This is a genomic window from Klebsiella sp. GW_Kp182 (genome assembly GCF_040062275.1).
Lineage (GTDB): Bacteria > Pseudomonadota > Gammaproteobacteria > Enterobacterales > Enterobacteriaceae > Klebsiella > Klebsiella michiganensis.
The window spans coordinates 1-111362 of record NZ_JBEAFQ010000004.1 but is presented as its reverse complement, the minus strand read 5'-3'; the positions used below and the strand labels follow the sequence as shown (position 1 = coordinate 111362).

Here is a 111362-nt window from a genome sequence, read left to right as displayed (position 1 = left end):
ACCACCTTCTCCAGCAGCGAAGGAAGCCAGGATTTCAGGTCCGCGAACAGCACGTCAAGACGGGCGCTGGTCATATCGGGTTCAAAAATATCCAGCAGCGCGTCGTAGCGGGAACCGCCTTTTGCCGCAGCCCGAATCTGCGCCTCTTCGCGACTCAGTTTGACGACGTCACGCAGGTTCTCGGCAAAACCCTGCCAGTCGTTCGCCGGACGCTGGCTGCGCCAGGCGTGCTCGCAGCGGCTACCTGCCAGCGATTTCGCTTCCACCAGGCTTTCCGGCAGCAGCGCCGCCTGTTCGTACTGGCGGGTCATTTCGCGCAGGTTGGCCTGTTCCACATCATTTAGCTCTTCCTGAAGCGCATTCTGCAGCCATTCACCCACTTTTTTATCGGTCAGGATCTGATGCTGCAAAACGCCAAGCTCGGCCAGCGCTTCGCCGCGGGCCGCGCTGCCGCCGGGGGGCATCATGGCGAACATATCCCAGCCGGCGATGGCGGAAAGATGCGAAAAGCGGGAGAGTCGCTGGAAGGTGCGGGTAAGCTGATGATAATTTTTATTTTCGGTCATGTTTACACTCTGACGGTGGCAAGTGAACAAAAGCTTTTTCGTGGGCCTACACTATCGCGATCCGCCGGTGGGGTCGAGGGATGCGGGCGCTTTCGACATAAATCACCCCGACGTTAATGGGAAATTGCCCACAGCGTCGGCTTGCCCGCTCGACGCAAGCATCAGCATAATGTAGTGATTAATCGATTGCGTATTTTATGTTTGGCTCGAAATAATCCAGATGTGCGTAAAGTAGCAGACGCTTTCTCTGAACTACGGCTAAACTTAATGCAGGCACAGGCCGCCGATGCGAGGTGGATTATGAATCCGTTTACCTGGCTGTTTATAGCACTGCTTTCCGTCGATGCCGTTAGAGAACTGTTGGGAATGTCGTCGGTACTGGGGATGTGGTGAAGAGCGTGGCCCGTTTCAGGCCACGTTAATCTGCGTTATTTCAGTCGCTTGTGTAAACACGCGCCGGTGAGCAGCGCCGCCAGCAGCATCAGCGCGATAAACCCACCTACGCCGTTCCAGCCGTAGTTATGCCAGAATACGCCGCCTAACGTCCCCGCCATGCTGGAACCCAGATAGTAGCTGAATAAATAGAGCGATGACGCCTGGCCGCGGGCACGACGCGCGCGCGGGCCAATCCAGCTGCTGGCCACCGAGTGGGCCGCGAAGAAACCCGCGGAAAACAGCAGCATGCCGATAAAAATCAGCCACAGCGACGAGAACAGGGTCAGCAGCAGGCCACCGAGCATCACCGCAGTCGAGAACAGCAGCACCGGGCCGCGACCGTAGCGAACGGTCATGGCCCCGGCTTTCGGCGAACTCCAGGTACCGGTCAAATAGGCCACCGATAGCAGGCCAACGACCGCCTGGCTGAGGGACCACGGCGAAAGCATCAGGCGGTAACCGATATAGTTAAACAGCGTCACGAATGACCCCATTAACAAGAAACCCTCAAGAAACAGCAGCGGCAGCCCGCGATCGCGCCAGTGCAGGCGGAAGTTGATCAGCAGCGATTTTGGCCGCAGCGAGGTTGGACGGAAGTGGCGCGATTCCGGCAGGATGCGCCAGAACATCAGCGCGGCCGCCAGCGCGAAGCCGCTAATGACCGCCAGCGCTATCCGCCAGCCGAAGAAATCGGTAAATACCCCCGTCAGCAGACGGCCGCTCATGCCGCCAATGGAGTTTCCGCTGATATAAAGACCCATTGAGAACGCCACCACGCTGGGGTGAATCTCTTCGCTCAGATAGGTCATGCCGACCGCCGCCACGCCGCTCAGCGACAGGCCGATCAGGGCGCGCATCATCAGGATCCCATGCCAGCTGGACATCATCGTCGACAGCAGTGAGCAGCAGGAGGCTAGCACCAGCGCGGTAACCATCACCTGTTTGCGGCCAATGGCGTCGGACAGCGGACCGGTAAACAGCAGGCCGACCGCCAGCATCGCCGTGGAAATCGACAGCGAGATACTGCTGCTGGCCGGTGAGACGCCGAATTCACTGGAGAGCACCGGGAGGATCGGCTGGACGCAATAAAGCAGCGCGAACGTCGCCAGTCCGGCAGAAAAGAGGGCGAGAGTGACGCGAATAAATTGCGGAGTACCGCGTTTGATAAACTGGTTTGGCTGAGGAGCGATGATGTCGCTGACGTCGTTTGCCGGGGCGGTGTCAACGGTAGTTGTACGACTCACGGAAAAATCCTTGCTGATATACAGAGAGTTAAGTGACCGCAATGGCCACTTATTCAGGGTATGAAAATGTAAATATTCTGTCTAATATATTAATAATCTCAAATAAGACGTTTTAAATATGAATATTGAACTGCGCCATCTGCGCTATTTTATTGCCGTGGCGGAAGAGCTCCATTTTGGCCATGCGGCGGCGCGGTTAAATATCTCTCAGCCGCCGCTTAGCCAGCAGATTCAAATCCTTGAACAGCAAATTGGCGCGCGTCTGTTTGCTCGTACTAATCGCAGCGTCAGCCTGACCGAAGCCGGAAGGCAGTTTCTCGCCGATAGCCGGCAGATCCTCTCGCAGGTCGATGATGCTGCCGCGCGCGCGGCTCGGCTTCACCACGGCGAAACCGGCGAGCTGCGCATTGGATTTACCTCATCGGCCCCCTTTATCAAGGCGGTTTCCGACACGCTGTCGACCTTTCGCCGCCGCTATCCCGATGTACATATTCAGACGCGGGAAACCAACACGCGCGAGCAGATTGTGCCGCTGAACGAGGGCGCGCTGGATCTGGGACTGATGCGTAATACCCAGCTGCCGGATACCCTGGTCTGGGAAAGAGTGCTGCGCGAACCGCTGCTGGCGATGGTGCCCCGCGATCATCCGCTGGCCAGCAAGCCGCGCGTAAGCCTGCGGGAACTGGCGCGGGAGCCGTTCGTGTTTTTCGATCCCCATGTGGGTACCGGGCTGTATGACGACATTCTGGGCTTGATGCGCCGCTACGACCTGACGCCAGCCATCACCCAGGAGGTGGGGGAGGCAATGACGATTATCGGCCTGGTGGCCGCCGGGCTTGGCGTGTCGATTTTACCGGCGTCCTTCAGGCGGGTCCAGCTGTTGGAAATGTGCTGGCTGCCGATCGAAGAGCAGGACGCGGTGTCGGAAATGTGGCTGGTGTGGTCGAAGCATCACGAACAGGGGCAAGCGGCCCGGCGTTTTCGTGAATCGCTGCTTGCCAGCGCCACATGAGACATTTAGGACAAATAACGGCTAAAAATGTGCGGTAAATCACAAGGCTAAGCAAAAATTTGACGAGTACCGTTGAAGTGCTTCACCATAGCCATCAGTTTATTTCGAAGCGCGAAAATAAAGGGAGTCAACGGTGGTAGCGGACAGTCAGCCAGGCCATATCGATCAAATTAAGCAGACCAACGCGGGCGCGGTTTATCGCCTGATTGATCAGCTTGGCCCGGTGTCGCGCATCGACCTCTCGCGCTTCGCGCAGCTGGCCCCTGCCAGCATCACCAAAATCGTCCGCGAAATGCTGGAAGCGCATCTGGTCCAGGAGACGGAAATCCAGGAGCCAGGGAGCCGGGGAAGGCCTGCCGTTGGCTTGATGGTGGAAACCGAAGCCTGGCACTACCTCTCTATCCGCATCAGCCGCGGCGAGATCCACCTCGCGCTACGGGATTTAAGCAGCGCGCTGGTGGTGGAAGAGCAGCTGGAACTGGCGTTACAGCACGTTCAGCCCTTCGCGAGCCGGCTGCTCGATCAGGTTGACCAGTTCTTTATTCGTCACCAAAAGAAGCTGGAGCGTTTAACCGCCATCGCCGTCACCATGCCGGGGATCATCGATACCGAGCACGGTATCATCCACCGGATGCCGTTTTATGAAGACGTTAAGGACATGCCGCTGGGCGAAATCTTAGCCAATCATACCGGCGTATCGGTTTACATTCAGCACGATATCAGCGCCTGGACCATGGCCGAATCGCTGTTTGGCGCCTCCCGGGGAGCGCGAGATGTGATTCAGGTGGTGATCGACCATAACGTTGGCGCGGGCGTGATCACCGACGGTCGTCTGCTGCACGCGGGCAGCAGCAGTCTGGTCGAAATCGGCCACACCCAGGTCGACCCGTATGGTAAACGCTGCTATTGCGGTAACCATGGCTGTCTGGAAACCATTGCCAGCGTGGAGAGCGTGCTGGAACTGGCGCAGATCCGCATGGCAAAGTCGATGAGCTCAATGCTGCATCAGCAGCCGCTGAGCGTTGAATGGCTATGTCAGGCCGCGCTGCAGGGGGATTTACTGGCGCGGGACATTATCAGCGGCGTCGGGAACCACGTTGGACGGATTCTGGCGATTATGGTTAACCTCTTTAACCCGCAGAAAATCCTTATCGGCTCTCCCTTCAATCTCGCCGCGGATATTCTGTTTCCGGCAATATCTGATTGTATTCGACAACAATCGTTACCAGCCTACAGCCGACATATTGCCGTGGAAAGCACCCAGTTTTCTAACCGGGGAACGATGGCTGGCGCGGCCCTGGTAAAGGATGCCCTCTATAACGGATCGCTGCTGATACGACTGTTACAGGGTTAACATTTTTTCATATTCACACCAAAAATTGCGCTATCTCAAGCTGGCTTCCGGCAGCATCGCGTAGACTTTTTCCACAGTTGATTATTTCTCTCCCGTATATTTCATCAACATAACTGTGGGGTTAGTGATGTTTAAGCGTTTCTTCATAACAGGTACTGACACCGCTGTCGGCAAGACGGTGGTTTCCCGTGCGCTGTTGCAGGCACTGGCTGCCAGCGGCAAAAGCGTCGCCGGGTACAAGCCTGTGGCGAAGGGCAGTAAAGAGACGCCGGACGGACTGCGGAACAAAGATGCGCTGGTCTTACAGAGCGTGTCATCGCTGGTGTTACCGTATGAAGCTGTCAATCCCATCGCGTTAAGCGAAGATGAAAGCAGCGTGGCGCACAGTTGCCCGATCAACTACGGACTGCTGTCGGATGGTCTCCAGCGCCTCAGCGGCCAGGTTGAACATGTGGTGGTTGAAGGTACCGGCGGCTGGCGCAGCCTGATGAACGACCTGCGTCCGCTTTCGGAATGGGTGGTGCAGGAACAGCTGCCGGTGTTAATGGTCGTCGGCATTCAGGAAGGCTGTATCAATCATGCTCTGCTGACCGCGCAGGCGATTGCCAACGACGGCCTGCCGCTGATCGGCTGGGTGGCCAACCGGATTAACCCAGGCCTGGCGCATTATGCTGAAATCATCGAGGTGCTGAGCAAAAAGCTGCCGGCGCCGCTGATCGGTGAACTGCCTTACTTACCGCGCGCGGAGCAGCGTGAACTGAGCCAGTATATCGACTTATCGATACTCGGCGAGGTGATGGCGGTAGATAGAATCCCGGCGTAACGTCCGCGACAGCACCGACGCCAGTACGCTGGCAATCAGTAAACCGGGCAGTAAAACGTATTGTCCGGTCATTTCACAAATCATCAGCGTGGACATAATCGGCGCGTGGGTGGTGGCTGCCAGAAACGCCGCCATGCCGGTTAAGCCAACCACTATCGCGATAGCCTGGTAATCAGGTAGCCATAGTCCGGTCAGGCTGGCGAACAGCATGCCAATCCCCAGCCCAACAAACAGCGTTGGGGTAAAAACGCCGCCCGGCGCGCCGGAACCGCTGCTGGCCAGCACGGCGAGCAGCTTGCAGACAAACACCACAATCATGGCGCTGAAGAGCGGCGGCGAAAGAAGATAGCTTTGCACAACGCTATAGCCATTTCCCCAGACGGCCGGCGCGAGCAGCGACAGCAGACCGACGATAAGTCCGCCCAGCGCCAGCTGCCACGGAGGCGACAGGCGCAGCCGGACAAAGCACCGGTGGCTATAGCTCATCAGCCAGATAAACAGCGGCCCGCAAAGCCCGGCCAGCAGCGCCGTCGCCAGCATCAGCGCATAGTGCGTCGCGCTCAGGGTTTCGTGGAATTCAACGTGATACAGCGGAGCCGAATCGCCGTTCAGCAGATTGGTCAGCAGCAGGGCCACCACCGCGGCAATCACCACCGGGCCAAGCGAAGCCAGCATCAGGGTACCGAATAAGATCTCGGCGATAAACAGGCTCCCGGCCAGCGGAGCGTGGTAAGCGCTGGCCATCCCGGCGGCGGCACCGCAGGCTACCCATAGCTTCCACTCTTCTTTTGGCGTAAAGCGGCGGGCGAACAGCGACGCGGCCAGCGCCGCCAGCAGGATCATCGCCCCCTCGCGACCGATGGCGCTGCCGGTCGTCACCACCAGCAGAGAGGCCAGCGATTTTACCAGGCTGGCTGGCGTATCAAACACACCGTCGCCGGTCTCGAGCGCTTCCATATAGTCGGTTGGCGCACGGGGCCGCGCAAGGGTGCGGCGCTGCCAGAGCCAGAGCAGGGCGCCAGCCGCAAGGCCGCCAAGCGCGGGCGTCAGCAACCGACGCCATGGTGGCAACGACTCGGCGGCGTTCACCAGGCTTCCGCTGTCATTGCTCAGAAACAGGCTTTCCAGACCGGTCATCGCATGGCGAAACAGGGCAACCGCGAGCGCGGCGAGGACGCCGACCAGCATGGCGATAATCATGCGGCGAAACATAACCTGAACATCAGGATAAGCGTGAAGACGATGCATCAGCGAATTCGGTTAACGGGGAATGGGGCTTATTTTTACCGGGAATAAGCATAGACGCAAAAGCGATAAGTGCGAAAGAGGCTAAAGGTGACGTTGTCACGAAATGCGTTATGCCCGGCGGGCGGGCATAACGTCAGGGCATTAGCGGTAGAGCGGCTTATCCGCGACCGCGCAGGGCAGCCGCGCCTGCCATCGCGTCAGCGTTTCTTGCGCCAGCTGACCAAGAGCCTGATAAAAAGGGTTTCCCGCCCCGGCAATAAACACGCTCAGAAAGCGGCCCGACCACGGGAGAAGATGCCAGGCCAGAAGCTGGTTAAATGCCTCATCCTGACCGGATTCACAAAGCCAGGCCGCCAGCAGCAGCAGCGTACCGAAGTGGTCTTCCGGTTCAGCGCGTTGCTCAGACAAACCGATGCCGTTAGCCCGCATCCACTCGCGCAGCGCCAGCGTAGAGTCGCCAAACAGCACGCTTTCTTTATCCAGCCAGACGGAGCCCCACGGCGGCGCAGGCAGCGCCCACGGGCCGATGAACAGCCGCTGCCAGGCGTCCGCCAGCGGTTCATCGTCTTCGAGAGCGAACTGCGCCGCCAGGCCGTTCGCGACCGGCCAGGGCCACTGACTTTGCCAGCTGCCGTCGCGCAGGGCGGCAACCAGCGGAGCAGCCTGCTCGCTGCCCGGAGCATAAGAGAACAACGCCCCCAGCGTACGGGCGCTGAGTGCGACGGCATCGCGGTCTTGCGATTGCATCATATCTATTCCTTACTGCAGAGGGTACCGCGGCACCCATTCATTAACCGGCAATCGCCGTACCGACGGTCATATGTAGGCCATAAAACAGGCCGCGACCGATAAACTCGCCGAGTAATACCAGTATCAGTCCGAGCAGCAGGCTGGCGATGCGCGGGTTTTTCTTTCTTGCCAGCGGGCAGATCCAGCAGCCAAGGCCCAGCGCCAAAAATGCTAAACGCAGGATTTGTAGCCAGCCGTAGTTTGGCAGCAGGGCGCTGGCCTGCTGCACGGAACTGCGGATCTCCGCCAGTTCGCTGTTCTGCAAAATGACCACGGCCAGGCTTGCCAGCAGCGCGAGGACGCTCATCGACGCGAAGACCGTGCCGTTAAAAGGCACGTTGGCTACCCGCAGCAGCAGGGCGGCGAAAAGCGGCCCGCACAGCACCATCGTCAGGAAGAAGGCGGCGGTGGTGTAGGCATTATACCAGGTCGGCACGGTATTAATTTGATAGACCAGGGTCATCTCCAGGACGAACAGGCAGCCGAGCAGCATGGTGAGCAGAAGCCAGGCCTTGGCCAGGATTGCCGGCATTTTGCCGAGAAACGTCAGCAGCCACCAGACTCCTCCGACGGCGAAAAACAGCGCGCCGCTGGCGATTTCATTACTTAACGCCGATGCGCCGACCCGGGTAAGAGAGTTAAATGCCCGCAGCGGCGAGCCGAGGTGGATAATCGACGCCAGAAAGCCAATCCCCATGACCAGCCAGATAAAAAACATGCAGCGCACCAGGCGCTGCCGGGCTTCGGAGTTATTATTCAGCGAAAGCCAGCCGAGCCCGCTGACGATTATCGCCCCTGCAACGCTTTGCCCCAGCACCGTAAACAGCACCAGCGGCCATTCATGCCATCCATTTCCCATTTTACACCTCCTTCGGATTGGCCAGATAGCCGGTGGTATCACCGCACGGACGCGAGTTGGCGTTCGGTTTGATCGCGATACTCGGCCTGGTGAAGTGCGCGGACGGCAGCGGGGCGACGGCGGCAAGCTGACCGTGCTTTTCGCGCAGTTCTTCGATGGGACCAAAGTCGAGCGCCCGCAGCGGGCAGGACTCGACGCAAATCGGCTTTTTACCCTCGGCGACCCGGTCATAGCAGCCGTCGCATTTGGTCATATGGCCCTTTGCCGAGTTGTACTGCGGCGCGCCGTACGGGCAGGCCATATGGCAGTAGCGACAGCCGATGCATACCTCTTCGTTCACCACCACAAAGCCGTCATCGCGCTTGTGCATGGCGCCGCTGGGGCACACTTTCGTGCAGGCCGGGTCTTCGCAGTGGTTGCAGGCGATGGACAGGTAATAGGCGAAGACGTTTTGCTGCCACACGCCGTTGTCCTCCTGCCAGTCGCCGCCCGCGTATTCGTAGATGCGGCGAAAGCTCACGTCAGGCGTGAGGTTTTTATAATCCTTGCAGGCCAGCTCGCAGGTTTTACAGCCGGTGCAGCGGGCGGAATCGATAAAAAATCCATACTGAGCGCTCATGGTTTACTCCTTAAACCTTCTCGATTTCGACCAGATTGGTGTGCTGCGGATTGCCTTTAGCCAGCGGCGAAGGACGGTGCGTCGTCAGCGTATTAATACAGGAGCCGCGATCGATACGATCGCCATTCATGTTGGCGTCATGCCAGGCGCCCTGGCCCATCGCCGACACGCCGGGCATGATGCGCGGGGTCACCTTAGCCGGAATGCGCAGCTCGCCGCGGGCGTTGAATACGCGCACCATATCGCCGTTCTTAATCCCGCGCTTTTCGGCGTCCAGCGGATTTAGCCACACCTCCTGACGACAGGCCGCCTGCAGGACATCCACGTTGCCGTAGCTGGAGTGGGTACGTGCTTTATAGTGGAAGCCGAACATTTGCAGCGGGAATTTCTCGCGCAGAGGATCGTCCCAGCCTTCGAAAGTAGAAGCGTATACCGGTAATGGACTGATGGTTTCGTCTTTTTCCAGCTGCCATTTGGCGGCGATATCCGCCAGACGGCTGGAGTAGATCTCGATTTTACCCGACGGTGTTTTTAGCGGATTGGCGACCGGGTCTTTGCGGAAGTCGCGGTAGGCCACAAAGTGACCGTTGGGGTCTTTACGTTTGTAAATTCCCATATTTTTCAGTTCATCGTAGCTCGGGAGCGCCGGGTCTTTCGCCAGCATCTTCGCGTACAAATGCTGCAGCCACTGCTCCTGGGTACGGCCTTCGGTAAACTTCTGGTGGACATCCTCGCCAAGCCGTTTTGCCACTTCGCTGAGGATCCAGTAGATAGGTTTGCGCTCGAATTTAGCGGAGGTAACTGGCTGAATAAAGATGAGATAGCCCATATTGCCGGCGTAGTCGTTGGGAATAATGTCTTCCTGCTCGACGGTCATCAGGTCCGGCAGCAGGATATCGGCGTATTTGGCCGAGGAGGTCATAAAGTTTTCGATAACCACGATCGTCTCGCACTTGCTTTCGTCCTGCAGGATCTCGTGGGTCTTATTGATATCGGAGTGCTGGTTAATGATGGTATTGCCGGCGTAGTTCCAGATGAATTTAATCGGCACGTCCAGCTTCTCTTTCCCTCGAACGCCGTCGCGGGTGGCGGTCATCTCCGGGCCGCGATCGATGGCGTCGGTCCAGCTAAAGCAGGAGATGGCGGTTTTGACCGGGTTGGTCAGTACCGGCAGGCGTTCAATGGTGATGGTATAGGTGGATTCGCGGGCGCCGCTGTTGCCGCCGTTAATGCCGACGTTGCCGGTCAAAATAGGCAGCATGGCGATCGCCCGGGAGGTCAGCTCGCCGTTAGCCTGGCGCTGTGGTCCCCATCCCTGGCAAATGTAAGCCGGCCTGGTGCTGCCGATTTCCCGGGCCAGCTTGATGATGCGGTCGACGGGAATGCCGGTGATCCGCGAGGCCCATTGCGGCGTTTTCGCCACGCCGTCATCGCCCTGTCCAAGAATATACGCTTTATAATGCCCGTTCTTCGGGGCATCTGCCGGCAGCGTTTTTTCATCGTAGCCGACGCAGTACGTATCGAGGAACGCCTGATCGACCAGATTTTCATTAATCAGCACCCAGGCGATACCTGCCACCAGCGCGGCGTCGGTGCCGGGGCGAATCGGGATCCACTCATCCTCCCGCCCGGCGGCGGTGTCCGTGTAGCGCGGGTCGATAACGATCATCCGCGCACTGGAGCGCTCGCGCGCCTGTTCTAAATAATAAGTAATACCGCCGCCGCTCATGCGGGTTTCCGCCGGGTTATTGCCGAACATCACCACCAGCTTGCTGTTTTCGATATCGGAGGTGCTGTTGCCGTCATTGCTGCCGTAGGTGTAGGGCATGGCGCAGGCAATTTGCGCGGTACTGTAGGTCCCGTACTGGTTTAACGAACCGCCGTAGCAGTTCATCAGGCGCATAACCGGTGAGGCGGTGGGCGACGATCGCGTCATATTGCCGCCGACAATCCCGGAGGAGTAGTTAATATAAACCGCTTCGTTGCCATACTCTTTGACGATGCGTTTGAGATTGTCGGCGATCGTATCCAGCGCCTCCTCCCAGCTAATGCGGACAAACTTGCCTTCGCCGCGTTTGCCGACGCGCTTCATGGGATAGTTAAGGCGGTCGGGATGATTAATGCGGCGGCGGATGGATCGGCCGCGCAGGCAGGCGCGCACCTGGTGATCGCCATAAATATCCGCGCCGGTATTGTCGGTTTCGACCCAGACGACTTCATCGTCACGCACGTGTGAACGCAGGGCGCAGCGGCTGCCGCAGTTGACCGAACAGGCGCCCCAGACGATACGCTCCTCGCCGTGAGCGGCGTCTTGCACCGCGGCAGCGGCGTGACTCAGGCTGAACGGCAGCGATAAACCGCCGGCGGCGAGAGCCAGCGAACCAAGGGCGGTTGATTTGATTAGCGTTCGACGGGTAAGGCCGTCGGTATGTTCCTGGTTAGACATTGCTCACTCCATGATTTTGTTATAATGGCGTAATGCCAACGCCTTCGTAAGGTCGGCGTGGAGAGTGAGGAATCATACTTAAAATGGAGTAGAGAGATCTTATCCCTGGTCAACCGAGGGATAAGACTTCTCCAGACATTCGGCGAGGTTACTGCGCACCGCTGTCGCGGGTATAGATGATTTTAAAGGTGTCGTTGGCGCAGTGGCCGACAACCTGTGCGCCGGGCTGATCGGGCTGGTCGTTCGGGACTATCGTCAGGCTGAAGCCCGATTCCGGGACGCCGTTGTTGATGATTTTTTGCTGAATATCGCTTTTTACCCGCTCGCAGGAATCCGGCGCCGCGAAAGCAGCTGTCGAACCCAGCAGCAGAGCCGCACATAGCCAGGGTGATAGTTTCATCATAAACTCCTTATTAACGTTATCCAGATTTAAGCATAGCAGAAGTGGTGTAAACAATTGTATTTGCTAATATGATTGAACTATGCACAAAAGGAATCGCGCGTGAAAAAACGGTTGTTGCTGTTACTGGCTGTCGGGGCTCTTAGCGCCTGCGATGAAAAGGGCGCGCCGCAGGCCTTCACCCCGGAAATGGCCAGCTTTTCTAACGAATTTGAGTTCGATCCGCTGCGCGGGCCGGTGAAAGCGTTTAGCCAGACGCTGTATGACGAACACGATCAGGTGGTGAAGTGGGTTAAAGGGCGTTTATCCAGCGAAGGATGCTTTGACCTGCTGGCATTTGAGGATCGGGAGAATAAAACCGGCGCGGCGTTGGTGCTGGACGCTAACTACTACCTGGATGCGCAAAGCCACGAAAAGCGCCTGCGTTTACAAGGCAAATGTCAGCTGGCGGAAATGCCCTCGGCGGGGGTCTCCTGGGAAACCGATGATAACGGGTTTGTCGTCACCGCTCGCGGCAAGGAGAGTACAGCGACGTACCGCTACGATAGAGAAGGCTATCCGCTGGGCAAAACCACCATAGCCAAAGGTGAACAATTTACGGTGGCCTCAACGCCGTCATCCGATCCGCGCAAAAAAATGGACTACACCGCAGTGAGCACCTTCAATGACCGCGCGCTGGGCAACGTAAGCCAGACCTGCGATTACGACAGTCACGACAACCCGGTAAGCTGCGAGCTTAAGGTTGTCGACGACAGCGTGCAGCCTGCGTTAACCCGCCACTACACCATCAAAAGCACTATTGACTATTACTGAGCCGTCGGTTTCAGCAGCGTCTGGCCCTGCGGTTTATGCTCGGCCAGATACTGGTGCTGGAACAGGCACATGCGGATGGTATTGCGGTATTCGCCGTTAATAAAGAATTCATGAATCAGCTCGCCTTCCACCATAAATCCGAGCTTGCGGTAGATGTGGATCGCTTTTTCATTTTCTTTATCGACGATGAGGTAGAGCTTATACAGGTTGAGCACCATAAAGCCGTAGTCCATCGCGAGCTTAGCGGCGCGGGTGGCCAGACCTTTTCCCTGATAATCGGGAGAGATAATGATCTGAAACTCGGCGCGGCGGTGCACGTGGTTGATTTCAACCAGCTCAACCAGTCCGGCCTTTTCGCCGTCGCATTCAATGACAAAGCGGCGTTCGCTCTGATCGTGAATGTGTTTGTCGTACAGGTCGGAAAGCTCAACAAAGGCTTCATAGGGCTCTTCAAACCAGTAGCGCATAACGCTGGCGTTGTTGTCGAGCTGGTGGACAAAGCGAAGGTCTTCGCGCTCAAGCGGGCGGAGTTTGACGTGATAAGCGTCAGTCATGGGAGTACCTGTGTGTTATAGCGAAGTTTTGGTGATTGTGGCGCCCGTGCGGGCGCCATTCATTACGGGGTAATGGTGCGACCGGTGCGGCGGTCAAGGCAGCGCAGGGTGTTAGGCTCCCAGTACGCGTTGACGTTCGCGCTCTTCTGGCAGTTGTCCTGGGCGTCAAAAGCCACGTCGGCTTTATCCCACTCTTTTTCGGCGCGCTTGTTGACCTTCTGGCGTAAAGTGCGGGTGTCATTCCACTGCTCTTTTTCCATGGCGGCCTGCTGGCGGCTCTGGGCGCTGTCGCCGGATTCGATGACCAGCTTGTCCGTTTTGGCGAATGACGATGCGGTAAAGACCACCGCGCTCAGCGCCAGCAGGGCAGTCAGGCACCAGCGTTTGTTCAGTGTTGTGTTCATCACGATTTCCTTTAAGCGATTCCCTTGGATTGAGTTTACTACATCTCCTTTCGACGGCATACCCGACAAAACAGAGTAAACGACGGCCATTATTGCGTAGAATGCGTTAACGCTTGTTCAACTTACGACGCTTTGCATGTTAAAAACCACGCTGCTTTTCTTTGCTACCGCCCTGTGCGAAATCATTGGCTGCTATTTACCCTGGCTTTGGTTAAAACGCGGGGCGACGCCCTGGCTGCTGATGCCGACGGCCCTGGCGCTGGCGCTTTTTGTCTGGCTTCTGACGCTGCACCCCGAGGCCAGCGGACGGGTTTATGCCGCTTACGGTGGGGTATACGTGTGTACTGCGCTGCTGTGGCTGCGCTTTATCGATGGCGTCAAACTCAGCCACTATGATTGGGCCGGCGCGCTGGTTGCGCTGTGCGGCATGCTGATTATTGTGGCCGGCTGGGGACGCGCATAGCCTCTTTTACCGAGTGAGCCGGGCCAGGTGATGTTGTCCCGGCCCATCTCTTCCTGCCTTCTCGCTCGCTTTCTCTGTTCACGCCGCTTTTATCCCCGATGGGATACTGTGATCTGCCGCGTCTTTTTCGATCATTATACTTGTATGGTAGTAGGTCTGATGGTTTACTTTTACCCACTAACCGCACAGAAGTAAGGAATGAGAAATGAAGATCGTTGCCGCTGAAGTTTTCGTCACCTGTCCGGGACGCAACTTCGTCACCCTTAAAGTCACCACCGATGACGGGATCGTCGGGTTAGGTGACGCGACGCTAAACGGTCGCGAGCTGTCCGTTGCGTCCTATCTGCGGGATCATCTCTGTCCGCAGCTGATTGGCCGCGACGCGCATCGCATCGAAGATATCTGGCAGTTTTTCTACAAGGGCGCCTACTGGCGTCGTGGTCCGGTCACGATGTCGGCGATTTCCGCTATCGATATGGCGCTCTGGGATATCAAGGCGAAAGCCGCAGGCATGCCGCTATACCAGCTGCTGGGCGGGGCTTCGCGCGAAGGCGTGATGGTCTACTGCCACACCACGGGTCACTTCATCGATGAAGTGCTGGATGACTACGCGCGCCACAAAGAGATGGGGTTTAAAGCGATTCGCGTGCAGTGCGGCGTGCCGGGGATGAAAACCACCTACGGGATGGCGAAAGGTAAAGGGCAGGCCTACGAGCCGGCAACCAAAGGCCAGTGGCCGGAAGAGCAGCTGTGGTCTACCGAGAAGTATCTCGATTTTACGCCACAGCTGTTTGCCGCGGTACGCGAAAAATTTGGCTTTAACGAGCATCTGCTGCACGACATGCATCATCGCCTGACGCCGATTGAAGCGGCGCGTTTTGGCAAGAGTATTGAAGATTACCGCCTGTTCTGGATGGAGGATCCGACCCCAGCGGAGAATCAGGCGTGTTTCCGTTTAATTCGTCAGCATACCGTCACACCGATTGCCGTCGGAGAGGTGTTCAACAGCATCTGGGATTGTAAACAGCTGATTGAAGAGCAGCTGATTGACTATATCCGCACCACCATTACCCACGCAGGCGGGATTACGGGGATGCGTCGGATCGCCGATTTTGCCTCGCTTTATCAGGTACGCACCGGTTCACACGGGCCGTCCGATCTTTCTCCGGTCTGCATGGCGGCCGCGCTGCACTTCGACCTGTGGGTGCCGAATTTTGGCGTCCAGGAATATATGGGCTATTCCGAACAGATGCTGGAAGTCTTCCCGCACAGCTGGACGTTTGATAACGGCTATATGCATCCGGGTGAAAAACCGGGGCTGGGAATTGAGTTCGATGAAAAACTGGCCGCGAAATACCCCTATGAACCGGCCTATTTGCCTGTAGCGCGTCTGGAAGACGGCACGTTGTGGAACTGGTAAAGAAGGAAGTCAAAATGAAAAGTATCGTGATTCGCCAGCCCAACGAACTGGTGATTGAAGAGCGTCCGATCCCGCAGCCTGCCGCGGGCGAAGTGCGGGTAAAAATTAAGCTGGCGGGGATATGCGGTTCCGATAGCCATATTTATCGCGGCCACAATCCGTTTGCCAAATACCCGCGCGTTATTGGCCATGAATTTTTTGGCGTTATCGACGCCATCGGAGAAGGGGTTACCGACAAAGCCATCGGCCAGCGGGTCAGCGTTGATCCGGTCATCAGCTGCGGCCATTGCTATCCTTGCTCGGTGGGCAAACCAAACGTCTGCACCTCTTTAGTGGTGCTCGGCGTGCATCGGGATGGCGGCTTTAGCGAGTATGCGGTGGTGCCGGCGAAAAATGCCTGGCAGGTTCCGGACAACGTGACTGACAGACATGCGGTGATGATTGAGCCTTTCACTATCGCGGCCAACGTTACCGGGCACGTTTCGCCAACCGACCAGGATATCGCGCTGGTCTACGGCGCCGGGCCAATGGGCCTGACGACCATTCAGGTGCTGAAGCGGGTGTATCGCGTTAAGCAGGTCATCGTGGTCGATCGCATTGATGAACGCCTGGAGATGGCCCAGCGTAACGGCGCGGATTGGGTGATTAACAACAGCGTCGTGCCTCTGACGGATACGCTGAAGGCGGAGGGGGTACTACCGACGCTGATTATCGATGCGGCCTGTCATCCCTCGATTCTACAAGAGGCGGTCACCCTGGCTTCTCCGGCGGCGAGAATTGTTTTAATGGGATTCTCGACGGAGCCTTCGCAGGTTGCACAGCAGGGTATTACCGGCAAAGAGCTCTCTATTTTCTCGTCGCGTCTTAACGCCAATAAATTCCCGGTGGTCATAAAGTGGCTGGAACAAGGCTTAATTAACCCGGAGGAGCTGATTACTCATCAATTTGCTTATCAACATGTTATCGATGCACTGGAGCTTTTTGAAAATGACAGGAAACGTTGCTGTAAGGTTTTATTAACCTTCAGCCAATAACAACAGGTGCGGACTCTGTATTCTACAATTAGAGATAATCATTATGACTACCGTAAAAAATGAGAGAACCACTTCCGATCTCATTCGTGCAGCCGTATCTGGTTGGTTAGGCACGGCACTGGAGTTTATGGATTTCCAACTCTATTCCCTTGGCGCAGCGCTGGTTTTCCATGAGATTTTTTTCCCGGAGCAATCCGCCGCCATGGCGCTGATTCTGGCAATGGGAACCTACGGCGCGGGCTATATTGCGCGGATCGTCGGCGCCTTTATTTTTGGTAAAATGGGCGACAGTATTGGGCGCAAGAAGGTTCTGTTTATTACCATCACCATGATGGGGATCTGTACCACGCTTATTGGCGTGCTGCCAACCTATGCCCAGGTCGGTATTTTAGCGCCGGTATTGCTTGTGACTTTACGTATTATTCAGGGGTTGGGTGCCGGGGCCGAAATATCAGGTGCGGGTACCATGCTGGCGGAATATGCGCCGAAAGGTAAGCGTGGAATTATCTCTTCGCTGGTGGCTATGGGCACCAACTGCGGCACGTTAAGCGCCACGGCTATCTGGGCGGTGATGTTCTTCGTGCTGGACCGTGAACAGCTCGTCGCGTGGGGATGGCGAGTGCCGTTCCTGGCAAGCGTAGTGGTGATGATCTTTGCCATCTGGCTGCGTCTCAATCTGAAAGAGAGTCCGGTTTTTGAGAAAGTGAGCGAAGACAGCGTCCTGCAGAAAGAGATAGCAACCCAGGAAGGAACCTTTAGCGCCATGCTGAAAAGTAAGTCCTTCTGGCTGGCGACGGGTCTGCGCTTCGGACAGGCGGGAAATTCAGGATTGTTGCAAACTTTCCTCGCGGGCTATCTGGTTCAAACATTACTGTTTGATAAAGCTATCCCTACCGATGCGTTAATGATTAGCTCTGTTATCGGCTTTATTACCATCCCATTCCTTGGGTGGCTGTCAGATAAAGTGGGGCGTCGCTTACCCTATATTATCATTAATATTTCAGCCATTATTCTGGCGTACCCCATGCTGTCGATTATTGTGGATAAGAGCTATAGCGCGAGCACCATCATGGCGTCACTGATCGTCATTCATAATATCGCGGTATTGGGTCTGTTTGCGCTGGAAAATATCACCATGGCGGAAATGTTCGGTTCACGTAACCGCTTTACCCGCATGGCAATTTCAAAAGAGGCGGGGGGATTAGTCGCCGTAGGCTTTGGCCCGGTGCTGGCCGGTATTTTCTGCAATATGACCGGTTCCTGGATGCCCATTGTTGTGATGCTGGTGTGCTACTCCATCATTGGCTTAATTTCCGCCATTCTGATGCCTGAAGTGCGTGACCGCGATCTGAGCTTGCTGAATGACGCCGCAGACTGCGCGCCGCAAAATAAAGCGGTGGGTAACGGGCAGTATATTTAAAAAACACAAACTCCGCACCGAATGATGATCGCCGTAAATAACATTCTGCCGGGCCATTAGCCCGGCATTTTCACTCTTTTATTCCCAGAAATACCGAAAGTATAACTCGTCCGTCTTCTTGTATGGTAGTTGATAAAAGTCAAAGATATCATACCAATTGCATGAGATGGTTTATTTCACCAGCCGGTTCCCACTTACCGTGGGGATCCAGAAATCATAAGTATGAGAGCCACCATGGAACATATGCTATTAACAGCGAACGCCACGCTGCCAGCTTACGATCGCAACCGTCTTATTCCACGCATCGTTCATTTGGGCTTTGGCGCATTTCATCGCGCTCACCAGGCGGTATATGCCGATATTCTGGCGACAGAACACGGCAGCGACTGGGGCTATACAGAAGTGAACCTGATCGGTGGCGAGCAGCAAATCGCCGATCTGCAACAGCAGGATTTACTTTACACCGTCGCCGAAATGTCGGCGGATGCCTGGACCGCCCGCATTGTTGGCGTGGTCAAAGAGGCGATGCATGCCCAGGTCGATGGTCTGGAAAGCGTGCTGGCAAAAATGTGCGAGCCTCAGGTCGCTATTGTGTCATTGACCATTACCGAAAAAGGCTACTGCCACTCGCCGGCCAGCGGTGAACTGCAGTTAGATCACCCGTTGATTGTTGCCGATTTGCAAAACCCTCATCAACCGAAATCCGCGCCGGGCGTGGTGGTAGAAGCGCTGGCACGCCGCAAGGCGGCAGGTCTGCCGGCTTTCAGCGTGATGTCCTGCGACAATATGCCGGAAAACGGTCACGTCATGCGTAATGTCGTCTGCGCCTATGCCCGCGCCGTCGATGCCGAATTAGCCGAGTGGATTGCGCGCAGTGTCACTTTCCCTTCTACCATGGTTGACCGCATCGTACCGGCGGTGACGGCCGAAACGCTGGAGAAAATTGAACAGCTCACCGGCGTTCGCGACCCGGCCGGCGTCGCCTGCGAACCGTTTCGTCAGTGGGTCATTGAAGACAACTTTGTCGCCGGTCGTCCGCAGTGGGAAAAAGCCGGCGCTGAGCTGGTGTCGGACGTGCTGCCCTTTGAAGAGATGAAGCTGCGCATGCTGAACGGCAGCCACTCGTTTCTTGCCTGGCTGGGCTATCTGGCGGGATACCAGCATATTAATGACTGTATGCAGGACGAAAACTACCGTCGCGCCGCGCGTGCGCTGATGCTGGAGGAACAGGCGCCGACGCTGAACGTGCAGGGTGTGGATCTGGCACGCTATGCCGGTCTTCTGATCGAGCGCTATAGCAACCCGGCGCTGAAGCACCGCACCTGGCAGATAGCGATGGACGGCAGTCAGAAACTGCCGCAGCGGATGCTGGATTCGATTCGCTGGCACCTGGCGCATGGCGGCGACTTTACGCTGTTGGCAATGGGCGTCGCGGCCTGGATGCGCTATGTCAGCGGGGTGGATGACCTGGGGCAGGCGATTGAAATCTCCGATCCTTTACTGCCGGTGATTGCGCAAACCGTACAGAATAGCGCAGACGGCGAAGAACGCGTGCGCGCGCTGCTGGGTATTGAGGCTATTTTCGGTGCCACTCTGCCCCAGGAGAGCCGTTTCGTGAACGCGGTGGTTCGCGCTTATTTATCCCTGCAGCAGCACGGCGCAAAAGCGACCGTAGCGGCCTGGGCTCAGGCAAACTAATTTATTTCACCCGCGTGCCGCCGGTCCCGGCGGCATTGCCCTCATGCTTTATCCCTGAACGCTTTTCCCGCCAGAAATATATTTCCCGTCAGGCGCAATCTTTGATCCAGATCGTTGAATATACATAACTTTATTTAACAACAGTTAAGTATAAATAACTGGTGTTTATTTTAATGAATTAAATATTTATCTGGATGATTATTCATTCTCCTGGTGAAGTAAATATGGCATGATGAGTTAACTTACTAAGTTTCCTCAGAAAAAAGGAGAACGGACTATGTACAAAAAAATTTTGCTGCCCGTAGACGTTTTTGAAATGGATTTAAGTGACAAAGCGGTTCGCCATGCTGAGTTTTTAGCATCAGCGGATGAAGGGGAGATTACGCTGCTCAACGTTCTGCCGAACAGCAGCAGCTCAATTTTACGCGGTTTTGCGGCCGATATACGTAAGTTTGAGGCCTATATGCGTGAGGAATCTGAGAAAAAGATGAAGACAATATCCCGTCTGTTCTCCATTCCCGCCGAGCGGATTCATTCCAGAGTGGTCTTTGGCAACGTGCGCGATGAAATTCTGGCGGTGAGCGGCAATGAGGATTTTGACGTTATCGTTATTGGTTCCCGCAAGCCGGGTATATCCACTCATCTTCTTGGTTCAAACGCTGAGTCGATTTTACGTCACGCTAAAATACCGGTTATGGTTGTCAGGTAAGTCAATTTCTCGCGGCAGATAACCTGTTCTGCCGCAACTCGTTTTATTCCTCGCTGAACCAGTCGCTGTTTTCCTGACGAACAAGCAGCACGGACTCGCTAATTTCTTGCAGATGCAGGCGCATGGCTTTTTCAACCGCATCCGGATTGCGGGCGACCAGCGGCTGGAAAATATCATAGTGCTGACGCAGCATCATATCGGGTGGGGTCACATGATCGAGGCTCATATAGCGCACCCGGTCAATGGTGGCTTTAATATTCTCGACGGTATCCCAGGCGAGCTGGCAGTCGGCGATTTGCGAGAGCTTCTGGTGAAATTCGTCATCCAGCTGGAAAAAATCCGTTAACTGCTGCCGCTCCACCGCCGTACGCTGCTGATTGAGATTTTGCTCAAGCTGGTAGAGCTGTTCATCATTCACCATTCCGGCGGCGCGTCGCACCACGGCGCATTCGATGGCCTGGCGGACAAAACAGCCGTTACGCACCTGCGATAGCGAGATTTTATTCACGTAGCTGCCGCGCTGCGGACGGATCTGAATTAAGCCATTTTCAGCCAGTTTGATAAAAGCTTCGCGTACCGGTTGCCGGGAAACGTCAAAGCGCACGGAGACTTCTTTTTCCGAAAGAGGGGTGCCTGGCGGGATCAGACAATGGACGATATCCCGACGCAGGATACGATAAATTTGCTGATTAACGGGCTGTGTCGGATTCAGTTGTGCTTCTGCGGCCATGGATGATTACTTTTATATGAGGTATTTGCGCTATTTTACGCGTTTTTTGTCTTCCAGCCCAGACCCGGCCCGCGGGCCGGGTTACAGAGCTTAGCCCTGGCGGTGCACGTTCAGTCCGGCAAAACTTTGGCTGACCGGCATGATTTCCAGGGTATTAATGTTGACGTGTTTTGGCAGGGTTGCGACCCACCAGACCGCTTCGGTGACGTCTTCCGGAGTCAGAGCCTGGGTATTTTCGTAAGCTTTCTCGGCTTTAGCGTCATCACCTTTAAAGCGCACGTTAGAGAATTCGGTGCCGCCGACCAGACCGGGCTCAATATCGGTCACGCGAAGGGCGGTACCGTGAAGGTCGGTACGAAGATTGAGGCTGAACTGACGCACAAACGCTTTGGTCGCGCCGTAGACGTTACCGCCAGCATAAGGCCAGGCGCCGGCGACCGAACCGATATTGATTACGTGGCCGCGATTACGCTCAACCATTCCCGGCAGAACGGCGCGGGTCATATACACCAGCCCTTTGTTATTGGTGTCAATCATGTCTTCCCAGTCTTCAATGTTGGCTTTATGCGCGGGCTCCAGTCCCAGCGCCAGCCCGGCATTATTGACGAGAACATCAATCGCCTGCCAGTCTGCCGGCAGTCCGGCAATCAGCTCTTCAATGGCTGCACGGTTGCGCACGTCCAGCTGGGCGGTATAAAGGTTCTCGCCCAGCTCATCTTTAAGCGTTTTCAGGCGTTCTTCGCGACGCCCGGTGGCAATCACTTTGTGACCGTTAGCGATAAAACGGCGAGTTATGCTTTCACCAAAACCCGCTGTTGCTCCGGTAACCAGGATAATCATCTTACTGTTCCTCAACGATTTTTGTGTCTTCATACCATAGCACGCGATCCCGGCGACGGGTAATGGAAATCACCAGACCTCTCCGCCGAACGCGGCGGTGAGCAGAGTAATCATTGCGGTCAATCAATGAGTTGCCTAATCTTACAGAATAATCGTGTTCAGGAGATGAAGATGTCGGAGAACAATCCTTTTTTTAGCGTCAGTCTGCTGCCTTATCAGGCGCCGCGTTTCGATTTGATTGACGTGAGTCATTACCGTCCGGCCTTCGACGAGGGCGTTCGTCGCCAGCGCGCAGAGATTGCCGCTATCGCGAATAACCCGCAGCCGGCTGATTTTGCCAACACGCTGGAAGCCCTGGAACAGAGCGGCCAGCTGCTGGCTCGGGTAACCAACGTCTTCTTCGCTATGGCGGGCGCGGAGACCAATCCGGCCATTCAGGCGCTTGATGAGCAGTTTTCCTCTGAGCTGGCGGAACTGGCGAATGATATCTGGCTCAACGATGCCCTTTTTCAACGCGTGAAGCAGGTGTGGGAGCGGCGAGAGTCGCTCTCCCTTGACGCCGAATCCCGACGTCTGCTGGAGGTGACCTGGCAACGCTTTACCCTTGCGGGAGCCACGCTTGCGGACGATCAAAAAGCGGCGCTTCGCGCGCTGAATACCGAAGCGGCAGCGCTGCAAAGCCAGTTTCAGCAGCGCCTGCTGGCGGCGGTAAAATCTGGTGGTCTGGTGGTGGATTACGCTCATCAGCTCGCAGGGCTTAGCGACGATGAGATAAGCGCAGCGGCAGAAGCCGCGCAGGAGAAGGGATTAGGTGGTCGCTGGCTGCTGCCTTTACTCAATACGACCCAGCAGCCCGCGCTGGTTTCGCTGCAGGACAGGCAGACGCGAGAGAATTTGTTTGCAGCAGGCTGGACGCGAAATCAGAAGGGCGATGCGAATGACACTCGCGAGCTGGTACTGCGGCTAGCGGAGCTCCGCGCGCGCAAAGCGCAGCTGCTGGGCGCTGATGACTTCGCCAGCTGGTCAATGGCCGATCAGATGGCGGGCGATCCGGCAGAGGCGTTTGCCTTTATGCGGCGAATCGCCCCGGCGGCGAAGGCGCGGGCCGAGCAGGAGCTGGCGGATATTCAGCAAGTTATTGATAATGAAGGCGGTGATTTCCGCGCGGCGGCGTGGGACTGGCTCTATTACGCCGAGCAGGTGCGCAGGGCGAAATTTGCCATCGATGAAGCGCAGCTCAAGCCCTATTTTGCCCTCGACCGCGTCCTGCGCGACGGCGTGTTCTGGACGGCGACACAGCTGTTCGGTATTCGCTTTGTCGAGCGATTCGATATTCCGGTTTATCATCCGGACGTGCAGGTATGGGAAATTATCGACGCTAACGGAGAGGGCATTGCGCTGTTCTACGGCGACTACTTCTCGCGGGACAGCAAAAGCGGCGGGGCGTGGATGGGCGTATTTGTTGAACAATCCACCCTGCGTGCTCAGCATCCGGTAATTTATAACGTCTGTAACTACCAGAAACCCAAAGCCGGACATAGCGCGCTGCTTTCCTGGGATGAGGTCATCACCTTATTTCACGAATTTGGGCATACCCTGCACGGCCTGTTTGCCAGCCAGAAGTATGCCAGCCTGTCGGGAACCAATACGCCGCGCGATTTTGTTGAGTTTCCTTCGCAGATTTATGAACATTGGGCCAGCGAGCCGCAGGTCTTTGCCCACTATGCGCGGCATCATCAAACCGGGGAAATCATGCCGGCCGCGCTGCGCGACAGCATGTTCCGCGCGGCGAAGTTTAATAAAGGCTACGACATGAGCGAACTGCTCGCAGCGGCGCTGCTGGATATGCACTGGCATAGCGTGAGGGAGGATAAACTCCCGGACGATGTCGATGCGTTTGAAGCCGCGTCCCTGCGTGCGGAGAATATGGATCTGGCCGCCGTGCCGCCGCGCTATCGCAGCAGCTACTTTTCGCATATTTTCGGCGGCGGTTACGCCGCGGGCTATTACGCCTATCTGTGGACGCAGATGCTGGCGGACGACGGCTACCAGTGGTTTGTTGAGCAGGGCGGTTTAACCCGCGAAAACGGCCAGTGCTTCCGTGAAGCGATTTTGTCTCGCGGCAATAGCACTGATTTAGCAGAACTTTATCGCCAGTGGCGCGGACACGATCCGAGGATTGAGCCGATGCTGGAAAACCGCGGGCTGAGCTAGCCGAGCGTTGTTTAGAGCAGAAGAAGACCGGGCGCAGCGCCCGGTTTTTTGTCTAATTTTTTCTTCCCCAAAATCCCTGCAAAACTTTTCCCCAAAATAGGCATTGTTTTCCCTCTTTCAACGGAAAGGTTGATGCTATTCACTGCGAGTTTGAAGGAAACGCTTAGACTGTTCTCGCCAACCTGATCGCTTGCCACATTTCAAAATTCAGTCGAGAGCGGTTAACTCGAGCAACGACTTTTCTGGTAGCCAGTGCTGGGTTGTACCCAGACTCAACTTCGCGCGCATTGTGCCTGCCTGAACAAATCGATCCAGACGCTACGAAGCGTTTGCGCCATTCGTGCTTTACCTTTGGCTTTATATTCGTTGGTAATGGCCGCAAGCATTATAGAGGTTACTTCTCTTTTTCTATGACAACGCTCCGCGCGACGGCAGTAGAAAACTGATTGAGATGCTAGATTACTTCGAGGTGAAGAACGATTGAGGGGCACTTTATTCTCCAGGGCAGGGACTCAATCCGTAGTGGTAAATGGAGGAAAATGCTCTCTCCATGCTCTACAACACGGTTTAGCGATTTACCTCAGGTGAGATGAGTCAATTTGTCCTCTAAGGTTAGAATAATCATTTCAATATTCATGATTGAATTTCCGATATTCATTTACCACAATATCGTAACGCTTTAATTTATTGTAAAGTGCTCCACGCGAGAGATTAAGCGCGATAGCAACCTGACGCAGGTTACCATGTTTTTCCACCAGACAGCGTTGTATAAGTGTCTTTTCACTATCTTTCAGACAGTAATTATTTGTGCTCCCACCTGGTATACTCAAATCACTATAGGCAGGAAGGTGTAATTCTTCAGGCAGATCTTTGTCCCGGATTTCCTCTACCTCGGTGAGATTTATAGTGCGTTCGACTATGTTCTCCAGTTCTCTAACGTTGCCCGGCCAGTCGTAGCTTTCCATCAATTTCAGGGCGGACTCAGAAAACAACGCAAGATTTCGGCCAAGTGCCCGACAGATTTTTTCGCAGAACCAGTCCGTAAGCTCTTTAATATCTTCTTTTCTAGCTCGCAATGGCGGAATTGGCAGACTGATTACGTTCAGACGAAAGTAGAGGTCACGGCGGAAGGAACCATGTTCAATATCTTTTTTCAGGTCCCGGTTGGTCGCTGCGATAATCCGCACGTTAACTTTCAACGGACGCTTGCCTCCAATGCGCATGACTTCGCCTTCCTGTAAAACTCTCAGCAGGCTAGCCTGCGCTTCAAGCGGCATATCCCCGATTTCATCAAGAAATAACGTCCCGCCATCAGCCAGTTCAAATTTACCTGCGGCACCACCGCGCCTTGAACCAGTAAAGGCTCCATCTTCATAGCCAAACAATTCACTCTGTACCAGATCGCGCGGAATGGCACCGCAGTTAACAGCGAGAAACGGTCCTGCATTACGATGACTGCAATTATGAATAGATTGAGCAAAAAGCTCCTTTCCGGTTCCGCTTTCACCGGTCAGCAGTACGGTACTATCGCTACGTCCGACGCTGCGCGCCTTATTACGCGTATCCTGCATCACACGTGACTGGCCAAGAATCATATCGAAGTTATAGCTGGCGCTGCTGCCAATAACACGGTGAGTCATATCACGCACGCGTCGGTTATCACGCATCGAGATCACGCGGCCACCTTCAGGAGTGGTGACAACAGAGATAACACATGAAATACGTGAATCGGCGACGGGACAGAACGTGATATTACGATCTTTGCAGGCCGGCAGTTCTTTAAGAGAACATCCGTCCGGTCGCAATACTTCATCTGCATCACGAAAACGGACATCTTCCTGAATACCCAACACCTGACGGGCATAACAATTAAGCTGGCGAATCGAACCATGCTCGCTGATGACCAATACACCCTCGTTAAGCAATTCCATTACTGATTCCTGCTCATTCACTAAACGACGCAGAATCAATTGCTGTGATATTGCTTCCGCGGCTGCCTGAACCGTACCCAGCGTGTGATAGTGGAAGCAGCCGGGATTAGCCGTAAGTGTTAGTACTCCCAGCATCACACCGTTTTCATCTCGTATCGGGGCTGCCGCGCAGTGTTTACCTCGTATGCGCAGCGCTTCTTTGTAGTTCTCCGCGCTCAATAAATAAACGAGCTTGTTTTCCTTCAGGCAGCGCCCGGTACAGTTTGTTCCCTGTACGGCCTCGCAAAGAATGCTACCGATTGGCGTCAAATCCTGACCACAAAAATGCACGATCACGCCATTGGCATCCGTCAAGTTGATATGCCCGTCAGGGTTATAGGCCAGCAGGTTGCGCATGATATCGCGCGCGATGGAGATCAGCAGTGAATTACGCGCCATTATTCTGCGCAGCTCACTCTGTTCGCAAAACTGATACTCGAAGCGATAAGCATCAATACCATCGGCGTGGCTACGTAGCCATGACGCATGAATAGCAGATCGCAAGCCTTTGGGCATTTGCCCCTGCTCAAATGCTTTCCAGGCCAGGCTTGGTTCATCAGTGTATTGGGCAAAACCGGGCTCGTAGTTGAGCCTCGCAATCAGCTCCCATTCTTCATCCCAGGCACCATCATAACTATGACTCATACGTTTCATTCCATTCTATTTTGGAAATGTCCATTCTATGTACATGTTGTGATGATATGTCTTTTTTATAAACACTTTGTGATCATTGTCTTTTTTTATTTCCTTATAAAACATAGAAATGTGATTTGGCACGACTGTTGCTATTTAAAAGATGTCTTCCCTACAAAGACAAAAACTAAAAAATCCAACGTGGAGAAATAATGAAATGTCTACACGAAAGCACAATGTGCCTTATCTCATATTCATATGTGCCATCGCATCCATTAGCGGGATCGTCCTTGGTTACGATGCCTCCGTTATCTCAGGCGTCATCGATCCGCTTACCGAACATCTGTCGCTCACACCAGCACAAAGTGGTTGGGCAGTTTCTAACGTTATTCTGGGATGTATTGTGGGAGCCTGGGGTGTCGGGCGCTTTACCGATCGTTTTGGCCGTAAAGCAACTCTGATCATCACTGCCATTCTTTTCGCCATTTCCGCTATCGGATCGGCACTAGCTAATGATCTCACCTGGTTTGTTGTCTACCGTATGATTGGCGGACTGGCCGTGGGCATGGCGTCTGCTGTTACTCCACTCTATATCGCGGAAGTATCCCCAAAAGACCTTCGTGGGCGGATGCTGGGCATGCAGCAGATGCTGATGGTTGGTGGCCAATTAGTGGTTTATATCGTGAATTACTTGATCGCCAGAGGCATGGCACATGAGTGGGTAGTATCTATGGGCTGGCGTTGGATGCTGGCATCTGCACTTATCCCCTGCGTGCTATTCCTTGTGATGGCTTTCTTCATGCCGGAATCACCGCGCTGGTATGCGATGCGCAGCCAGAAAGAAAAGTCACTCAAGGTACTGACCTCTCTGTCTAACCCGGGACATGCCGAGCGCTTATATGCTGAAATTCGTACCTCCATCGCCATCGATTCTGCTTTGCTGAGTACACCAACGCCACGTGGCATTCTGAGGGATAAAAAATCGTGTTACATCCTGTGGATAGGTTGCGCTATCGCCGTATTACAGCAGGTTTCCGGCATTAATATCCTGATGTATTTTGCGCCTTCACTTCTGCAAAACGTTACCGGAAACACTCAGGATTCTCTGTTCCAGAGTATTTTCCTCGGCCTCGCACTATTGGCTGGAGTGAGTATTGCATTGGTTGCCTTTGATCGCGTTGGACGAATCCCGTTGCTGCGCTGGGGGGCATTAGGCTGTGCCGCCTTCCTGTTATTCACCTCATGGGCCTTCATGAATGAAGCGAAAGGTTATCTGCCGGTCGTCGGCTTAGTCGGATTTATCTTTGTATTTGGTATGTCCTGGAGCCTCGGAGCCTGGCTGCTGATTTCTGAGATCTTCCCGAACCGCATCCGGGCTGTTGCCATGGGTTATGCATTTTGCTCCCTGTGGGTTTCGAACTTCATCGTTACTCAGAGCTTCCCGATGATGAATCGTAATCCTGTATTGATGGAGCACTTCCATGGCGCTTTCCCCCTGCTGCTATGCAGTGGATTCAGCATTATCGCTTTCTGGTTTGTTGGACGTTTCTTACCAGAAACCAAGGGCGTTTCGCTGGAGAATATTGAACCGCTAATGCTTTCAAAATCCCGTCGTTTTGGCCGTGGGCAGCAGATGCCCGTCACCCCAGAATCTGTTTCGCAAAAATGATTAATCAATACCCTACATCTTAGGAGAATTTTATGTCAGTAAAAAACATTGTTCGTGTTGGTCTTATTGGTGCAGGTCGTATGGGCACCTTTCACGGTGAGACCGTTGCTCAGCGCATACCGGGGGCAATGCTGATTGCTGTTGCCGATCCGGTTCCGGGCGCAGCCGAGAAGCTGGCCGCAAGACTAGGGGCGAAAAAATCTTATACCGAACCACAGGCTCTGCTGAACGATCCTGAAATCGATGCTGTTGTGATCGCATCTCCGGCGCGTACTCACGCTGAACTGGTCGTCGCCGCAGCCAAAGCCGGTAAGGGCATTTTTTGTGAGAAGCCAATGGCGGTCACTCTGGAAGATGCAGATAAAGCCATTGATGCGGCTAAAAAAGCCGGGGTTGCTCTACAGGTCGGCTTCAACCGCCGATTCGTGAGCGGTTTTGCTGCCGCGTACGAGGAGATCAATGCAGGTAAAATTGGCGTACCGCAACTGTTACGTTCCACAACTCGTGACCCTGGTTTGGGCGATCCAACACCGATCCCGCACTGGACTATTTTTCTTGAAACACTGATCCACGATTTTGACATCCTGCTGCACCTGAATCCAGGCGCGAAACCCACCCGCGTTTATGCGGTTGCTGATGCATTAGTGCGCCCCGATTTTAAAGATCGTGGCCTGCTGGACACCGCGGTTGTAAATATTTGTTTCGACAATGGTGCATTCGCCACTGCTGAAGCTAACTTCCAGGCAGTGTACGGCTATGACGTTCGCGGTGAGGTCTTCGGTAGTAAAGGTATGCTGCAGGCAGGAAATATCAATGTGAATAACTGTGTGCGTTACACCGCTGAGGGTATCTCTATTGACACCGCGCGTCGTGATACCGATCTGCTGCATGATGCCTATGTTGCAGAAGTGACCGATTTCGTACATTGCGTTGCAACGGGCACCACGCCGAAAGCGACCGGTGAAGATGCGCGTAATGCGCTGGAAGTCGCTCTGGCATGTATCGCATCTGTTCAACAGTCTCAGCCGATTAAGCTCTAAGGATAAAAGTATGTCTACTTACTCACTTTCTGTCTGCGCTGAAATGGTATTCCTTGATTTGCCATTCATTGAGCGCGTTGAACGCATTCACGGCATGGGCTTCGGCGTAGAAATTTGGGACTGGACCCAAAAAGATATTGATGCGCTGGCGAAAACCGGTGCCCGATTTACCTCAATGACGGGCTATATCTCGGGCAACCTGACCGATGATGAAGAAATTGATCACCTGCTTTCCAGCGCCAGTCAGTCACTTGAAGCCGCTCGCCGTCTCGGCTGCCCGTCTCTTAACTTGCACGGCACAGGGCTGAACAATGTTGGTCTGCCGGTGAAGCCTGTTGAAATTGTGACAGGTGACATGTGGCTGAAAGCTAAGAAGACGTTGGATGCCCTTGCGGCTATGGGGGAGACGGCGGGCAAGGTATTCACTCTGGAAAATCTGAACACCGCCGTTGATCATCCGGGAACACCTTTCGCTAAAGCAGAGGAAACCATGGCCCTGGTGAGCGCGGTGAACAGTCCATACCTGAAAATGAACCTGGATATTTATCATGCGCAGATCGGTGAAGGCAACCTGGTCGAGCTTATCCGCAAATGTGGGAAACATATCGGGGAAATTCAGGTTGCCGATGTTCCAGGCCGTAAAGAACCGGGTACCGGTGAGATCAACTATAAGGCGGTAGCCCGCGCATTGAAAGGGATTAACTATCATGGCGTGGTCGCGATGGAAGGTTGGGCATCGGGTGATTCTGTTGTCGCGCTTAAAGCTTTCCGCGAAGCGTTTACGCTATAAGCGTTAACATCCTTAGGGGCTCATTTTGCATCGCTTCTAAGCTGGTCGGGAAGCGATGCATTTATTGTGAAGGATAGAACGATGAACGTATCAACACGTATTCATGTTGGCGTTAGTCCGCTCTCATGGACTAATGATGTACTGGAAGATCTCGGTGGCGATATTCCACTGGAAACCTGTCTGGCAGAAGCGGCGGAGGCAGGCTATGAAGGAATTGAACTTGGCCGAAAATTTCCACAAACCATCGACACACTTGAGCCGGTGCTGATTCAGGCAAAGCTTAAGCTTGTGTCCGGTTGGTATAATGGCCTGATGGCTGAACGAAGTTTTGAGGATGAGTTAGCAGCGGTGCACGATCATGCCATGTTGTTAAAATCCCTGGGGGCAAAAGTCATGGTATATGGTGAGTGCGGCGCGATGCCTGGACTCACGCCACTCGATGAGCCCCTGACGAAATCTCCTACCTTAGGAGAGATTGATCTGCCCCAATACGCTGAAAAAGTGAATAATTTGGCCGTGTCTTTACTAAAGAACTACGGTTTACGTCTGGCTTATCATCACCATCTGATGATGATTGTTGAAACCGACAATGAATTGAAAGCCTTCCTGAAAGCGACCAATGACTTAGTCGGCATCGTCCTGGACTGTGGTCATGCAACCGTGGCAGGCGTAGATATCGAATGGGTGCTTGAAAATTATGGCAACCGCGTGGCGCATGTCCATCTGAAAGATGTGCGCGGTGAAGTACTCGATAACGTCATTAACAATAACCTGAGCTTCAATGATGCAGTAAGAGCAGGTCTGTTTACTGTGCCGGGCGAGGGGATAGTTAATTATGCTCCGGTTATTCATTTCCTTAAAAACTCAACCTACGAAGGCTGGATTATCATTGAAGCCGAACAGGATCCAGAAAAAGCACCACCTCTGGAGACAGTAAAAAAAGCGCGCGCATGGGTTAAAAACGAGGTGGGGATTTAGCATTTGAACAGGTTTGCTGTAGGTTTTTGGCGCTCGTTGAGCGCCTTTTTTGACCTTTGTCCACACCCACCCGCATTTCTTTGTGTTGAACCGCCTAGCTTGTAATAACGATCCCACTGGCCCGAAGGCTGCGACGGCTTAAATTAATTGATTCCAGAAGACGCTTACGGCTTTCGCTCAGATGTCGGGAAAGTAATACTGCCGCTTTATCTGTTTCTTGATCCCTGAGGGCGCTAACAATCTCTACGTGCTCTTTCCAGGCTGGATTAGTGGGCTCTTTATCTAACCAGCGCGCGCGGGATAATCGTCTAAGAGAATCCTCAATCCCTTCTATGATAAAGGTATTACCACAGAAACCTGCCAATTGTAGGTGAAACTGACTTCCGGGGTCATTAAGATCTTTTTCCGAATCATCTTGATCGCAATCCACGAACAGTGCTTCCAGACTGTCCAGTTGCTCTTTGGATATCAGGTTGGCCGCCAGGCGTACGGCAGCTACTTCAAGCACTTCACGGTAAATACACAATTGCTCTACCTCTTTAATATCGATGGGTGCCACCATCCAACGCAATCCATCCCGGCAGACAAGTCCCTCTGATTCTAATTTTTGTAATGCGGCACGAACCGGGGTTCGCGACGCGTTAAAACTAGCCTCTGCCCATCGTTCAGTCAGTCTTTCCCCTGGTCCTAAATCCATTCTGAGGATCATTTTTCTTAGCTGGTTTTCGACCTCTGATGCTTGACTCATGGTGGCAATATTCTCCTGAAAATTGACAGTAAATGGGGAAGTTTGTATGGTATACCAATTTGGTATACCAATAAAGGTTTTCATATGACACAATCATACAACAGTTACTGGCAACGTAATCTGCTGGTTTGTTTTATCGGTTCCTTCTCAACCGTCTTTGCAATGACCCTGATGCTCCCGTTCCTACCCTTATATGTTGAAGAGCTCGGAGTTCACGGACACTCAGCGGTAGTTCAATGGTCTGGCGTGGCATTCAGCGCAACATTTATTACTGCCGGATTGATCGCCCCGGTCTGGGGGAAACTAGGGGACAGGTATGGACGCAAATCTATGCTTGTAAGAGCCAGCCTTGGTATGGCAATTACTGTTTCACTTATGGGCCTGGTGACAAATATCTGGCAACTTGTCGGTTTGAGATTATTAGTTGGCCTGGCGGGAGGGTATTCATCCGGCGCAACCATTCTTATCGCGGTCCAGGCACCCAGAGAACGTGCCGCATGGGCGCTTGGGATAGTTTCATCCGGTGTAATGGCAGGCAATCTTGTTGGCCCACTTGCCGGAGGTTGGCTGCCTGGTCTGATCGGTATACGGTCCACTTTTTTTTGCGCAGGCGCGCTAATATTACTGGCTTTTATCATGACCCTCACTCTCATCCGGGAAGAGGTGCAACCGAACACTGATGCCGCGGCGAAAACGCGAGTGAGTTGGTCTCAGTTGCATCACCGTTCTGTGATTATCTGTATGCTTTGCACCGGCTTGTTGCTAATGCTAGCAAATATGTCGATAGAGCCCATTATTACAGTCTATATTCGTACCCTCGTAAGTGACTCTTCTCAGATTACAAAAGTTGCAGGATATGTAATGGCTGCTGCTGCCCTTGGCAGCATTATTTCCGCCACTTGGCTCGGAAAGGTGGCCGACAGGATAGGACACGTACGCATTATCACTATAGCGCTGGCTGGGGCGGGTTTGCTGCTGATCCCTCAGGCATTTGTCACCTCCGGCTGGCAGCTAATTGCATTGCGCTTTCTTATGGGGCTTGCTCTGGGGGGATTACTACCCTGTATTGCTGCTGTGATACGCCATCACGTACCAGAAGGAATGGTTGGCAGCATCCTGGGGTATTCAGTAGCAGCCCAGTTCGCGGGCCAGTTCATGGGACCGTTAATTGGCGGGGTGGTTGGAGGCCATATAGGAATGCGCGCTGTATTTCTGGCAACCAGTATCATTCTGTTGCTGGGCGCGTTCTGGAACTTCAAACTCTATCGCAAGTCAGTTACACCCTGAAAAACAGCATTCGCATTCACCTGTAAATTTTGGAGATTTTACGATGACTCAGCTCAACAATACCGAAAAAAATAGTGCTCTGTTAGTGATGGACTTTCAGAAGATAATCATTAATAACTTTTTGCAACAAGAAAGCGCCAGAACCGTCATCCGTAACACAGCATCACTCATTTCTACTGCACGCGCAGCAGGCGTACCAGTTATCTATGTCAGTGTTGGATTCCGCAATGGCTATCCTGAGGTTAGCCAGAAGAACACAATATTCTCGTCGATTAAAAACAATGGAATCTTTATTAACGATAGTGAAGAAACGGCCATTCATGAAGGTGTCGCACCTGCTGAAAATGAGGTCGTTATTGTTAAACGCAGAGTAGGGGCTTTCTCGTTTACCGAGCTCGATATGGTTCTTCGAGCGCAGGGCATAGAAAATTTGATCATTACTGGGGTAACTACCAGTGGCGTGGTTCTTTTTACGGTCGGGCAAGCTTTTGACCTGGATTACCGTCTGGTAGTTGCGAGTGATTGCTGCGCTGACTCTGACCATGATAAGCATTTATTTTTAGTCGAAAAAATCTTACCTCAACACGCTATTGTTACCTGTTCATCTGAAATATCAGCTAATTGGGCGTAAATACACTGGGTTTCCAACGCCAGAACATTTTCTCTGTTACGATAGTTCCAAGGCCTGGCATCTTAGATCGCCAGGTCTAAGGGATAATGACAAATTCAGCCGATGACTGATAATTACTGGTTGTTAAGTAACATCAGGGCTGAAAGAGGTTATGTGTTACTATAATGAAAATGGGGTATTGAGGGTTTAGGGATTATAAATTTATGAGATTTTATGGCATCGATTATCTACAAATGCAGTCTAGTATCAATGATTATTTAAAATACATAGTTATATTTAGTGCGTTATTTATCCTGATCGTTGTTTTTAGCCTGTATATGCGCCATCGTTTGCAAACTAAATACCGTGACTTAACGATCATCACCTTCTTATTTTTACTCTTCATTTCTGGTGTTCAGTATGCAGATTATACCGATAGCCAAAATATACACTCCAAGTCATCACAAATGGTCAACTTTATTAGGTTATTATCACAGGAAAAAGGAGTGAGTGTCAATTCTATATTCTCCAGTTCAGCACAACTTTCGGATGGAATTATCGTCAAAATTAATGATTTCTATTATCGTGTTAACTTAAGTCCGGATCAAAAAACATACAGCTTAATAGAGGTTTCGTTAGTAACTCCAGACATAGAAATCATCAAGACTGAGGAGTGGAAATGATAATTTATACGCCTATCATAATAAAGTTGGGACTGGGAATACTGTGCTTAATTGTTCAGATAAATCTCATGGGGAAGGGTAATCTGGCACCTTCATCCGCAATGGATCAGGTTCAGAACTATGTGCTGGGGGGAATTATTGGTGGCGTGATTTACAATGAATCGATAACAGTATTGCAATTTGTTCTGGTATTAATTATATGGACTTTTCTCGTTTTTGTTCTTAAGTTTTTAAAAGAAAATAATAGGTTAGTAAAAAGAATTCTTGATGGGAAGCCTATAACGTTGGTGCATAATGGAAGTGTTAATGTTAAGGAATGTTTACGCAATGGTGTTTCTGCGAATGATTTGATGTTCAAATTAAGAGCAAGTGGCATTTATGAAATAGAACAGCTTAAACGCGTGGTTCTCGAACAAAATGGTCAGTTAACAATTATACAAAATGGTGATGAAAATATACGTTATCCAATTATAGTGGATGGTTTGGCCAACCATGATCTGCTCGAAATTCTTAACAAGAATAGTGACTGGTTAGAAAGTGAAGTTATAAAGCAAGGCTTCAATAAAATTAGTGAAGTATATTTAGGTGAATATTTATCAGGTAGAATCAATTTATACGGATATGAAAAATGATACCCAAAACCAACTCCTTGTTATCAGCATTCAACTGATGGTATCCATTTTTTGGGTGGTTTAACCCGTGAAAACGGCCAGCGTTTCCGCGAAGCGATTTTGTCTCGCGGCAATAGCACTGATTTAGCAGAGCTTTATCGCCAGTGGCGCGGACACGATCCGCAGATTGAGCCGATGCTGGAAAACCGCGGGCTGAGCTAGCCGAGCGTTGTTTAGAGCAGAAGAAGACCGGGCGCAGCGCCCGGTTTTTTATCCAATTTTTCCGTCTCCAAAATCTCTGCAAAACGTCACTGCCCAATTTAGCGCCCTCGGCATCGTTTGTCCCGTTTTGGTAATCCCGTGCATCGACGCGCTGGCCACTTTTGCTTAAAAACATGAAGCCCGGCATAAAGTGTTTTTTAGCGGAAAATAATATTAATATATTAAATATAACCCCCTTACAATATTAGGAGTTTACTTACATTGTTGCATGGATTTCTTAAATTTAATAAGCGAACTTGCTCTGTGAATGTTCTTCACTCTATCATCTGTCTTATCTCTTGCATATCTTTTATTGAACGGATTGAGTATGGCTAATATATTTCTTCTGGTGTTTGCGGTTTTTTTACTGCTGGTCTCACTGATTTCTGGGTTTTCGTATTTTCAAGACAGAAAAAAGCAAAAGTTGAGTTTTAAAAGCAAACGTATGAAGTTCTAATTAAAATAGAGAGATGTTCTTCTCATGACGATGGAGGAGAATCTGATAAGCTCCTGATTGTTTTCTAACTGGAATTTCTTCATTATTCTCAATTTATGAGAGTATACGGTTCTGTGATCGATGCCAAGGTTTTTTGCTGTTTCATTATTATTAAGGCCAAGATTTATGGCATTAATGATTTTTAGTTGCGAACGACTCAATGACTGATGCGGGCATTTTAAACAGCGATTCTTCTCTATCGTTATACGTTTCTTATCGCCCGCGACAAATTCATCAAAGAGAATGGACAGGTTTTTTTTGATCGTTTCAAGGCTGCTTTTATGAAATAAAATGACAGCATTTTGAACGCATAAAGGCAGCAGGGAAGGATTAAACGTTATCTCTTTTTTGGTGAAAATTACCACCGCTGGACACTCTGATTTATATCTTTTCATTTCCTGGCATAATAAATACTCGCCAACTTCCATCTCAGTAAAAATTATGTCTGGTTTTTTGAAGTGATCTTTTATGTTATTGCTTTGAAAACAAAGGTCGCTTATACCTTTGGTGCTCGCAATTTCTTGGGTCAGTTCCTCTATGGCCTTTTCTAAATAAATGTTTTTGGTGATGATGGCGATTTTTAGCATGATTTTCTTATTTTTAAAAAGACGGTGGAAAAATTTCGACCGCCGTATGATGTTTTATTTAAGTAACGCCTGATGAGATTAGGATATTTCCTATTGAATATAATGGCAATAGGTTTATAGAAAGAGTGGCTTTACTTTTTAATAAAAATTCGCAGCCAAATCAGCAGCTTGTGTAGGTGATTTGTTTGTTTTTCAGCGTTTTTAATCGCACTAAATGCCAAGATTTGTAATGCCACTATTAATTTGCATTCACGGTTTTTATTAATTAATGACAATCATTCAGAAAATCATTATAAATATAGCATCCAAAGCTAATCTTTAGCGGCGTCCATTGAATCATAGGGCGAGGCGCTATTCGTCATTTAACGGCATGCATGCCGTTGATTTGATACTTCCACCGCGTAGCTATCCGGGACGCGTTGAGCAGGGTGGTTTAACCCGCGAACAGGGCCAGCGCTTCCGCGAGGCCATTTTGTCTCGCGGCACGGGTTTTGATTTAACTGCGCTTTGTCGCCAGTGTCGCGAGCGCGCGCTTAAGATTGAGCTGAGGCTGGAAAACCGCGGACTGGGTTAGTCCGGCGATTGTCACGTAACGAGGACCGAGCGTCGGGTCCGTTTTTCCTTCCCAAACTGAAGCCTTACATTCATCAAGATGGGGAAGTGATACTGTAGAGGTGCCAGGGCATGGTTAAAATGCATTCGCATTCGATTTGACCTTAGCGATAAACTCTTCTGTAAGCGACAGGCCTTCGATGATTTCCTTATCGACTACGGTAATTCCGTATCCAGCAGTCCGTCATAGGTCTGTATGAGCTCCAGAAGGCTGTAGATTGTTTTGCGATCGGAAACTGAGGGCATCTCAGAGTTTGCTGAAGATTGATTAACAATCCACTCAAGATTGGCTTTGATTTTTTCTATATCAAGGTAACTATACATATTTCATGGGCTTAAATCCTCATTTCAAGATTTTTTTGAGAAAACGCGTTTCTGACTTCACAGGAATAAGCTATTGAATAACATCCAAAAACTCTGTTACTGAGAGATGTCGATGATCAAGCCGGATGGGGGCTAGCTGCAGAAGCGGTTATGTCCAAAAGCGCTGCTACTGGCGTATCCCCTAAAGAAGGGCGCGATGTGCGTAGACTTCATTATGGAACGGATCGCCGATATATCAAGAAATCAGCGGATAAAATGTGAATAAGTAAATTTTGCTGCGGATAAGGCTGCTCACCTGCAAACCGTATGCAAGAGCTGCAGGTGAGCAATGTGCTATGGAGGCAGTACCATAGCGGCAAAATTTTAGCCTCGCGCTGCGGGCAAAACCAACAAACCGTTTACCGCCGGGAACATTTTAGGACTTACCTTACTCATCACCGTGCGCAAGGCAAATGAAAATAGGGTATCAGCAGGGCTCAATATGATGTCTGCCTGCGGCCTCGCCCCTTCGAGGCCAGCGTAAGCGCTGTTCAAGGCAGGAGTGCCTTGTCCTGCAACTCGAATTATTTAGGGTAGTAATAATCTTTTTAACAGCTAATGCGGATTAGCGTATTTTGCGTCATGTTTTTACGGGCATAACGCGCGCGCGACTGGAATAACCGAGAGGCAGGCGGATATTGGCTGAGGGAGGAGAAAAATTATCTGGTTAATAAAGGACGCAGAGCCCGGCGTCCCATTGCGGATAAAAAACAGAACGGCTGGAATTACCTAACAGCGCTTCGCTTGCACGAGTCCGAAGAAATTGCGCGGCAGGTTGTGACTCTGGTATTGGCAGGCCGGGTAAGGCGTCAACCGCCACCCGGTGAAGAACCGGGGAAGATGTTTAAACAGATTTGTCATCACTCCCAAACCGGGCACAGAGCCCGGTTTGTTGAGCCGTACGCTTTCACACCTTAAGCAGCTTTACCGTGGCCTCAATGTCTATCTCATCTTCCGAGAAGATGAGGGTGGTTCCCTGGAAGGTGGTAATGGCCAGCTTTTTCACCGAGCGCATTTCGCCAGGCTTAGCGGCGGATTTTGGCCTGATGTTTCCCATCAACAGGCCTACGGAAAGGACCGCATTCTCTTTGTCGATGCGGGCATCGGCGGGCTCTTCCTCGCTGTACACCAGGAAAGATTTGATCGATGTAAGCTTAATCCGCTCGCCTGCAATATAGATATATTTGCTTTCCGGCAGGACTTTTACCGCATAGGCTGACAAACCCTTGTTATTGGTGGTGGGTTCGAAAGTGACTGCTGCATCTTTTTTAATGAGTTCAGGGTTGGCAACCTTAATCACATGAAAATAGCGATTATCGCCGTTTTCATCTTTGATAAATCCAAAACCTTTATCTTTAAACCACGTTGTGATCGTTCCGTTCATCGCCGTTACCGCCTGGTTAATCGTTTATCTACTCAATTTTTGCCGCGCGCAGTGTAAAGCACAACGCCTGCGCAGACCAGGTCTGAATCGCCGGTCTGCGCAGGCCCGCATTGCTTACCACATCAAATCATCGGGAACTTTAAAATCAGCATACGGATCGTCTTCGTCCTGCTCTTCCGCACTTAGCGCGCTGTTTAAGACAATGCTGCTGGCGTCGCGCTGGGCGATTTTATCGGCGACGCTCGCCGGGATAATCGCGTATTTGCTCTCGCCGTCGTTATCGCCGGCCAGACGCGCAATGGCGAGACGGCCGCTAATCAGCTGTGCCTGGGTGAGTTTATCCACGGCGATTTTTTTAATGAAGTTGTTATCCGTGAAGTTAAAATCAATATTGCCTTTTGAAATATCGATTTTATTCATTTCAATAAGCTGCTTAACCTGCGCTTTATACTCTTTCGAGAGCGCCGCCTGCTTTTGCTGCTCGCTAAGCTGCTTATCTCGCTCAAGCTGCGCTTTTTTATTCTCTTCCACTGCTTCTCTGGCTTCACGAGCCTGAACGCGGGACTTTTTCGCCGTTCTCTGAACTTTGGCCATTTTTTTGCTGGTCACTAACCCGGCTTTAAGCATTTGTTCTTGTAAGGTGAGTTTTGTCATCTTCGTGTCTGAATCCGCTGAATAATGAGTGAGATTATACCTGCAAATGTCCGGGATGTACCAGGCGGTATGATTCGCATAAAGTAATTGCATAAAAAATCACTATTATCGCCATTTATTTGCTATAAATGCATCTTTATTGCTTTTTTATGAGGTGTGGAGATGATTGTCAGAACCTGGCATGGTTGTGTTCCCGTTGAGTTTGGCGATGCGTTTGCGGTTCATTTGCAGGCGACAGGCGTACAGCATTCCCAGGGCATCAGCGGCAACGCGGGGGCGTTTGTCAGACGGGAAACGCAGGGGGAGTGGGAACACTTCTTCCTGGCAACGTACTGGCACAATCTGGATGCGGTCATCGCCTTTGCCGGTGAAGCGTATCATGTCGCAGTGACCTATGCGGATGATGAGCAATTCCACCTGTTGTCCGACCCTTACGTTTTTCAGTTTAACGTAGCTGAAGTCGTGGCGATTTAAGTCAGCGTTAGCATAAGCGCGCCGCAGGCAAAAAATTAAGGCCCGAAGGGCCTTAGAATGGGTTATTTCCGTCCCGCCAGTAAACCAATCACCAGCCCGATAGCGCCGGCCGCCAGCAGCCCGGTCAGCGGATTTTCCCTTACGCGCTCGGAGACCTCTGAGACGGCATCCGACGCCTGAGCGGCGTACTTACGGGCCGCGCCTTTTAGCTGATGTTTAGGCGAATCAACCGCATCACCAAATTGCTGCTGGGCTTCCCCGGCGAATTCATTGACTTTGTTGCTCACTTTGTCCGCCAGATTCTGCGCGTCGTTTTCATACTCTTGTGATGACATGGGAGTCTCCTTTCGTTTGACTTATTTAAGTCTAGTGGCTAACAAGCGAAGTACAAATGCTCAGCCGTCGGTGAGCCTCACTCCAGGAATTTTCCACAACGTCCGGGATATAAACCAGGTCGCTGTTTCTGCCACAAAAGCGCTACACTCTGGCGAAAAGAAACGTCGCCAGAATGGGGGTATTGCCGTCATTTCAATTGATTAAGGTAATTCCTGGATATAAGATCCGTCAGGCGCGGGGGCAGGAAAGGCGGCAATTCATAAATAAGAACTATTGATGTTCACAATTCCTCTTTTTTCCTTCATCATTTGTCAGCTTTTACTCCTAATAATCAGCGCTTAGCTCAGCATAAGAAAGAAATTTTTTTACTCAAGGCCGGTATGAACTATAAGAAAGTACTGAAGAACACGTTGCTGCTTGCTCCCGTGGCGATCCTGAGTCTGCAAACCCCTGTCTGGGGCGCAGAGGCCACGAAAACGGCGACCTGCCAGAAGGCGTCGCCTGCGGTGGACAAAGAAGGCGTGCCGTTACCGCCCGTTGTTGGTAAAGAGGGCGCTCAGCCGGCCTCCGCTAAAGACAAGTCCGGCCACGGCGGTGCAACGGCCAACTGTCAGCCTGCGGCCATCGAAAATTAATCATTGACCTCAACCCGGGAGGGACATGGTGCACCCGTTAATTAAGGTGATGCTGGTTGGAGGGAAGGGCGACGGCCTGATGGTTAGCGTTGCCGATAACGCGACGGAGATTTCCGTGACGCCTGCGCAGTACGGCGCGAAATCCGGCCAGCCGCTGAGCTACAGAATCGTATCGCAGACCATTGACGATGAACGCTATTTTTTCGGCGTTTTCAACGAGAGCCATGAGGATACGGACAAACTCAAAAGAGTCGCGCTGACCCGCGGCATGAAAAAACTCTTCAGCTAAGCCGGAGCCGGGCGGCAAGCCGTCGTCCGGTCCGCGCCTGTTTTGTTTTCCTTTCGCCTCCGATACAGTAGCGCCAAACGCTTTTATCAGTTTCGGGAATCTATGATTAACCATATCCGGATAAAAAATTTCAGATCGGTCAGGGATATTGAGCTGGAACTCGGTGCGCTGAATATCGTCTTTGGCCCCAACGGCTGCGGTAAATCCAATATCTATAAAGCCATCCACCTGTTAACCGCCTGCGCCGACGGGAAGTTTTCCGGCTATATCAGCGATGAGGGCGGGCTGGAAAACATTATGTGGTCCGGGCCAGGCGCGCCGACCGACCGCTTTCCGCGGCGGCTGCAGATTGGCTGTCTGACCGACGAGTTTGACTACCAGCTGCAGGTGGGTTTTCCGGAAAAGCTGCCTTATCCTACCCAGTTTCAGCTGGATCCGATCGTTAAAGAGGAGTCGATCTGGCTGGCGGGATTTTCCCGACGTCCTTCATCGCGCGTGCTGGAGCGTAAAAACCAGGCGGCGTTCCTGGTGGATGTGAATGGCGAAAAGAGTACCTTTACCGACGCCATTTACGAGAATGAATCGATTTTTGGCCAACTGGGCGAGCCGCACCGTTTTCCGGAGGTCTCGCGGGTCAGGGAAACCATGCGCCACTGGCGCTTTTATCACGAATTCAATATTGGCAGACTCTCACCGCTGCGACACCCGACGGTAGGCTACCGCTCGCCGGTGCTCGACAGCGATGGGCATAACCTCGCCGCCGCCTTTCAGACCATCGTGGAAATCGGCGCCGAAGAGCTGCTGCATGAGATCCTCGGCGAAGCGTTCCCGGCGTGTACCTTTTATTGTGAAAACGAAAACTCGCGTTTCTCGATGAAGATGCGCCGTAACGGCGTCTGGCGGCCTTTACTGGCGGCGGAAATGTCCGACGGCACGCTGCGCTTCCTGTGCCTGGCGGTGGCGCTATTAAGCCCGCGCCCTCCGGCATTTCTGGCCATTAACGAGCCGGAAAACAGCCTGCATCGCCAGATGTTCCCGGCGCTGGCCCGGCTGATTGTCGAAGCGGCCCGCTATAGCCAAATCTGGTTAACCAGCCACTCCGTCGAGCTGGCTGAGCTGATTTCATCGATGGCGGAAGCGCGCCTTTACGGGCTGGAAAATAGCGACGGGGAAACGCGGATCGACGGCTAGCGGCAACTGCCTTACCCGGCGTCTTAACGGTGTATTGCCGACGCGCCGCCGGAGGGTTTCCGGCGGCCTGGCGTTATGCTGCCGCCGGGAGCAGGGTTTTGCTGCCTTTCAGGGTAAACAGCGAAATGACGGTAAAGCTCAGGGTAATACAGCCCAGGATCAGATAAGCCTGATGGAAGCCGACGGTATCATACATCCGTCCTACCCAAGCCGAGAGCACAACGCCCGACAGCTGTTTCGATAAATTAAAGCCGATCAGGAACAGCGTCGCCGAAAGTTTTGGGTTAAATGCCGACGAGATATATTTAAAGGTGCCAACCAGCAGGAAGGGGATCTCAAACATATGCAGCATTTTTAATATAATCACTTCCACCGCCGAGGTCGCGAAAGAGGAGCCTAAAATTCGGACTGACATAATTACCCCGGCAATTAACAGGGCATTCTTGGCGCCAATTCGGTTAATAATTGCCGGCGCGCAGAACATGATCAGCGCATTGAGTAATTCCCCACCGGTGGTCACGAAGCCAAACACTTCGGTGCCGCGCTGCGGGCTGGTGAAGAAGCCTTTAAAAAAGTTGGCGAACTGCTGGTCGAAAACGTCATAGACGCTGGCGACGCCAACGACATAAATAATAAAGCCCCAGAAGCGCGGCATCCGCAAGAGCTCGGCGGCGGTGCGCATGGAGAAAGCCTGACGGTTGACGCCCAGGGCGTCGATAACCTCGGCGCTATTGCTGCTTTCCGGCTTCGAGACCCACAGCAGCACGCCGAGGATCAGCGCGAAGCCGGAGGCGATCCAGAAGGTGATATTGGGGTCGATACTAAACAGAATGCCGGTGATCGAGGCGCACAGCGCCCAGCCGACGCAGCCGGAGACGCGCACTTTACCGTATTCAAAACGGTTGGCGCGGCTGACGCGTTCAATATAGGCTTCTACCGCCCCGGAGCCGCTGGAGAAGACGATCCCCAGATAGATCCCGCCCACCAGCGCGCCCGCGATGATATTCATCTGCAGCAGCGGCGAGAAAACAAAAATAAAGAACGGGGCAAACAGGATTAATAAAATCGTAATCGTCCACAGCAGATGTTTGCGCAGGCCGAGCTTATCGGAAATCAGGCCAAACACCGGCTGGAAAATTATCGCGAATAGCGAAATGGAGGAGAAGACGATCCCCGTTTCGGTTTTGGTTAAATGGTTTACTTCCGCCAGCCATACCGGGAAGAAGGGGAAGTAGGCTGACATAATGAAATAGTAGAAGAAAAAGAACAGCATGAAATATATAAAATTATGCCGTTCTCGTGGCGCGAGTTCAGAGAGTTTCATTGTGAATATTCCATATTATTATGCCTGTAAGGTTGGGGGCTGGCGCCCCCGATTATTATTGGAAATGAATCGTTAACTGATATTGCCATTGTGTCTCAAGCAGCAGCCATTGCTGTAGTACGCTGGGTGTCCAGGAGTCATCGCCGCCGATGCCCATGTGTTGAGCATCGAGCGCGATCCAGACGCCGTTTTCCGGCTTCATCCTGTGCCAGTGATCGGTCTCCATTAACTGCGCGGTGCTGTAGGGCTGTACGGAGAAGTGGAAATCGCCCGCGACGTGCCAGCGCCCCCAGTCCAGCGCTTTGTTATCGCAGCGCAGGCCGTTTTCCGTCGGGAAAATGTACGGTGTGGTCATCTCTTCCAGCGGCAGCTGCCAGCGGGAGAAACAGGCGCTGGTGCGGCGGTCCGGATAGTTTTCATGCGGGCCGTAGCCGAGCCAGGAAACCGGTTGATGCTGGTCCGGAACCTGGAAATTCAGCCCGATGCGCGGCAGCGGCGGCAGGGTGCCGGCGCGTTCGCCATTGACCGCCAGATGCAGCTTGCCTTCGCCATCAAACGTCATCCGCCAGTGGCTGACAATCACCACTTCGTCGCCGCGCAGATAGTGCCAGCGGCTATCGATAACCACTTCATGGGCCAGGCGCTGGGCGTCGCACTGTACGCAGCGGGCGCTGAGGCCGTAGAGCCCGGCGCTCTTCCAGCGTTCAACCCAGGCGTTGGGGTCGATGCGCTCCACTTCGCTGACGCCGATATCGTTATCCAGCGGGGCGCGCACAAACTGGTCGCGCAGCGGCGTCAGCAGCTGTTCCACACCCTCTACCTGCCAGTGGGTCAGCAGGCCGCTCTCCCGGTCGATAGTCCATTGCTGCGAGCCGCTGCGTACGGTCCAGGCCGCGTCGCTGCTCTCCAGCGCTGGCGCCGTGCCGACGGGGGAAGGCAGGCGCAGCGCCAGCGGGGCGGCGAGCGGGAACTGCTGCCAGGCGACGCGATGCCCGGCGTCGGACCAGGCGGTGGCCTGCGGCTGGACAACCTCCAGCGTCAGCCACACCGCTTCGGCGCCCACGGGCAGCGTCAGCGCATCGCACAGCGTCAGCTCGCCCTGGCCTTCAGGGCTCAGCTCAAGCTTCACTTGAGCCTCGGCAAAGGTTTCTCCGGCGGCCTGGACCTGCCAGCGCAGCGCTTCGTTATCGGTGGCGCGGAACAGATATTCGCTGCTGATGCTGATACGCAGCGGGGATTGCGCAAGCAGGGTAAACTGGAAGTACTGCTGCGCGTGTTTCGCTTCAATTAATGAAGGGTGCGGGCGGCGGTCGGGGAAGACCAGGCCGTTCATACAGAACTGGCGATCGTTCGGCGTATCGCCAAAATCACCGCCGTAGGCCCAGCCGACGCTGCCGTCGTCGAAGGTTTTGCTGATGGCCTGATCGGCCCAGTCCCAGATAAACCCGCCCTGCAGGCGCGGGTAGTCGCGGAAGGCCTGCCAGTAATCAGCAAAGTTGCCGAGGCTGTTGCCCATCGCGTGGGCGTATTCGCAGAGGATCAGCGGGCGCTGCTCGCCCGGCAGACTGATCCACTTTTTGATCCCCCATTTCGGCACCGTCGGAATCCGCTGATCGCGCTCAACGCGGGCGTACATCGGGCAGATAATATCGGTGGTGGTGCTGTCGGCGCCTCCACCCTCGTACTGCACCGGGCGGGAGGGATCGTTGCGCTTCAGCCAGTGATACATCGCTTCATGGTTGCCGCCGCCGCCGGATTCGTTCCCCAGCGACCAGATAATAATCGACGGGTGGTTGCGATTGCTTTGCAACATCCGGCTGACGCGGGCGCTGAAGGCCGGCAGCCAGGCTGGATCGTCGGAAAGACGATTCATCGGCACCATGCCGTGGGTTTCAATATTGGCTTCGTCAACGACGTACAGGCCATAGCGATTGCACAGCTCGTACCAGCGCGGGGTGTTTGGATAATGCGAGCAGCGCACGGCGTTAAAGTTGTTCTGCTTCATCAGCAGGATGTCCTGCACCATATCCTCTTCGGTCACCACCTGGCCGCGCTGGTGATGGTGCTCGTGACGGTTGACGCCGCGGATCAGCAGCGGTTTGCCGTTTAACAGCAGCAGGCCGTTTTTGATTTCAACCCGGCGAAAGCCGATATCCCAGGCTTCAGCCTCGATCGTTTCATCGCCGCGGCACAGGGACACCACCGCCCGATAGCAGTTTGGCGTTTCCGCGCTCCACAGCGCCGGTCGCTCTACCGGCAGACGAATCGCCGCGCGTTCGGCATAGCTTCCGCGCTCATCGATAATCGGCGAACCCGGCGACTGCTGGTGACTGGCGACCAGACGATCGTCATCCCACAGTTCGATCTTCACCGTCAGCGCCTCCAGCAGCGCGACCGGCGCGGCGACGCTTAAGTTCACCAGCAGCTCGGCATCCCGATAGAGCGCATCGAGCTGCGGCGTGAGCTGAACGTCGCAGAGGTGCAGGGTCGGTTTGTTCAGCAGCCAGACCGAACGGAAGATGCCGCTCATGCGCCACATATCCTGGTCTTCAAGCCAGGTACCCGCGCTCCAGCGCATCACCATCACGCAGATGCGGTTATCACCCGGCTGAAGGTAGGGCGAGAGATCGAAGGCCGCGGGCAGGCGACTGTCCTGCGAATAACCGACCCATTCGCCGTTGCACCACAGATGAAAAGCCGAATTAACGCCGTCGAAGATAATCTGCGTCTGGCCGTCGGCTCGCCAGCTCTCATCGACGCTGAACGTCAGCGAGTAGCAGCCGGTCGGATTCTCCTCAGGTACGCGCGGCGGCGTAGTGTCGATCGGGTAGCGGACGTTGGTATAGATCGGAGCGTCGTAGCCTTCCATTTGCCAGTTTGACGGCACCGGCGTACTGCGGCTGTCCGGCAGATCGTCTTCCAGCCAGCGGGCATCCACGTCAAACGGGCTGCGGGCCCAGGAGAACTGCCACTGGCCGTCAAGCCGGCGGCGGAACGCTGAGGGCTGGTTTTTTCGCGCCGCGTCGGTATCGCGCCAGCTGGCGAAAGTCGGGTGGGCCGGTAAACGGTTGAGATGGGTAATGGTCTGGTTCTGCCAGTCTTCGCGGGTGAGAATCTGATGGAACGTTTCTCCTGCGGCAGAATGAGAGTCGTGTTGTTGCATACGTATTCCTGACGGATAAGTGATAAAAATGTCATTCGCTAGACAATATAATTTTGTTATCAGTTATTTTCGCTATAGCCGCAATATTGGCGAAAATGAAACCCACTGGCGATCACGAAAAGCTGGAAAAACAGCTGATTTTTGTCGTCTTTTAAACATAAAATGTTAGCGGACGACATTGAGGTTTTAATTCAGAAGGAGTGCACTATGCAGCGTCGACTGGCAACGCTTGACGATGTGGCCCGCGAGGCCGGCGTGTCTCAGCAGACGGTCTCCCGGGTGCTGAATAATCCGGACGTGGTGTCTGAACGAACCCGCGATAAGGTCATTCGCGCGATGCAGGCGCTGCGCTACGTACCGAACCGTTCCGCTCAGCTGCTGGCGGGGAAATCCGCGCCGTCGATTGGGCTGATAACCGCTTCGCTGACGCTGCACGCGCCTTCACAAATCGCCGCGGCGGTGAAAAGCTACGCCGGTCTGCATCAGCTTGAGGTCTCGATTGCGATGCCGGTGCAGGTCGACTATTCGTCGCTGCAGGCGCGGCTTAATGAGTTTCGCGCCCAGCATATTCGCGGCGCGATTATCAGCCTGCCGCTCGAAAGCAGCCTCGCGGAGCGGCTGGTGGTGGAAAACCCCGATATCGCCTGCATGTTTCTTGATGTTTCGCCGGAGACCGACGTGTGCTGCGTGCGTTTCGATCATCGCGACGGCTGCGGCGCGTGCGTGCGGCATCTCTGGGACGCCGGGCACCGGGAGTTCGGCCTGCTGGCCGGGCCGGAGAGCTCGGTCTCCGCGCGCATGCGATTGAGCAGCTGGCGCGAGGCGCTGCATCGGCTGGGCGTCAGTAATGCGGTGACGGTGTTTGGCGACTGGAGCGCCGCCAGCGGCTGGAACAAAACGTTTGAGCTCCTGCATCATCATCCGCGCATTAGCGCCATCGTGGTGGCTAACGATCAGATGGCGCTCGGGGTACTGAGCGCGCTGGCGCAGTTGAATCGCACCGGCAGCCAGGCGATCTCGGTCACCGGTTATGACGATACCGCGGACAGCCTCTACTTCCAGCCGCCGCTGACCACCGTCGCCCAGGATTTTAACGTTCTGGGGAAAAGGGCGGTTGAGCTGCTCATCCAGCTAATGGCTGCCCCGCAGATGAAGATCCGCGAGCTGCTGCCGACGCGCCTGATTATCCGCCAATCCACCTGGCCCTGCGCGGGCGCCAGGCAGGAGGAGAAAGAGGGCCTTGTCGCGCAGATTAAAGCGCTGGTGGAAAAGCTGTAAGCAACGGTCCGTTTAGCTTTCATTGATGTTGCGCGTGATAGCTTATCGGACAAGCGTACTCAGGGGGTTATGCCCTGAACGTAAAAATGCAAAACACAATCTATCCATGCAAGCATTCATTCACCGCCAGTCACATGGCGGTTTTTTTTGCCCGTTTTCGGTCGTTAGAATATGGCGTTATTTTATTTAATTCTGCCTCCTGGTCGATTACTCGCCGCTGTTAAGCATAAATGCGCTGTTTTCACGCCGCGGTGTCAGAAAATTTCCCCGGCTTATACTTTTTTATCCAGCATAAAATGCTGTTGACCGGGGGCGGCAGGGCGCGCTTTTTTTAGCGCCATTCGGCTATGCTGAAAGCCAAAGCAGGCGAGTGAAAGGCAACGTCATGATGATATTAAAAGATAAAGAGCACGTGGACTCGGTTGACTGGCTGACGGTGGCGGAGATTATCGCCGCCGCAGGTCTCAATCAGCGGGACGTCGCGCTGGTGGAGCGCGCGTTTCGCCATAGTACCTTTTGCTGGTTTGGCTATGAAAACGGGCAGCTTATTGCCGTTGCCCGGGCGATTAGCGACCTGACCTGGTGCAGCTATCTGGCGGATGTCGCGGTGCACCCGCGCTGTCAGGGAAAGGGGTACGGGCAGCAGCTGATGCAATCGGTCAGCGAGCGGCTGCGGCCGTTCGGCAAAACCTTCATCTACTCGGTGGTGGATAAAGTCGGCTTTTATCGCCGCTTTGGTTTTGAAACGCTGACCACGGGCATGGTCTGCGCCAGCGAAGAGGCGATAGCGCGTATGCGCGAGCAGGGATTTGTTGGCTAGTAAATACCGCTTAAAAAAACGCATTTACCAAACGGTTTAAATGGCTGCTGAATGAATCACTGCCATTACCTGCGCCGCTGAGGACTATTTCGCTGGCCCTTGCCGGTTGCTGCCGTAAATAATCGGATAAACTTAGTCGGCTACAGCCGGTCCAGTTAATTATGACAGATAGCCTGGGTTAAAAGGGTAAACTGTGTTACACAGTCCCATTCTCCTGGCAAACATCTGGATGGGATTATGCTGACAACTCTGATTTACAGAAGTCAGATGCATTTAACACAAGAAACCGATCTCATACTGCTGGTTGAAAAAGCGAATGCTGAGAACGCAGCACGCGGGATTACGGGCATACTTCTTTTAAAAGATAATGTTTACCTTCAGATACTTGAGGGGGATGAGTGCGTGCTTGAGCAGCTATTCAGCACGATCAAGCAAGACGATCGCCACCATCAGGTTGTCGAGCTGATGCGTGATTACGCGCCGCGCCGGCGCTTTGAAAACGTAGGGATGATGTTTTTTGACCTGAATAAACTGCAAACCGCTGACGTCCTGACAAAGGTTCGCCAGCTTAGCCAACTGAAAGGTTATCTTTCCACCGAAGAGCGCGTCTATAAATTTATCCATACTTTTATCAGTCAAAAAAGCGCTGCCGCGCCGTCACCCTTTTTACGGCCTGACAAATGGTCGCTTCATTCGCGTAAACATGCATTTCATGCGCCGCAAGAATCGTTTTTTGCCGGTCAATGCTGTCAGTTTGCTTTCCAGCCCATTATCGAACCGTTGGCCGGGAATATCACTTCGCTTGAAGCGCTTATTCGTGATAAAGACGGCAGTAGTCCCGCCAATTTCTTTGCCTCGATTCCGCCAGAGCAACGTTATGAAGTTGATCTCAAAGCGAAATCAGTTGCCTTTGCCCTGGCGAAAGAAATCAATATTGGCGACCATAAAATATCCATTAATATCCTTCCGATGTCTCTGGTTGTTATTCCTGATGCCATTGAATACCTGTTGCAGGAAATAAAAAAACAGGGTCTTGAACCCGAACAGGTGATCGTGGAGGTGACGGAAGATGAAATGATCTCCGGTTTTAGCCAGTTCAGCAGCGCGATAAAAAAACTGCGCGTCTCTGGTATGGGGCTGGCAATTGATGACTTTGGCGCCGGTTATGCTGGACTCTCGTTGTTGACAAAAATTCAGCCTGATAAAGTTAAAATCGACCGCGAGATTATTACCGATATCCATCAGAGCGGCCCTAAACAAGCGGTGGTAAGATCGATTATCAACTGCTGCCGTGAACTTGAGATTGCGGTGGTTGCTGAAGGCATAGAGCGGATAGAGGAGTGGTGCTGGCTCGAATCTGCGGGTATTAAACGTTTCCAGGGCTTTTTATTTGCCATGCCGAAAGTCAACGGCGTCGGTGACATACGCTGGCCTGGGGAAAAGTGAAGCCTGATTTGCCTTAATGTACCGAGCGGTTTGCCTCCGGCAGCAGCGCAGGCGAGTAGACATTGCGTATTCCGCCTGGAGTATCCCTATTTTCTGAAGCTGAACCGGCCAATAGTTGCTGATGGCCGGTAAGCTCATGACTAACCGCAAGCCCTGCATATTCCCAATCTATAACAGACTGACCCTTGTTAATCATCGAGCCTGTCATGACTGATTTCATCTTCGTGGGTGCTTATCAACTGCGTGAGCGCTATTTGTTCCTGAAACTTGGTCAGAAGCAGTTCTGCGTCCGTCTTCAGAACGTCTTCAGATGATTCCAGTACCGAATTTATCGCTTTCGTTACGCTGCTAACTAATTCCGCGACGCCGCCTTCCTTGCCGATAGCGAGCATCAGCGCGCTAATGAGCAAAGACTGCGCCTCGACCTGGGCAGCAAGCTGCTTACTTTCGGCATCCATGGCGGAAATTTTAGCAATTATGCTGAGAATGACATTATTCATTGTATCCCTCAAATCAATAAGTTAGAGCGGGTTGTTGATGGCTATATTCGCTGTTGATAATCCGAATTAACCATAGAACATAAATATGCCAGAAAAAATATCGGTAGCGTTAGTCAGGTTTTGGACATCACCAAAGTAAAGCATGAAAACGCGCCGGTCCCACTTCCATTTTCCTCCAACGATCGCGCCCGACAGAGTGCAAAGGAGCATGAAGAGTGCGGTTGTTGAAAAGAAAGACGCCAGGGTTGAGGTCGTGTTTAGCCTGGCCGACCTCTGCTGTTTCTTGCTTCAGCATCAACTCATACAGGCGACAGGAAAATGTACGGATGTTTAACCGGGAGGACAAGCTCGTTGGCAAGAGCGGCTGGCTCTGTTCAACGAGATACAGCATGGGCTGACGCCAGACCATGAATATGGCTCATGTTGTAATGAAATTAACTCGCTTTCACTCATCTAATGGCTCTGGCATAACATGCTGTATTCGATATAGATAATATGAAGATGAAGACTGCTTATGGAAGCCTGCGCCAGCCTGCAACCATCAGAAAGGACTGCAGTTTTTATCTCAGAACTTAGGATGCACATCTGCGATGAATCAACAATTTACCTTTACTATTAAACGCACTCTCTTTGATGAAAACTATAACCCCTCAGAAAATACGCGTATTACAACCAACTTTGCTAATTTAGCAAGAGGGGAAAATCGCCAGGAGAATCTGCGCAATACCTTAGTCATGATTGACAATCGTTTCAATACGCTGGCGCACTGGGATAACCCCAAAGGCGATCGCTATGCCGTTGCGCTGGAAATTATTTCAGCCGAAATGAATATCAGCGCCACCGGCGATACCTTTCCGGTGATTGAAATATTGCAAACCAGCATTATTGATAAAAAGACCGATGAACGTATTGAGGGTATCGTTGGCAATAATTTCTCTTCGTACGTTCGCGACTACGACTTTAGCGTATTGCTGTTAGACCATAATAAAGGACGCGCAGGTTTTAGCCTTCCGGAAGGATTCGGCGATTTGCACGGCAACATATTTAAACATTTCGTCAATTCAGCGGAGTACAAGGCCAATTTCAAAAAATCACCGGTCATTTGCCTTAGCGTCTCCAGCAAAGACACCTATCACCAGACCGGAAATCAACATCCTGTCCTGGGGCTCGAATACCGGCCAGAGGGTTCATCGTTGACTGAGCAATATTTTGGCAAAATGGGCCTGAAGGTTCGCTACTTTATGCCGAAAAACAGCGTTGCGCCTTTGGCCTTTTATTTCTCAGGGGATTTGCTGAGCGATTACACGAGCCTTGAGCTGATTAGCACCATCAGCACGATGGAGACGTTCCAGAAGATATACCGCCCGGAGATCTACAACGCCAACTCTGCCGCAGGACTCTGCTATCAGCCCGATCTGCATCATCAGGACCATTCATTAACCAAAATTGTTTACGATCGTGAAGAGCGCAGCCAGCTGGCGGTAGAGCAGGGGAAGTTTACCGAAGAGCACTTTATTAAACCGTATAAAAATATTCTGCAGCAATGGTCTGCTCATTACGCTCTTTAAGACATCGCATATATAAGGCTATCGATAATGACAAAATTATTACCCACTTCAACAGCCGGCAGCTTACCGAAACCGTCCTGGCTTGCAGAGCCGGAGAAACTGTGGTCCCCATGGAAACTGCAGAATGAAGAGTTAATTGCCGGGAAAAAAGACGCGCTGAGCCTGTCCTTATTTGACCAACTGCGCGCCGGTATCGACATCGTCAGCGATGGCGAGCAAACCCGTCAGCACTTTGTTACTACGTTTATTGAGCACCTCAGCGGCGTCGATTTTGAAAAACGCGAAGTCGTTAAAATCCGTAATCGCTATGATGCGAGCGTTCCGACCGTCGTGGGCGCCGTCGAGCGTCAAAAACCCGTTTTTGTCGAAGATGCGCGTTTTTTACGTCAGCTCACCAGCCAGCCGATTAAGTGGGCGCTGCCGGGTCCCATGACCATGATTGATACGCTCTATGACAATCACTATAAGAGCCGCGAAAAACTGGCCTGGGAATTTGCGAAGATACTTAATCAGGAAGCCAGGGAGCTGGAGGCCGCCGGCGTCGACATTATTCAGTTTGATGAGCCAGCCTTTAATGTGTTTTTTGATGAGGTTAATGATTGGGGCATCGCGGCCTTAGAAAGAGCCGTTGAAGGGCTAAAATGCGAAACTGCGGTACATATCTGCTATGGATACGGCATCAAAGCGAATACGGACTGGAAAAAGACCCTGGGAACAGAGTGGCGACAATATGAAGAAGCGTTTCCTAAGCTGCAAACATCCAGCATCGATATCATCTCGCTGGAATGTCATAACTCACGTGTTCCCATGGATCTGCTTGAACTGATTCGCGGAAAAAAAGTGATGGTTGGAGCCATCGACGTGGCGACCAATGCGATCGAAACGCCGGAGGAAGTCGCCGCGACCTTACGTAAAGCGCTGCAGTTTGTGGATGCCGATAAGCTTTATCCTTCAACCAACTGCGGCATGGCGCCGCTATCGCGTCCGGTGGCGAGCGGCAAGCTCAATGCGCTAAGCGCCGGGGCGGAAATTATCCGCAGGGAGCTTCTGGGTAAATAGTTCTCATTATTTTTAATCCCGGCGAAGACAGGAAAATCAAGCATCAACGTCAGTGTAGAAATAAAACAATATCCAGTCGTGGACGCTGACTGGATGTTCTGCGCTTAATTTTACCATTCTGTGAATTTCCCGGGCTCTTGCTTAAACCCGGGAAAAATAATGTTGACGGCAGGCTATCGGCTACCAATATCCGATAGCCTTCATCCATGCCCCACCAAGTAACAGCCATATTAGAATCGATACAATCGAAACCACAAAACTCACTCCCCACCATTGCCCGGTTGAGTTGTAACCTGAGCCAAACAGTGCTGGACCCGGTCCGCCGGAATACTGAGTCAACCCCATAGAGAGGTTAGAAGTATAGCCGAGCACGAGAGCTGCAAATAGCGGCGGCGCACCGACGGAAATTGCGACGGCAAGAAATGCCAGATACATCGCAGAAATATGAGCCATTGCTGACGCGAAAAAATAGCGGGTATAGAAGTAAATGAGTACCAGCATTAAGAATACGGTCAGCCATTCAAAATGGCTGACATATCCTACAATCCCTTTTGATATCCATGATATCATTCCATACTTATTCAGAGCATTCGCCATCATCACTAGTACGGCAAACCAGAACATTGTATCCCATGCTGTTTTCTCTTCTATAATATTTTTCCATGACATAATGTTTGACAGCAGAAGTATTGCCAGACCAATAAAGGCCGAAAGTGTCGCGGGAATAGAAAAGAAAATGTCACCTACGGTCCATAGAAGAATCAATAACATGAAATCGAAAGCCAGGATTTTTTCAGCCAAGGACATAGGACCCATTTTTTTTAATTCTTCTCGGGCAATGCCTGGAATTTCTGGCGTTTTTTTCAACTGTGGCGGGTATATAAAGTAAAGGGTTAAAGGAATGAGGATCAGTGAAGCAATACCGGGAACGATCGCCCCAACAAACCAGGTCGTCCAGCTAATTTCTATACCCTGGCTTCTGGCCAGCTCAGCGATTAACGGGTTTCCCGCCATTGCGGTCAGGAACATCGTGCAGACGATGGCATCTATTTGTGACACACAGATCATCAGAAAAGCCCCGGCCCTTCTTGCTGTAGCGCCTGGCTCTGAATTATACGCAGTGGCAATAGACTGAGTAATGGGATACATAATTCCACCCCCGCGGGCCGACGCGGAGGGGATACCTGGGCCAAGTACGAGATCGGAGAGCGCGAGACCATAGGCCACACCAAGCATGTTCGAGCCACATTTAGAGATAAACCATAGAGCAACGCGCCTTCCGAGTCCGGTTTTAATAACAGCACGCGAAATAAACATTGCTATACCAATCAACCAGATCGTCGCATTAGCAAAACCAGAAAGCGCACCGACCGTCTCCCCCTTTGCTGAAAGCGGAGTAACGCCGGTAAGTGCAGAAAAGATGAGCGCAATCATAGTGACTGCCCCCATCGGCATGACTTTCAGGATAATCGCAAAGATAGTGGTCGCAAATATTGCAAACATATGCCATGCATTAGCAGAAAGGCCTGACGGTGGCGGAATAAACCAGAGTATTATTCCAAATAATAAAGTAATTACTCCCTTCCGCAGAGGAAATGCTAATTTAACGTCAATGGTATTATTAGAATTGTTCATCTGATGCCCTCTTTTTCGCCCATCTTTAGGCCTGGTGTAATTATCCGCATTGATGTAAATCAATTATTGGTCTGCAGACAAAATTGATTTCGCTTCAAGCAATGCTATTGCCCAGAAATTCCATGTTTATCCATTTGTTTTGTGTGGTTGTATTGGCTTGAATTAACATTGTTGCGCTGGGAAAAATATGGATACTCTGCATCGGTTTAGATATCGTTGCGCGATCGGCTTTGATATCAGAAAGAACATCATGACTATTTTTGATGAGATGAAGTGAATATTTTTATTAGAGCCGTCGTGTGCCGGAATGATTACCGCCAAAAAATTGAGCGTTCGCTGGGGACGGGCGCTTTATCACTGAAGCTAAAATACGGACAGTGAAACAGATTTGAGTGACAGTCAGGGGTCTATTGAAGTCCTGCAAACCAAAAGCAGAACGCCCCCTGGTGCATCGGCAGCAGGGGGCGTTTACGGGTGGGGATTATCGTCGTTCATCAGTCATCCCATTTGTGGCTCAGGTATGCGGCAAGAAACCCAAAGAACAGAATGGTTCCCAGAACTGCCATAAATACATGCATATTTCCCAGCATGATTAACCTCCATTAGTTTTGCTATGCGCTATGTTGTCCTCATTGAACGGGTTTACGGTTGTTGGATACATCTTAACCCGACTAATCTAAACAAATGCTTAACAAATTGCCTAGCGTGACTATTATCCATGTGAATCACTCTCCCTTTTTACCCGCCAGCGCGCTTTTCCTGTACTGCAACGGGCTAAGGGCAAACTGCTGGCGGAAGTGATGGCGCAGGGTGCTGGCGTTTGAGAAACCGCAAAGCTCGGCAATCTGCTCAACGCTCAGCCGGCTGTGGGTTAAGTGCTGCGTGGCGCGCTGAAGGCGCTCGTCAAGCAGCCAGCGGGCGGGGGTTTTGCCGGTAGCGTCTTCGAAACGGCGTAAAAACGTGCGCTGCCCCATGCCGGCTCTTTCCGCCAGCGAGGCCACGGTGTGGCCAGCGGCGAGATTCTGGTGCAGAAAATCAAATAATTGCCCCAGCCTCTGGCTCTCCCGCGCTTTGGCCACCGGGCGAACAATCTGCTGCGCCTGCCCGCCGTCGCGATGGGGGGAAACCACTAACCGTCGGGCGACAAGATTCGCCGCTTCGACGCCGAAGTCCTCGCGCACCAGGTGCAAACATAAATCGATACCCGCGGCGCTGCCTGCGGAGGTCATGACGCCTTCGGCGCCGACGTACAGCACGTCATCGATCACCTCAATGCGCGGAAACCGCGCCCGCAGCTGGTCGGTATAGCGCCAGTGGGTGGTCGCCTGGCGGCCGTTCAGCAGCCCGGCCGCGGCCAGAACGAAAACCCCGGAGCAGATAGAAATTATCCGGCAGCCTCGCGCATGGGCGGCGACCAGCGCCTCGCACAGCGCTGGCGGCACGGGGGAGTCAATACCGCGCCAGCCGGGTACCACGATGGTGTCCGCTTCGCCTAATAGCGCCATACCGCCATCGGTCATGAGCCGAATTCCGCCGGTTGCCCGCAGCTCACCGTCGTCGACGGCGGCCACGGCAAAGCGATACCATCGTTCGCCCATCTCCGGGCGCGGCAGGCCGAAGATCTCAACGGCGACGCCAAATTCAAAGGTACACAGGCCATCGTAGGCGAGGGCAACAACCCGGTGGCGTGACAACGTCACGGATGGGATTGTCAGGATTTCAGCGTTTTCAGTCATGGTTCTCGGCAGATGTCGCGCAGGCGGTTAATTAAAGTAGTGGTATCACAGACAAGGAGAAGATGCCATGAGTGTTGTAACCGCTATTGCCCCCGCCAGTTCCACCGACGCCGCCGCCTGGTTTCGTCATAAGCTAAGCCTCGAGACCGACTGCGCCGATGTCTACAGCGCGATGCGCGAAGGAGAAGTGGATTTTGTTCTGCTGCACGTCGTCGGCAGTGAAGAAACCTTTGCCCGTCGTCATCTCCCGGGCGCCCTGCATTTACCGCACCGACAAATTGATGAAACCAGAATGGCGCAGTGGCCTGATGACACGCTGTTTGTGGTCTACTGCGCCGGGCCGCACTGCAACGGGGCGGACGTCGCCGCCATGAAGCTGGCTCTGCTGGGGCGCCCGGTAAAAATGATGCTCGGCGGCCTGACCGGCTGGGAAGATGAAGGGTTGCCTTTCGCAAAGTGAATTTATTTCATGTGCCATGAAATATTGTCGTTTGCCGATGAAACCTCTGCATGCCAGTATCTGGACATATAGCCATCCAGAAGTCTATAAGTTCAAATGATAAACTATCACGGTGGGTAATTAACTTTGCCCGCCGCTAAGGAGACACCATGCAACGTCATCAGGCCCCGTTCCGCGCAGATATTGTCGGCAGCTTTTTACGCCCGGACGCCATCAAACAGGCTCGTCAGCAGCTGGCCGCCGGCACCATCGACGCGCAGCAGCTGCGGCAGATAGAAAATGAGGCGATTCGCGATCTGGTGCAGCAGCAGTGCGAGTGCGGGCTGCATGTGGTCACCGACGGTGAGTTCCGCCGCGCGTGGTGGCACTTTGATTTCTTTGACGGACTACAGGGCGTTGAGCGCTACGATTCAGAAAAGGGCATTCAGTTCAACGGGGTACAGACCAAAGCGCACGGCGTTCGCGTCACCGGTAAACTGGCCTTTGGCGATCACCCGATGCTGGAAGATTTTCGCTATCTAAAGAGCATCAGCGGCAGCGCTCAGCCGAAGATGACCATTCCCAGCCCGAGCGTACTGCACTTCCGCGGCGGCCGGAAAGATATCGACGCGACGGTGTATCCGGATCTCGCCGACTATTTCGATGACCTGGCAACCACCTGGCGCGATGCCATTCGCGCCTTCTACGATGCGGGCTGCCGCTATTTACAGCTTGATGATACCGTCTGGGCCTACCTCTGCTCCGATGAGCAGCGACAGCAGGTGCGCGAGCGCGGCGAAGACCCGGATGAGCTGGCGCGCATTTATGCCCGCGTTCTGAATAAGGCCCTGGAAGGGAAGCCGGAGGATCTGACCGTTGGCCTGCACGTGTGTCGCGGTAACTTCCGCTCGACCTGGATCTCCGAGGGCGGCTACGAGCCGGTTGCGGAAGTGCTATTCGGCGGCGTTAACATCGACGCGTTCTTCCTCGAATATGACAATGACCGTTCCGGCGACTTCGCGCCGCTGCGCTACGTTCGCCCCGGCCATCAGCAGGTGGTACTGGGCCTGATCACCACTAAAAACGGGGAGCTGGAAAACCCGGAAGGGGTGAAGGCTCGACTGCAGGAGGCGGCGCAGTACGTCCCGCTGGCGCAAATTTGCCTCAGCCCGCAGTGCGGTTTTGCTTCCACCGAAGAGGGTAACTCTCTGACCGAAGCCCAGCAGTGGGATAAAGTCCGCCTGGTCACCGGCATCGCCGCGCAGCTCTGGTAATCTCTCCATAGCGCAGCGTTGCACTATTTTAAGGCAACGCTGTGCACCCGCCTTTATTTTCCCCGTATTCTGCCGCGCTTTCAGACGCTTTCACAACCTGGCATCGTTTTTGCCTTATCACTTCCGGTGAGTCGTTAATTCATTTTTTTGTTTTTGCGCTATTCAGGAGTGACACACATGCAGCGTCGAACACTATTAAAAGCTTTTGCTCTCTCCGCCTCTGTTATTAGCATGGGCTTCTCCTTACAGGTTTATGCCGCCGACACCATTAAAGTCGGCATTATGCACTCGCTTTCCGGGACGATGGCGATTTCTGAAACCCCGCTGAAAGATGTCGCCCTGATGGCTATCGATGACATCAACGCCAAAGGCGGCGTGCTGGGTAAAAAACTGGAACCGGTAGTGGTAGATCCGGCATCAAACTGGCCGCTGTTCGCCGAAAAAGCGCGTCAACTGCTGACGCAGGATAAGGTGGCGGCGGTGTTCGGCTGCTGGACCTCCGTATCGCGCAAATCGGTTCTGCCGGTATTTGAAGAGCTGAACGGTCTGCTCTTCTACCCGGTACAGTATGAAGGCGAAGAGATGTCGCCGAACGTCTTCTACACCGGCGCGGCGCCAAACCAGCAGGCGATTCCGGCGGTGGAATACCTGCTGAGCGAAGACGGCGGCGGGGCGAAACGCTTCTTCCTGCTCGGTACCGACTACGTCTACCCGCGCACCACCAACAAAATTCTCCGCGCTTTCCTGCACGCCAAAGGCATTCAGGATAAAGACATCGAAGAGGTCTATACCCCGTTCGGCTATAGCGACTATCAGACTATCGTCGCCAATATCAAGAAGTTCTCCGCCGGCGGTAAAACCGCGGTGGTCTCTACCATCAACGGTGATTCCAACGTTCCGTTCTATAAAGAGCTGGCTAATCAGGGGCTGAAGGCGACGGACGTGCCGGTGGTGGCCTTTTCCGTGGGCGAGGAGGAGCTGCGCGGGATTGATACTAAACCGCTGGTGGGCAACCTCGCGGCGTGGAACTACTTCGAGTCCGTCGATAACCCAACCAATAAACAGTTTGTTGCCGACTATCGCGCTTACGCCAAAGCCCACAAGCTGCCAAACGCCGATACCGTGGTAACCAATGACCCGATGGAAGCGACCTGGGTTGGCCTGCACATGTGGGCGCAGGCGGTGACGAAAGCAGGATCGACCGATGTCGACAAGGTGCGTGATGCCATGGCCGGCCAAACCTTCAAGGCGCCGTCAGGCTTTACCCTGACCATGGATGCCACCAACCATCACCTGCACAAGCCGGTAATGATTGGCGAAATCGAAAGCAACGGCCAGTTTAACGTGGTCTGGCAGACCGAAGAGCCGGTACGCGCCCAGCCGTGGAGCCCGTGGATTGCCGGGAATGATAAAAAGCCGGATCACCCGGTTAAAACCGTCAGCAACTAAGCGTTAGACCCCGGCGCTGCGCTGGGGTGAATGATTCAGTCTTCCGGGCCCGAAGCCCGGATTTCCCCGAAAAGGAGAACGACCATGAACGCATTACGCCTCATGTGTTACTTCGCGCTGCTGATGGTCTTGATACCGTGGCGGGCGCAGGCAGCGGACGCCGACGATTTTGTGGCGGCCAATCGCAGCCAGCAGGCTCAGCTGCTGGAACAGTGGGCCGCCGCGCCCGAAGCGCCGCGTTTACCGCTGCTGCGGGCGCTGAAAAGTGAAACATTGCAATCCGATAGCGGCGGTCATGCGTTCAGCAAACAGAGCGACAGTCTGCTGGCGCTGGGCGCGGTTCCGGCGCCCGTCGGCCCAACAAAACCGGTGCGTCTGACCAACCGCCTGCGTAACCTGGCGGCAGGCGCGCTGGCGACGCATCTCCTGGTTAGTGACAACGTCACGGAAAGGGCCGCGGCGGCGAAAACCCTGCAGCGCGAAGCGACGCCTGAGATGGCGGGGCTGCTACAGCAGCGTCTGACGGCGGAAACCGACGGCGCGGTGAAGTCGCAGCTGGAAATTGCGCTGGCCCGTTTACAGCTTGTCAGTCCTCAGCCCGCACAGCGGCTGGCGGCCATCGCGCTGCTCGGCCACTCCGGTGACCCGGAAACCCAGGCGCTGCTGACGCCGTATACCGATGCCCGGCATGAGCCGGACCCGGCGATTCGCGCGGCGGCCCAGGAGAGCCTGAGTAAAATCCAGCACCGCCTGCTGCTGGGCGATCTTCTCGGCCAGGCTTTTATGGGCCTCTCCCTCGGTTCTGTCCTGCTGCTCGCCGCGCTCGGTCTGGCCATCACCTACGGTCTGCTCGGGGTGATCAATATGGCCCACGGCGAGATGCTGATGATTGGCGCCTACAGCTGCTGGCTGGTTCAGCAGGCGCTGGCGCAGCTGGCGCCGCAGTGGCTGGCCTTCTATCCGCTGATTGCGCTGCCGGTGGCGTTCCTGATCACCGGCGGTATCGGTATGGCGCTGGAACGCACCGTGATCCGTCATCTGTACGGGCGCCCGCTTGAGACGCTGCTCGCCACATGGGGGATCAGCCTGATGCTGATCCAACTGGTACGGATGCTGTTTGGCGCGCAGAACGTTGAGGTCGCCAATCCGGCATGGCTCTCCGGCGGCGTGCAGGTTCTGCCGAATCTCATCCTGCCGTGGAACCGTCTGGCGGTACTGGTTTTCGTGCTGCTGGTGCTGCTCTTTACCTGGCTGACGCTGAACAAGACCCGGCTAGGGATGAACGTGCGGGCTGTGACGCAAAACCGCGCGATGGCGGCCTGCTGCGGCGTGCCGACCGGACGGGTCGATATGCTGGCGTTTGGCCTCGGTTCGGGGATCGCGGGGCTGGGCGGCGTCGCGCTGTCGCAGCTCGGTAACGTCGGGCCCGAGCTGGGCCAGGGCTACATTATCGACTCCTTCCTCGTGGTGGTGCTCGGCGGCGTGGGTCAGCTGGCGGGCAGCGTGGCGGCGGCGTTTGGTCTTGGCATCTTTAACAAAATCCTTGAACCGCAGATGGGAGCCGTGCTTGGTAAGATCCTGATTCTGGTCTTGATTATCCTGTTTATCCAGAAACGTCCCCAGGGACTGTTCGCCCTCAAAGGGAGGGTTATTGACTGATGAGCCAACCTATTACCTTAACGCTGGCGCGCAAAGCGCCGCGCCCGCTGCGCTGGTTCGGCGTGCTGCTACTGCTGGGCCTGCTAAGTATGCCGTTTCTGGCGCTGCTGCCCGCCACGCATCCGCTGGCGGTCTCCACCTGGCTGCTGACGCTGACCGGCAAGATACTCTGCTACGCCATTGTCGCCGTGGCGCTGGATTTGGTCTGGGGCTATGCCGGGATGCTCTCGCTTGGCCATGGGATCTTTTTTGCTCTCGGCGGCTACGCCATGGGCATGTACCTGATGCGCCAGGCGGCGGGCGACGGATTGCCGGCCTTTATGTCGTTTTTGTCGTGGAGCGAGCTGCCGTGGTTCTGGTGGGGCACCCAGCATTTCGCCTGGGCTATGCTGCTGGTGGTGCTGGTGCCCGGCCTGCTGGCGCTGGTTTTCGGCTGGTTTGCCTTCCGCTCGAAAATCAAAGGCGTCTATTTTTCGATTATGACCCAGGCGCTCACCTACGCCGGGATGCTGCTGTTTTTCCGTAACGAAACCGGCTTTGGCGGTAACAACGGTTTTACCGGCTTTACCACGCTGCTCGGTTTCTCCGTTACCGCCATCAGCACGCGGGCGGCTCTGTTTATGGCCACGGTACTGCTGCTGTTGCTCACCCTGTGGATTGGCTATTTGCTGGCGCAAAGCAAATTTGGCCGCGTGCTGACGGCGGTGCGCGATGCTGAAAACCGCCTGATGTTCTGCGGCTACGACCCGCGCGGCTTTAAGCTGCTGGTATGGACCCTTTCCGCCGTACTGTGCGGCCTGGCGGGGGCGCTGTACGTGCCGCAGGTCGGGATCATCAACCCCAGCGAAATGTCGCCGACCAACTCTATCGAAGCGGCCATCTGGGTGGCGCTCGGCGGTCGCGGAACCTTAATCGGCCCGGTGCTCGGCGCGGGGCTGGTCAACGGCGCGAAAAGCTACTTTACCGTGGCGATGCCGGAGTACTGGCAGCTCTTTCTGGGACTGATTTTTATTATCGTGACGCTGTTTTTACCGCGTGGCGTTATCGGCCTGCTGCGTAAAGGAGATCGCTGATGCCATTGGATGAAGAGCTATTTACCCGCCAGCTGCCGACGGACCGCTTTCGCGAGCAGACCGATCCGGTACTGCAGCTGGAAGAGATTAACGTCAACTTTGACGGTTTTCAGGCGTTGACCAACCTGTCGCTGCAGATTGGTGTGGGCGAGCTACGCTGCGTGATTGGGCCGAACGGCGCCGGTAAAACTACCCTGATGGACGTCATCACCGGCAAAACCCGGCCGCAGAGCGGCAGGGCGCTTTACGATCAGTCGGTGGACTTAACAACCCTCGATCCCATCGCCATCGCCCGCCAGGGCATCGGGCGCAAGTTTCAGAAACCGACGGTCTTTGAGGCGCTGACGGTGGCAGAGAATCTCGAACTGGCAATGAAAGGTGATAAATCGGTGTGGGCCAGCCTGCGGGCGCGCCTGAACAGCGAGCAGGCCGACCGAATCAGCGAAACCCTGCGCCTGCTGCGGCTGGAGGGCGAACGCTATCGGCCGGCGGGGCTGCTGTCGCACGGGCAAAAGCAGTTTCTGGAAATCGGCATGCTGCTGGTGCAGGAGCCGCATCTGCTGCTGCTGGACGAACCCGCCGCCGGGATGACCGATGCGGAGACAGAATATACCGCCGAGCTGTTCCGCACCCTTGCCGGGCAGCATTCGCTGATGGTGGTCGAGCATGATATGGGCTTTGTCGAAACCATCGCCGACAGGGTGACGGTGCTGCATCAAGGACAGGTGCTGGCGGAGGGGTCGCTGCGCGAGGTGCAGGCCAACGAACAGGTGATTGAAGTTTATCTCGGACGCTAAGGAGCGCGGATGTTACAGGTTAATCAACTACATCAATATTATGGCGGCAGCCATATCCTGCGTGGAGTGGATTTTGCCGCTCGCCAGGGCGAGATCACCTGCCTGCTCGGGCGCAACGGGGTGGGGAAAACCACCTTGCTGAAGTGCCTGATGGGGCTGATCCCGGCGCGCAGCGGCGAGGTGCTGTGGCAGGAGAAGAATATCACCCACCGTAAACCGCACCAGCGGGTGCAGTCGGGGATCGCCTACGTGCCCCAGGGGCGGGAGATTTTTCCGCGCCTGACGGTTGAGGAGAATCTGCTGATGGGGCTGTCCCGCTTTCCCGCCCGCGACGCGCGCGCGGTACCGGAAGAGATTTATCAGCTGTTTCCGGTACTGAAAACCATGAAGCAGCGGCGCGGGGGCGATCTTTCCGGCGGGCAACAGCAGCAGCTGGCCATTGGCCGCGCGCTGGCCAGCCGTCCGCAGCTGTTGATTCTTGATGAACCGACGGAGGGCATTCAGCCGTCGGTGATTAAGGAGATTGGCGAGGTGATTCGTCAGCTGGCGAACCGCGGGGATATGGCGATTCTGCTGGTCGAGCAGTTTTATGATTTTGCCGCCGGTCTGGCGGATCGCTATCTGGTGATGTCGCGCGGCGCGATTATCCAGCAGGGCAACGGCGGCGATATGGAAGCCGAAGGCGTCCGAGGGATGGTCACCATTTAACTCGCCCCGGATGGCGGCCTCCCCCCGGCTCGCGCTGCGCTTAGCCGGGCTACAGGTATACAGCAGTCTGCTGGCCCGTAGCCCGGGCAAGGCGCTTGCGCCGCCCCCGGGGAGATCGCCATAGTCCGCACTAGATATGGTTTCCCGGAGGCGATGCTGCGCATCTGTCTGCGCTACCGCTCGCAGACGGCGATGGCCTGTAGCCCGGGCAAGGCGCTTTGCGCCGCCCCCGGGGAGATCGCCACAGGCCGCATTGGATATGATTTCCCGGAGGCGATGCTGCGCATCTGTCCGGGCTACCGCTCGCAGACGGCGATGGACCCGTAGCCCGGGCAAGGCGCTTTGCGCCGCCCCCGGGGAGCTCGCCATAGTCCTCACTAGATATGGTTTCCCGGAGGCGATGCTGCGCATCTGTCCGGGCTACCGCTCGCACACGGCGATGGACTCGTAGCCCGGGCAAGGCGCTTTGCGCCGCCCCCGGGGAGATCGCCATAGTCCGCACTAGATATGGTATCCCGGAGGCGATGCTGCGCATCTGTCCGGGCTACCGCTCGCAGACGGCGATGGACCCGTAGCCCGGGCAAGGCACGACAGCGCCGCCCCCGGGAAAAGCGCGCAGAGGGCTATTTGCGCAGCAGCCGCTGCAGGCGCGCCTGACGCCAGCGATTAATCCATTCGCCAAAAACAAACAGACGCAACCCTTTAACCGCCAGCAGCGCTCCCCAGACGATCGCCACCCATGCGGACCAGTAGCTCTCTGCGCCGCTCAGCCAGTTCAGCAGCGCCAGCAGAACGCAAACGACGACGGCCACCGTCAATGAACGGTAAAAACGGCTCTCGCGTTCGACGCGCGCTTTGGCTTCCTCAATACGTAAATCCAGCGACGCTTCGTGGCCCGCCGGCGATTCGCCGCTAATCTCGGCGACGTTAACTTCAAATACCGCCGCAAGCGCGCTGAGCGTCTCGAGGCCGGGACGGTCGCCGTTCTCGATGCGCTGAATGGTGCGCACGCTGACGCCGGCCAGTTCGGCAAGCTGCTCCTGCGACCAGGCGCGCTGCAAACGTAATTGTTTAACCTGATGACTACTGTTCATTGTTTCTATCTCCGGGTGAAAACCTGAGATGGAGTATCATCGAGCGGGCTGTCGGGCACCACGATCGGAACCCGACAGGGACGCGACAGCAACCTGACAGCCGCACGGCGCCTGGCATCAGGCGCGGGCGACCGTGCTACCGTTCCACGGACGAACGTTCATGCCGCGGAAAATCATCAGCCATGCGGCGATAATCGCCAGCATCAATATCACAAACAGCGACCAGTGCGGCAGATGGGTCAGAATCGTTCCGGTCAGCATCGGGTTAAACGCCGCCCCCAGCCAGCCCAGCGACTGGGCGGAAAAGTAGCTGGCTTTCATGCCCGGCGGCGCAATGTTATCGATCAGCATATATTCCCCCGGCGCGTAGATAACCTCTCCGAGTGTAAAAATGGCGGCGGAGAGGCCCCACAACAGCAGGCTGTTATCGGAAATAACAAAACCGCCCAGCCCGAGCACAAAACAAACCGTCCCAAAGGTCATCAGCGGGCGAATATTGCGGGCGGTAAGGCGACGACCAACCGCATACTGCAGCGCCACCACCACGGCCGCGTTAACCGGCAGTACCACCGCAACCACTTTTTCGGCAAAATCGCTGTCCGCTACTACCAGCACATACTGAGAAATGCAGGAAGCGAAAGAGCCGCCGACAAAGGAGGCCAGCAGGCCGGAAAGGGTAAACCACAGCAGAGCGCGATCGCGCAGCAGCACCGACGGCGACCACTGGACCGCGTTATCCTGAGCAATCGCGGCGCTGGTGCGCTGCACAAACAGCTGAATAAATACCAGCGGAAGGGCGGCGCAGCCGGCCGCCAGCCAGAACGGCAGGTTAATACTGTGCATGACCAGCAGAGTGCCGATAGGCGGTCCAACGGTCCAGCCAATATTGAGAAAGGTGTAGTTAAGGGAAAAAATCTGCGCCTTCTTTTCCGGCGACAGCACGTCGGCAAACCACGCTTTCAGCACGGTAGAGAAGACGGAGTAAGCGCAGTTAATCAGCGCGAAGAAAAACACCACCAGCGCGACGCTATTGACCAGAGGAATAGCGATAAAGCCGCCAATAAACGCCAGCACGGCGAGCGTCATATAGCGCTTTTTGTCGAACTTATCGGCGAGAATGCCAAAACCCATGCTGAACAGCACCCCGACGATCAGCGCGCTCGACAGCGCATAGCCGATTTTATCCACCTCCAGATGGTACTGGCGGGTGAGGTAGATCGTCATAAAAGGTAACGTTGCGCCGCGGCCAATGGTTAACAGCAACGACGAAGCCAGCAGCGCTGCGGTTGAGCGCCTGAGAGTCGGTATCATTTTTTCCTTGCCTGATGTGATGTTATTTTTGTTGTCACGATCACAAATAGCACGCTAACCGGGGCTTGTATAGTTCCCGGGGGGGATGAAAAGCACGCCAGCGCCCTACCGAAAATAATGATCTATGCGGCGGACGAATTATTCGGTAGTTTGATTTTGTTCGCAAAAATTCCAATAACAACCGAGGCGGGTATGACGCGTAAAGACGGGCTGCTGGCATTGCTGGTGGTGGTGGTATGGGGGCTGAATTTCGTGGTGATCAAGGTGGGGCTGCATAATATGCCGCCGCTGATGCTCGCCGGACTGCGCTTTTTGCTGGTGGCTTTCCCGGCGCTGCTCTTCGTCGCGCGGCCAAAAATTCCGCTGAGCCTGCTGCTGGGCTACGGCCTGACGATTAGCTTCGGTCAGTTTGCGTTTTTGTTCTGCGCGATTAGCCTCGGCATGCCTGCCGGACTGGCATCGCTGGTGCTGCAGGCGCAGGCCTTTTTCACCATCATTCTCGGGGCGTTTATTTTCGGCGAACGTTTGCAGGGGAAACAGCTGGCGGGGATCGCGCTGGCGATTTTCGGCGTACTGGTGCTGGTCGAAGCCAGCCTCGGCGGCCAGCATGTCCCGCTGGTGGGCTTTATGCTGACGCTGGCCGCGGCGCTGAGCTGGGCCTGCGGCAATATCTTCAACAAGAAAATTATGTCGCATGCGAGCCGGCCGCCGATTATGTCTTTGGTGGTATGGAGCGCGCTGATCCCGGTGCTGCCGTTTATGCTGGCGTCGTGGATCCTCGACGGCCCGCAGGTCATGGCGGAAAGCCTGCTGCATATCGACCTGCTGACGATCCTGTCGCTGCTCTATCTGGCGTTTATTGCCACTATCGTCGGCTATGGTATTTGGGGGGCGCTGCTCGGCCGCTATGAAACCTGGCGCGTGGCGCCGCTGTCGCTGCTGGTGCCGGTGGTCGGGATGGCCAGCGCGGCCTTATTGCTCGGCGAGACGCTGAATAGCCTGCAGCTGCTGGGCGCGGTACTGATTATGGCCGGGCTGTATATCAACGTATTTGGCCTGCGGATCGTGCGTCCGGGCATGGCGCGGGGGTAAAAAAAAGCCCCGGTCACGGGGCTAAAGGGATTTTACAGGCTTTGCTGGTTGTAATAGGGCACGCCCAGTTCATCTGATTTATCACTGCCAGAGGCCATGTGATTGAAATCAAAAGGCGAATCATTATGTTCGGAAGGAATAATCATCGCATCCCGGTTGTTGTGGCGAACCGGGGTGCTGGTTTGCTCCGCATAACTTTGGCTCGAGACCAGCGCCAATAGCACGATGGCGGCGGAAGCGAATAGTTTCATGATTTCCTCAATACGTCTTTTTGCAGGCGGTTAACAACAGTTATTTAATGGGAGCAGGTAGCGCGACTCGCCCGGCACGTTGGTAATACGATACTGGTGCGGCGGAACATCGAAATAGTTCTTAAAAGTTCGCGTCAGCGTTTGCTGCGATTCAAAGCCATAGCGTTCGGCCAGGTATAAGATAGGCTCGTTGCTCTGCTTCAGCTTCTGCGCGATCTCGGTCAGCTTACGGCTGCGGATATACTGTCCCAGCGAGTGACCGGTCTCTTTCTTGAACATTCTTTGCAGGTGCCACTTGGAGTAACCTGAGCGCTCTGAAACCTTCTCCAGCGACAGGGGCGATTCCAGGTTATCCTCGATCCACGACAAAATACTATGGATAGTGATGGCGTCGTTATTGCGTCTGGACATCATCTTACCTCTTCTTATTACGACAGAACTTTTTTGAGTAAACACTCAAGAGTGGCCACTTCATCCGTCGACAGATTTTTTGTTAGTTCCTGGTGCAATTTCTGACCCACAACCTGATGACATTGCTCACAAAGGGCTGCGCCGTCTGGCGTTAACTGTACCAGCACGCCACGCTTGTCAGTCGGGTTGGGTAACCGTTCAATCCAGCCTTTACAGACCAGGCGGTCGAGCATGCGCGTCATTGCGCCTGGGTCGACCGAAAGCACGGTTTTCAGCTCAACGGGGGTAATACACACTTCGCAACGAATGGAACAGAGCACCCGGAACTGGGTGGAAGTAATATCCATCGGCGAGAGATAATCGTTGAGCAGGCGATCTTTTTTCTGGTTAACCATCTGGATCAAGCGGCCAAGAGGGATCATTTCGTTAAACAGGTCGCTTGTACTTTTCACAATGGTTGCCCAGGCAATGACTTAGTTGCGGGAGATATTATTGCCTAGGCAAATATAAGTCAACCTGATGAATTAGCCGATGCCACGATTTGCTAAAACGAATTGTTGTGAGGCAGGTCACTCTATTTCACGTTGTTATCTTATGATTTGAAGGAAGGGTGAATGCGTCCTGAGGAGAACGGGTACAATCTGGCAACAGACGATATACTCAGCACGCGTCATTTTTTTGATAATCCAATATTGACAGGACCTTAATTCACTATGATGGATCTTTTTAAAGCGATAGGCCTGGGACTGGTAGTGATTCTACCGCTGGCGAACCCGCTGACTACCGTGGCGCTGTTCCTTGGCCTGGCCGGGAATATGAACAACGCCGAGCGTAACCGTCAGTCGCTGATGGCCTCGGTTTATGTGTTCGCCATCCTGATGGTCGCCTGGTATGCCGGCCAGGTGGTGATGAACACCTTCGGAATATCGATTCCCGGTCTGCGTATTGCCGGCGGCCTGATCGTCGCCTTTATCGGCTTCCGCATGCTCTTTCCCCAGCAAAAAGCCCATGATTCGATGGAAGCTAAGCTGAAATCGGAAGAGCTCGAGGATGAACCGACGGCGAATATCGCCTTCGTTCCGCTGGCGATGCCGAGCACAGCAGGGCCGGGGACAATCGCGATGATTATCAGCTCAGCGTCTACGGTAAAGCACGGGGCGAGCTTCCCGGACTGGGTTGTGCTGGTCGCGCCGCCGATTATTTTTGCCCTGGTCGGGATTATCCTGTGGGGCTGTCTCCGCAGCTCCGGGGCAATCATGCGTCTGGTCGGGAAGGGCGGCATTGAGGCGATTTCCCGCCTGATGGGCTTCCTGCTGGTCTGTATGGGCGTGCAGTTTATTATTAACGGCGTGCTGGAGATTATTTCCACTTATCACGCCTGACGGTCATCGCCGTACTGATACCAGACGTAAAAAAACCTGCCGATCTCACGACCGGCAGGTTTTTTTTAGCAGCACGATCAGGAGTGATGCGGCTGCTGATCTTCCAGCGACACCGGCCAGCGGCGGAAAATCATCACCGCCCACACTAACGCGACGACCGCGGGGATCGCCCCGACATAGCCAATGGACGCCATTGACAGATGGGTACTGACCTGGCTGCCCACCAGCGCGCCCGCGCCGATGCCAATATTAAAGATCCCCGAAAATAACGACATCGCCACGTCGGTCGCGTCCGGCGCCAGCGCCAGCACTTTGACCTGCATACCGAGACCGATAATCATGATCGCCACGCCCCAGAAGACGCTCAGCAGCATCAGGTGGTTGGCGTTGTGCGAGGCGGGTAGCAGCAGCAGCAGGCACGCCAGCAGCAGGCCAATCGCCGCGTTAATTAACCCGGACGCATGCAGGTTGCCGAGCTTACCAAAGAGGATGCTGCCGACGATGCCCGCGCCGCCCAGGGTCAGCAGCAGCACGGTAGCGAAGTTGCCGCTCAGGCCGGCGACCGTCTGAACGAACGGTTCAATGTAGCTGTAGGCGGTATAGTGCGCGGTCACCACAATCACCGTCAGTAAATAGATGCTCAGCAGCGCAGGGCGACGGAACAGCACCGGCAGGCTTTTCAGCGACCCTGAGTGCTCGCTCGGCAGCTTAGGCAGCAGCTTGATCAGGCACACCATGGTAACCAGCGCACCGAGGCCGATGACCAGGAACGTGGTGCGCCAGCCAAAGTATTGCCCGACGATACGGCCAATCGGGATACCGAAGACCATCGCCAGCGCGGTACCGGTGGCAATCAGGCTCAGCGCCTGCGCGCGTTTACCCGCAGGCGCCATTCGTATAGCCAGCGCCGAGGTGATCGACCAGAACACCGCGTGGGCAAAGGCGATACCGATACGGCTGATCACCAGCACGTTGAAGTTCCAGGCCAGGAACGACAGCACGTGGCTGGCGATAAACAGGATAAACAGGCCAACCAGCAGGCGACGGCGCTCCATCTTGCTGGTCAGCAGCATAAAGGGCAGCGACATCAGGGCGACAACCCAGGCGTAGATCGTCAGCATAATCCCAACCTGCGCCGTTTCCATGCCAAAGCTGTCGGCGATATCCGACAGCAGGCCCACGGGCGCAAATTCGGTGGTATTAAAGATAAATGCCGCAATCGCAAGCGTGACTACGCGCAGCCACGCGACCTTGCGTGAAACCGTATTTGTCATCATAAGTTCAGGGCTGGTTACAAAGAGGAAAGAAGTGGGACGATCTTAAAACGATTGCTGCTGAAAATACAACCATTTTGTGATCCACATCTCATTTTATCTTCAGCCAGATTTTCGGCACTAACGGATTAATTTTTCTATTAAACGTGTGGATTTCTCACGTTTATGTCATGTTATCGATAAGTAAAAAAACAGAGGGACAGAATAATGCAGGAAATTAGCTTTTATCTGGTTGATGCCTTCAGCGATCGGAGCTTTGGCGGCAACGCGGCGGCCGTTTGCCCGCTGACCGAATGGCTGCCGGACGAAACGCTGTTGAAAATGGCGCAGCAGCACAATCAGTCGGAGACCGCGTTTTTTGTGCGTACGGATGAGGGGTATGAGCTGCGTTGGTTTACCACGCTGTACGAAATCAACCTCTGCGGCCACGCGACCCTGGCGGCCTCGCACGTCATTTTTGAATATTTTGACCACCCCTCATCGACAATCGTATTTAGTACCCGCTTTGTCGGTGAGCTTCGCGTCACGCGCAGCGGCGACTGGCTGACGCTGGATTTCCCAGCCTGGGCGACGACCGCCGTTGAGCAGCCGCCTGCGGAGCTGCTGGCCGGGCTGGGGCTGAGCGACGCGGTGGAAGTCCGCGTGGCGCGTGATTACCTGGTGGTTTTAGCCGACCGCCAGCAGGTGGAGGCGGTGCGTCCGGATATGCAGCTGCTTGAGCGCCTCGGCAAAATGATCTGTATCAGCGCCCCGGACGAAGAGTATGACTTTGTCAGCCGTTTCTTCTGTCCGGGCGAGGCGGTGGCGGAAGACCCGGTCACCGGCTCGGCGCACAGTATGCTGATTCCCTACTGGGGCGAGAAGTTCGGCAAAACGGATATGCAGGCGCGGCAGATGTCGGCCCGCGGCGGCGACCTGCGCTGCCAGTGGCGGGGCGACCGGGTTCTGATCGGCGGTCAGGCGACCACCTACTTAATCGGCACGATTACGCTTCGTTAAGGAGGGACGGTGACGGAAATTCCTTTTTATCTGGTGGCGGCGTTCAGCGACCAGCCTTTCTCCGGCAACCCGGCTGCGGTATGCCTGCTTAAAAAGTGGCTGCCGGATGAGCTGCTGCTCAAAATGGCGCAGCAGCACAACCAGTCGGAAACCGCGTTTGTGGTACCTGAGAGCGATGGTTTTGCGCTGCGCTGGTTTACCACCCGCAATGAGGTCAATCTCTGCGGCCACGCCACGCTTGCCAGCGCGCACGTGATATTTCATCACCTGGATTATCCTGATGCGCTGATTCACTTTGCGACCGCTTCTGGTCGGCTGACCGTGAGCCGCGAGGGCGACTGGCTGACCCTGGATTTCCCGGCGGGAGAAACGCAAGAGCGCGAGCCGCCCGCGGAGATGCTCTCCGCGCTGGGGATTGAGCGCTACCTGCATGCCCGCAAGGGGCGCGCATGGCTTATCGAACTGGCCTCCCGTGAGCAGGTCGAAGCCCTGCGGCCGAATATTGCTGCGATGACGCCTGGCGAACATAAAGTGACCGTGACCGCCGCGGGCAGCGGGGAATATGACTTCGTTAGCCGCTTTTTCTCACCCGGTGAAGCGGTGTGGGAAGATCCGGTAACCGGTTCGGCGCATACTATGCTGATCCCCTACTGGAGCGCAAAGCGGGGTAAAACTCAGCTGCTGGCGCGTCAGGTTTCCGCGCGCGGCGGCGATATGCGCTGCGAGCTGAAAGGAAAACGCGTATTGATGAGCGGCCAGGCGGTGACCTATTTAAATGGCGTAATAACGCTACGCTAGCTCACCCTTCATCATAAAACGGGATCGGCAACAGACCCGCCGATCCCGAATCCGAGTGGGTTACACGGCAAACTTATCCTGCGCGCTATTTCTGCGAAACCCGCAGGGAAAATAGACCATCACGGTAGACGGGCGATATTGGCTTTAATCACTTCGATAGAGTGGCGGAATTTCTCCGCTTCATCATCGGCCAGCTGCAGCTCAATAATCTGCTGCACGCCGCTTTGCGTCAGCACCGCGGGAACGCCAGCCGCCGCGCCGGTTACGCCATATTCCCCGTCAAGAATGCACGACACCGCCAGCGCGCGATGGCTGCCGGTGAAAATATTGCGGCAGATTTCGGCGATGGTTCCGGCGACGCCGTACTCCGTGCAGCCTTTGCCGGCGTAAATCTCAAACCCCAGCTTGCGCACTTTTTCGGCAATCAGCTCCCGGTCGAGAGCCTGGCCGGTATGTTTGTGGTAAACATCGGCGATGGCGGAGCCGTAAACCGCCGAGTGTGACCACACCGGAAACTGGGTATCGCCATGCTCGCCAAGAATAAAGGCGTCGATGCTTTGCGCGCCGATATCCAGCGCCTGGGCCAGTACCCGGCGTAAGCGCGTCGTGTCCAGCCAGACGCCGGTACCCAGCACCTGGCCGCGCGGCAGGCCCGAAAGCTGCCACACCTGCCAGGTGATGATGTCGCAGGGGTTGGTGGCAACCAAAAAGATGCCGTTGAAGCCGCCGCGCATCATCTGCGGGACGATGCTTTTAACGATTTTTGCCGTGTTGGTCAGTTCGTCCAGTCGGGTTTGACCCGGCTTGAGCGCGCCGCCGGAAACGGTGATGACCGCGATATCGACATCGGCGCAGTCGCTGGCTTCCCGGGTGGAAATGGTCATCATGCCCGGCATGTAGGCGGCAGCGTCACTCAGGTCCTGAGCGTGCGCTTCGGCGCGTGGTTTATTGAGATCGACAAGGATCAGCTCCTCGCAAATATTCTGGTTTAACAGGGCGTAGGCCGCTGAGGCGCCGACGTTTCCGGCCCCGATAATCATCACCTTGCGCGCTTTGGTATTCATCGTATTTTCCTGATAAAAGACGTTATGTCGCAAAATTACTGCCTCTCAAGGGGGGAGCGCAAGTCGGGTCAGAAGCTATAAGTTAATGCTATGGCGGCTCCGCGGACGCCCCGCGCTACAGTACGCTCAAAAAAGGAGCTTCTTTATGTACACTATCGCCGCGACCCCGCTAAATCACCCGGATCTGACCGCCTTAATTGCCGAGCTGGACGCATACCAGCAGACGCTCTACCCGGCGGAAAGCAATCATCTTATCGACCTGAGCGCGCTACCGGCGGCGTCGGTCATCGCGCTCATTATCCGCGATGCGCAGCACCGGGCCGTCGGCTGTGGGGCCATCGTGCTCGGCGAAGAGGGGGTTGGCGAGATGAAAAGGGTATTTATTCACCCGGCCCATCGCGGCCAGCAGCTGGGGGAAAAACTGCTGGCGGCGCTGGAGAAAGAGGCGATAAATCGCGAATGCCATACCGTACGCCTGGAAACGGGCATCCATCAGCACGCCGCCGTCGCGTTATACACGCGCAATGGCTACCAGACCCGCAGCGCCTTTGCGCCGTATCAGCCGGATCCGTTAAGCATTTTTATGGAGAAGCTGCTGCTTGTCGATCTTCGTTCAGCAGCGCTATAAACGCCTCGAGCTGGCGAGTTTTCGCCCCGCGCCGCCAGACCAGCCAGGTCGTCAGCCAGCGCCACTCTTCGGCCAGCGGCCAGGCGGATACCTGCTGATGGCCCGGCATACTCTCCAGCATACTGCGCGGCATCAGCGCCAGTCCGGCGCCTGCAATGACGCAGGCCAGCATCCCGTGGTAGGACTCCATCTCATGGATCCGCCCCGGGGTGGCGCGATCGGCGTGGAACCAGCTCTCAAAATGACGGCGATAGGAGCAGTTGGCGCGAAATGCGTAGACGCTGGCGCCGTTCACTTCGCTGGCGCGGGCGATGGGCGGGTGGCCAAAGGGCGCGACGATCATCATCTCTTCCGGGAATACCGGTAACCCCTCCAGCCCCGGGTGCACCAGCGGACCGTCAACGAACGCTGCGCTCAGATTTCCCTCAAGTACGCCGTCGATCATGGTGCCGGAAGGACCGGTGGAGAGGGCCAGGTGAATCTTGGGATACCGCTGATTAAAATGCGCCAGGGTAGGGGAAATGCGCACGGCGGCGGTACTCTCCAGCGAGCCGAGCGAAAACAGCCCCTGAGGTTCATCTCCGGCGACCACCATCCTCGCTTCATCAACAAGGGCGAGGATCTGCTGGCTATAGCGTAAAAAGCTGTGCCCGGCGGGGGATAACCGCAGCCGCTGATTTTCGCGAATAAACAGTTCGACGCCGAGATCCGCCTCCAGCTGGCGGATGCGTGTGGTCAGGTTTGACGGCACGCGATGCACCTTCTGCGCGGCCTGGGTAATGCTGCCGGTGCTGGCGACGGCGTTGAACATCTCAAGCTGGGTCAGATCCATTGTGTTCTTCTTTTGTGAATGGGTTGCTTAATATTATTCATTTTTAATGAAAGGAAGGGTAAGCCAGAATAAGGTCACTTCGCAATCAACACAGAGAGAAAAACGATGAATTTATCTGCTACTCATGCGATTTCCGTGAGTCCGACCACCGGTGAAACGCTGTCGTCTGTGCCCTGGGCCAGCGAACAGCAGGTCGATGCGGCCATTGCCCTTGCGGAACAGGGGTATCGTCAGTGGCGCAACGTCAGCGTGGCGGAGCGCGCGGCGACGCTGCGTAACGTCGGTAGCGCGATGCGCGCCCGTGGCGAAGCGCTGGCGCAAATGATTAGTCGCGAAATGGGTAAACCGATTGCCCAGGCGCGCGGCGAAGTGGCTAAATCCGCCAATCTTTGTGACTGGTATGCTGAACACGGCCCGGCGATGCTCAATACCGAGGCGACGCTGGTTGAAGACAATAAAGCGGTGATTGAGTACCGCCCGATGGGGGCTATCCTTGCTGTCATGCCGTGGAACTTCCCGGTGTGGCAGGTGCTGCGCGGCGCGGTGCCCATTCTGCTGGCGGGCAACAGCTATCTGCTTAAGCATGCGCCAAACGTGCTGGGCAGCGCGGCGATGATCGGCGAAATTTTTGCCGCTGCGGGCGTGCCGGACGGCGTCTTTGGCTGGGTGAACGCCACCAACGATGGTGTTTCGCAAATGATTAACGATCCGCGCATCGCCGCGGTGACCGTCACCGGCAGCGTGCGCGCCGGGAAGGCCATTGGCGCACAGGCCGGCGCGGCGTTGAAAAAATGCGTGCTGGAGCTGGGCGGCTCCGATCCCTTTATCGTGCTTAACGATGCCGACCTTGACGAGGCGGTGAAAGCGGCGGTGATAGGTCGCTACCAGAATACCGGTCAGGTCTGCGCCGCGGCGAAGCGTTTTATCGTCGAAGCGGGCATCGCCGAGGCCTTTACGCAGAAATTTGTCGCCGCTGCTGCCGCGCTGAAAATGGGCGACCCGCGCGATGAGCAGAACTATATTGGGCCGATGGCGCGGTTCGATCTGCGCGATGAGCTGCACGAGCAGGTGAGCGCGACCCTAAAAGAGGGGGCGACCCTGCTGCTGGGGGCGGAAAAAATCGAAGGCGCCGCCAACTACTACGCGCCGACGGTGCTCGGAAACGTTACCGCGGAGATGACCGGTTTCCGCGAGGAGCTGTTTGGCCCGGTGGCGACGATTACCGAAGCCCGCGATGCCGATCACGCGCTGGCGCTGGCTAATGACAGCGAATTTGGCCTTTCAGCAACGGTTTACACCACCAGTGAAGCGCAGGCCCAGCGTTTTGCCGATGAGCTGGAGTGCGGCGGAGTGTTTATCAACGGCTACTGCGCCAGCGATGCCCGCGTGGCGTTCGGCGGCGTGAAGAAAAGCGGATTTGGCCGCGAGCTCTCCCATTTTGGTCTGCATGAATTCTGCAACGTGCAGACCGTCTGGAGAGATCGCCGCTAGCCTGCGGAAAAATCCCCGGGTTGCGGTTAACGCCTTTCCCGGGCTACCGATTCGTGCGATTTGCGGGTTTGGTAGCCCGGGCAGGCGCCCCGCTGACGAGCGAACCATCCCCCTGGCGACGCGAGGGCGAGAAAGAGGCTGTTTCTTCGCGTCCCGTGCGCCTATAATTACCGCCCGAATTTTGTTGTTGGCAAGGAGCCGCGCGTGGCGACGGTAATGAATAACGCAATGCTCGATGCCATTTTGGCTGAAGTCAGGCCGCTGATTGGTCGCGGTAAAGTGGCGGACTATATTCCGGCGCTGGCCAGCGTCAGCGGCGATAAGCTCGGCGTGGCTATCTGTACGGTCGACGGTCAGCACTACAGCGCCGGCGACGCGCACGAGCGCTTCTCTATCCAATCTATCTCGAAAGTCCTGAGCCTGGTGGTCGCGATGAACCACTATCAGGAAGAGGAGATCTGGCAGCGGGTGGGTAAAGATCCCTCCGGCCAGCCTTTCAACTCGCTGTTGCAGCTGGAAATTGAACAAGGCAAACCGCGCAACCCGTTTATTAATGCCGGGGCGCTGGTGGTCTGCGATATGCTGCAAAGTCGTCTCAGCGCGCCTCGCCAGCGGATGCTGGAAATCGTGCGTCGTCTGAGCGGTGTGGGCGATATCGCCTATGACCCGGTGGTTGCCCGCTCGGAGTTCGACCATTCGGCGCGCAATGCCGCGATAGCCTGGCTGATGAAATCCTTCGGTAATTTCCATAACGATGTCGCCACGGTGCTGCAAAACTATTTCCACTACTGTTCGCTGGAGATGAGCTGCGTAGAGCTGGCGCGCACCTTTCTGTTTCTTGCCGACCGAGGTATCGCTCCGCACCTTGAGACGCCGGTTATCGCCCCCATTCAGTCGCGGCAGGTCAACGCGCTGATGATGACCAGCGGCATGTATCAGAACGCCGGTGAGTTTGCGTGGCGCGTCGGTTTACCGGCGAAATCCGGCGTCGGCGGCGGGATTGTGGCCATCGTTCCGCAGGAGATGGCGATTGCGGTCTGGAGCCCGGAGCTCGATGACGCCGGGAACTCGCTGGCCGGGATCGCTTTACTGGAAAAACTCACTCAAAAACTGGGGAGGTCGGTATTCTGATGGTGCCCATAGAAAACCTGTTTGCCCGCCTGCAGCGCTCCACTTTTCGCTCCCGTTTTCGCCTCGGCGTGAAAGAACGGCAGTATTGTTATGATAAGGGCGCGGAGGTTATCGACCAGCACGCGGCGGACTTTATCGCCAGTCGGCTGGCCCCTGCGCAAATTCCTAACGACGGTAAGCAGACCCCGATGCGCGGACATCCGGTGTTTATCGCCCAGCATGCCACCGCGACCTGCTGTCGCGGCTGTCTGGAAAAGTGGCACGCGATCCCGCGGGGGCGCGGCCTCAGCGACGAAGAGCAGCGCTACGTGGTGCAGGTGATTCACCACTGGCTGGTGATCCAGATGAATTCGCCGGACCGCAGCAGACCGTAATTCATCGGGCGGCGGTATATGCCTGATAATTATTCTCATGATATGATGAACCGCTTACTAATTATTAACATAATAATTGCCTGAAACAATTAGACGGATAATCATGAATGTCTCCACTGTCGATTCGGTCATTCACGCTGTTTCGTGAGGAACAGCCCGTGCGTGATGCGCTGGTGTTGTTCACTTTAACGCTACTACTGCATTTCTTTGGCGCGATGCTGCGTCTGGTACAAGAATTGTCGTTCTTCTGGCCGCTGAACGCGGTAATGGCGGGGATTTTTGCGCGTTATATCTGGCTAAATCGCAGCTATTTTTACGCCGTTTGTTTTGCCGCCATGCTGGTATATGACGGTTTAACATCTCGTTGGGGAATGGGGTTCGCCTCCTTTCTGATCAACTTCTCCAATATCGTTTTTATCGTCACCCTGGCGCAGCTCATTTTGTGGGATAAGCGCCGGGCTGATTCGATGCCGGGACCGATAAATGCGCTAAGCCTGTTTTGCTACTGTCTGCTGGCGGCGCTGCTCTGCGCGGCCGTCGGGGCGCTGGGTTCGGTAGATGTGGAACGCGCCACGTTTATTCCCCAACTGGCGGACTGGTTTAGCGAACAGTTTTCGACTGCTGTGCTGATCCTGCCGTTCATTTTAACCCTCACGCTCCCTTCGGCGTTCGGGCGTTTTCGCCTGCGTCAGCTGTTGCCGGCGATTGCGCTGGTGCTGTCGATTGTGCTCGGCGTGGCGGTGGGCGGGGCCGGGAGCATAACCTTCCCGTTACCGGCGCTGATTTGGTGCGCGATTCGCTATCCGCTACCGTTAACCTGCCTGTTGACCTTTATTACCGGGATTAGCGAAATTCTGCTGGTGGCGAACTCGCTTATCCATCTCTCCCCCGATACCCGGATGCAGCCGTGGCAGCTGTTTTCAACGCGCCTGGGGATTGCTGCGATGCTGATCAGCCCCATCATCGTCGCTTCCAGCGTTGAGGCGATTAATAACCTGGTCAAACAGCTGGCCCTGCGCGCTGATTTCGACTTCCAGACCCGGGTCTATTCTCGCTCCGGGCTAAGCGAAGCGTTGAAACGTCAGCCGATCGCGGAAAACGAGCTGCTCACCGTGATGGTGCTCGACATCGACGGCTTCAAGCAGGTTAACGATCGCTGGGGCCATGAGTGCGGCGATTGTATGCTGGCCCAGTTTGCTCAGCAGGTGCGGCAGCTGGTGGGTGAAGAGGGCATGGTGGCGCGTATTGGTGGGGAAGAGTTTGCCGTCGCGGCGCTGACCTCATCCGCGCGGGACGGAGTGCTGCTGGCGGAAAAAATTCGCCAGGGCATCGAGTCGCAAACCTTCACCTGGGGGCAAAACAGGATCCAGCTGACCATCAGCATGGGGCTGGAGAGCCGGGCGCCGGGTTCAGCCAGAATAACGGATCTGTTCAACCAGCTGCTCATGGTCGCCGATGATTCTATGATTCGGGCAAAAAAAGCCGGACGCAATCGTATTTTTACGCAAGAAATGGTCTGAATCGTACATAAGAAAATACGATGGTAATTCCGCTTGTGTTAAATATAAGTTAAAAACATAGTGATGTGGTCAATTTCAAGGAGTTACCTATGACCACATCCTTTTCTCTGCGCACGCTGTCGCGTGACGATATTCTTGAACACCTTCCTGAATTAACCGACATCCTCGTCAGCTGCGTCAACGGCGGGGCCTCGGTGAGCTTTATGCTGCCTTTTTCCCCGGAAACCGCGACGGCGTTCTGGCTGCGAATGGCGCAGAGCGTCGCCGCCGGTGAGCGCATTGTTCTCGCCGCAGCGGATGCGCAGCAGCGGCTTGTTGGTACGGTACAGCTGATTACCGACCAGCCGGAAAACCAGCCGCACCGCGCCGATGTCGCCAAACTTCTGGTTCACCAAAGTGCGCGGCGTCAGGGGTTGGCGAATGCGCTGATGGCCCGACTGGAAGCCATCGCGCGCGAGCAGGGTAAGAGCGTTCTGGTGCTGGATACGGCGACCGGCAGCGGAGCAGAAAACTTTTATGTACAGTGTGGTTGGGAAAAAGCCGGGGAAATTCCACGCTATGCGCTGATGCCCGACGGCGAGCTGACGGCAACATCGCTGTTCTATAAATTTCTGTCATAAATTTTATATTGCATACAGCTTTGATCAAAACAGGGTTTCACTTGCGTAAAAACCTGATAACTTATTGGACCAATTACTCAGGTTGTATGACTACTCTATGAGGGAACCCTTGTGAAAACACTAAACCGTCGCGATTTCCCGGGCGCGCAGTACCCTGAACGTATCATTCAGTTTGGCGAAGGTAACTTCCTGCGCGCGTTTATCGACTGGCAGATCGATCTGCTGAACGAGCATACCGACCTGAATGCCGGGGTGGTGATCGTGCGTCCGATTGAGAGCTCATTCCCGCCGTCGCTCAGCACCCAGGATGGCCTCTACACCACGATTATTCGCGGCCTGAACGAGAAAGGGGAAGCGGTCAGCGATGCGCGTCTGATCCGCTCGGTAAACCGCGAAATCAGCGCCTATGCGGATTACGATGAACTGCTGCGGCTGGCGCACAACCCGGATATGCGGTTTGTGTTTTCCAATACCACCGAAGCGGGTATTAGCTACCACGCGGGCGACCGCTTCGACGATGCGCCTGCGGTGAGCTATCCGGCAAAACTGACCCGCCTGCTGTTTGAGCGCTACAGCCATTTCTCCGGCGCGGCGGATAAAGGCTGGGTCATCGTTCCCTGCGAGCTGATTGATTATAACGGTGAAGCGCTGCGGGAACTGGTGCTGCGCTATGCGCAGGAGTGGGCGCTGCCGGAAGCGTTTGTGGCATGGCTGGATGAAGCCAACGCTTTTTGCTCCACCCTGGTAGACCGTATTGTGACCGGCTATCCGCGCGATGAAGCCGCGCAGATTGAAGAGCAACTGGGGTATAAAGACGGCTTCCTCGATACCGCCGAACATTTCTACCTGTTTGTCATTCAGGGGCCGAAATCCCTGGCCGCCGAGCTGCGCCTCGATAAGCTACCGCTTAATGTGCTGATTGTTGACGATATTAAACCGTACAAAGAGCGTAAAGTGGCCATTCTTAACGGCGCGCACACCGCGCTGGTGCCGGTCGCCTTCCAGGCAGGCCTGGATACGGTGGGCGAAGCGATGAACGATGCGGAAATCTGCTCATTCGTCGAGAAGGCGATTTATCAGGAGATTATTCCGGTTCTCGATCTGCCGCGCGATGAGCTGGCGTCCTTCGCCAGCGCGGTAACCGGTCGTTTCCGTAACCCGTACATCAAGCATCAGCTGCTGTCTATCGCGCTGAACGGCATGACTAAATATCGTACCCGCATTCTGCCGCAGCTGCTGGCGGGCCAGAAGAAAGAGGGGGCTCTCCCGACGCGCCTGACCTTTGCGCTGGCGGCGCTGATCGCCTTTTATCGCGGCGAGCGTAACGGTGAGAACTATCCGGTTCAGGATGATGCCGAATGGATGGAGAGCTATAAGGCGCTATGGGCCCAGCATCGGGATGCGCAAATCACCACCGGCGAGTTGGTAAAAGCCGTACTGTCCGTTGAATCCCACTGGGAGCAGGACCTGACGAAAGTGCCGGGTCTGGTTGATCGGGTCACGCAGGATCTGGATGCTATTCTGCGCGACGGCATGCGCGCCGCCGTTAAGCCATCATGCTGATACTCTAAAGTCCGCTGACGGACGACCAGAATAGCGTCGATCGTGTCGGCCGGGTAAGGCGTCAGCCGCCGCCCGGCACTCATCCGGGCACATTCCTGAAGCGATGGAGCATCACTCTCAACCCGGCAGCTGCCGGGTTAGTTTGGCATTCGCATTAGTTACAACATACTTCTGTGTTTTTTTATAAACGCAGATCTGAAAGATTGTGCCCATTTCGTCCGGCAGCGGAAACAGGGGCAATTAAGAGAAAAAGATGAATTGTGCCCCCGGCGGTTGAACTAATTATCTGACTGGAAAATAATGGCTTATCCAAACGAGGGATGAGACCCATGGTCATTGAAATTCGTGAAGTGAGCCAGCAGGACAAAGCGCAGTGGCTACAGCTTTGGGAAGGCTATACCCGTTTCTACGGTAGCCCGCAGCCATCCGACGTCACGGAATATACCTGGCAGCGGATGCTTGATTCCGCTTCTCCCATGCTGGGCCGGGTTGCCCTGGCGGATGGCAACATCGCTGGATTTGCGATTTGTGTCCTTCACGAAGGCACCTGGGTAAAGACGCCTGTTTGCTATCTGGAAGATCTGTTTGTTGCCCCGCCGATGCGCGGAAAAGGCATCGCCAGGGCGTTGATGCAGGCGCTGCAAGCGGAAGGGAAAGAGAAAGGGTGGTCGCGGCTGTACTGGCACACTCGTACTGATAATCCGGCCCGGCGTCTGTATGATGAATTTACGCCCGCCGATGACTATGTTCGTTACCGCGTGACGCTCTGAAAATCTGAGATTAAGAAGTTATTAAGATTTCCCCTGTAAAACAGGGGAAACGACTCAGGAGTAACAAAATGGAAAAACGCATAGAGACGGTTGTGAACCTCATCATGTTTCTTTCGCTGCTGGCCACCGCATGGGATCTCTCTCTGGTCCATCATCTGTCCTGGTAAACCTGGCCTACGGCGCCTGCTTCCTGCGCCGTAGCGTTCTCTCCCTCTTTTTACACTCCGATGGCGCTAGCGGCGCGCGACGATAAACAGGCGCGGAAATCGCAGCAGTACCTTTCCGTTACACTGTAACGGATAGTGCTGTTTCAGCCGCTCCAGATAGCGTCCGAGAAACGCCTGGCGCTGCTGTTCATCAAGCGGTTGTAAAAACGGTCGCAGGCCCGTTGACTGTAGCCATTCAATAATGGCCTGGTGCGATGCCAGCGGGTGATGGTAGGTGGTGCGCCAGATATCCACCTCGCAGCCGCTGGTGGTCAGCATATCGTAATACTCCGACACATCCGGCAGCGGCTGCCGCCCACTGGCCGGATGCCCCAGCTCTTCAGCAACCTGACGCATCAGCACGTGCGAGGGCTCTTGCCAGTTCACCGGCATTTGCACCGCCAGTACGCCGTTTTTCGCAAGATTGCTGACCAGATATGGGAAAAGGCGCTGATGATCCGTGAGCCACTGCAGCGAAGCATTGGCATAAATCACGTCCGCCGGCCGCTCGGGGCGAAATGTAGCGATATCCGCCTCGACGAACCGGCAGTCCGGTAGCCGCCGGGAGGCCTCTTCCAGCATGGCCGGAGAATTATCAACGCCGATAATCGTGGCATCTGGCCAGGCATCGCGCAGCAGAGCGGTACTGTTGCCAGGTCCGCAGCCCAGATCAACGGCCAGCGTGGCGGGATGGTGGGTGATGCGGGCGAGAAGCTCGGCGGCGGGCCGCGTACGCTCAGCCCCGAATTGCAAATAAAGTGAAGGATTCCAGTCTGCCATAGCGCGCTCCGGTTAAGAGAAACTCGTTCATCAGCATAGACGGCAATGGTTATCTGGCAACTAAACAGAATCAATATGTTACTTTGTTGTGACGCTGTCACTTTTCCTTATGCAGGGTTCATCACGGCATCCCCGCCAGCGGTTGGCTACAGTAGGCGTCGCAAACCAAGGGGGATGGTCATCAAATGGCGTTAATCATTAAGGTGTTACTCGAAAACCGGCTTGGCAAGGGGCAGGACAGCCTGCTGCAGGCGAAACCCGGATTAAGCCTGCTTGTGGAGGATGAAACCAGCCGGGTGCTGTTTGATACCGGGCCAGACGGCACGTTTCTTCATAATGCGCAGCGTATGGGCGTCTCTTTATCTGACCTGACCGCCACGGTGCTCTCCCATGGACATTACGATCACTGCGGCGGGGTGCCGTGGCTGCCGGACAACAGCCGTATTATTTGTCATCCGCAGATTGGACTCACCCGCTACTCGGCGTTATCTCTCGCAGGACGCAACTGGAAAGTCAAAAAGCTGTCGCGAGACATCGACTACTCCCGCCACCGCATGGAGTACAGCCGCGAGCCGGTGGCGATCGGCGAACGACTGCTGTGGTCCGGTGAGATTACGGTCGCTCACCCGCGTGCCTATGGCCTCCTGACGGGTCAATCCCAGGGTGAGGACTATATTGTCGATGAAGGCGTCCTGATCTACCGCTCGACGCGAGGGTTAGTCATTATCTGCGGCTGCGGACATCGCGGATTGATCGATACGATTCGCCACTGTCAGAAGATCACCGGCGTCCAGCGGATACGCGCCATCATCGGCGGCCTTCACCTGCGCAGCGCGCCGCCGTGGGGGATACGTCGGCTAAAGCAGTTCTTGCGCCAGCAGAAGGTCGAGGAGGTGATGGCCTGCCACTGCACCGGTTCATGGGGGCGCTGGTGGCTAGCGGAGAGTAGCGCGCCGGCAACCGGCGATACGTTGGTGCTGGAATAATAATCGCGTTCACTTTTGCTAATTACATATAAATAACATTTTTGCTTTTTATTAAATACATTATCCGCCGGCTATACACCTTCCCCCAAGGGGAAGGTCAAATACTGATATCCCTTTTTGGTGTAAATATTTATAGAGAAACTTCATTCTATTTAACCTGGAGTTTTCTCTTTGAAATATCGTTTAATTCTTGCAGTGAGTGTGATTTAATCCAGCGGTCGTCTAATTGCGAATATCACTATGATTCAGTCACTACAGGCATTATTTAAACAAGCAACCCGGCGCCGGCTTCGTATCCGCGCAGGGCTTGTTATTGCCTGTTGGTTACTGCTCAACCTTCAGCTCGCCGTCGCGGCGCACCATGGCGGCCAGCAGCAGCCCGCGGCGCCGCAGGTGCAGATTCACCATATTGTCGATGGCATGATGAACATGCCCGGCATGGAAAACGTCGGCCAGAAAGTTATCTGTGAGAAGCACTGCGACCCCGATACCGCGCAGCCTAACTCTTTAACCTCTCTACAGCTGAACGCGCTCCCCTCCGAAACCGCGCTACTCGTGGTTTCCCCGCAGCAGGAGACCTGCGCTGAACGTATGGACTGGCGCACGCCGCCGGTCACCGGTCCGCCGGTTGAGATACGCTTCTGCCGTTTCAGGGAATAACGCACCGTTAAAAACATCCATCAGATCTGCCCGGTCTGCGGGCGACTTTATGTTTTTTTCGGAGACTTTATTATGCGTTCGACCTCTATTTTTCTGCTTATTACCAGCGTACTGACCTTTTCCTTCAGCGCATTTACCGCCAGCGCGGAAGACGCCGCGATGCACCATCACACCATGTCCTCCATGGCGGATATGCCGGAGATGAAGAAGGCGGATGATTCCGCCACGCTTTATTCGGCCAGCGGGGTCATTAAAGCCTGGCGCGACGATGCCGTCGTGATTGCCCACTCTCCGGTTACCGAGCTGAACTGGCCGGCGATGACCATGAGCTTTGCGCTCGCTGATAACCACGATAAAAAGCTGGCAGTGGGAGAGCAGGTCGATTTCACCTTCCGCCAGACCGACTCCGGCTACGCGATCGTTTCAATTACCGCGCGATAATTCCGGAGTCATTATGCACATCTTCAATAAGGCGGCCTGCGGGCTGCCGCTTTTACTATCGCTGATGTCCACCAACGGCTGGGCAACGACGCTCGCGGAGGCCCTGTCGGCGGCGGAAAACTACTCCGCCGAGCTCTCCGCCAACGATCATCAGGTTAACGCTTTGAAGAATATGGCGGATTCCGCGATGCAGCTCCCCGATCCGAAGCTGAAATTTGGTATTGAAAACGTCCCGCTGGGCGGCAATAACGCCGGCCGTCTCACCCGCGAGGGGATGACCATGCAAAGAGTTGGCGTGATGCAGGACTACGTCAGCAGTACCAAGCGTGAACGGAAAGCCGACTCCATTACCGCCGAGGCGCGCCAGACCGCCGCTAATGCCGATGTTATTCGTGCCCGGCTGCAGCGGGAAACCGCCCAGGCGTGGCTGGCGCTGGCGCTGGCGCAGAAGTCGCTGCGCTCGGTGCAGACGTTGATTAGCGAAACGTCCCGGCAAATCGACGTACAAAAGGCCGGCGTCAGCAGCGCCAGCGCCAGTCCCAGCAGCGTGCTGGACGTTCAGCTGGCGCTGAATGCGATGAAAAATGAGCAGGATAACGCCCGCCGCGATGTACAGATCGCCCAGGCACGCCTGTTGCAGCTCACCGGGAAGGAGGTCCGCGATATCTCCGGCCCGCTGCCGCGCATTGAACGTCTGCCTGCCGACGAAGCCGACTTAATGGCCGGGATTAAACTTCACCCGGAAGTGATCCAAGCCGCCAGAGAAGCCGATCTGGCGAAAGCGAAATCAGGACAGTCGGAAGTCGCGGCGATCCCCGACGTGGGCGTTGAGGTTTATTACGCCCGACGCGGTGATGATTATGACGACATGGTGGGGGTAATGTTTACCGTCGATATGCCTATTTTTCAGGGCAAACGCCAGGACAAAGACCACGCAGCGGACGTCTCCCGTACCTATGAAGCCAACGATCGGCTGACGTTATTGATGCGCGAACATCAGGCGCAGCAGTATCAGCTGATTTCGCAATATAACGCCGCGAAAGCCATTTACGATCGCCAGCAAAGCGAGGTGCTGCCGCTGCTGCGCAAGAAGGTGAGTCTCGTCAATGCCCAGTATCGGGGCGGCAGCTCCGCGCTGCCTGAGCTGCTCGCCGCCCGTCGCGATCTCCTGAGCGGAGAAATTGCCAGCAACAATGCGGAGAAAGCGCTTGCCGATGCGTGGGCCGCTATTCGCTACCTTATTCCACAGGATGTTAAATAATGAAGCTTAAATCTGCTCTTACCCTTGTGGCGCTGGCCGTCGCCCTTGCCGCCGCGGGCGGCTACTGGCTGGGTTCGCGAAGCGCGCCGATGCCCGCCGCTGGCGGCGGCCAGGCGGAAACGGGTCGCAAAGTGCTGTACTGGTATGATCCAATGGCCCCCGCTACGCGCTTTGATAAACCGGGTAAATCGCCGTTTATGGATATGGATCTGGTGCCGCGATACGCCGATGAAGGCGCGGGAGAAGACGCCGGGGGCGTGCAGATTAGCGCCCGCCAGCAGCAAAACCTTGGCGTCCGTACGGCGAACGTCTCCCGCCAGACGCTGGCGATGAAGCTCAATGCTTTTGCTACCGTGGCCATTGATGAGCGGGGCGTTGAAACGGTACCGGCGCTGGCCAGCGGTCTGATTGAGAAACTTTACGTCAACGCCTCCCAGCAGTTTGTGAAAAAGAACGAGGCGCTGGCGGAGCTGTGGATCCCGCAGTGGGCGGCGGCGCAGCAGGAGTATCTGGCGGTGAGGCGGCTGGGCGATAGCGGGCTGACCGCCGCGGCCCGCGACCGCCTGCGGCTGCAGTTTATGCCGGAAGCGGTTATCCGTAGCGTTGAGCGCAGCGGTCAACCGCAAACCCGCATGACGGTGCGCGCGCCGCACGATGGCTACGTCAGCAAGCTGGATGTGCGCACCGGCGCGCAGGTCACGACAGCCCAACCGCTGTTCGAGCTGGCCAGCCTCGATCCGGTCTGGATCGTGATTGATTACCCGCAAAGCCAGGCCAGCCTGCTGCGCGAAGGCAGTAAGGTGACAGCCACCACCGGCAGCTGGCCCGGTATGGCGTTTCAGGGAACCGTCAGCGAACTGCTTCCCGACCTCGAAGCCACCACCCGTACGTTGAAAGCCCGCGTAGTGCTGAATAATCCGCAGCATCGGCTCAAGCCGGGCATGTATTTAAACGTTGAGCTGGCTGAGGCGCAGCAGGAGAGCGCCGTTCTGGCTATTCCGGAAGAGGCATTAATTGCCACCGGCACCAGCAATCGGGTGCTGATCGCCGACGGCGAGGGGCATTTCCGTCCGGTCGAGGTGACCGCAGGGCGAACGCAGAATGGTCTGGTTGAGATTAAATCCGGCCTCGAAGCGGGCCAAAAGGTGGTGACCTCCGGGCAGTTCCTGATTGACTCCGAAGCCAGCCTGCGCAGCGCGCTGCCGCAAATGGCCGGGCAAGAGGAGGAGGCAAAAAGCTACTCAGCGCAGGGCGTTATTAAGGCCGTGAGCAATGAGGCGGTAACCATTGCACACCAGCCGGTACCGGCGCTGAAATGGCCGGCGATGATCATGGATTTTGCTATTACGCCGCAGCTGCGGGAACAGATGCGGCCCGGCGAGTCGGTGATGTTTCACTTCGTCCTGACCGATGAAGGGGCGCGAGTCACCTCAATGATGCCGCTGAACGGCGCTAAGGAGCAGCCATGATTGCCGCCGTTATCCGCTGGTCATTGCGCAACCGCCTGCTGGTATTGCTGGCGACGCTGATTATGGCCGCCTGGGGCGTCTGGTCGGTACAGCAGGCGCCGCTGGACGCGCTGCCGGATCTCTCCGATACCCAGGTGATCATTCGCGTGAGCTATCCGGGGAAAGCGCCGCAGATTGTCGAAGATCAGGTGACTTACCCGCTGACCACCACCATGCTGTCGGTGCCGGGAGCGAAAACCGTGCGCGGCTTTTCGATGTTCGGCGATGCTTATGTCTATGTGCTGTTTGATGATGGAACGGACCCATACTGGGCGCGCTCCCGCGTGCTGGAGTACCTGAGCCAGGTCCAGAGCAGCCTGCCGCCGGAAGCGAAAGCGTCGCTGGGGCCGGATGCCACCGGCGTCGGCTGGGTGTTTGAATATGTGCTTACCGACAAAAGCGGCCAGCATAGCCTCGGCGAACTGCGGGCGATTCAGGACTGGATCCTCAAATATGAACTGAAAACCGTGCCGGATGTTTCGGAGGTGGCCAGCGTCGGCGGAATGGTCAAAGAGTATCAGGTGATCCTTAATCCTGACCGGCTGCGAGCGCTGAACGTCACCCACGAGCAGGTGATTAGCGCGATCCAGAGCGCCAACCAGGAAGGGGGCGGTTCGGTGCTCGAGCTTGGCGAAGCCGAATATATGGTGCGCACCACCGGCTACCTGAAGTCCATCGACGACTTTAACCAGGTGGTTATCGCTGCGCGCAGCGGCGTGCCGGTGCTGCTCTCCGACGTCGCCAGCGTGCGCCGGGGACCGGCGATCCGGCGCGGCGTCGCCGAGCTCAACGGCCAGGGCGAGGTGGCGGGCGGGATAATCATTATGCGCTCGGGTAAAAACGCGCTCAGCACCATTAACGCGGTAAAGGCCAAACTGGCGGAAGTGCAAAAAAGCCTGCCCGCAGGCGTGGAGATTGTTCCGGTCTACGATCGTTCGCAGCTGATTAAAAACTCCGTCGAGACCCTGACCCATAAGCTCATTGAGGAGTTTATCGTCGTGGCGGTGGTCTGCTCGCTGTTTCTGTTCCACTTCCGCAGCGCGCTGGTGGCGATGATCACGCTGCCGCTGGGGATCCTTGGCTCGTTTATTGTGATGCACTATCAGGGCGTCAGCGCCAATATGATGTCGCTCGGCGGAATTGCGATCGCTATCGGGGCCATGGTCGATGCGGCAATCGTGATGATTGAAAATATGCATAAGGTGCTGGAGCAGTGGCGGCACGAGCATCCCGAACGCCAGCCGTCTTCTGCCGACTACTGGCAGATTGCCCAGCACGCGGCATCGGAAGTGGGGCCTGCGCTGTTTTGCAGCCTGCTGATTATCACCCTGTCGTTTATTCCGGTGTTCACCCTCGAGGCGCAGGAGGGCAAGATGTTCTCGCCGCTGGCCTTCACCAAAACGTATTCGATGGCGGTGGCCGCTGGACTCGGGATCACCCTGGTGCCGGTGCTGATGGGCTACTTTATTCGCGGCAAAATTCCTGATGAAACCGCCAATCCGCTCAACCGCTGGCTGATTCGCGCCTATGAGCCGCTGCTGGATAAAGTTTTGCAGTGGCCGAAGGCGACGCTGGCGGCGGCGGGCCTGCTGCTGGTTGCCACGCTGTGGCCGCTGGCGCAGCTCGGCAGCGAATTTCTGCCGCAAATTGACGAGGGCGACCTGTTGTATATGCCCTCCACGCTGCCGGGGATCTCCAGCCGCGAAGCCGGACGCTTGCTGCAGCAGACCGACCGTCTGATCAAGACCATTCCTGAAGTGCAAAGCGTATTCGGCAAGGCCGGGCGGGCGGACAGCGCTACCGACCCGGCGCCGCTGACCATGCTGGAAACCACGATTCAGTTCAAGCCGAAAAGCGAATGGCGGCCCGGCATGACCATGGATAAGCTGATCGAGGAGCTCGACAATACGGTGAAGGTACCGGGGATAGCTAACGTCTGGGTACCGCCGATCCGTAATCGCCTGGACATGCTGGCGACCGGCATCAAAAGCCCGGTCGGCATCAAAGTGAACGGTAACAATCTGGCGGAGATCGAAAAGACCGCCGAAGAGATTGAGCGCATCGTGCGTAGCGTACCGGGGGTGACGTCGGCGCTGGCGGAACGCCTCGACGGCGGCCGCTATATCGATATCGCTATCGACCGGGTGAAAGCCGCCCGCTACGGCGTGTCGGTGAAGGAGCTGCAGTCAATCGTCGCCAGCGTCGTCGGCGGCGATAACATCGGCGAAACCATCGAGGGGCGAGAACGTTACCCGATCGGCGTCCGCTACCCGCGCGAAATGCGCGACTCGCTGCAAAAGCTGCGCGATCTGCCGGTAGTGACCAGCGGCGGGGCGCAGGTAGCGCTCTCGGAACTGGCGGACATCACCATTACCGACGGCCCGCCGATGCTGAAAAGCGAAAACGCCCGCCTGTCGGACTGGATCTACGTGGATATTCGCGGGCGCGACTTAAAATCCGCAGTTGATGAAATGCAGAGCGAGGTCGGCAAACGGGTCAGGCTGCCGGAAGGCATCTCGCTGACCTGGTCCGGGCAGTATGAGTACCTTGAGCGCGCCACCGCGAAGCTGAAAATCGTGCTGCCGTTTACCCTGATGATTATCTTTATCCTGCTTTACGTCACTTTCAGCCGCGTTAAAGACGCTCTGCTGATTATGGGAACTTTGCCGTTTTCGCTGATCGGCGGCGTCTGGCTGCTCTGGCTGCTGGGCTACAACCTGTCGGTAGCCGCCGCCGTGGGCTTTATTGCGCTTGCCGGCGTGGCGGCGGAGTTCGGGGTGATTATGGTGCTCTATTTGAACCAGGCGATCGCGAAACGCCGCCCTGAGCTGAACGATCGCGCGCTCAACGAGGCGATTCATGAAGGGGCCGTGCTGCGCGTGCGCCCGAAAGTGATGACCGTGGCGACAATCATGGCCGGACTGCTGCCGATTATGTGGGGAGGGGGCACCGGATCGGAGGTGATGCAGCGTATCGCCGCGCCGATGATCGGCGGGATGATCACCGCGCCGCTGCTCTCGATGCTGGTGATCCCGGCAGTCTATCTCCTGACGCACCGTAACAAACGCTAAAGTACAACGCCCGGGCCAGGCGGCTCGGGCGTGAATCAGTCGGCGTTCTTAAGATCTTCCGCGCGTTTGGCGGTGGCGTAGACAAAATCGAGCATGGGTTCAAGGTCGGTATCGTAGCCGGCCTGAATGATTTTGCCGCGCAGCCATTCGATCTCGCTGGTAATATCCGGGTGGAATATATTGTTGTCCTGCGCTTTACGCAGCCACTTGAGCAGGAAATTATTTTTCCCGCGGATACCGCCTGATTTCTTCGATTTTGCGTGTATTTTCAGCGCCACCAGAATGCAGTAATAGAAATGAACGCGCTGATTAAAACTTTGGTGCATGTCTTTGTTCCCGCCAGAATCAGGTTGCGGACGGGCATGGACCTTAAACATGCGGTCTCTGATATTCACCCGTACCACCATCGCGCCGCTTGCCGGACGCTGAGGCGATGGTGGCACGGAAGCCGAATTGCCGTCAATTATTGATTAATTTTTTACCCATATTTGCGCCGGTTATCTTTCGACGATGCCTCCTCAGGTTCGCGGTAAAGCAGCGCGTTGTTGCAGGTAAATGCGCAAAATCAAGATAAATGCCAGCGCGACCACCGCCGCCGCCAACAAATAAATAGTCTCCAGATCGTAATAACCGGCCACCCAGCCGGCGACCGGGCCGGTTAATCCCAACGCCAGATCGAGAAAGGCCGAATAGGTACCCAGCGCGGTGCCCTGATTCTGTTCTTCAACCTGTTTCACCGCTTCCACGCCAAGCGCCGGGAAGACCAGCGAAAAGCCCGAGCCGGTGAGAAAGGCGCCCATTCCGGCCATCCACGCCGAGGAGGCCGACCAGATGATCAGCAGGCCGATACATTCGATCGCAAAACAGATTAACGATACCCGCACGCCGCCGTAGCGGGTAATGGTGTTGCCCAGGATCAGGCGGATGCAGATAAAACCGATGCTGAACAGGGAGAGGGTAAACGCCGCGCCTTGCCAGCTATGGGCGGAGAAGTAGAGGGTAATAAAGGTTGCGATAACCCCAAAACCGACGGTACCCAGCGCCAGCCCCAGCCCGTAGGGCCAGATTTTGCGCGCCACCACATGAAACGGCGCTCTGATCCCCGCCGTCACGCTGACGTCCTGCCGCGTACGGGCATAGAGCAGGCCAACCGCCGCCGCCAGGATCACCACGGCGGCAAATCCGCTGATGCCAAAATAGCCGTTAAGCACGACACCCAGCGGAGCGCCGACCGCCATGGCGACATAGGTCGCCACGCCGTTCCACGAGATCACCCGCGAAGTGTGAATCGCACCGACGGTTTTGATCCCCCAAAGGGTCGCGCCGGTGGCGGTAAAACTTTCCCCGACGCCGAGGAAAATGCGCCCCACCAACAGCGCGGCAACGGCCAGCGGCGGCGAGGATTGCAGCAAGACCGCGAGCAGCGTGAAGAGACCGCTGAGCAGGCAGCAAACAATCCCCCGACTGACGACTTTTTTCGGCCCCCAGATGTCGGTGTAGCGGCCCGCATGCGGGCGGCTGATCAGGGTTGAGATGTACTGAAGGCTGATGACCACGCCGGCGATAAAGGGGCTATAGCCCAGCTGATAGTGGATATAGCCCGGCAGTACGGCGAGCGGCAGGCCAATAGAGAGATAGCAGATACAGGTAAAAACAACGATAGAAATAATACGCAGATTAAGCTGAGTGGTGCAGGCGGAAGTGGTCATAACACGAAGTATTGAAAACCAAAGGGAAGCTAAGCATAGCGCAGCGCCGTCGGGCGCAACGAGCAGAGCATGCGTTTTCTCAATGATTCAGGCAAACGCACTAAAAATAGTCATGAGAAAAGAGGATTCTGGGCAAGTCGTGCGCGGCAGAGTATAAAATCTGTTAACGCATCACGGATAATGACAGGAGAGAGTATGGAATACGATTTAGACGGTATGGATGTGCTTTTTGTCGCCGGCTTTGGGCCGATAACGCAATCGACGCCGGCCAGCAGGGAGTTTTATGTGGCTGCGCTGGGCCTGCCGCTAAAACCGATGCCCGGTAACGAAGAGTATCTGCTGACCGAACATGACGCCATCGGCGGGGTAAAACATTTTGCCCTGTGGCCGCTGGCGCAGGCGGCGCGCTCCTGCTTTGACGCCGATCTCTGGCCTGACTATCTGCCGGTGCCGCAGGCGTGGGTCGAGTTTGAAGTGCGCGATATCAACACCGCCACCGACGCGCTGAAGGCCAGAGGCTATCGTCTGCTGGTGGACAACCGCATTGAGCCGTGGGGGCAAACCGTCACGCGGCTGCTGAGCCCGGAAGGGCTGCTGACAGGGATTACCGTGACCCCGTGGCTGCGCGAGGACAAAGCCTAATGGCATGCATGAGCCGCCCATCATCCCCTGCGATCGGCAGGGTGATGGAATGCTGATTTATGACGTATTCGGGCGCCATATTGGCGTCCAGCGCCAGGGCGAACGCTGGCTACTTTTCCGCGTCGATCTGAACGAGCGGAAATGTTCGCCGCTGCGTGGGATCATCATCCCGGACGATCTCCCGGAGGCGGAAATTCCCGGCTGGCTGGGCGATATTTTTCACGAAGCGGCAAGCCCGCGCCATCCTGACGTCCGGCTTATGGAGTAGCGTCTATGGCCAGCTTCTGTTTTGCAGCACCACGCGATAACCGTCGCCGTCGACAAAGGTTTTACCGTTCACATTCCAGTACGGATTGAACGCGCTGACCGGCGCAAAACCGGCGGTCAGCATTTTCGCACACTGTTCCCGCCATTCCGCGGCTTCCGGGTAATAAAGCACCAGCAAATCTTCCTCGCCCGGAGAGGGCTTCACCGGATGATGATGGCAGAGGGTGAATTCAAGATGCCAGCCGAGATCGCGGCGTCCGACCATCACGCCGCTAAAGCCGTCATGATCGGCAAACTGCGCGATTTGCTCCAGCCCCAGGCCCGTGCAGTACATGTGGCTACTGAGTGAAAGGTCGGTGACCGGCCTGGCGATGCGGATAGCGTTAAGCGTCATAACAGCCTGTATCGATAAAGGTTTGGTCGATTGACTGTATCCGCTTTTGCGGCGGCCATTTGTCACAAAGAGCTTTTAACGCGCCCGGCAAAGCGAATTTATTCGATTGTCTCTGCGGCGGGTTTTATCTAGAATCTTCGCTTTCGGAGAGAGAAAATGTCCGTTGCTGATTCCCTTCTTGCTTACTCTTTTGCTGCCCTGTTGCTCACCCTTACCCCAGGCCTGGATACCGCTTTAATCCTGCGAACCGCGACCGTTGAAGGCGGAAAAAAAGCCTTTCAGGCGGCGCTGGGCATTGATACGGGATGTTTTATCTGGGGGGCTGCGGTCGCCTTCGGTCTTGGGGCGCTACTGGCGGCATCGGAGCTGGCTTATGACCTGCTCAAATGGTGCGGGGCCGCCTATTTATGCTGGCTGGGCATTCAGTTAATTCTCAAGCCGCGCGGCCATTTTGTTCATCAGGACAGGGCGGCGGCGCCGGCAAGTAACTGGTTTTTAAAAGGGATGATGGGCAATGTGCTCAATCCGAAAATGGGGATCTTTTACGTCTCTTTCCTGCCGCAGTTTATTCCGGCCGGCCACTCGCCCATCGTCTGGACGTTCCTGCTGGTCGCCATCCATGTGGCGATCGGGACGCTCTGGTCGTTAACGTTAATCCTGACCAGCCGTTCTGCCGCTCGGCTATTAAAGACGCCGCTATTTATTCGGTGGATGGACCGCGCAACCGGCGGCCTCTTTATGTTATTTGCTGCCAAACTGGCTTTTAGCCACCGTTAAATCCCTCTGGACAAGGATGTCCAGCGCCTCACTCCACATTTCGTTACTCGCCGAAGCATCCCCCGGCCGTTGCCGTAAAGTTTCTCCCCGCAGGCCGGGCGCTGCCGCATGGCGCTGCTTGCGCATCGTGGTAAGCGAAATCATAATAAATAGAGAATTATTGTTAGTTATAATTCTTTATTTGAGAATAATAATGGAGGGGAGTGGGTGAACGTTTTTGCAACCAGGCCGGAATGGAAGGCCTTTCTGCTGGCGCTGGCCGGTTCGGTCGTGCTGATCGTTGGCATGGGCTATGGCCGGTTTGCCTATACCGGGATCCTGCCGCTGATGCTCAATGAGCAGCTGCTGACGCTGCGTGAAGGTAATCTTGCCGCTTCGGCGAACTATGCCGGCTATCTGGCCGGCGCGCTGCTGCTGGCGAAAGCCAGGCCCGCGGACGCCAGGTGGCTAAGCCTGCTTTCCGCACTGTTGACGCTGGTGTGCCTGGCCTTACTGGCGTTCCTGGTTTCCCCCCTGGCGATTATTGTGGTGCGCGGAATTGCCGGATTACTCAGCGCGGTGACGCTGATCGCCGCCTCCCTCTGGCTACTGCAGCATATGAAGCACCCTAACGGCGCGCCGGTGCTTTTTTCTGGCGTCGGAATGGGGATATTCTTGTCGGCGGAATTTATCTCCCTGGGGAAGGCGCTGGCGCTCTCCAGCCAGCAGATATGGCTGATATGCGCGATAAGCTCTGGCGTGCTTTTTGTTCTCGCGCTGCGTCTGCTGCTGAGCCCCGCCGACTACCTTATCGCTTATCAACCCGCCGCGACCGCACACCGCGAGGAGGGCGAGGGGCGGGTGCGGGAGGCGTGGAAACTGCTGCTGATTTATGGCCTGGCCGGCTTCGGCTACATTATTACCGCCACCTATCTTCCGCTGTTTCTCAGCGGTTCGCTGAACGTTATCGATCCGGTGCAGATCTGGGCCATTTTCGGCCTCGCCGCCGTACCCTCCTGCTTTATCTGGCACCGGCTGGTCATCAAGCTCGGCTACCGACGCGCGTTTACCCTTAATTTGCTGATTCAGGCAATCGGCGTCATTCTCCCGGCGTGGAGCCATGCGTTACCGTTTTGCATATTGAGCGCGCTGCTGGTGGGTTGCACCTTTTTGGGCACCGTGACCATCGCGCTGTCCGAGGGGCGGCGGCTTAATCATCTGGTTTCGTTCAATATGATTGCCGCCATGACCGCGACCTACGGCATCGGGCAAATCGTCGGCCCGCTGGTTGCCGGAACGCTGTATGACCGCAGCGGGTCGTTTAATCCTTCGCTGAGCGCGGCCGCCATTGCGCTGCTGGCTGCCGCCGCGCTGGTGGCGGCAGGGGCGGGGCGAGCGTCAAAGGTCGGAGGCTGACTCCAGAAGCTGGCGCATTTTCTCGAGAGCGGGGGACGCGTAGCCTTTGCGCCAGATAAGCTGGGTGATCGCCTGGCCAACCGGCCGCAGCTGGCTGGCTTCGGGCAGCGTCAGGGTATCGAGCACGCTCTGCGGCACGATACCGGCATAGCCGCCGGAGGCGACGCAGGCGAGCATCGCGTGATAGGAGCCGACGTCCTGGATCTCGCTCTCCACCTCCTCTGAATGCGCCAGAAACGCTTCGCCCATCGCCCGGTAGGTACAGCCCTGCGCAAAGGCGGCAAAGCGAAAGCGCTGTGGGCTGGCGGGAAGCACCAGCAGCAGCTGTTCTTTAAAGATGGATACGTACTCCAGGTCATCGGGCGGAGGCGTTCCCTGCGGCAGGCTCACCAGCGCGCAATCCAGCGCGGCGTCCAGCACCTGTTGGGTCAGCTGACGGGTGGGCTGGGTTTTGAGGGTGAGCGTCACCTCCGGGCACAGCGCGCGAAACCGGGGAAGCAGCGGCGGCAGGCGGCTGGCGGCGGTGGCGTCCATCGCCCCCATGCGTAAATTGCCGCCCGGCGTCGCCGGATGCAGCGCCTGTCTGGCCTCTTCGGCCAGGCTGAGGATCTTCAGCGCGTAGCCCAAAAAATGTTCACCGGCGGGGGACAGCAGCATCCTTTTATTGCCGCGGGCAAACAGCTCCACGCCCAGCTCCTCTTCCAACTGGTGAATGCGGGTGGTGATATTGGACTGGGCGCGCCCCAGCCGCTTTGCCGCGCGGGTGACGCTGCGCTCTTGCGCCACCGTTTTAAAAATCTCTAATGTGGTGTGGTTCATATTTTTATTCTTAATTTGAAAATAATGTTGATCTTATCATCTCTAAAAGAGATTTTAATGGCCCGAACGCACAAATTTCAACAGGGCAAACCATGAGCAACAGGCTTACGCAGCAGCTTGATATTGATTACCCCATTATTCAGGCGCCGATGGCCGGCGTGTCGACGCCGGAACTGGCGGCAGCGGTCAGCGGGGCCGGCGCGCTCGGCTCGCTGGGGCTGGGCTCGTCAACCGTAGAGCAGGCTGAAACGCTGATTAACCGGACCCGGCGCTTAACCACCCGTCCGTTTAACGTCAATCTGTTTTGCCACGCCCCGGCGGTAAGGGATCCGCAGCGTGAAGCCCGGTGGCTGGCGCGGCTGCGCCCGGAATTTGCGCGCTTTGGCAGCTTGCCGCCGGAGACGCTGGCGGAAATTTATCTCAGTTTTCAGCAGCAGCCGCGGATGGCCGAGCTGCTGCTCGACCTGACTCCGGCGGCGGTGAGCTTTCATTTTGGCGTGCCGGATCGTGAAACCCTTCGCCGACTGCGGGAAAAGGGGATCGTCACTCTGGCGAGCGCGACCAGCGTGGCAGAGGCGCTGCTGGCCGTAGGGCTGGGAATCGATATGGTGGTGGCGCAGGGCTACGAGGCCGGCGGCCATCGCGGCATCTTTGATCCGCTGGCGCCCGACGGGCAGATGAGCACCTTTACTCTGGTTCAGACGATAAGACGGCATACCGATATTCCGCTTATCGCCGCTGGCGGCGTGATGGACGGCGCGGGAATTAACAGCGTAATGAACCTGGGCGCAGACGGGGCGCAGCTAGGGACGGCGTTTCTGCTGTGCCCGGAATCGTCCACGGATGGCGGATACCGTGAGGCCCTTAAAAGCGCGTCTGACGGGCAAACGGTTTTAACCTCAGCCATTTCCGGACGCCCGGCGAGATGTCTGGTTAACGGCTGGCGTGAAATAAACGATCCGCCGCTGATTCCGGCTTATCCCGTGGCTTACGACGCCGGGAAGGCGCTGGCATCGGCGGCGAAAGCGCAGGGAGATCGTCAGTACGGTGCGCACTGGGCCGGGCAGGGAGTGAGCCTGATTCGCGAGCTGCCGGCAGCGGAGCTGATACGCACCCTGGTGCGCGAAAGCGGGTTTTAATCGCGGATGGCGCGCGGCCACCCGCTTATTGTTAACGACGGTGGGCGAGGCCGCGGACCAGACGGTCGCCGGCCATCTGCACGCCCTGCACCAGCGCGACCAGAATGAGCACGGTACCGAACATCACCTCGTTATTGAAGCGCTGATAGCCGTAGCGAATGGCCAGATCGCCCAGTCCGCCGCCGCCAATCACGCCCGCCATCGAAGAGAAGCCGATCAGCATAACGATGGTCAGCGTGATGCCGGCCAGCAGCGTCGGCAGCGCTTCCGGCAGCAGCGATTTAAAGATCACGTGCCAGATATTGCCGCCCATCGATAAAATCGCCTCGATACGCCCGTAATCCACTTCATCCAGTGCGTTCTCCGTCAGCCGCGCAAAGAACGGAAAGGCGCCAATGGTGACCGGAACCACCGCGGCGGTACTGCCGAGGGTGGTGCCAATAATCAGCCGGGTGAACGGGATCAGCGCGATCAGCAGCACGATAAACGGCAGCGAACGACCAAAGTTGATAATCGCGCCCAGCACGGCGTTGAGCTTCGGCATCGGCGCCAGGCCGTTGCGGCGTGAAACAAACAGCAGCACGCCAGTCGGCAGCCCGAGCAGCACGGTAAACAGCGCCGCCAGGCCGACCATATAAACGGTATCTACCGTGCCCTGAAGCAGCAGCGGCCAGAGATCTTCCCAACTCATGCTACTCCGCATAATGGCCTCCCGTGAAAACCGTGGCGAGCGAGGAAATCCCGCTCTGCCTGAGGATCGTGCAGCAGCGACTGCCGTAGCCGCGACCATGGCGCCACCAGCAAATCGGCAATTCTGCCGCTTTCAATAATCTCCCCGTGCTCCAGCAGCGCCGCGTGGTCGCAGAGGGTTTTCACCACTTCCAGCTCATGGGTGATCAGCACGATGGTGAGGTTCAGCTTTTGGTTGATATCCGCCAGCAGGCTGAGCACCGAGGCCGTGGTCTCGGGGTCGAGGGCGCTGGTGGCCTCATCGCACAGCAGCACATCCGGCCGCGCGGCCAGCGCGCGGGCGATCCCCACGCGCTGTTTTTGCCCGCCGGAAAGCTGTGACGGAAAGGCGGCGGCTTTATCCGCCAGCCCGACCAGTTCCAGCAGCTCCGCCACCCGCGCCTGGCGGGCGGCTTTCGGCACTTTGGCTATCTCCAGCGGCACCGCGATATTGTCGGCGACGCTGCGGGCGTGAAGTAAATTAAAGTGCTGGAAGATCATGCCGGTACGCAGCCGGTACTCGCGCAGCGCGGTTTTATCCATCCGGGTAATATCGTTCCCGTTCACAATAATGCGGCCCGACGTGGGCCGCTCCAGCAGATTCAGGCAGCGTATCAGCGTACTTTTGCCTGCACCGCTGCGGCCGAGGATGCCGTAAACGGCTCCTCTCGGCACCTGCAGAGAGACATCGTTTAGCGCCGGTCGGCCTGTTCCGGCATAGGTTTTACTCAGCCCGACAATCTCAATCATGACTGAGGAGCTACCGGGATCACCGAGCCGTTATACTGCTTACGAATAAATTCGGCGACCTGCGGCGAGGTGAGGTCTTTGGCCAGCGCCTTGATGCGCGGATCGTTCGCCAGCGCCGGCGTTGTCACCAGAATGTTGGCGTACGGGTTGTTGGTCGCGCTCTCCAGACCCAGCGCGTCTTTGGCCGGCACCAGCCCGGCTTCCAGCGCGTAGTTGCCGTTTATCACCGCCAGGTCAACGTCATCCAGCGACCGCGGGATCTGCGGTGATTCAATCTCAAGGATTTTCAGGTGCTTCGGGTTTTCCACGATATCTTTCGGCGTCGCCAGGGTGGTCGCCGGGTCGGTAAATTTTGCCGCCAGCTTAATCAAACCCTGATTTTGCAGCAGGAACAGCGCGCGGCTCAGGTTGGTGGTGTTATTCGGTACCGCCACGGTGGCGTTCTCGGGCAGCGATTTAAAATCTTTATGCTTGCGCGAATAGATCCCCAGCGGCTCAATATGGACGGTCGCCGCGACGGCGAAGGTTTTGCCCAGCGCTTTCTCCTGATCTTTCAGATAGGGGACGTGCTGGAAGTAGTTGGCATCGACATCGCCGTTGGCCAGCAGTTCGTTGGCGTTAACGCCGCTGGTGAGTTCGACGATTTTCAGGTCGAGGCTGGGATCGATCTTCTTAATGTAGTTAAGGATCTCGGCGTGCGGCACCGGGTCCGCGGCGACGCGCAGCGCGGCGGCCTGGGCGGAACTCCATGCCAGAGAGAGAGACAGTGCAACCCCTGCCAGTTTAAATGCGGCATATTTCATCATCTTATTCCTTGTGTTGTTGTTATGTTTATACCCGTCATACTTCAAATTGCATGTGCGTTGGCTGCGCGCGCTCACCCGAATCACTTACCAGAGTAAGCTCATCGGGATTCACTGACTTGCCGCCTGCCTGCAACCCGAATTATTTAGGGTCTACACGATCAATTGCTCGGCGCGTTCGCGAAAAACATCCTGGTAGTAGCGCTCGGCGACATCAGGATGCGAACGCAGACGCCCTTTCAGGTAATTCCAGCCCACCTCGCGCAGCAGCGGGTTTTGCGGGTCGCTATCCGGTCCGAGGGCTTCGCGGGCCAGCTCGTCGGGCAGCGTGTAGACGGGGACCACGGCATCCAGCTGGGCGCCGAGGAAGAAAGCGATCGACAGCCGCTGCTGGTCGGCAGGCGGCGAAACGACCCGGTGCACCGTTGCCCGCAGATAGCCGTTGGTTGCCAGCTCCAGCAGCTCGCCGATATTCACCACAAAGCTGCCCGCCAGCGGGGTCGCGTCAATCCAGCGGTCAGGGGAGACTTCGACCTGCAATCCTTTCTGCTCATCCTGCAGCAGGAAGCTGAGGAAGCCGGAGTCCTTATGCGCGCCAACGCCCTGGGCGCTCTGGGTCTCCTGCTGGCCGGGATAGCGGATCAGCTTGATATGTTCATTGGGCTTATCGCCATACAGGCCATCGAAGGCATCCAGCGGCAGGCGCAGCGCTTCGGCGAAGGCGCGCAGCAGGGTGATCCCAACCTGGGTCATTTCCCGTTGCCAGGTCAGTAATGTGGGTTTGAGCGAGGGCAACGCCTCTGGCCAGAGATTCGGCCCCTGCAGGCGCAGCCAGCGCGGCGCGCGTTCGCTAAGCTGCAGGGCCGGGCGCTCGGCGCCGATATCGAACTGCTCGCGCCAGTCGGGTTGACCGCGGGTTAATTCAGAAGCGGCGCGGTTGTAGCCGCGAAAATGCGGAGAGTGAATCATTGCCACCCTCTGCTTTTGATCGTCGGGCAGGGCAAAAAAGGCGCGGGATTGCTGCTGCACGGCCTGCTGCAGCGACTCATCGACGCCGTGGTTGATCAGATAAAAGAAACCGATATCGCGGGCGGCGTGGCGCAGGTCGGCGAGAAACGCCGCTTTTTCAGCGGGGTCCGCGTAGCGGGCCAGATCCAGTATCGGTAAGGTTGTCGCGTTCATTGTGTTCTCCGAAGGCGGTATTCAGGTGTTTTCGTCGATTCAGATTCAGGGTTCGGGGACAACAACAGCGCATGATCGATTCCTCAGTCGGGTGGTTGAAGCCAGCTTGCCTTAAGCGAAAATAATCAACCAATAACGTTCTTTTCTAATTTATGACCGTGGAGGGTTCTGTGCTTTTGCGAATTTTGGATAAGGGGGAGGCGGGGCTGTTGCGATTGGCGTCGGGAGCCAGTATGGTGAGCGAAATTTTTAATTCAGGTAAAGAGACGCAATGCAGCACCCAAACGATCCTCTGCACGGCATCACGCTGGAAGCGCTGTTAAACGCGCTGGTCGCGCAATATGGCTGGGCCGAACTGGCGAAACGCATCAACATCAACTGCTTTAAAAGCGAGCCGAGTATTAAGTCGAGCCTGAAGTTTTTACGCCGCACGCCGTGGGCGCGTAAAGAAGTGGAAGCGTTGTATATCGATTCGTTGTCCGATACCGATACGGCAAAAGCGGAAGCGCCGGCGGATAATCCGTGGGCACACTGGCAGAAAAAGTAGGGCGCGCAGCGGATAATTCCACGCGCGCCCTGGGCTGTGTGTTACTGAAGATTGCCTGCGGTCAGGCTCTCTTTATCAAAGGCATGGCTGACATCAATATGATTCTGATGCACGGACGTGTCGATATTTGAACCTGCCTCCGGACGCGCAAAGCTATTCTCTGCGGCAATCGCCCCGGACGAAAGTGTAGCGGCTAACAGCAGTGCGGTGACTACGCCGATATTTTTCATATTTTGTTCCTTATTTCATCGTGTTGTCGCTGTCGCCTGTGTCTTCCGGCGGCCCGGCAATGTTTCAAATTTTATTTCGTCAGTTCTGCGGTCATATGCACGCGGTTATTGAACTGAGCGCTGGTGATTTTGTAAGAGGCGCCTTGCTCTGCGGCCTGAGCGGCAATTTTGGCTTCTGCGCGGTCCAGTGTGGAAGCGCTGGCGCTGATACTCTGCGCAAAAGTACCGAAAGAGATCATAGAGAGTGCGGCAACTGCAACGAAAGTTTTGATGGATTTCATGGTCGTATTCCTTAAGCGTTTTGTCAGTGTTGGAGCGTTGTTGCCCCGATGTGATAAATAATAGGCCGACGACGCGATGATTAAAATCGAAACAATTTGCTCTCATTATTCAATAAATTTGAATGAAGTATCGGTTACCGCAATCCTGTTTTGCAAATAAGGTTTGATTACAATCAAGCCTCATTGTCATAACAAATATATAAAAAGTTATTTTTTGACTTTCGATAGATGATTTTCTTGTTTGCTATCATCTGAACGGCGGCAATATAGTTTTTGTACAGCAATAAATGCCGGTGTGCGGCAAATAATCATTATTCACGAATATCTCATTATGATAACGCTCAATAAGATCAGTAAAAGCTTCTCCGGTGAAAGAGTGCTAAAAGAGGTATCGCTCAGCATTCATTCCGGCGAGATTATTTGCATTATTGGCCCCAGCGGCTCGGGGAAAACCACGCTATTACGTACGCTTAATTTCTTAGAGCCTGCCGATAGCGGGCAAATAAGAATAGATGATGTGGCGCTGGATTGCGCAAAAGCGGGAAAAAAGGAGATTGAAAAACTACGGTCAAAAACCGCTATGGTTTTTCAATCGTGGAATCTTTTTCATAACCTTACCGCACTGCAAAATATTACCGAAGGACTGATATACGCTAAAAAACGCCCGCGGCAGGAGGCGCTGGCTATTGCTGAACGACTCTTAAAGCAGGTGGGGTTGCTGCATAAAAAAGACCACTATCCGCACAGTCTCTCCGGCGGCCAAAAGCAGCGTATCGGTATTGCGCGGGCGCTGGCCATTAACCCCGCCGTTCTGCTGCTGGATGAACCGACCTCAGCCCTGGATCCGGAAAAAGTCGGTGAAGTGCTGGAGCTTATTCAGACCATTGCCGCCGCGGGCCAGACGATGATCATCGTGACCCACGAAATGGCGTTCGCCCGTCAGGTCGCTTCCCGGGTGGTATTTATGGAAAACGGCGAAATCGTTGAACAGGGCCCGGCGGAACAGATATTTGGCGCGGCGCAGCAGGGCCGAACCCGGGCGTTTCTTGCGCAACTGCACTATCATGCCTGAGGATGATGATGAACAATAACCCGCTGTTTAGCTGGCCGGATATCGCCGGAATAGTGCCGAAGCTGCTGGAAAATTTACCCGTGACCCTCGGTATAACGCTGGCGTCGCTGCTGCTTGGTTTAACGATCGCGCTGCTGATTGTGCTGCTGCAGTTTAGCCGCTTTACGCCGCTCAGCGCGGCGGCAAATGGGTATACCGACATTCTGCGCGGCGCGCCTCTGGCGCTGCTGATCCTGCTGTTTTTCTTCGGCGGCAAATTAATTTTGACCGCGCTGGCGCTGCCGCCGCTGTGGATTAGCGATACCACCTTTGCGGTGCTGTCTATTTCGGTCAGCATCAGTCCCTACTTTGCAGAAATGATGCGTTCAGCGTGGCGCGCGGTGGATAGCGGCCAGAAAGAGGCCATTATCAGCCTGAATATTCCCTGGCATCAGGGAATACGGCGGATTATTTTCCCCCAGGGGCTTATTATTGCTATTCCCGTCTTTGGCAATCTTTTAATTAATCTCGTGAAAATGACCTCGCTGGTCAATATTATTGGTATTGTGGATATTTTTGGGCGGGCACAAAAGATTTCGCAAAATAGCTACGGGGCGAAACAAGTCGCGGCATTTATTAGCGTTATTATCGTCTACTGGGTGCTGAATAGTATTATTCTCTATTTTACCACTCGTATTGAAAAGAAATATCAGTTCCTGCTGGAGTGATAAATTAACATGTTTAGCCTGGCGTTCATTCGCGACAATTTTACGTTTATTTTAAGCGCGCTGCCGGTCACCCTGACGATAACGTTATTATCCTTACTGTTTTCCACTTTGCTGGGCGCAGCGCTGGCGTGGGCGATTATTCGTCAGGTACCCGGCGTTCAATGGCTGGCGAGGGTATTCCTCTCCTTTGGCCGTTCGGTCCCGGTCCTGGTGATGCTGTATTTCTTTTTTTACGTCTGGCCGTGGATTGCCGCCGGGCTGTTCGGCGGCCCGCAGGACACGATGTACCGCTATAAACTCTCGCCGCTGGCGGCGGCGGTCACCGCGCTGTCGCTGATCTTCAGCGCTTATTTCGCCGAAACCTTTCGCGCGGGATGGAATGCGGTTGATAAGGGGCAGCGCGAGGCCGCATGGTCAATCGGGCTAAGCGGATTCACGCAGTTCCGACGCATTATTTTTCCACAGGCGGCGGTATCCGCGCTGCCGAACTTTACCAGCGTGCTGATCGATCTGATTAAAGACACCTCGCTGGTTTACACCATCACCGTTGTTGATCTGATGGCGAAAGCCAATATCGCCGCCGCGCGCGGGTTTCATTTTGTCGAAGCCTACTGCGTCGTGCTGGTGATTTATATCGTGCTGTGCCTGGCGATTGCCAGAGCATTGCGCAGTGCAGAAAGGTTTCTTAGCGCCCGCTGGCAAGGAAACGCAGAAAAGAGAGTTTCACGGTTATCATTTTGGGGAAGGTATTTTGAAAAATAAAATTTTACTGGTGAGTGCGCTGGCGTTGGCAATGGGAATGAACGCCGCGCAGGCTGTTGAAAAAAGCGCAAACGCGAAAACGGTTGAGGTTGTCGTCAATGCTAACGGTTTTCCCTTTAGCTTTGTTGACGATAACAACAATATTACCGGTTACGATGGCGACCTGTTAAAGGTGCTGGACCAGCGTTTAACCGACTATACGTTTCATTTTAATGCGGTCTCGCGCGATGCGATGATCGTCGGCCTATCGACCGGCGCCTATACCCTCGCGGCGGATCACTTTTATCTCACCAAAGAGCGGGCGGAAAAATACGACCACTCCGGCGAGCCGACAGGGATCAGCGATTTGCGCCTGATTGTGCGTAACGATGAGAACGATATACATAATCTCGGCGATCTCGCCAGCGGTAAGAAAAAGCTGGTGCCGATTCATACCTCTGACGCCCGTTATACGGTGATTGAAAACTACAATAAAAAACATCCAGGCCAACAAATTAATCTGCAGCCCAACGGCGAGCAGTCCGCCGCCGATATCTTTAAAGCGGTAGCCTCCGGGGAGTACGATGCGGCGATTTACCCCATTGGCGCGCTGCTGGCGTTAAATAAGGCGCTAAATCTTAATCTGAAAGCGTCGGATTCTGTCGGCCTGTTTCCTAACGTCTATTTGTATAAAAAAAATACCGATCCGCAGCTAATCAAAGCGATTGACGCGCAGCTGGTCGCCCTGAAAAAGGACGGCACGCTCGCTGAGCTCTCGCGGAAATGGTACGCCGAAGATGTGTATGCTCTGCCGGGTGCCAGCGACGTGAAAGTGAATACCGACTGGGAATAAGCGCATGACGCAAATAAGCTCGGAACCGGCGCATAACGCCGCCACCTTAAACGATGAGGTGACCCTGGCGCTGCGCGCCATTACTGAAAAACGCGCGGCAACGATTGGTTACCTGTTGGACGAAAGCCGACAACGCCATATCGCGGATGATTCTGTCCGTGAAGCAATACGCCACTATGGCCGCGATATCGGACATAAGCTGCGCGCGCAAATGCGCGATCGAAAAGATTTGCAGGAGTTTGCCGGGCTGTTTACCCGCGGTCTGGAATCTCAGGTTTATGAGATGGAGCCCGTTAGCGCCAGCCGGGCCGAATTTATCGTCCTGTTTCACTACTGTCCCTATGTCAACTGCTGGCGGCAGCAGGGGCGAGGCGCCAGCGAAATTGAGACGCTGTGCGATATCTGCATGGAAGGCGATCGTGCGCTAACCGACGCGTTTCCGGGGCTGCATTTAGAGGTGCAGACCGCGCTGGCTCGCGGCGATGCCGCCTGTCGGCTGCGTTTTTATCAGGCAGAGGAGCGGGAGGGCGAATGGCAATCTTAACGTGGGACCACGCGATCCAGTTTGTTAATCAGCCGGAAGCGGCGATTCAGGCGCTGAGCGGGCAACAGCTCAACGCGGTGGCCGGTGGACACCACTCGGGCTGGGGGACCAGGAATGCGCTGAGCTATTTCGGCCTGACCTATATCGAATTTCTGGCGATTGCCGATGATGCAGAGCTGCTTTCCGCCGCGGAGACGTTTTTACTCTCCCGGGATGCGTCGCGGCTGCTGCCGGATAATGAAGCGCTGTATCGGGTGGCGCTGCGTAGCGACGATATTGAGCGCACGCATGCGGAGTTGCACGAGCAGGGCCTGCGGGTTTCGCCGATCGTCAACGGCCAGCGCGACGATCCGCAGGGCAACGTTATCCGCTGGCGGATCTTCACCATTGACGGCGATTTTGACGGCCTGGTCTATCCCTTTATTCTGCAATGGGGGGAAGAGGATGACGCCCGGTTGAGCCGCCTGCAGGCACAGGGTCTCGCTGCGCCGCATCCTCTGGGGGAGATTGAACTGCAGCGCGCGGTTTTCACGGTACAGCATCCTCAGGCGGTGCGCGACCGCTGGCAGCTGCTGTTTGGCTTTGCCCCGCAAGGCGAGCAGGGGCTGGCGGTGGGCGGTCGAGAGTTTCTTTTCCGTCAGGGCGCGGCGAACCAACTGACTGAACTGGTGTTTCGCGTTGCTGACCCGGCGCTCAAAGGCCGACGCTTTCGCGTTGGCAACGGCGAATATCTTTTTGAATAAGGAGTAAGACTCATGACCAGGGTCCATTTTTTTGGCGCCGGACAGATGGCGGAGGCGATTATTCGCGCGTCATTAAGCCACGGTGCGCTGCGGGCGGACGCGATCTCGCTGGAGGATATCGACAGCGCGCGAGTCGAGGCTCTGCGCGCCCGTTATCGGCTGTCGGGCGACGGTGGCGTAAACGAAGCCGCTTTGCTGGTGCTGGGGATCCGTCCGCAGGACGATCTGGCGGGGGTGGCGAACCGCGTGCGCCCGCAGCTAAACGGCTCGACGACGGTGGTTTCTCTGATCGCGGGGGTGACCCTGGAAAAGCTGGCCTCCCTGTTTGGTGCGGCAACGCCGATTGCCAGGGCGATCCCCAATACCCTGACCGATACCGGATTTGGCTATAGCGGCGTGACCTTAAACCCCCACGCCAGCGCGGCTGAGATCGAGCCGTTTCTGCGCGGCTTTGGCAAAGTGCTGTATCTGCCTGAGCGGTTGATCGATATCTTTACCGGCTTTGGCGTCGCGGGCCCTAACTATATTTACTACTTTATTGAGTCCCTTACCGATGCCGGCGTACTGGCGGGGCTGCCGCGGCCCCAGGCAACGGAGGTGGTGCTGGAAAACCTGCTCGGCGCGGTCGAGATGCTGCGCCAAAGCCAAAAGCATCCGCGCCAGCTTCTGGATATCAACAACTCCCCGGCGGGCGTCGGGATCCACGGTCTGTATGAGCTGAACAACAGCGATTTTGCCGCTGGGCTTCAGCGCAGCGTACTGGCGGCGGTCAGGCGCACCCGTGAACTGGGACAGTGCTAAAATCCTTCTTCCCGCGACAGATCGCGCAGCGCGCCCGGCGCCTTTCCGATAATGCGTTTAAAGGCGCGGCTGAAGGCGGCATGAGAACTGTACCCCAGCCTGAAGGCCACTTTTTCCAGCGCCTGACCCTCATGGGAAATGTACTGCACCGCGAGGCGCATACGCAGCTCGGTGAGATAGCGGGCGGGCGTGGTGCCGGTGGCGGAGAGGAAGCGTTCAGCAAATACCGAACGCGAGATTCCCGCCTCGCGGGCCAGATCCTCGACTTTCCAGTTAATGCCCGGCTGCTGATGCATCACGTAAATGGCTTTAGCCAGCTTAGGATCGCGCAGCACCTGTACCCAGCCGGTGGCGTTGCCGCAGCCGCACTCCACCCAGCCGCGGACAATCAGCGCGGCGACCACATCGGCCAGCCGCGCCAGAATGCCGGCGTAGCCCGCCTGTCGAGTGAGGCTTTCGCGTTCCATGGCCGCCAGCATCGGCGGGATCTCCGGACGGCTGGTCAGCAGGCTGCTGACCAGCATCACTTCGGGCATCGCTTTGACCAGCGGCTGCATACCGCCCAGCTCAAAGTCCATACAGGCGCTGAAGATAATAGCGCTGTCGCTTTTCGCGTCGTCGCAGGCGTTTTTGACGCAGCTTACCGAGTCGCAAACCGGTTCGCTGGGTAGTCTGGACACGTTAACCACCGTTGCCCGGTCATCGGAGAGCAGCACGTGACCATCGCCGTTCGGAATAAACAGTGCATCGCCGCTCTGCAGCATCAGGCGCTGGCCGCTGACCATGCGCAGCAGTACCGGTCCCCGGCTGATAAAGTGGAACTGCGCTTTACCGGGCACGAAGCCGAATTCGACGCCAAAAGGGCGGGAGGTTTCGATGCGGCGGTAGTTGACGCCGGAAAGGCGCATGCCGCGCAGAAGTTCGCTGGTGAGATCGAGGGCGTGCTGAGTCATAACATCATTCCCGGACGAATTATCAATAATCAAGGAGTATGCATCATAGATCGTCCGAACAGAACCGCCTAACCTTAACGAAATGTTAATTGTTCTGGAGAGATGTTTATGAGTTCCTGCATTGCAGCTGAAGAGAGCCAGGCCAACGCCAGGCCCGCGTGGCGCGCCGTCTATGCGCTGGCGCTGGGGGTGTTTGGCCTGATTGTCGCCGAGTTTCTTCCTGCCAGTTTGTTGACGCCGATGGCGGCAAGCCTGGGCGTTAGCGAAGGCATGGCGGGGCAGGCGGTGACCGCGACGGCGCTGGTGGCGTTAGTTACCGGGCTGCTGATCACCACCGCGACGCGAAATATTGACCGCCGCTGGGTGCTGATGTTCTTCTCCGTTTTGCAAATTATCTCCAGCATGATGGTGGCCTTCGCCGGTTCGCTGGAGTTTTTGCTGCTTGGACGCCTGCTGCTGGGGATCGCCATCGGCGGCTTCTGGTCGATGTCGACCGCGACCACCATGCGTCTGGTTCCGGCGGCGATGGTGCCGAAAGCGCTGGCGATTATCTTTTCCGCCGTTTCCATCGCGACGGTGGTTGCCGCGCCGCTGGGCAGCTATTTCGGCGCGCTGATCGGCTGGCGCAACGTATTTCTTATCTGTGCGCTGCCGAGCGTGGTTGCGCTGCTCTGGCAGCTGTGGGTTCTGCCTTCCATGCGTCCGGAGAGCGTCGGCAGCTTCGCTACCCTGTTTAAGGTGCTGCGTCGGCCAGGTATGATTGGCGGCATGCTCGCGACAATTCTGATTTTCAGCGGCCACTTCGCCTTCTTTACCTATCTGCGTCCGTTCCTCGAAACCGTGGCGCAGGCCAGCGTCGAAGGGGTTTCTCTGATCCTGCTCGGTTTTGGGGTAGCGAACTTTATCGGCACCTCGATTGCCGGACATCTGTTAGCCCGAAGCCTGCGCCTGACGCTGGCGCTGGTGCCGCTGGCAATGAGCGTGCTGGCGCTGATGATGGTAACGTTCGGCCACGTCGCGCTGCTGGACGGTCTGCTGGTGGCGATGTGGGGCTTTGCTTTTGGTCTGGTGCCGGTGGGCTGGTCGACCTGGCTTGCCACCACGGTGCCGGATGAAGCTGAAAGCGCGGGCGGCCTGCTGGTGGCGTCTATTCAGCTGGCGATTAGCGCCGGTGCGGCTGGCGGCGGTGCGGTATTCGATCTCAACGGCGCGAGCGGCGTTTTTGTCGGCAGCGGCGTGCTGCTGGTCAGCGCCATGGTGATTGTGCTGTTTGCGGTAAGAGTTAAGCCAGTCGTGAGTGAGGAGTAGGGCTACCGGGCTACAGGGCCGCAGATTGCTGTTAACCCGTAGCCCGGGTAAGGCGTTTACGCCGCAACCCGGGGAATATTCCGCGACGTGGTATTGCTGTGGCTTCTTCCCGGCTTGCGCTGCGCTTAGCCGGGC

The 111362-nt window shown here is 55.5% G+C and carries 116 protein-coding genes and 2 pseudogenes (1 of these 118 running past the window's edge); 71 read left to right on the top strand and 47 right to left on the bottom strand.

The window, feature by feature from the left end; translation table 11 throughout:
* A protein-coding gene (locus ABLU88_RS06115) for a carboxypeptidase M32 (RefSeq protein WP_348836220.1) crosses the window boundary here: on the bottom strand, positions 1–566 show its beginning. The gene continues 922 nt to the left of window position 1, outside the view; only the first 566 of its 1488 coding nucleotides appear in the window; it begins with the start codon at positions 564–566; the stop codon falls past the left edge of the window.
* Positions 567–866: 300 nt separating this feature from the next.
* On the opposite strand from ABLU88_RS06115, the gene ABLU88_RS06110 reads away from it, so the two are divergent.
* Positions 867–959 (top strand): hypothetical protein, encoded by a 93-nt coding sequence (locus ABLU88_RS06110; RefSeq protein ID WP_004851273.1) that lies wholly within the window; start codon positions 867–869, stop codon positions 957–959.
* Positions 960–994: 35 nt separating this feature from the next.
* Here the strand turns inward: ABLU88_RS06110 and ABLU88_RS06105 are convergent, their stop codons facing one another.
* Complete coding sequence (locus tag ABLU88_RS06105; RefSeq protein ID WP_014229535.1) at positions 995–2245, bottom strand: MFS transporter; 1251 nt, start codon at positions 2243–2245, stop codon at positions 995–997.
* A gap of 118 nt (positions 2246–2363) precedes the next feature.
* Here ABLU88_RS06105 and ABLU88_RS06100 point away from each other — a divergent pair, with 118 nt between their 5' ends.
* From ABLU88_RS06100 to bioD, 3 genes are all read left to right on the top strand, one after another.
* Positions 2364–3257, top strand: coding sequence for a LysR family transcriptional regulator (locus tag ABLU88_RS06100; protein WP_025105786.1), 894 nt, complete (start codon positions 2364–2366; stop codon positions 3255–3257).
* Positions 3258–3390: 133 nt separating this feature from the next.
* Positions 3391–4611 (top strand): sugar metabolism global transcriptional regulator Mlc, encoded by a 1221-nt coding sequence (gene mlc / locus ABLU88_RS06095; protein WP_014229533.1) that lies wholly within the window; start codon positions 3391–3393, stop codon positions 4609–4611.
* A gap of 127 nt (positions 4612–4738) precedes the next feature.
* Complete coding sequence (gene bioD / locus ABLU88_RS06090) at positions 4739–5434, top strand: dethiobiotin synthase (protein WP_004851267.1); 696 nt, start codon at positions 4739–4741, stop codon at positions 5432–5434.
* Here the strand turns inward: bioD and clcB are convergent.
* From clcB to ABLU88_RS06060, 6 genes are all read right to left on the bottom strand, one after another.
* The gene (gene clcB / locus ABLU88_RS06085) at positions 5387–6682 is read right to left on the bottom strand and encodes a voltage-gated ClC-type chloride channel ClcB (RefSeq protein ID WP_014838621.1); all 1296 of its coding nucleotides are present in this window, start codon (positions 6680–6682) and stop codon (positions 5387–5389) included. The two genes, bioD and clcB, sit on opposite strands and share 48 nt — an antisense overlap.
* Positions 6683–6823: 141 nt before the next feature.
* Entirely contained in the window at positions 6824–7432 is a 609-nt protein-coding gene (dmsD, locus tag ABLU88_RS06080; RefSeq protein WP_025105784.1) for a Tat proofreading chaperone DmsD, read from the bottom strand.
* Positions 7433–7472: 40 nt separating this feature from the next.
* Positions 7473–8330 (bottom strand): DmsC/YnfH family molybdoenzyme membrane anchor subunit, encoded by an 858-nt coding sequence (locus tag ABLU88_RS06075; RefSeq protein ID WP_025105783.1) that lies wholly within the window; start codon positions 8328–8330, stop codon positions 7473–7475.
* Between the two features lies 1 nt (position 8331).
* Entirely contained in the window at positions 8332–8949 is a 618-nt protein-coding gene (locus ABLU88_RS06070; protein ID WP_348836219.1) for a DMSO/selenate family reductase complex B subunit, read from the bottom strand.
* 10 nt (positions 8950–8959) lie between these two features.
* On the bottom strand, positions 8960–11395 hold the full coding sequence (ynfE, locus tag ABLU88_RS06065; protein WP_221841598.1) for a selenate/tellurate reductase subunit YnfE: 2436 nt from the start codon (positions 11393–11395) through the stop codon (positions 8960–8962).
* 148 nt (positions 11396–11543) lie between these two features.
* Complete coding sequence (locus ABLU88_RS06060; protein ID WP_004119709.1) at positions 11544–11795, bottom strand: DUF1161 domain-containing protein; 252 nt, start codon at positions 11793–11795, stop codon at positions 11544–11546.
* Between the two features lie 102 nt (positions 11796–11897).
* Between ABLU88_RS06060 and ABLU88_RS06055 the strand changes: the two genes are divergently transcribed.
* Entirely contained in the window at positions 11898–12608 is a 711-nt protein-coding gene (locus ABLU88_RS06055; RefSeq protein ID WP_014229527.1) for a YnfC family lipoprotein, read from the top strand.
* Here the strand turns inward: ABLU88_RS06055 and speG are convergent.
* The gene (gene speG, locus ABLU88_RS06050; protein WP_004102449.1) at positions 12602–13162 is read right to left on the bottom strand and encodes a spermidine N1-acetyltransferase; all 561 of its coding nucleotides are present in this window, start codon (positions 13160–13162) and stop codon (positions 12602–12604) included. The genes ABLU88_RS06055 and speG overlap by 7 nt on opposite strands.
* Positions 13163–13224: 62 nt before the next feature.
* Complete coding sequence (locus ABLU88_RS06045) at positions 13225–13566, bottom strand: DUF1283 family protein (protein ID WP_004851259.1); 342 nt, start codon at positions 13564–13566, stop codon at positions 13225–13227.
* Between the two features lie 136 nt (positions 13567–13702).
* Between ABLU88_RS06045 and ABLU88_RS06040 the strand changes: the two genes are divergently transcribed.
* The 6 genes from ABLU88_RS06040 to ABLU88_RS06015 all read left to right on the top strand — a co-directional run bounded on the left by ABLU88_RS06040 (position 13703) and on the right by ABLU88_RS06015 (position 20310).
* The gene (locus tag ABLU88_RS06040; protein ID WP_004851258.1) at positions 13703–14029 is read left to right on the top strand and encodes a YnfA family protein; all 327 of its coding nucleotides are present in this window, start codon (positions 13703–13705) and stop codon (positions 14027–14029) included.
* A 205-nt stretch (positions 14030–14234) separates the two neighbouring features.
* Complete coding sequence (gene rspA / locus ABLU88_RS06035; protein ID WP_348836218.1) at positions 14235–15449, top strand: starvation-sensing protein RspA; 1215 nt, start codon at positions 14235–14237, stop codon at positions 15447–15449.
* A 14-nt stretch (positions 15450–15463) separates the two neighbouring features.
* Entirely contained in the window at positions 15464–16483 is a 1020-nt protein-coding gene (locus ABLU88_RS06030) for a Zn-dependent oxidoreductase (protein ID WP_042945264.1), read from the top strand.
* Between the two features lie 43 nt (positions 16484–16526).
* Complete coding sequence (locus ABLU88_RS06025) at positions 16527–17903, top strand: MFS transporter (RefSeq protein ID WP_029946863.1); 1377 nt, start codon at positions 16527–16529, stop codon at positions 17901–17903.
* Positions 17904–18137: 234 nt separating this feature from the next.
* A complete protein-coding gene (locus ABLU88_RS06020; protein ID WP_048262306.1) occupies positions 18138–19601 on the top strand; it encodes a mannitol dehydrogenase family protein in 1464 nt (487 codons plus the stop codon).
* A gap of 277 nt (positions 19602–19878) precedes the next feature.
* Positions 19879–20310, top strand: a complete 432-nt coding sequence (locus tag ABLU88_RS06015) for a universal stress protein (protein ID WP_219558375.1) — start codon at positions 19879–19881, stop codon at positions 20308–20310.
* Positions 20311–20353: 43 nt separating this feature from the next.
* On the opposite strand, the gene ABLU88_RS06010 is transcribed toward ABLU88_RS06015, so the two are convergent.
* A complete protein-coding gene (locus ABLU88_RS06010) occupies positions 20354–21040 on the bottom strand; it encodes a GntR family transcriptional regulator (RefSeq protein ID WP_004851246.1) in 687 nt (228 codons plus the stop codon).
* 90 nt (positions 21041–21130) lie between these two features.
* Positions 21131–21880: a bifunctional NADP-dependent 3-hydroxy acid dehydrogenase/3-hydroxypropionate dehydrogenase YdfG gene (ydfG, locus tag ABLU88_RS06005; protein ID WP_004851244.1), complete on the bottom strand. Its 750-nt coding sequence runs from the start codon at positions 21878–21880 to the stop codon at positions 21131–21133.
* Between the two features lie 171 nt (positions 21881–22051).
* Here ydfG and dcp point away from each other — a divergent pair, with 171 nt between their 5' ends.
* Positions 22052–24094 carry a peptidyl-dipeptidase Dcp gene (dcp, locus tag ABLU88_RS06000; protein ID WP_122116996.1) on the top strand — a complete coding sequence of 681 codons (2043 nt, stop codon included), beginning with the start codon at positions 22052–22054 and terminating at the stop codon, positions 24092–24094.
* Between the two features lie 11 nt (positions 24095–24105).
* Here dcp and ABLU88_RS05995 read toward each other — a convergent pair whose 3' ends face one another.
* Together ABLU88_RS05995 and ABLU88_RS05990 are read right to left on the bottom strand one after the other, a co-directional pair.
* Entirely contained in the window at positions 24106–24291 is a 186-nt protein-coding gene (locus tag ABLU88_RS05995) for a hypothetical protein (RefSeq protein WP_048263353.1), read from the bottom strand.
* 429 nt (positions 24292–24720) lie between these two features.
* The gene (locus ABLU88_RS05990) at positions 24721–26709 is read right to left on the bottom strand and encodes a sigma 54-interacting transcriptional regulator (RefSeq protein ID WP_048263356.1); all 1989 of its coding nucleotides are present in this window, start codon (positions 26707–26709) and stop codon (positions 24721–24723) included.
* Positions 26710–26914: 205 nt separating this feature from the next.
* On the opposite strand from ABLU88_RS05990, the gene ABLU88_RS05985 reads away from it, so the two are divergent.
* The 4 genes from ABLU88_RS05985 (at position 26915) to iolE (ending at position 31174) form a co-directional block, all read left to right on the top strand.
* A complete protein-coding gene (locus ABLU88_RS05985) occupies positions 26915–28366 on the top strand; it encodes a sugar porter family MFS transporter (RefSeq protein ID WP_122117934.1) in 1452 nt (483 codons plus the stop codon).
* A 32-nt stretch (positions 28367–28398) separates the two neighbouring features.
* A complete protein-coding gene (locus tag ABLU88_RS05980; RefSeq protein ID WP_048263361.1) occupies positions 28399–29406 on the top strand; it encodes a Gfo/Idh/MocA family oxidoreductase in 1008 nt (335 codons plus the stop codon).
* A 10-nt stretch (positions 29407–29416) separates the two neighbouring features.
* The gene (locus ABLU88_RS05975; protein ID WP_048263363.1) at positions 29417–30196 is read left to right on the top strand and encodes a TIM barrel protein; all 780 of its coding nucleotides are present in this window, start codon (positions 29417–29419) and stop codon (positions 30194–30196) included.
* Between the two features lie 81 nt (positions 30197–30277).
* Positions 30278–31174: a myo-inosose-2 dehydratase gene (iolE, locus tag ABLU88_RS05970; RefSeq protein ID WP_048263366.1), complete on the top strand. Its 897-nt coding sequence runs from the start codon at positions 30278–30280 to the stop codon at positions 31172–31174.
* A 94-nt stretch (positions 31175–31268) separates the two neighbouring features.
* Here iolE and ABLU88_RS05965 read toward each other — a convergent pair whose 3' ends face one another.
* Positions 31269–31922, bottom strand: coding sequence for a GntR family transcriptional regulator (locus ABLU88_RS05965; protein WP_048263368.1), 654 nt, complete (start codon positions 31920–31922; stop codon positions 31269–31271).
* Between the two features lie 84 nt (positions 31923–32006).
* On the opposite strand from ABLU88_RS05965, the gene ABLU88_RS05960 reads away from it, so the two are divergent.
* The 5 genes and pseudogenes from ABLU88_RS05960 to ABLU88_RS05940 all read left to right on the top strand — a co-directional run.
* Positions 32007–33209 carry an MFS transporter gene (locus ABLU88_RS05960; RefSeq protein ID WP_048263370.1) on the top strand — a complete coding sequence of 401 codons (1203 nt, stop codon included), beginning with the start codon at positions 32007–32009 and terminating at the stop codon, positions 33207–33209.
* A gap of 43 nt (positions 33210–33252) precedes the next feature.
* Positions 33253–33840: an isochorismatase family cysteine hydrolase gene (locus ABLU88_RS05955; protein WP_224226060.1), complete on the top strand. Its 588-nt coding sequence runs from the start codon at positions 33253–33255 to the stop codon at positions 33838–33840.
* Between the two features lie 203 nt (positions 33841–34043).
* Positions 34044–34502 (top strand): DUF3290 domain-containing protein, encoded by a 459-nt coding sequence (locus ABLU88_RS05950; protein ID WP_348836217.1) that lies wholly within the window; start codon positions 34044–34046, stop codon positions 34500–34502.
* Positions 34499–35134 (top strand): DUF421 domain-containing protein, encoded by a 636-nt coding sequence (locus ABLU88_RS05945; protein ID WP_048263377.1) that lies wholly within the window; start codon positions 34499–34501, stop codon positions 35132–35134. The genes ABLU88_RS05950 and ABLU88_RS05945 overlap by 4 nt, the downstream gene beginning before the upstream one ends.
* A gap of 54 nt (positions 35135–35188) precedes the next feature.
* Positions 35189–35335, top strand: a pseudogene (locus ABLU88_RS05940) (M3 family metallopeptidase); the annotation flags it as partial.
* Positions 35336–35827: 492 nt separating this feature from the next.
* Here ABLU88_RS05940 and ABLU88_RS05935 read toward each other — a convergent pair.
* Positions 35828–36457: a LuxR C-terminal-related transcriptional regulator gene (locus ABLU88_RS05935; protein ID WP_222423606.1), complete on the bottom strand. Its 630-nt coding sequence runs from the start codon at positions 36455–36457 to the stop codon at positions 35828–35830.
* A 385-nt stretch (positions 36458–36842) separates the two neighbouring features.
* Between ABLU88_RS05935 and ABLU88_RS05930 the strand changes: the two genes are divergently transcribed.
* Positions 36843–37031, top strand: coding sequence for a hypothetical protein (locus ABLU88_RS05930; protein WP_348836216.1), 189 nt, complete (start codon positions 36843–36845; stop codon positions 37029–37031).
* 114 nt (positions 37032–37145) lie between these two features.
* Here ABLU88_RS05930 and ABLU88_RS05925 read toward each other — a convergent pair.
* From ABLU88_RS05925 to ABLU88_RS05915, 3 genes and pseudogenes are all read right to left on the bottom strand, one after another.
* Positions 37146–37393 (bottom strand): annotated as a pseudogene (locus tag ABLU88_RS05925) (hypothetical protein).
* A 946-nt stretch (positions 37394–38339) separates the two neighbouring features.
* Positions 38340–38816, bottom strand: a complete 477-nt coding sequence (locus ABLU88_RS05920) for a cold shock domain-containing protein (RefSeq protein WP_032749004.1) — start codon at positions 38814–38816, stop codon at positions 38340–38342.
* A 114-nt stretch (positions 38817–38930) separates the two neighbouring features.
* Positions 38931–39470, bottom strand: coding sequence for a DUF2058 domain-containing protein (locus ABLU88_RS05915; RefSeq protein ID WP_025105772.1), 540 nt, complete (start codon positions 39468–39470; stop codon positions 38931–38933).
* A gap of 162 nt (positions 39471–39632) precedes the next feature.
* Here ABLU88_RS05915 and ABLU88_RS05910 point away from each other — a divergent pair, with 162 nt between their 5' ends.
* A complete protein-coding gene (locus tag ABLU88_RS05910) occupies positions 39633–39944 on the top strand; it encodes a hypothetical protein (protein ID WP_025105771.1) in 312 nt (103 codons plus the stop codon).
* Positions 39945–40006: 62 nt separating this feature from the next.
* On the opposite strand, the gene ABLU88_RS05905 is transcribed toward ABLU88_RS05910, so the two are convergent.
* On the bottom strand, positions 40007–40279 hold the full coding sequence (locus tag ABLU88_RS05905; RefSeq protein ID WP_004851233.1) for a CsbD family protein: 273 nt from the start codon (positions 40277–40279) through the stop codon (positions 40007–40009).
* A 381-nt stretch (positions 40280–40660) separates the two neighbouring features.
* On the opposite strand from ABLU88_RS05905, the gene ABLU88_RS05900 reads away from it, so the two are divergent.
* The 3 genes from ABLU88_RS05900 (at position 40661) to ABLU88_RS05890 (ending at position 42395) form a co-directional block, all read left to right on the top strand.
* Complete coding sequence (locus ABLU88_RS05900) at positions 40661–40915, top strand: hypothetical protein (RefSeq protein WP_032694471.1); 255 nt, start codon at positions 40661–40663, stop codon at positions 40913–40915.
* A 28-nt stretch (positions 40916–40943) separates the two neighbouring features.
* The gene (locus ABLU88_RS05895) at positions 40944–41204 is read left to right on the top strand and encodes a hypothetical protein (protein ID WP_014229513.1); all 261 of its coding nucleotides are present in this window, start codon (positions 40944–40946) and stop codon (positions 41202–41204) included.
* Positions 41205–41306: 102 nt separating this feature from the next.
* Positions 41307–42395, top strand: a complete 1089-nt coding sequence (locus tag ABLU88_RS05890; RefSeq protein ID WP_048263381.1) for an AAA family ATPase — start codon at positions 41307–41309, stop codon at positions 42393–42395.
* Between the two features lie 73 nt (positions 42396–42468).
* Here ABLU88_RS05890 and ABLU88_RS05885 read toward each other — a convergent pair whose 3' ends face one another.
* Positions 42469–43719 (bottom strand): MFS transporter, encoded by a 1251-nt coding sequence (locus ABLU88_RS05885; protein ID WP_048263383.1) that lies wholly within the window; start codon positions 43717–43719, stop codon positions 42469–42471.
* Between the two features lie 55 nt (positions 43720–43774).
* Positions 43775–46882 (bottom strand): beta-galactosidase, encoded by a 3108-nt coding sequence (locus ABLU88_RS05880; RefSeq protein ID WP_348836215.1) that lies wholly within the window; start codon positions 46880–46882, stop codon positions 43775–43777.
* A gap of 207 nt (positions 46883–47089) precedes the next feature.
* Here ABLU88_RS05880 and ABLU88_RS05875 point away from each other — a divergent pair, with 207 nt between their 5' ends.
* The 3 genes from ABLU88_RS05875 to ABLU88_RS05865 all read left to right on the top strand — a co-directional run bounded on the left by ABLU88_RS05875 (position 47090) and on the right by ABLU88_RS05865 (position 50426).
* Positions 47090–48160 (top strand): LacI family DNA-binding transcriptional regulator, encoded by a 1071-nt coding sequence (locus tag ABLU88_RS05875; RefSeq protein WP_049104095.1) that lies wholly within the window; start codon positions 47090–47092, stop codon positions 48158–48160.
* Between the two features lie 385 nt (positions 48161–48545).
* A complete protein-coding gene (locus ABLU88_RS05870; RefSeq protein WP_064357344.1) occupies positions 48546–48980 on the top strand; it encodes a GNAT family N-acetyltransferase in 435 nt (144 codons plus the stop codon).
* Between the two features lie 237 nt (positions 48981–49217).
* Positions 49218–50426 carry a diguanylate phosphodiesterase gene (locus tag ABLU88_RS05865; RefSeq protein ID WP_348836214.1) on the top strand — a complete coding sequence of 403 codons (1209 nt, stop codon included), beginning with the start codon at positions 49218–49220 and terminating at the stop codon, positions 50424–50426.
* 188 nt (positions 50427–50614) lie between these two features.
* Here ABLU88_RS05865 and iraP read toward each other — a convergent pair whose 3' ends face one another.
* The gene (gene iraP, locus ABLU88_RS05860) at positions 50615–50926 is read right to left on the bottom strand and encodes an anti-adapter protein IraP (RefSeq protein WP_004851215.1); all 312 of its coding nucleotides are present in this window, start codon (positions 50924–50926) and stop codon (positions 50615–50617) included.
* Between the two features lie 127 nt (positions 50927–51053).
* Complete coding sequence (locus tag ABLU88_RS05855; protein ID WP_348836213.1) at positions 51054–51335, bottom strand: hypothetical protein; 282 nt, start codon at positions 51333–51335, stop codon at positions 51054–51056.
* Between the two features lie 181 nt (positions 51336–51516).
* Between ABLU88_RS05855 and ABLU88_RS05850 the strand changes: the two genes are divergently transcribed.
* Together ABLU88_RS05850 and ABLU88_RS05845 are read left to right on the top strand one after the other, a co-directional pair.
* Complete coding sequence (locus tag ABLU88_RS05850) at positions 51517–52494, top strand: DUF1852 domain-containing protein (RefSeq protein ID WP_025105763.1); 978 nt, start codon at positions 51517–51519, stop codon at positions 52492–52494.
* 27 nt (positions 52495–52521) lie between these two features.
* The gene (locus tag ABLU88_RS05845) at positions 52522–53553 is read left to right on the top strand and encodes a methionine synthase (protein ID WP_049083439.1); all 1032 of its coding nucleotides are present in this window, start codon (positions 52522–52524) and stop codon (positions 53551–53553) included.
* A gap of 180 nt (positions 53554–53733) precedes the next feature.
* On the opposite strand, the gene ABLU88_RS05840 is transcribed toward ABLU88_RS05845, so the two are convergent.
* From ABLU88_RS05840 to ftrA, 3 genes are all read right to left on the bottom strand, one after another.
* On the bottom strand, positions 53734–55188 hold the full coding sequence (locus ABLU88_RS05840; RefSeq protein ID WP_265810867.1) for a DASS family sodium-coupled anion symporter: 1455 nt from the start codon (positions 55186–55188) through the stop codon (positions 53734–53736).
* Positions 55189–55682: 494 nt separating this feature from the next.
* Positions 55683–55778: a protein MgtS gene (gene mgtS / locus ABLU88_RS05835; protein WP_004102377.1), complete on the bottom strand. Its 96-nt coding sequence runs from the start codon at positions 55776–55778 to the stop codon at positions 55683–55685.
* Positions 55779–55913: 135 nt separating this feature from the next.
* Positions 55914–56924 (bottom strand): transcriptional regulator FtrA, encoded by a 1011-nt coding sequence (ftrA, locus tag ABLU88_RS05830; protein ID WP_047723747.1) that lies wholly within the window; start codon positions 56922–56924, stop codon positions 55914–55916.
* Positions 56925–56991: 67 nt separating this feature from the next.
* Here ftrA and ABLU88_RS05825 point away from each other — a divergent pair, with 67 nt between their 5' ends.
* The 8 genes from ABLU88_RS05825 (at position 56992) to ABLU88_RS05790 (ending at position 64650) form a co-directional block, all read left to right on the top strand.
* The gene (locus ABLU88_RS05825; RefSeq protein ID WP_004851202.1) at positions 56992–57384 is read left to right on the top strand and encodes a rhodanese-like domain-containing protein; all 393 of its coding nucleotides are present in this window, start codon (positions 56992–56994) and stop codon (positions 57382–57384) included.
* Between the two features lie 149 nt (positions 57385–57533).
* On the top strand, positions 57534–58637 hold the full coding sequence (locus ABLU88_RS05820) for a cobalamin-independent methionine synthase II family protein (protein WP_116280556.1): 1104 nt from the start codon (positions 57534–57536) through the stop codon (positions 58635–58637).
* A 177-nt stretch (positions 58638–58814) separates the two neighbouring features.
* Positions 58815–60086 carry an urea ABC transporter substrate-binding protein gene (gene urtA, locus ABLU88_RS05815; protein WP_014229499.1) on the top strand — a complete coding sequence of 424 codons (1272 nt, stop codon included), beginning with the start codon at positions 58815–58817 and terminating at the stop codon, positions 60084–60086.
* Positions 60087–60170: 84 nt separating this feature from the next.
* A complete protein-coding gene (gene urtB, locus ABLU88_RS05810) occupies positions 60171–61745 on the top strand; it encodes an urea ABC transporter permease subunit UrtB (protein WP_047723748.1) in 1575 nt (524 codons plus the stop codon).
* A complete protein-coding gene (gene urtC, locus ABLU88_RS05805) occupies positions 61745–62818 on the top strand; it encodes an urea ABC transporter permease subunit UrtC (protein WP_014229497.1) in 1074 nt (357 codons plus the stop codon). The genes urtB and urtC overlap by 1 nt, the downstream gene beginning before the upstream one ends.
* A complete protein-coding gene (gene urtD, locus ABLU88_RS05800) occupies positions 62818–63615 on the top strand; it encodes an urea ABC transporter ATP-binding protein UrtD (RefSeq protein WP_025105756.1) in 798 nt (265 codons plus the stop codon). Before urtC ends, urtD begins: the two co-directional genes overlap by 1 nt.
* A gap of 9 nt (positions 63616–63624) precedes the next feature.
* On the top strand, positions 63625–64323 hold the full coding sequence (gene urtE / locus ABLU88_RS05795; RefSeq protein ID WP_014229495.1) for an urea ABC transporter ATP-binding subunit UrtE: 699 nt from the start codon (positions 63625–63627) through the stop codon (positions 64321–64323).
* Positions 64324–64476: 153 nt separating this feature from the next.
* Complete coding sequence (locus ABLU88_RS05790) at positions 64477–64650, top strand: hypothetical protein (RefSeq protein ID WP_186006144.1); 174 nt, start codon at positions 64477–64479, stop codon at positions 64648–64650.
* A gap of 296 nt (positions 64651–64946) precedes the next feature.
* Here ABLU88_RS05790 and ABLU88_RS05785 read toward each other — a convergent pair whose 3' ends face one another.
* The gene (locus tag ABLU88_RS05785; RefSeq protein ID WP_014838594.1) at positions 64947–65417 is read right to left on the bottom strand and encodes a helix-turn-helix domain-containing protein; all 471 of its coding nucleotides are present in this window, start codon (positions 65415–65417) and stop codon (positions 64947–64949) included.
* 117 nt (positions 65418–65534) lie between these two features.
* On the bottom strand, positions 65535–66728 hold the full coding sequence (gene ydeE, locus ABLU88_RS05780) for an efflux MFS transporter YdeE (protein WP_116280552.1): 1194 nt from the start codon (positions 66726–66728) through the stop codon (positions 65535–65537).
* Between the two features lie 192 nt (positions 66729–66920).
* On the opposite strand from ydeE, the gene eamA reads away from it, so the two are divergent.
* Positions 66921–67820, top strand: a complete 900-nt coding sequence (eamA, locus tag ABLU88_RS05775; RefSeq protein ID WP_014229493.1) for an O-acetylserine/cysteine exporter — start codon at positions 66921–66923, stop codon at positions 67818–67820.
* Between the two features lie 32 nt (positions 67821–67852).
* Here eamA and marB read toward each other — a convergent pair whose 3' ends face one another.
* From marB to marR, 3 genes are read right to left on the bottom strand one after another with little or no spacing between them, the layout of a single operon-like run.
* A complete protein-coding gene (gene marB / locus ABLU88_RS05770) occupies positions 67853–68071 on the bottom strand; it encodes a multiple antibiotic resistance protein MarB (RefSeq protein ID WP_004851184.1) in 219 nt (72 codons plus the stop codon).
* A 30-nt stretch (positions 68072–68101) separates the two neighbouring features.
* Positions 68102–68482, bottom strand: coding sequence for an MDR efflux pump AcrAB transcriptional activator MarA (gene marA / locus ABLU88_RS05765; protein ID WP_004102351.1), 381 nt, complete (start codon positions 68480–68482; stop codon positions 68102–68104).
* Between the two features lie 17 nt (positions 68483–68499).
* Complete coding sequence (marR, locus tag ABLU88_RS05760) at positions 68500–68934, bottom strand: multiple antibiotic resistance transcriptional regulator MarR (protein ID WP_004102349.1); 435 nt, start codon at positions 68932–68934, stop codon at positions 68500–68502.
* 261 nt (positions 68935–69195) lie between these two features.
* On the opposite strand from marR, the gene ABLU88_RS05755 reads away from it, so the two are divergent.
* Positions 69196–69864 carry a MarC family NAAT transporter gene (locus tag ABLU88_RS05755; protein WP_004119839.1) on the top strand — a complete coding sequence of 223 codons (669 nt, stop codon included), beginning with the start codon at positions 69196–69198 and terminating at the stop codon, positions 69862–69864.
* A 77-nt stretch (positions 69865–69941) separates the two neighbouring features.
* Here the strand turns inward: ABLU88_RS05755 and ABLU88_RS05750 are convergent, their stop codons facing one another.
* Positions 69942–71141, bottom strand: coding sequence for a sugar transporter (locus tag ABLU88_RS05750; RefSeq protein WP_025105754.1), 1200 nt, complete (start codon positions 71139–71141; stop codon positions 69942–69944).
* A 204-nt stretch (positions 71142–71345) separates the two neighbouring features.
* On the opposite strand from ABLU88_RS05750, the gene ABLU88_RS05745 reads away from it, so the two are divergent.
* Entirely contained in the window at positions 71346–72137 is a 792-nt protein-coding gene (locus tag ABLU88_RS05745; RefSeq protein ID WP_116280551.1) for a PhzF family phenazine biosynthesis protein, read from the top strand.
* A 9-nt stretch (positions 72138–72146) separates the two neighbouring features.
* A complete protein-coding gene (locus ABLU88_RS05740; RefSeq protein ID WP_116280550.1) occupies positions 72147–72935 on the top strand; it encodes a PhzF family phenazine biosynthesis protein in 789 nt (262 codons plus the stop codon).
* Between the two features lie 119 nt (positions 72936–73054).
* Here the strand turns inward: ABLU88_RS05740 and ABLU88_RS05735 are convergent, their stop codons facing one another.
* On the bottom strand, positions 73055–73999 hold the full coding sequence (locus ABLU88_RS05735; RefSeq protein WP_048263402.1) for an L-lactate dehydrogenase: 945 nt from the start codon (positions 73997–73999) through the stop codon (positions 73055–73057).
* Positions 74000–74144: 145 nt separating this feature from the next.
* On the opposite strand from ABLU88_RS05735, the gene ABLU88_RS05730 reads away from it, so the two are divergent.
* Complete coding sequence (locus ABLU88_RS05730; RefSeq protein ID WP_032749021.1) at positions 74145–74627, top strand: GNAT family N-acetyltransferase; 483 nt, start codon at positions 74145–74147, stop codon at positions 74625–74627.
* Here ABLU88_RS05730 and ABLU88_RS05725 read toward each other — a convergent pair.
* Positions 74581–75459 carry a LysR family transcriptional regulator gene (locus ABLU88_RS05725; protein WP_004851166.1) on the bottom strand — a complete coding sequence of 293 codons (879 nt, stop codon included), beginning with the start codon at positions 75457–75459 and terminating at the stop codon, positions 74581–74583. The genes ABLU88_RS05730 and ABLU88_RS05725 overlap by 47 nt on opposite strands.
* Positions 75460–75564: 105 nt before the next feature.
* Here ABLU88_RS05725 and sad point away from each other — a divergent pair, with 105 nt between their 5' ends.
* From sad to ABLU88_RS05690, 7 genes are all read left to right on the top strand, one after another.
* Positions 75565–76950, top strand: coding sequence for a succinate-semialdehyde dehydrogenase (gene sad / locus ABLU88_RS05720; RefSeq protein ID WP_348836212.1), 1386 nt, complete (start codon positions 75565–75567; stop codon positions 76948–76950).
* A gap of 204 nt (positions 76951–77154) precedes the next feature.
* On the top strand, positions 77155–78081 hold the full coding sequence (glsB, locus tag ABLU88_RS05715; RefSeq protein WP_014229486.1) for a glutaminase B: 927 nt from the start codon (positions 77155–77157) through the stop codon (positions 78079–78081).
* Entirely contained in the window at positions 78081–78455 is a 375-nt protein-coding gene (locus ABLU88_RS05710) for a DUF4186 domain-containing protein (protein ID WP_004851158.1), read from the top strand. The genes glsB and ABLU88_RS05710 overlap by 1 nt, the downstream gene beginning before the upstream one ends.
* 107 nt (positions 78456–78562) lie before the next feature.
* On the top strand, positions 78563–79975 hold the full coding sequence (locus ABLU88_RS05705; protein WP_004851155.1) for a GGDEF domain-containing protein: 1413 nt from the start codon (positions 78563–78565) through the stop codon (positions 79973–79975).
* An 89-nt stretch (positions 79976–80064) separates the two neighbouring features.
* Positions 80065–80595, top strand: a complete 531-nt coding sequence (locus tag ABLU88_RS05700; protein WP_316534676.1) for a GNAT family N-acetyltransferase — start codon at positions 80065–80067, stop codon at positions 80593–80595.
* A 111-nt stretch (positions 80596–80706) separates the two neighbouring features.
* Positions 80707–82158, top strand: coding sequence for a tagaturonate reductase (locus ABLU88_RS05695; protein WP_348836211.1), 1452 nt, complete (start codon positions 80707–80709; stop codon positions 82156–82158).
* 329 nt (positions 82159–82487) lie between these two features.
* Positions 82488–82928, top strand: coding sequence for a GNAT family N-acetyltransferase (locus ABLU88_RS05690; protein ID WP_025105746.1), 441 nt, complete (start codon positions 82488–82490; stop codon positions 82926–82928).
* 233 nt (positions 82929–83161) lie between these two features.
* On the opposite strand, the gene tam is transcribed toward ABLU88_RS05690, so the two are convergent.
* Positions 83162–83914 (bottom strand): trans-aconitate 2-methyltransferase, encoded by a 753-nt coding sequence (gene tam, locus ABLU88_RS05685; RefSeq protein WP_187228215.1) that lies wholly within the window; start codon positions 83912–83914, stop codon positions 83162–83164.
* A gap of 185 nt (positions 83915–84099) precedes the next feature.
* Between tam and ABLU88_RS05680 the strand changes: the two genes are divergently transcribed.
* The 6 genes from ABLU88_RS05680 to ABLU88_RS05655 all read left to right on the top strand — a co-directional run bounded on the left by ABLU88_RS05680 (position 84100) and on the right by ABLU88_RS05655 (position 91841).
* Entirely contained in the window at positions 84100–84900 is an 801-nt protein-coding gene (locus ABLU88_RS05680; RefSeq protein WP_143439715.1) for an MBL fold metallo-hydrolase, read from the top strand.
* A 240-nt stretch (positions 84901–85140) separates the two neighbouring features.
* Complete coding sequence (locus ABLU88_RS05675; RefSeq protein ID WP_004851141.1) at positions 85141–85560, top strand: hypothetical protein; 420 nt, start codon at positions 85141–85143, stop codon at positions 85558–85560.
* Between the two features lie 72 nt (positions 85561–85632).
* Positions 85633–86001, top strand: a complete 369-nt coding sequence (locus tag ABLU88_RS05670; protein ID WP_014229479.1) for a copper-binding protein — start codon at positions 85633–85635, stop codon at positions 85999–86001.
* A gap of 13 nt (positions 86002–86014) precedes the next feature.
* Complete coding sequence (locus tag ABLU88_RS05665) at positions 86015–87262, top strand: TolC family protein (RefSeq protein WP_009654697.1); 1248 nt, start codon at positions 86015–86017, stop codon at positions 87260–87262.
* Positions 87262–88731: an efflux RND transporter periplasmic adaptor subunit gene (locus tag ABLU88_RS05660; RefSeq protein ID WP_032694360.1), complete on the top strand. Its 1470-nt coding sequence runs from the start codon at positions 87262–87264 to the stop codon at positions 88729–88731. Before ABLU88_RS05665 ends, ABLU88_RS05660 begins: the two co-directional genes overlap by 1 nt.
* On the top strand, positions 88728–91841 hold the full coding sequence (locus ABLU88_RS05655) for an efflux RND transporter permease subunit (protein WP_348836210.1): 3114 nt from the start codon (positions 88728–88730) through the stop codon (positions 91839–91841). Before ABLU88_RS05660 ends, ABLU88_RS05655 begins: the two co-directional genes overlap by 4 nt.
* A gap of 35 nt (positions 91842–91876) precedes the next feature.
* Here ABLU88_RS05655 and ABLU88_RS05650 read toward each other — a convergent pair whose 3' ends face one another.
* Both ABLU88_RS05650 and ABLU88_RS05645 read right to left on the bottom strand, forming a co-directional pair.
* Positions 91877–92167 carry a hypothetical protein gene (locus ABLU88_RS05650; RefSeq protein WP_009654750.1) on the bottom strand — a complete coding sequence of 97 codons (291 nt, stop codon included), beginning with the start codon at positions 92165–92167 and terminating at the stop codon, positions 91877–91879.
* Positions 92168–92359: 192 nt separating this feature from the next.
* On the bottom strand, positions 92360–93550 hold the full coding sequence (locus ABLU88_RS05645; protein WP_025105739.1) for an MFS transporter: 1191 nt from the start codon (positions 93548–93550) through the stop codon (positions 92360–92362).
* A gap of 195 nt (positions 93551–93745) precedes the next feature.
* Here ABLU88_RS05645 and ABLU88_RS05640 point away from each other — a divergent pair, with 195 nt between their 5' ends.
* Positions 93746–94192: a hypothetical protein gene (locus ABLU88_RS05640; protein WP_064378169.1), complete on the top strand. Its 447-nt coding sequence runs from the start codon at positions 93746–93748 to the stop codon at positions 94190–94192.
* Positions 94193–94241: 49 nt separating this feature from the next.
* Positions 94242–94460, top strand: a complete 219-nt coding sequence (locus tag ABLU88_RS05635; protein ID WP_032719161.1) for a hypothetical protein — start codon at positions 94242–94244, stop codon at positions 94458–94460.
* Between the two features lie 3 nt (positions 94461–94463).
* Here the strand turns inward: ABLU88_RS05635 and ABLU88_RS05630 are convergent, their stop codons facing one another.
* Complete coding sequence (locus tag ABLU88_RS05630) at positions 94464–94853, bottom strand: VOC family protein (protein WP_042945239.1); 390 nt, start codon at positions 94851–94853, stop codon at positions 94464–94466.
* Positions 94854–95009: 156 nt separating this feature from the next.
* Here ABLU88_RS05630 and ABLU88_RS05625 point away from each other — a divergent pair, with 156 nt between their 5' ends.
* Positions 95010–95630, top strand: a complete 621-nt coding sequence (locus ABLU88_RS05625; protein WP_032694356.1) for a LysE family translocator — start codon at positions 95010–95012, stop codon at positions 95628–95630.
* A gap of 207 nt (positions 95631–95837) precedes the next feature.
* Positions 95838–97025: a YbfB/YjiJ family MFS transporter gene (locus ABLU88_RS05620; RefSeq protein WP_014838565.1), complete on the top strand. Its 1188-nt coding sequence runs from the start codon at positions 95838–95840 to the stop codon at positions 97023–97025.
* On the opposite strand, the gene ABLU88_RS05615 is transcribed toward ABLU88_RS05620, so the two are convergent.
* The gene (locus ABLU88_RS05615; RefSeq protein WP_048263428.1) at positions 97008–97844 is read right to left on the bottom strand and encodes a LysR substrate-binding domain-containing protein; all 837 of its coding nucleotides are present in this window, start codon (positions 97842–97844) and stop codon (positions 97008–97010) included. The genes ABLU88_RS05620 and ABLU88_RS05615 overlap by 18 nt on opposite strands.
* A gap of 92 nt (positions 97845–97936) precedes the next feature.
* On the opposite strand from ABLU88_RS05615, the gene ABLU88_RS05610 reads away from it, so the two are divergent.
* On the top strand, positions 97937–98983 hold the full coding sequence (locus ABLU88_RS05610) for a nitronate monooxygenase (protein ID WP_348836209.1): 1047 nt from the start codon (positions 97937–97939) through the stop codon (positions 98981–98983).
* A gap of 31 nt (positions 98984–99014) precedes the next feature.
* On the opposite strand, the gene ABLU88_RS05605 is transcribed toward ABLU88_RS05610, so the two are convergent.
* From ABLU88_RS05605 to ABLU88_RS05590, 4 genes are all read right to left on the bottom strand, one after another.
* Complete coding sequence (locus ABLU88_RS05605; RefSeq protein WP_009654800.1) at positions 99015–99674, bottom strand: methionine ABC transporter permease; 660 nt, start codon at positions 99672–99674, stop codon at positions 99015–99017.
* The gene (locus ABLU88_RS05600; RefSeq protein WP_128696323.1) at positions 99671–100462 is read right to left on the bottom strand and encodes an ATP-binding cassette domain-containing protein; all 792 of its coding nucleotides are present in this window, start codon (positions 100460–100462) and stop codon (positions 99671–99673) included. Before ABLU88_RS05600 ends, ABLU88_RS05605 begins: the two co-directional genes overlap by 4 nt.
* Positions 100459–101265, bottom strand: coding sequence for a MetQ/NlpA family ABC transporter substrate-binding protein (locus ABLU88_RS05595; protein WP_032719155.1), 807 nt, complete (start codon positions 101263–101265; stop codon positions 100459–100461). Before ABLU88_RS05595 ends, ABLU88_RS05600 begins: the two co-directional genes overlap by 4 nt.
* A gap of 153 nt (positions 101266–101418) precedes the next feature.
* The gene (locus tag ABLU88_RS05590) at positions 101419–102447 is read right to left on the bottom strand and encodes an isopenicillin N synthase family oxygenase (protein ID WP_348836208.1); all 1029 of its coding nucleotides are present in this window, start codon (positions 102445–102447) and stop codon (positions 101419–101421) included.
* A 271-nt stretch (positions 102448–102718) separates the two neighbouring features.
* Here ABLU88_RS05590 and ABLU88_RS05585 point away from each other — a divergent pair, with 271 nt between their 5' ends.
* The gene (locus ABLU88_RS05585; RefSeq protein ID WP_025105728.1) at positions 102719–102994 is read left to right on the top strand and encodes a VF530 family protein; all 276 of its coding nucleotides are present in this window, start codon (positions 102719–102721) and stop codon (positions 102992–102994) included.
* A 41-nt stretch (positions 102995–103035) separates the two neighbouring features.
* Here ABLU88_RS05585 and ABLU88_RS05580 read toward each other — a convergent pair whose 3' ends face one another.
* Both ABLU88_RS05580 and ABLU88_RS05575 read right to left on the bottom strand, forming a co-directional pair.
* Positions 103036–103224 (bottom strand): hypothetical protein, encoded by a 189-nt coding sequence (locus ABLU88_RS05580; RefSeq protein ID WP_064378173.1) that lies wholly within the window; start codon positions 103222–103224, stop codon positions 103036–103038.
* A 71-nt stretch (positions 103225–103295) separates the two neighbouring features.
* The gene (locus tag ABLU88_RS05575; protein WP_004102265.1) at positions 103296–103505 is read right to left on the bottom strand and encodes a YdgH/BhsA/McbA-like domain containing protein; all 210 of its coding nucleotides are present in this window, start codon (positions 103503–103505) and stop codon (positions 103296–103298) included.
* Positions 103506–103836: 331 nt separating this feature from the next.
* Between ABLU88_RS05575 and ABLU88_RS05570 the strand changes: the two genes are divergently transcribed.
* Genes ABLU88_RS05570 through ABLU88_RS05540 form a run of 7 tightly spaced genes read left to right on the top strand, consistent with a single transcriptional unit; the run spans position 103837 to position 108966 of the window.
* On the top strand, positions 103837–104577 hold the full coding sequence (locus ABLU88_RS05570) for an amino acid ABC transporter ATP-binding protein (protein ID WP_004102264.1): 741 nt from the start codon (positions 103837–103839) through the stop codon (positions 104575–104577).
* Between the two features lie 8 nt (positions 104578–104585).
* The gene (locus ABLU88_RS05565) at positions 104586–105284 is read left to right on the top strand and encodes an ABC transporter permease subunit (protein ID WP_348836238.1); all 699 of its coding nucleotides are present in this window, start codon (positions 104586–104588) and stop codon (positions 105282–105284) included.
* Between the two features lie 9 nt (positions 105285–105293).
* Positions 105294–106046 (top strand): amino acid ABC transporter permease, encoded by a 753-nt coding sequence (locus ABLU88_RS05560; RefSeq protein ID WP_348836207.1) that lies wholly within the window; start codon positions 105294–105296, stop codon positions 106044–106046.
* Positions 106036–106878, top strand: coding sequence for a transporter substrate-binding domain-containing protein (locus ABLU88_RS05555; protein ID WP_014229459.1), 843 nt, complete (start codon positions 106036–106038; stop codon positions 106876–106878). Before ABLU88_RS05560 ends, ABLU88_RS05555 begins: the two co-directional genes overlap by 11 nt.
* A gap of 4 nt (positions 106879–106882) precedes the next feature.
* A complete protein-coding gene (locus ABLU88_RS05550; RefSeq protein ID WP_032749052.1) occupies positions 106883–107422 on the top strand; it encodes an L-2-amino-thiazoline-4-carboxylic acid hydrolase in 540 nt (179 codons plus the stop codon).
* Entirely contained in the window at positions 107410–108165 is a 756-nt protein-coding gene (locus tag ABLU88_RS05545) for a VOC family protein (protein WP_348836206.1), read from the top strand. The genes ABLU88_RS05550 and ABLU88_RS05545 overlap by 13 nt, the downstream gene beginning before the upstream one ends.
* Positions 108166–108177: 12 nt before the next feature.
* Entirely contained in the window at positions 108178–108966 is a 789-nt protein-coding gene (locus ABLU88_RS05540; RefSeq protein WP_032749054.1) for a pyrroline-5-carboxylate reductase dimerization domain-containing protein, read from the top strand.
* Here ABLU88_RS05540 and ABLU88_RS05535 read toward each other — a convergent pair.
* On the bottom strand, positions 108963–109919 hold the full coding sequence (locus ABLU88_RS05535; RefSeq protein ID WP_201994043.1) for an AraC family transcriptional regulator: 957 nt from the start codon (positions 109917–109919) through the stop codon (positions 108963–108965). The genes ABLU88_RS05540 and ABLU88_RS05535 overlap by 4 nt on opposite strands.
* A gap of 108 nt (positions 109920–110027) precedes the next feature.
* Here ABLU88_RS05535 and ABLU88_RS05530 point away from each other — a divergent pair, with 108 nt between their 5' ends.
* On the top strand, positions 110028–111227 hold the full coding sequence (locus ABLU88_RS05530; protein WP_014838552.1) for an MFS transporter: 1200 nt from the start codon (positions 110028–110030) through the stop codon (positions 111225–111227).
* The last annotated feature ends 135 nt before the right edge of the window (positions 111228–111362 follow it).

Bases quoted from the DNA above. Each gene is read 5' to 3' on its own strand.
- ABLU88_RS06110 (WP_004851273.1), top strand. From the start codon at position 867: ATGAATCCGTTTACCTGGCTGTTTATAGCACTGCTTTCCGTCGATGCC.
- ABLU88_RS06100 (WP_025105786.1), top strand. From the start codon at position 2,364: ATGAATATTGAACTGCGCCATCTGCGCTATTTTATTGCCGTGGCGGAA.
- bioD (WP_004851267.1), top strand. From the start codon at position 4,739: ATGTTTAAGCGTTTCTTCATAACAGGTACTGACACCGCTGTCGGCAAG.
- clcB (WP_014838621.1), bottom strand. From the start codon at position 6,682: ATGCATCGTCTTCACGCTTATCCTGATGTTCAGGTTATGTTTCGCCGC.
- dmsD (WP_025105784.1), bottom strand. From the start codon at position 7,432: ATGATGCAATCGCAAGACCGCGATGCCGTCGCACTCAGCGCCCGTACG.
- ABLU88_RS06075 (WP_025105783.1), bottom strand. From the start codon at position 8,330: ATGGGAAATGGATGGCATGAATGGCCGCTGGTGCTGTTTACGGTGCTG.
- ABLU88_RS06070 (WP_348836219.1), bottom strand. From the start codon at position 8,949: ATGAGCGCTCAGTATGGATTTTTTATCGATTCCGCCCGCTGCACCGGC.
- ynfE (WP_221841598.1), bottom strand. From the start codon at position 11,395: ATGTCTAACCAGGAACATACCGACGGCCTTACCCGTCGAACGCTAATC.
- ABLU88_RS06060 (WP_004119709.1), bottom strand. From the start codon at position 11,795: ATGAAACTATCACCCTGGCTATGTGCGGCTCTGCTGCTGGGTTCGACA.
- speG (WP_004102449.1), bottom strand. From the start codon at position 13,162: ATGACTGACGCTTATCACGTCAAACTCCGCCCGCTTGAGCGCGAAGAC.
- ABLU88_RS06045 (WP_004851259.1), bottom strand. From the start codon at position 13,566: ATGAACACAACACTGAACAAACGCTGGTGCCTGACTGCCCTGCTGGCG.
- ABLU88_RS06040 (WP_004851258.1), top strand. From the start codon at position 13,703: ATGTTAAAAACCACGCTGCTTTTCTTTGCTACCGCCCTGTGCGAAATC.
- rspA (WP_348836218.1), top strand. From the start codon at position 14,235: ATGAAGATCGTTGCCGCTGAAGTTTTCGTCACCTGTCCGGGACGCAAC.
- ABLU88_RS06030 (WP_042945264.1), top strand. From the start codon at position 15,464: ATGAAAAGTATCGTGATTCGCCAGCCCAACGAACTGGTGATTGAAGAG.
- ABLU88_RS06025 (WP_029946863.1), top strand. From the start codon at position 16,527: ATGACTACCGTAAAAAATGAGAGAACCACTTCCGATCTCATTCGTGCA.
- ABLU88_RS06020 (WP_048262306.1), top strand. From the start codon at position 18,138: ATGGAACATATGCTATTAACAGCGAACGCCACGCTGCCAGCTTACGAT.
- ABLU88_RS06015 (WP_219558375.1), top strand. From the start codon at position 19,879: ATGTACAAAAAAATTTTGCTGCCCGTAGACGTTTTTGAAATGGATTTA.
- ABLU88_RS06010 (WP_004851246.1), bottom strand. From the start codon at position 21,040: ATGGCCGCAGAAGCACAACTGAATCCGACACAGCCCGTTAATCAGCAA.
- ydfG (WP_004851244.1), bottom strand. From the start codon at position 21,880: ATGATTATCCTGGTTACCGGAGCAACAGCGGGTTTTGGTGAAAGCATA.
- dcp (WP_122116996.1), top strand. From the start codon at position 22,052: ATGTCGGAGAACAATCCTTTTTTTAGCGTCAGTCTGCTGCCTTATCAG.
- ABLU88_RS05990 (WP_048263356.1), bottom strand. From the start codon at position 26,709: ATGAGTCATAGTTATGATGGTGCCTGGGATGAAGAATGGGAGCTGATT.
- ABLU88_RS05985 (WP_122117934.1), top strand. From the start codon at position 26,915: ATGTCTACACGAAAGCACAATGTGCCTTATCTCATATTCATATGTGCC.
- ABLU88_RS05980 (WP_048263361.1), top strand. From the start codon at position 28,399: ATGTCAGTAAAAAACATTGTTCGTGTTGGTCTTATTGGTGCAGGTCGT.
- ABLU88_RS05975 (WP_048263363.1), top strand. From the start codon at position 29,417: ATGTCTACTTACTCACTTTCTGTCTGCGCTGAAATGGTATTCCTTGAT.
- iolE (WP_048263366.1), top strand. From the start codon at position 30,278: ATGAACGTATCAACACGTATTCATGTTGGCGTTAGTCCGCTCTCATGG.
- ABLU88_RS05965 (WP_048263368.1), bottom strand. From the start codon at position 31,922: ATGAGTCAAGCATCAGAGGTCGAAAACCAGCTAAGAAAAATGATCCTC.
- ABLU88_RS05960 (WP_048263370.1), top strand. From the start codon at position 32,007: ATGACACAATCATACAACAGTTACTGGCAACGTAATCTGCTGGTTTGT.
- ABLU88_RS05955 (WP_224226060.1), top strand. From the start codon at position 33,253: ATGACTCAGCTCAACAATACCGAAAAAAATAGTGCTCTGTTAGTGATG.
- ABLU88_RS05950 (WP_348836217.1), top strand. From the start codon at position 34,044: ATGAGATTTTATGGCATCGATTATCTACAAATGCAGTCTAGTATCAAT.
- ABLU88_RS05945 (WP_048263377.1), top strand. From the start codon at position 34,499: ATGATAATTTATACGCCTATCATAATAAAGTTGGGACTGGGAATACTG.
- ABLU88_RS05935 (WP_222423606.1), bottom strand. From the start codon at position 36,457: ATGCTAAAAATCGCCATCATCACCAAAAACATTTATTTAGAAAAGGCC.
- ABLU88_RS05920 (WP_032749004.1), bottom strand. From the start codon at position 38,816: ATGAACGGAACGATCACAACGTGGTTTAAAGATAAAGGTTTTGGATTT.
- ABLU88_RS05915 (WP_025105772.1), bottom strand. From the start codon at position 39,470: ATGACAAAACTCACCTTACAAGAACAAATGCTTAAAGCCGGGTTAGTG.
- ABLU88_RS05910 (WP_025105771.1), top strand. From the start codon at position 39,633: ATGATTGTCAGAACCTGGCATGGTTGTGTTCCCGTTGAGTTTGGCGAT.
- ABLU88_RS05905 (WP_004851233.1), bottom strand. From the start codon at position 40,279: ATGTCATCACAAGAGTATGAAAACGACGCGCAGAATCTGGCGGACAAA.
- ABLU88_RS05900 (WP_032694471.1), top strand. From the start codon at position 40,661: ATGAACTATAAGAAAGTACTGAAGAACACGTTGCTGCTTGCTCCCGTG.
- ABLU88_RS05890 (WP_048263381.1), top strand. From the start codon at position 41,307: ATGATTAACCATATCCGGATAAAAAATTTCAGATCGGTCAGGGATATT.
- ABLU88_RS05885 (WP_048263383.1), bottom strand. From the start codon at position 43,719: ATGAAACTCTCTGAACTCGCGCCACGAGAACGGCATAATTTTATATAT.
- ABLU88_RS05880 (WP_348836215.1), bottom strand. From the start codon at position 46,882: ATGCAACAACACGACTCTCATTCTGCCGCAGGAGAAACGTTCCATCAG.
- ABLU88_RS05875 (WP_049104095.1), top strand. From the start codon at position 47,090: ATGCAGCGTCGACTGGCAACGCTTGACGATGTGGCCCGCGAGGCCGGC.
- ABLU88_RS05870 (WP_064357344.1), top strand. From the start codon at position 48,546: ATGATGATATTAAAAGATAAAGAGCACGTGGACTCGGTTGACTGGCTG.
- ABLU88_RS05865 (WP_348836214.1), top strand. From the start codon at position 49,218: ATGCTGACAACTCTGATTTACAGAAGTCAGATGCATTTAACACAAGAA.
- iraP (WP_004851215.1), bottom strand. From the start codon at position 50,926: ATGAATAATGTCATTCTCAGCATAATTGCTAAAATTTCCGCCATGGAT.
- ABLU88_RS05855 (WP_348836213.1), bottom strand. From the start codon at position 51,335: ATGGTCTGGCGTCAGCCCATGCTGTATCTCGTTGAACAGAGCCAGCCG.
- ABLU88_RS05850 (WP_025105763.1), top strand. From the start codon at position 51,517: ATGAATCAACAATTTACCTTTACTATTAAACGCACTCTCTTTGATGAA.
- ABLU88_RS05845 (WP_049083439.1), top strand. From the start codon at position 52,522: ATGACAAAATTATTACCCACTTCAACAGCCGGCAGCTTACCGAAACCG.
- ABLU88_RS05840 (WP_265810867.1), bottom strand. From the start codon at position 55,188: ATGAACAATTCTAATAATACCATTGACGTTAAATTAGCATTTCCTCTG.
- mgtS (WP_004102377.1), bottom strand. From the start codon at position 55,778: ATGCTGGGAAATATGCATGTATTTATGGCAGTTCTGGGAACCATTCTG.
- ftrA (WP_047723747.1), bottom strand. From the start codon at position 56,924: ATGACTGAAAACGCTGAAATCCTGACAATCCCATCCGTGACGTTGTCA.
- ABLU88_RS05825 (WP_004851202.1), top strand. From the start codon at position 56,992: ATGAGTGTTGTAACCGCTATTGCCCCCGCCAGTTCCACCGACGCCGCC.
- ABLU88_RS05820 (WP_116280556.1), top strand. From the start codon at position 57,534: ATGCAACGTCATCAGGCCCCGTTCCGCGCAGATATTGTCGGCAGCTTT.
- urtA (WP_014229499.1), top strand. From the start codon at position 58,815: ATGCAGCGTCGAACACTATTAAAAGCTTTTGCTCTCTCCGCCTCTGTT.
- urtB (WP_047723748.1), top strand. From the start codon at position 60,171: ATGAACGCATTACGCCTCATGTGTTACTTCGCGCTGCTGATGGTCTTG.
- urtC (WP_014229497.1), top strand. From the start codon at position 61,745: ATGAGCCAACCTATTACCTTAACGCTGGCGCGCAAAGCGCCGCGCCCG.
- urtD (WP_025105756.1), top strand. From the start codon at position 62,818: ATGCCATTGGATGAAGAGCTATTTACCCGCCAGCTGCCGACGGACCGC.
- urtE (WP_014229495.1), top strand. From the start codon at position 63,625: ATGTTACAGGTTAATCAACTACATCAATATTATGGCGGCAGCCATATC.
- ABLU88_RS05790 (WP_186006144.1), top strand. From the start codon at position 64,477: ATGCTGCGCATCTGTCTGCGCTACCGCTCGCAGACGGCGATGGCCTGT.
- ABLU88_RS05785 (WP_014838594.1), bottom strand. From the start codon at position 65,417: ATGAACAGTAGTCATCAGGTTAAACAATTACGTTTGCAGCGCGCCTGG.
- ydeE (WP_116280552.1), bottom strand. From the start codon at position 66,728: ATGATACCGACTCTCAGGCGCTCAACCGCAGCGCTGCTGGCTTCGTCG.
- eamA (WP_014229493.1), top strand. From the start codon at position 66,921: ATGACGCGTAAAGACGGGCTGCTGGCATTGCTGGTGGTGGTGGTATGG.
- marB (WP_004851184.1), bottom strand. From the start codon at position 68,071: ATGAAACTATTCGCTTCCGCCGCCATCGTGCTATTGGCGCTGGTCTCG.
- marA (WP_004102351.1), bottom strand. From the start codon at position 68,482: ATGTCCAGACGCAATAACGACGCCATCACTATCCATAGTATTTTGTCG.
- ABLU88_RS05755 (WP_004119839.1), top strand. From the start codon at position 69,196: ATGATGGATCTTTTTAAAGCGATAGGCCTGGGACTGGTAGTGATTCTA.
- ABLU88_RS05750 (WP_025105754.1), bottom strand. From the start codon at position 71,141: ATGATGACAAATACGGTTTCACGCAAGGTCGCGTGGCTGCGCGTAGTC.
- ABLU88_RS05745 (WP_116280551.1), top strand. From the start codon at position 71,346: ATGCAGGAAATTAGCTTTTATCTGGTTGATGCCTTCAGCGATCGGAGC.
- ABLU88_RS05735 (WP_048263402.1), bottom strand. From the start codon at position 73,999: ATGAATACCAAAGCGCGCAAGGTGATGATTATCGGGGCCGGAAACGTC.
- ABLU88_RS05730 (WP_032749021.1), top strand. From the start codon at position 74,145: ATGTACACTATCGCCGCGACCCCGCTAAATCACCCGGATCTGACCGCC.
- ABLU88_RS05725 (WP_004851166.1), bottom strand. From the start codon at position 75,459: ATGGATCTGACCCAGCTTGAGATGTTCAACGCCGTCGCCAGCACCGGC.
- sad (WP_348836212.1), top strand. From the start codon at position 75,565: ATGAATTTATCTGCTACTCATGCGATTTCCGTGAGTCCGACCACCGGT.
- ABLU88_RS05710 (WP_004851158.1), top strand. From the start codon at position 78,081: ATGGTGCCCATAGAAAACCTGTTTGCCCGCCTGCAGCGCTCCACTTTT.
- ABLU88_RS05705 (WP_004851155.1), top strand. From the start codon at position 78,563: ATGTCTCCACTGTCGATTCGGTCATTCACGCTGTTTCGTGAGGAACAG.
- ABLU88_RS05700 (WP_316534676.1), top strand. From the start codon at position 80,065: ATGACCACATCCTTTTCTCTGCGCACGCTGTCGCGTGACGATATTCTT.
- ABLU88_RS05690 (WP_025105746.1), top strand. From the start codon at position 82,488: ATGGTCATTGAAATTCGTGAAGTGAGCCAGCAGGACAAAGCGCAGTGG.
- tam (WP_187228215.1), bottom strand. From the start codon at position 83,914: ATGGCAGACTGGAATCCTTCACTTTATTTGCAATTCGGGGCTGAGCGT.
- ABLU88_RS05680 (WP_143439715.1), top strand. From the start codon at position 84,100: ATGGCGTTAATCATTAAGGTGTTACTCGAAAACCGGCTTGGCAAGGGG.
- ABLU88_RS05675 (WP_004851141.1), top strand. From the start codon at position 85,141: ATGATTCAGTCACTACAGGCATTATTTAAACAAGCAACCCGGCGCCGG.
- ABLU88_RS05670 (WP_014229479.1), top strand. From the start codon at position 85,633: ATGCGTTCGACCTCTATTTTTCTGCTTATTACCAGCGTACTGACCTTT.
- ABLU88_RS05665 (WP_009654697.1), top strand. From the start codon at position 86,015: ATGCACATCTTCAATAAGGCGGCCTGCGGGCTGCCGCTTTTACTATCG.
- ABLU88_RS05660 (WP_032694360.1), top strand. From the start codon at position 87,262: ATGAAGCTTAAATCTGCTCTTACCCTTGTGGCGCTGGCCGTCGCCCTT.
- ABLU88_RS05655 (WP_348836210.1), top strand. From the start codon at position 88,728: ATGATTGCCGCCGTTATCCGCTGGTCATTGCGCAACCGCCTGCTGGTA.
- ABLU88_RS05650 (WP_009654750.1), bottom strand. From the start codon at position 92,167: ATGCACCAAAGTTTTAATCAGCGCGTTCATTTCTATTACTGCATTCTG.
- ABLU88_RS05645 (WP_025105739.1), bottom strand. From the start codon at position 93,550: ATGACCACTTCCGCCTGCACCACTCAGCTTAATCTGCGTATTATTTCT.
- ABLU88_RS05640 (WP_064378169.1), top strand. From the start codon at position 93,746: ATGGAATACGATTTAGACGGTATGGATGTGCTTTTTGTCGCCGGCTTT.
- ABLU88_RS05635 (WP_032719161.1), top strand. From the start codon at position 94,242: ATGCTGATTTATGACGTATTCGGGCGCCATATTGGCGTCCAGCGCCAG.
- ABLU88_RS05630 (WP_042945239.1), bottom strand. From the start codon at position 94,853: ATGACGCTTAACGCTATCCGCATCGCCAGGCCGGTCACCGACCTTTCA.
- ABLU88_RS05625 (WP_032694356.1), top strand. From the start codon at position 95,010: ATGTCCGTTGCTGATTCCCTTCTTGCTTACTCTTTTGCTGCCCTGTTG.
- ABLU88_RS05615 (WP_048263428.1), bottom strand. From the start codon at position 97,844: ATGAACCACACCACATTAGAGATTTTTAAAACGGTGGCGCAAGAGCGC.
- ABLU88_RS05610 (WP_348836209.1), top strand. From the start codon at position 97,937: ATGAGCAACAGGCTTACGCAGCAGCTTGATATTGATTACCCCATTATT.
- ABLU88_RS05605 (WP_009654800.1), bottom strand. From the start codon at position 99,674: ATGAGTTGGGAAGATCTCTGGCCGCTGCTGCTTCAGGGCACGGTAGAT.
- ABLU88_RS05600 (WP_128696323.1), bottom strand. From the start codon at position 100,462: ATGATTGAGATTGTCGGGCTGAGTAAAACCTATGCCGGAACAGGCCGA.
- ABLU88_RS05595 (WP_032719155.1), bottom strand. From the start codon at position 101,265: ATGAAATATGCCGCATTTAAACTGGCAGGGGTTGCACTGTCTCTCTCT.
- ABLU88_RS05590 (WP_348836208.1), bottom strand. From the start codon at position 102,447: ATGAACGCGACAACCTTACCGATACTGGATCTGGCCCGCTACGCGGAC.
- ABLU88_RS05585 (WP_025105728.1), top strand. From the start codon at position 102,719: ATGCAGCACCCAAACGATCCTCTGCACGGCATCACGCTGGAAGCGCTG.
- ABLU88_RS05580 (WP_064378173.1), bottom strand. From the start codon at position 103,224: ATGAAAAATATCGGCGTAGTCACCGCACTGCTGTTAGCCGCTACACTT.
- ABLU88_RS05575 (WP_004102265.1), bottom strand. From the start codon at position 103,505: ATGAAATCCATCAAAACTTTCGTTGCAGTTGCCGCACTCTCTATGATC.
- ABLU88_RS05570 (WP_004102264.1), top strand. From the start codon at position 103,837: ATGATAACGCTCAATAAGATCAGTAAAAGCTTCTCCGGTGAAAGAGTG.
- ABLU88_RS05565 (WP_348836238.1), top strand. From the start codon at position 104,586: ATGAACAATAACCCGCTGTTTAGCTGGCCGGATATCGCCGGAATAGTG.
- ABLU88_RS05560 (WP_348836207.1), top strand. From the start codon at position 105,294: ATGTTTAGCCTGGCGTTCATTCGCGACAATTTTACGTTTATTTTAAGC.
- ABLU88_RS05550 (WP_032749052.1), top strand. From the start codon at position 106,883: ATGACGCAAATAAGCTCGGAACCGGCGCATAACGCCGCCACCTTAAAC.
- ABLU88_RS05545 (WP_348836206.1), top strand. From the start codon at position 107,410: ATGGCAATCTTAACGTGGGACCACGCGATCCAGTTTGTTAATCAGCCG.
- ABLU88_RS05540 (WP_032749054.1), top strand. From the start codon at position 108,178: ATGACCAGGGTCCATTTTTTTGGCGCCGGACAGATGGCGGAGGCGATT.
- ABLU88_RS05535 (WP_201994043.1), bottom strand. From the start codon at position 109,919: ATGACTCAGCACGCCCTCGATCTCACCAGCGAACTTCTGCGCGGCATG.
- ABLU88_RS05530 (WP_014838552.1), top strand. From the start codon at position 110,028: ATGAGTTCCTGCATTGCAGCTGAAGAGAGCCAGGCCAACGCCAGGCCC.